92 protein-coding genes and 3 pseudogenes (2 of these 95 running past the window's edge) are annotated in these 115343 nt (G+C 70.7%); 46 read left to right on the forward strand and 49 right to left on the reverse strand.

What is annotated here, in order from left to right; genetic code table 11:
• Positions 1–288 carry the final stretch of a gamma-glutamyltransferase family protein gene (locus MMA15_RS24265; protein ID WP_241062300.1) on the forward strand. 1560 nt of this gene lie to the left of the window's left edge, so 288 of the gene's 1848 nt are visible here — the last part of the coding sequence; its start codon lies off the left edge, out of view; it ends in the stop codon at positions 286–288.
• On the opposite strand, the gene MMA15_RS24270 is transcribed toward MMA15_RS24265, so the two are convergent.
• The gene (locus MMA15_RS24270) at positions 270–464 is read right to left on the reverse strand and encodes a hypothetical protein (protein ID WP_241062301.1); all 195 of its coding nucleotides are present in this window, start codon (positions 462–464) and stop codon (positions 270–272) included. The two genes, MMA15_RS24265 and MMA15_RS24270, sit on opposite strands and share 19 nt — an antisense overlap.
• 6 nt (positions 465–470) lie before the next feature.
• On the opposite strand from MMA15_RS24270, the gene MMA15_RS24275 reads away from it, so the two are divergent.
• The 3 genes from MMA15_RS24275 (at position 471) to MMA15_RS24285 (ending at position 4066) form a co-directional block, all read left to right on the forward strand.
• Complete coding sequence (locus tag MMA15_RS24275; RefSeq protein WP_241062302.1) at positions 471–1289, forward strand: inositol monophosphatase family protein; 819 nt, start codon at positions 471–473, stop codon at positions 1287–1289.
• A 43-nt stretch (positions 1290–1332) separates the two neighbouring features.
• Entirely contained in the window at positions 1333–2760 is a 1428-nt protein-coding gene (locus MMA15_RS24280; protein ID WP_241062303.1) for a phytoene desaturase family protein, read from the forward strand.
• A gap of 169 nt (positions 2761–2929) precedes the next feature.
• Entirely contained in the window at positions 2930–4066 is a 1137-nt protein-coding gene (locus MMA15_RS24285; RefSeq protein WP_241062304.1) for a glycerate kinase, read from the forward strand.
• Between the two features lie 200 nt (positions 4067–4266).
• Here the strand turns inward: MMA15_RS24285 and MMA15_RS24290 are convergent, their stop codons facing one another.
• From MMA15_RS24290 to ccrA, 9 genes and pseudogenes are all read right to left on the reverse strand, one after another.
• On the reverse strand, positions 4267–4452 hold the full coding sequence (locus MMA15_RS24290) for a hypothetical protein (protein ID WP_241062305.1): 186 nt from the start codon (positions 4450–4452) through the stop codon (positions 4267–4269).
• Positions 4453–4457: 5 nt separating this feature from the next.
• Positions 4458–5012, reverse strand: a complete 555-nt coding sequence (locus tag MMA15_RS24295; RefSeq protein WP_241062306.1) for a DUF5994 family protein — start codon at positions 5010–5012, stop codon at positions 4458–4460.
• Positions 5013–5421: 409 nt separating this feature from the next.
• Entirely contained in the window at positions 5422–6273 is an 852-nt protein-coding gene (gene pssA, locus MMA15_RS24300) for a CDP-diacylglycerol--serine O-phosphatidyltransferase (RefSeq protein ID WP_241062307.1), read from the reverse strand.
• On the reverse strand, positions 6260–6907 hold the full coding sequence (locus tag MMA15_RS24305) for a phosphatidylserine decarboxylase (RefSeq protein WP_241062308.1): 648 nt from the start codon (positions 6905–6907) through the stop codon (positions 6260–6262). Before MMA15_RS24305 ends, pssA begins: the two co-directional genes overlap by 14 nt.
• A gap of 167 nt (positions 6908–7074) precedes the next feature.
• Positions 7075–8286, reverse strand: coding sequence for an acyl-CoA dehydrogenase family protein (locus tag MMA15_RS24310; protein ID WP_241062309.1), 1212 nt, complete (start codon positions 8284–8286; stop codon positions 7075–7077).
• Position 8287: 1 nt separating this feature from the next.
• Entirely contained in the window at positions 8288–8812 is a 525-nt protein-coding gene (locus MMA15_RS24315; protein WP_241062310.1) for a MaoC family dehydratase, read from the reverse strand.
• Positions 8813–8817: 5 nt separating this feature from the next.
• Positions 8818–9803, reverse strand: a pseudogene (locus MMA15_RS24320) (HpcH/HpaI aldolase/citrate lyase family protein).
• On the reverse strand, positions 9800–11869 hold the full coding sequence (locus MMA15_RS24325) for an ethylmalonyl-CoA mutase (RefSeq protein WP_277400527.1): 2070 nt from the start codon (positions 11867–11869) through the stop codon (positions 9800–9802). The pseudogene MMA15_RS24320 and the gene MMA15_RS24325 overlap by 4 nt, the downstream one beginning before the upstream one ends.
• A 6-nt stretch (positions 11870–11875) precedes the next feature.
• Complete coding sequence (gene ccrA, locus MMA15_RS24330) at positions 11876–13243, reverse strand: crotonyl-CoA carboxylase/reductase (RefSeq protein ID WP_241062312.1); 1368 nt, start codon at positions 13241–13243, stop codon at positions 11876–11878.
• A gap of 548 nt (positions 13244–13791) precedes the next feature.
• Between ccrA and MMA15_RS24335 the strand changes: the two genes are divergently transcribed.
• Positions 13792–14550, forward strand: a complete 759-nt coding sequence (locus MMA15_RS24335) for a hypothetical protein (protein ID WP_241062313.1) — start codon at positions 13792–13794, stop codon at positions 14548–14550.
• Positions 14551–14673: 123 nt separating this feature from the next.
• On the opposite strand, the gene MMA15_RS24340 is transcribed toward MMA15_RS24335, so the two are convergent.
• Together MMA15_RS24340 and MMA15_RS24345 are read right to left on the reverse strand one after the other, a co-directional pair.
• Positions 14674–15468 (reverse strand): TetR family transcriptional regulator, encoded by a 795-nt coding sequence (locus tag MMA15_RS24340; RefSeq protein ID WP_241062314.1) that lies wholly within the window; start codon positions 15466–15468, stop codon positions 14674–14676.
• 98 nt (positions 15469–15566) lie between these two features.
• The gene (locus MMA15_RS24345; RefSeq protein WP_241062315.1) at positions 15567–17351 is read right to left on the reverse strand and encodes a 3-hydroxyacyl-CoA dehydrogenase family protein; all 1785 of its coding nucleotides are present in this window, start codon (positions 17349–17351) and stop codon (positions 15567–15569) included.
• A gap of 454 nt (positions 17352–17805) precedes the next feature.
• Between MMA15_RS24345 and MMA15_RS24350 the strand changes: the two genes are divergently transcribed.
• Both MMA15_RS24350 and MMA15_RS24355 read left to right on the forward strand, forming a co-directional pair.
• A complete protein-coding gene (locus MMA15_RS24350; RefSeq protein WP_241062316.1) occupies positions 17806–18438 on the forward strand; it encodes a HEAT repeat domain-containing protein in 633 nt (210 codons plus the stop codon).
• Between the two features lie 143 nt (positions 18439–18581).
• Complete coding sequence (locus MMA15_RS24355) at positions 18582–19091, forward strand: pyridoxamine 5'-phosphate oxidase family protein (protein WP_241062317.1); 510 nt, start codon at positions 18582–18584, stop codon at positions 19089–19091.
• A 59-nt stretch (positions 19092–19150) separates the two neighbouring features.
• Here MMA15_RS24355 and MMA15_RS24360 read toward each other — a convergent pair whose 3' ends face one another.
• Positions 19151–20191, reverse strand: a complete 1041-nt coding sequence (locus MMA15_RS24360) for an Rv2578c family radical SAM protein (RefSeq protein WP_241062318.1) — start codon at positions 20189–20191, stop codon at positions 19151–19153.
• A 154-nt stretch (positions 20192–20345) separates the two neighbouring features.
• Here MMA15_RS24360 and MMA15_RS24365 point away from each other — a divergent pair, with 154 nt between their 5' ends.
• The 7 genes and pseudogenes from MMA15_RS24365 (at position 20346) to MMA15_RS24395 (ending at position 29811) form a co-directional block, all read left to right on the forward strand.
• Positions 20346–20792: an SRPBCC family protein gene (locus tag MMA15_RS24365; protein ID WP_241063441.1), complete on the forward strand. Its 447-nt coding sequence runs from the start codon at positions 20346–20348 to the stop codon at positions 20790–20792.
• A gap of 283 nt (positions 20793–21075) precedes the next feature.
• Positions 21076–23585: pseudogene (locus MMA15_RS24370) on the forward strand (MFS transporter).
• Between the two features lie 345 nt (positions 23586–23930).
• Positions 23931–24764 carry a M55 family metallopeptidase gene (locus MMA15_RS24375; protein WP_241062319.1) on the forward strand — a complete coding sequence of 278 codons (834 nt, stop codon included), beginning with the start codon at positions 23931–23933 and terminating at the stop codon, positions 24762–24764.
• The gene (locus MMA15_RS24380; protein ID WP_241062320.1) at positions 24757–26085 is read left to right on the forward strand and encodes a M20/M25/M40 family metallo-hydrolase; all 1329 of its coding nucleotides are present in this window, start codon (positions 24757–24759) and stop codon (positions 26083–26085) included. The genes MMA15_RS24375 and MMA15_RS24380 overlap by 8 nt, the downstream gene beginning before the upstream one ends.
• 104 nt (positions 26086–26189) lie before the next feature.
• A complete protein-coding gene (locus tag MMA15_RS24385; protein WP_241062321.1) occupies positions 26190–28214 on the forward strand; it encodes a S9 family peptidase in 2025 nt (674 codons plus the stop codon).
• Positions 28211–29275, forward strand: coding sequence for a S66 peptidase family protein (locus MMA15_RS24390; protein ID WP_241062322.1), 1065 nt, complete (start codon positions 28211–28213; stop codon positions 29273–29275). Before MMA15_RS24385 ends, MMA15_RS24390 begins: the two co-directional genes overlap by 4 nt.
• Complete coding sequence (locus MMA15_RS24395) at positions 29272–29811, forward strand: DinB family protein (RefSeq protein ID WP_241062323.1); 540 nt, start codon at positions 29272–29274, stop codon at positions 29809–29811. Before MMA15_RS24390 ends, MMA15_RS24395 begins: the two co-directional genes overlap by 4 nt.
• 227 nt (positions 29812–30038) lie before the next feature.
• On the opposite strand, the gene MMA15_RS24400 is transcribed toward MMA15_RS24395, so the two are convergent.
• A complete protein-coding gene (locus MMA15_RS24400; RefSeq protein ID WP_241062324.1) occupies positions 30039–31085 on the reverse strand; it encodes an aminoglycoside phosphotransferase family protein in 1047 nt (348 codons plus the stop codon).
• Between the two features lie 309 nt (positions 31086–31394).
• On the opposite strand from MMA15_RS24400, the gene MMA15_RS24405 reads away from it, so the two are divergent.
• From MMA15_RS24405 to MMA15_RS24435, 7 genes are all read left to right on the forward strand, one after another.
• Positions 31395–33524 carry a DUF5107 domain-containing protein gene (locus tag MMA15_RS24405; protein WP_241062325.1) on the forward strand — a complete coding sequence of 710 codons (2130 nt, stop codon included), beginning with the start codon at positions 31395–31397 and terminating at the stop codon, positions 33522–33524.
• Positions 33525–33779: 255 nt separating this feature from the next.
• Positions 33780–34541, forward strand: coding sequence for a DeoR/GlpR family DNA-binding transcription regulator (locus MMA15_RS24410; protein ID WP_241063443.1), 762 nt, complete (start codon positions 33780–33782; stop codon positions 34539–34541).
• Positions 34542–34653: 112 nt separating this feature from the next.
• Positions 34654–36015, forward strand: a complete 1362-nt coding sequence (locus tag MMA15_RS24415; RefSeq protein ID WP_241062326.1) for an ABC transporter substrate-binding protein — start codon at positions 34654–34656, stop codon at positions 36013–36015.
• 97 nt (positions 36016–36112) lie between these two features.
• Positions 36113–36988: a carbohydrate ABC transporter permease gene (locus MMA15_RS24420; RefSeq protein WP_372498372.1), complete on the forward strand. Its 876-nt coding sequence runs from the start codon at positions 36113–36115 to the stop codon at positions 36986–36988.
• Positions 36985–37869, forward strand: coding sequence for a carbohydrate ABC transporter permease (locus tag MMA15_RS24425; protein ID WP_241062328.1), 885 nt, complete (start codon positions 36985–36987; stop codon positions 37867–37869). Before MMA15_RS24420 ends, MMA15_RS24425 begins: the two co-directional genes overlap by 4 nt.
• Complete coding sequence (locus MMA15_RS24430; RefSeq protein ID WP_241062329.1) at positions 37866–38855, forward strand: zinc-dependent alcohol dehydrogenase family protein; 990 nt, start codon at positions 37866–37868, stop codon at positions 38853–38855. The genes MMA15_RS24425 and MMA15_RS24430 overlap by 4 nt, the downstream gene beginning before the upstream one ends.
• A gap of 314 nt (positions 38856–39169) precedes the next feature.
• A complete protein-coding gene (locus MMA15_RS24435; RefSeq protein WP_241062330.1) occupies positions 39170–40780 on the forward strand; it encodes an FG-GAP and VCBS repeat-containing protein in 1611 nt (536 codons plus the stop codon).
• A 131-nt stretch (positions 40781–40911) separates the two neighbouring features.
• Here MMA15_RS24435 and MMA15_RS24440 read toward each other — a convergent pair whose 3' ends face one another.
• The 5 genes from MMA15_RS24440 to MMA15_RS24460 form a co-directional block, all read right to left on the reverse strand.
• Positions 40912–41268, reverse strand: coding sequence for a VOC family protein (locus MMA15_RS24440; RefSeq protein WP_241062331.1), 357 nt, complete (start codon positions 41266–41268; stop codon positions 40912–40914).
• Positions 41269–41301: 33 nt separating this feature from the next.
• Positions 41302–42177 carry a class I SAM-dependent methyltransferase gene (locus MMA15_RS24445; protein WP_241062332.1) on the reverse strand — a complete coding sequence of 292 codons (876 nt, stop codon included), beginning with the start codon at positions 42175–42177 and terminating at the stop codon, positions 41302–41304.
• A 157-nt stretch (positions 42178–42334) separates the two neighbouring features.
• On the reverse strand, positions 42335–44092 hold the full coding sequence (locus tag MMA15_RS24450; RefSeq protein ID WP_241062333.1) for a bifunctional phosphatase PAP2/diacylglycerol kinase family protein: 1758 nt from the start codon (positions 44090–44092) through the stop codon (positions 42335–42337).
• 253 nt (positions 44093–44345) lie between these two features.
• Positions 44346–44744 (reverse strand): DUF2795 domain-containing protein, encoded by a 399-nt coding sequence (locus MMA15_RS24455; RefSeq protein ID WP_241063444.1) that lies wholly within the window; start codon positions 44742–44744, stop codon positions 44346–44348.
• Entirely contained in the window at positions 44728–45957 is a 1230-nt protein-coding gene (locus MMA15_RS24460) for a baeRF2 domain-containing protein (protein ID WP_241062334.1), read from the reverse strand. The genes MMA15_RS24455 and MMA15_RS24460 overlap by 17 nt, the downstream gene beginning before the upstream one ends.
• A gap of 128 nt (positions 45958–46085) precedes the next feature.
• Between MMA15_RS24460 and MMA15_RS24465 the strand changes: the two genes are divergently transcribed.
• Positions 46086–46307, forward strand: coding sequence for a DUF6158 family protein (locus MMA15_RS24465; protein WP_241062335.1), 222 nt, complete (start codon positions 46086–46088; stop codon positions 46305–46307).
• Between the two features lie 125 nt (positions 46308–46432).
• On the opposite strand, the gene MMA15_RS24470 is transcribed toward MMA15_RS24465, so the two are convergent.
• Genes MMA15_RS24470 through MMA15_RS24480 form a run of 3 tightly spaced genes read right to left on the reverse strand, consistent with a single transcriptional unit; the run spans position 46433 to position 50884 of the window.
• Positions 46433–47092 carry a diguanylate cyclase gene (locus MMA15_RS24470; RefSeq protein WP_308290586.1) on the reverse strand — a complete coding sequence of 220 codons (660 nt, stop codon included), beginning with the start codon at positions 47090–47092 and terminating at the stop codon, positions 46433–46435.
• Positions 47076–48797, reverse strand: a complete 1722-nt coding sequence (locus MMA15_RS24475) for an aminotransferase class I/II-fold pyridoxal phosphate-dependent enzyme (RefSeq protein WP_277400534.1) — start codon at positions 48795–48797, stop codon at positions 47076–47078. Before MMA15_RS24475 ends, MMA15_RS24470 begins: the two co-directional genes overlap by 17 nt.
• Positions 48797–50884 (reverse strand): thiamine pyrophosphate-requiring protein, encoded by a 2088-nt coding sequence (locus MMA15_RS24480; RefSeq protein WP_372498297.1) that lies wholly within the window; start codon positions 50882–50884, stop codon positions 48797–48799. The genes MMA15_RS24475 and MMA15_RS24480 overlap by 1 nt, the downstream gene beginning before the upstream one ends.
• A 633-nt stretch (positions 50885–51517) precedes the next feature.
• Here MMA15_RS24480 and MMA15_RS24485 point away from each other — a divergent pair.
• Entirely contained in the window at positions 51518–52405 is an 888-nt protein-coding gene (locus tag MMA15_RS24485) for a SigB/SigF/SigG family RNA polymerase sigma factor (RefSeq protein ID WP_241062336.1), read from the forward strand.
• A gap of 16 nt (positions 52406–52421) precedes the next feature.
• Here the strand turns inward: MMA15_RS24485 and MMA15_RS24490 are convergent, their stop codons facing one another.
• On the reverse strand, positions 52422–53738 hold the full coding sequence (locus MMA15_RS24490; RefSeq protein WP_241062337.1) for a PAS domain-containing protein: 1317 nt from the start codon (positions 53736–53738) through the stop codon (positions 52422–52424).
• 130 nt (positions 53739–53868) lie between these two features.
• On the opposite strand from MMA15_RS24490, the gene MMA15_RS24495 reads away from it, so the two are divergent.
• The 3 genes from MMA15_RS24495 (at position 53869) to MMA15_RS24505 (ending at position 57273) form a co-directional block, all read left to right on the forward strand.
• Entirely contained in the window at positions 53869–54675 is an 807-nt protein-coding gene (locus tag MMA15_RS24495; protein WP_241062338.1) for a GAF and ANTAR domain-containing protein, read from the forward strand.
• A gap of 193 nt (positions 54676–54868) precedes the next feature.
• Positions 54869–55978: an aminotransferase class I/II-fold pyridoxal phosphate-dependent enzyme gene (locus MMA15_RS24500; RefSeq protein ID WP_241062339.1), complete on the forward strand. Its 1110-nt coding sequence runs from the start codon at positions 54869–54871 to the stop codon at positions 55976–55978.
• Complete coding sequence (locus tag MMA15_RS24505) at positions 55975–57273, forward strand: MBL fold metallo-hydrolase (RefSeq protein WP_372498298.1); 1299 nt, start codon at positions 55975–55977, stop codon at positions 57271–57273. Before MMA15_RS24500 ends, MMA15_RS24505 begins: the two co-directional genes overlap by 4 nt.
• Positions 57274–57381: 108 nt before the next feature.
• Here MMA15_RS24505 and MMA15_RS24510 read toward each other — a convergent pair whose 3' ends face one another.
• Positions 57382–57981, reverse strand: coding sequence for a DedA family protein (locus MMA15_RS24510; RefSeq protein ID WP_241063451.1), 600 nt, complete (start codon positions 57979–57981; stop codon positions 57382–57384).
• A gap of 77 nt (positions 57982–58058) precedes the next feature.
• Positions 58059–58832 carry an MBL fold metallo-hydrolase gene (locus tag MMA15_RS24515; RefSeq protein WP_241063453.1) on the reverse strand — a complete coding sequence of 258 codons (774 nt, stop codon included), beginning with the start codon at positions 58830–58832 and terminating at the stop codon, positions 58059–58061.
• A gap of 311 nt (positions 58833–59143) precedes the next feature.
• Here MMA15_RS24515 and MMA15_RS24520 point away from each other — a divergent pair, with 311 nt between their 5' ends.
• On the forward strand, positions 59144–61324 hold the full coding sequence (locus MMA15_RS24520; protein ID WP_241062340.1) for a phage holin family protein: 2181 nt from the start codon (positions 59144–59146) through the stop codon (positions 61322–61324).
• A gap of 16 nt (positions 61325–61340) precedes the next feature.
• Here MMA15_RS24520 and MMA15_RS24525 read toward each other — a convergent pair whose 3' ends face one another.
• From MMA15_RS24525 to MMA15_RS24560, 8 genes are all read right to left on the reverse strand, one after another.
• The gene (locus tag MMA15_RS24525) at positions 61341–62531 is read right to left on the reverse strand and encodes a fatty acid desaturase family protein (protein WP_241062341.1); all 1191 of its coding nucleotides are present in this window, start codon (positions 62529–62531) and stop codon (positions 61341–61343) included.
• A gap of 187 nt (positions 62532–62718) precedes the next feature.
• Positions 62719–63102 (reverse strand): YrhK family protein, encoded by a 384-nt coding sequence (locus MMA15_RS24530; RefSeq protein ID WP_241062342.1) that lies wholly within the window; start codon positions 63100–63102, stop codon positions 62719–62721.
• Between the two features lie 77 nt (positions 63103–63179).
• On the reverse strand, positions 63180–64226 hold the full coding sequence (locus MMA15_RS24535; protein ID WP_241062343.1) for a PHP domain-containing protein: 1047 nt from the start codon (positions 64224–64226) through the stop codon (positions 63180–63182).
• Between the two features lie 172 nt (positions 64227–64398).
• Positions 64399–65415 carry a glycoside hydrolase family 130 protein gene (locus MMA15_RS24540; RefSeq protein WP_241063454.1) on the reverse strand — a complete coding sequence of 339 codons (1017 nt, stop codon included), beginning with the start codon at positions 65413–65415 and terminating at the stop codon, positions 64399–64401.
• Positions 65416–65554: 139 nt separating this feature from the next.
• Positions 65555–66397: a carbohydrate ABC transporter permease gene (locus tag MMA15_RS24545; protein ID WP_241062344.1), complete on the reverse strand. Its 843-nt coding sequence runs from the start codon at positions 66395–66397 to the stop codon at positions 65555–65557.
• Positions 66398–66400: 3 nt separating this feature from the next.
• Positions 66401–67402, reverse strand: a complete 1002-nt coding sequence (locus MMA15_RS24550) for a carbohydrate ABC transporter permease (protein WP_241062345.1) — start codon at positions 67400–67402, stop codon at positions 66401–66403.
• A gap of 18 nt (positions 67403–67420) precedes the next feature.
• Positions 67421–68707, reverse strand: a complete 1287-nt coding sequence (locus tag MMA15_RS24555) for an extracellular solute-binding protein (RefSeq protein WP_241062346.1) — start codon at positions 68705–68707, stop codon at positions 67421–67423.
• On the reverse strand, positions 68701–69873 hold the full coding sequence (locus MMA15_RS24560) for a LacI family DNA-binding transcriptional regulator (protein WP_241062347.1): 1173 nt from the start codon (positions 69871–69873) through the stop codon (positions 68701–68703). The genes MMA15_RS24555 and MMA15_RS24560 overlap by 7 nt, the downstream gene beginning before the upstream one ends.
• A 368-nt stretch (positions 69874–70241) precedes the next feature.
• On the opposite strand from MMA15_RS24560, the gene MMA15_RS24565 reads away from it, so the two are divergent.
• Complete coding sequence (locus MMA15_RS24565) at positions 70242–70547, forward strand: 4a-hydroxytetrahydrobiopterin dehydratase (protein ID WP_241062348.1); 306 nt, start codon at positions 70242–70244, stop codon at positions 70545–70547.
• A 117-nt stretch (positions 70548–70664) separates the two neighbouring features.
• On the opposite strand, the gene MMA15_RS24570 is transcribed toward MMA15_RS24565, so the two are convergent.
• The 3 genes from MMA15_RS24570 to MMA15_RS24580 all read right to left on the reverse strand — a co-directional run bounded on the left by MMA15_RS24570 (position 70665) and on the right by MMA15_RS24580 (position 74935).
• Entirely contained in the window at positions 70665–71858 is a 1194-nt protein-coding gene (locus MMA15_RS24570) for a S1 family peptidase (RefSeq protein WP_241062349.1), read from the reverse strand.
• A gap of 317 nt (positions 71859–72175) precedes the next feature.
• Positions 72176–73012: an aldo/keto reductase gene (locus MMA15_RS24575; RefSeq protein WP_308290587.1), complete on the reverse strand. Its 837-nt coding sequence runs from the start codon at positions 73010–73012 to the stop codon at positions 72176–72178.
• A 96-nt stretch (positions 73013–73108) separates the two neighbouring features.
• Positions 73109–74935: an AMP-dependent synthetase/ligase gene (locus tag MMA15_RS24580; RefSeq protein ID WP_241062350.1), complete on the reverse strand. Its 1827-nt coding sequence runs from the start codon at positions 74933–74935 to the stop codon at positions 73109–73111.
• A gap of 485 nt (positions 74936–75420) precedes the next feature.
• Between MMA15_RS24580 and MMA15_RS24585 the strand changes: the two genes are divergently transcribed.
• On the forward strand, positions 75421–76569 hold the full coding sequence (locus tag MMA15_RS24585) for a bile acid:sodium symporter family protein (protein ID WP_241062351.1): 1149 nt from the start codon (positions 75421–75423) through the stop codon (positions 76567–76569).
• Here the strand turns inward: MMA15_RS24585 and MMA15_RS24590 are convergent.
• The 8 genes and pseudogenes from MMA15_RS24590 to MMA15_RS24630 form a co-directional block, all read right to left on the reverse strand.
• Positions 76519–78387 carry an exo-alpha-sialidase gene (locus tag MMA15_RS24590; RefSeq protein WP_241062352.1) on the reverse strand — a complete coding sequence of 623 codons (1869 nt, stop codon included), beginning with the start codon at positions 78385–78387 and terminating at the stop codon, positions 76519–76521. The two genes, MMA15_RS24585 and MMA15_RS24590, sit on opposite strands and share 51 nt — an antisense overlap.
• Before the next feature lie 461 nt (positions 78388–78848).
• Positions 78849–79721 carry a formate dehydrogenase accessory sulfurtransferase FdhD gene (gene fdhD / locus MMA15_RS24600; protein ID WP_241062353.1) on the reverse strand — a complete coding sequence of 291 codons (873 nt, stop codon included), beginning with the start codon at positions 79719–79721 and terminating at the stop codon, positions 78849–78851.
• Between the two features lie 237 nt (positions 79722–79958).
• The gene (locus MMA15_RS24605; RefSeq protein ID WP_241062354.1) at positions 79959–80831 is read right to left on the reverse strand and encodes a 2Fe-2S iron-sulfur cluster-binding protein; all 873 of its coding nucleotides are present in this window, start codon (positions 80829–80831) and stop codon (positions 79959–79961) included.
• Positions 80828–82862 (reverse strand): annotated as a pseudogene (locus MMA15_RS24610) (NAD(P)H-dependent oxidoreductase subunit E). The gene MMA15_RS24605 and the pseudogene MMA15_RS24610 overlap by 4 nt, the downstream one beginning before the upstream one ends.
• 8 nt (positions 82863–82870) lie before the next feature.
• The gene (locus tag MMA15_RS24615; RefSeq protein WP_241062355.1) at positions 82871–84823 is read right to left on the reverse strand and encodes a molybdopterin oxidoreductase family protein; all 1953 of its coding nucleotides are present in this window, start codon (positions 84821–84823) and stop codon (positions 82871–82873) included.
• Positions 84820–85797, reverse strand: coding sequence for a 2-dehydropantoate 2-reductase (locus MMA15_RS24620; RefSeq protein WP_241062356.1), 978 nt, complete (start codon positions 85795–85797; stop codon positions 84820–84822). The genes MMA15_RS24615 and MMA15_RS24620 overlap by 4 nt, the downstream gene beginning before the upstream one ends.
• A 186-nt stretch (positions 85798–85983) precedes the next feature.
• Positions 85984–86154 (reverse strand): MFS transporter small subunit, encoded by a 171-nt coding sequence (locus MMA15_RS24625; RefSeq protein ID WP_241062357.1) that lies wholly within the window; start codon positions 86152–86154, stop codon positions 85984–85986.
• On the reverse strand, positions 86151–87581 hold the full coding sequence (locus tag MMA15_RS24630; RefSeq protein WP_241062358.1) for an L-lactate MFS transporter: 1431 nt from the start codon (positions 87579–87581) through the stop codon (positions 86151–86153). The genes MMA15_RS24625 and MMA15_RS24630 overlap by 4 nt, the downstream gene beginning before the upstream one ends.
• Positions 87582–87783: 202 nt before the next feature.
• Here MMA15_RS24630 and MMA15_RS24635 point away from each other — a divergent pair, with 202 nt between their 5' ends.
• The gene (locus MMA15_RS24635) at positions 87784–87996 is read left to right on the forward strand and encodes a hypothetical protein (RefSeq protein ID WP_241062359.1); all 213 of its coding nucleotides are present in this window, start codon (positions 87784–87786) and stop codon (positions 87994–87996) included.
• 114 nt (positions 87997–88110) lie between these two features.
• Here MMA15_RS24635 and MMA15_RS24640 read toward each other — a convergent pair whose 3' ends face one another.
• Positions 88111–88863 carry an MBL fold metallo-hydrolase gene (locus MMA15_RS24640; RefSeq protein WP_241062360.1) on the reverse strand — a complete coding sequence of 251 codons (753 nt, stop codon included), beginning with the start codon at positions 88861–88863 and terminating at the stop codon, positions 88111–88113.
• A gap of 121 nt (positions 88864–88984) precedes the next feature.
• Entirely contained in the window at positions 88985–89683 is a 699-nt protein-coding gene (locus MMA15_RS24645) for a class I SAM-dependent methyltransferase (RefSeq protein WP_241062361.1), read from the reverse strand.
• A 265-nt stretch (positions 89684–89948) separates the two neighbouring features.
• Between MMA15_RS24645 and MMA15_RS24650 the strand changes: the two genes are divergently transcribed.
• From MMA15_RS24650 to MMA15_RS24685, 8 genes are all read left to right on the forward strand, one after another.
• Complete coding sequence (locus MMA15_RS24650) at positions 89949–90626, forward strand: GntR family transcriptional regulator (protein ID WP_241062362.1); 678 nt, start codon at positions 89949–89951, stop codon at positions 90624–90626.
• 409 nt (positions 90627–91035) lie between these two features.
• The gene (locus tag MMA15_RS24655; protein WP_241062363.1) at positions 91036–92217 is read left to right on the forward strand and encodes an ROK family transcriptional regulator; all 1182 of its coding nucleotides are present in this window, start codon (positions 91036–91038) and stop codon (positions 92215–92217) included.
• Positions 92218–92551: 334 nt separating this feature from the next.
• Positions 92552–94090, forward strand: a complete 1539-nt coding sequence (locus tag MMA15_RS24660; RefSeq protein ID WP_241062364.1) for a sugar ABC transporter ATP-binding protein — start codon at positions 92552–92554, stop codon at positions 94088–94090.
• A complete protein-coding gene (locus MMA15_RS24665) occupies positions 94084–95097 on the forward strand; it encodes an ABC transporter permease (protein ID WP_241062365.1) in 1014 nt (337 codons plus the stop codon). Before MMA15_RS24660 ends, MMA15_RS24665 begins: the two co-directional genes overlap by 7 nt.
• 5 nt (positions 95098–95102) lie before the next feature.
• Positions 95103–96164 carry a substrate-binding domain-containing protein gene (locus MMA15_RS24670; RefSeq protein WP_241063458.1) on the forward strand — a complete coding sequence of 354 codons (1062 nt, stop codon included), beginning with the start codon at positions 95103–95105 and terminating at the stop codon, positions 96162–96164.
• 310 nt (positions 96165–96474) lie between these two features.
• Positions 96475–97605 carry a Gfo/Idh/MocA family protein gene (locus MMA15_RS24675; RefSeq protein WP_241063460.1) on the forward strand — a complete coding sequence of 377 codons (1131 nt, stop codon included), beginning with the start codon at positions 96475–96477 and terminating at the stop codon, positions 97603–97605.
• An 82-nt stretch (positions 97606–97687) separates the two neighbouring features.
• Entirely contained in the window at positions 97688–98686 is a 999-nt protein-coding gene (locus MMA15_RS24680; protein ID WP_241062366.1) for a sugar phosphate isomerase/epimerase family protein, read from the forward strand.
• 277 nt (positions 98687–98963) lie between these two features.
• Positions 98964–100292: a hypothetical protein gene (locus tag MMA15_RS24685; RefSeq protein ID WP_241062367.1), complete on the forward strand. Its 1329-nt coding sequence runs from the start codon at positions 98964–98966 to the stop codon at positions 100290–100292.
• A 173-nt stretch (positions 100293–100465) separates the two neighbouring features.
• Here the strand turns inward: MMA15_RS24685 and MMA15_RS24690 are convergent, their stop codons facing one another.
• Both MMA15_RS24690 and MMA15_RS24695 read right to left on the reverse strand, forming a co-directional pair.
• The gene (locus tag MMA15_RS24690; protein ID WP_241062368.1) at positions 100466–100711 is read right to left on the reverse strand and encodes a DUF397 domain-containing protein; all 246 of its coding nucleotides are present in this window, start codon (positions 100709–100711) and stop codon (positions 100466–100468) included.
• Positions 100708–101580 carry a helix-turn-helix domain-containing protein gene (locus tag MMA15_RS24695; protein ID WP_241063462.1) on the reverse strand — a complete coding sequence of 291 codons (873 nt, stop codon included), beginning with the start codon at positions 101578–101580 and terminating at the stop codon, positions 100708–100710. The genes MMA15_RS24690 and MMA15_RS24695 overlap by 4 nt, the downstream gene beginning before the upstream one ends.
• A gap of 296 nt (positions 101581–101876) precedes the next feature.
• Between MMA15_RS24695 and MMA15_RS24700 the strand changes: the two genes are divergently transcribed.
• From MMA15_RS24700 to MMA15_RS24720, 5 genes are all read left to right on the forward strand, one after another.
• Positions 101877–102647 (forward strand): D-Ala-D-Ala carboxypeptidase family metallohydrolase, encoded by a 771-nt coding sequence (locus MMA15_RS24700; protein ID WP_241062369.1) that lies wholly within the window; start codon positions 101877–101879, stop codon positions 102645–102647.
• 473 nt (positions 102648–103120) lie between these two features.
• Positions 103121–103501, forward strand: a complete 381-nt coding sequence (locus MMA15_RS24705) for an SseB family protein (RefSeq protein WP_241062370.1) — start codon at positions 103121–103123, stop codon at positions 103499–103501.
• A 2-nt stretch (positions 103502–103503) separates the two neighbouring features.
• A complete protein-coding gene (locus MMA15_RS24710) occupies positions 103504–104139 on the forward strand; it encodes a hypothetical protein (RefSeq protein ID WP_241062371.1) in 636 nt (211 codons plus the stop codon).
• A gap of 3 nt (positions 104140–104142) precedes the next feature.
• The gene (locus tag MMA15_RS24715) at positions 104143–108843 is read left to right on the forward strand and encodes a putative T7SS-secreted protein (protein ID WP_241062372.1); all 4701 of its coding nucleotides are present in this window, start codon (positions 104143–104145) and stop codon (positions 108841–108843) included.
• A complete protein-coding gene (locus MMA15_RS24720; protein ID WP_241062373.1) occupies positions 108840–109184 on the forward strand; it encodes a DUF6086 family protein in 345 nt (114 codons plus the stop codon). Before MMA15_RS24715 ends, MMA15_RS24720 begins: the two co-directional genes overlap by 4 nt.
• A gap of 391 nt (positions 109185–109575) precedes the next feature.
• Here MMA15_RS24720 and MMA15_RS24725 read toward each other — a convergent pair whose 3' ends face one another.
• Positions 109576–110151, reverse strand: coding sequence for a CGNR zinc finger domain-containing protein (locus tag MMA15_RS24725; RefSeq protein WP_241062374.1), 576 nt, complete (start codon positions 110149–110151; stop codon positions 109576–109578).
• Positions 110152–110253: 102 nt separating this feature from the next.
• Here MMA15_RS24725 and MMA15_RS24730 point away from each other — a divergent pair, with 102 nt between their 5' ends.
• From MMA15_RS24730 to MMA15_RS24740, 3 genes are all read left to right on the forward strand, one after another.
• Entirely contained in the window at positions 110254–111426 is a 1173-nt protein-coding gene (locus MMA15_RS24730) for an epoxide hydrolase family protein (RefSeq protein ID WP_241062375.1), read from the forward strand.
• Positions 111427–111677: 251 nt separating this feature from the next.
• On the forward strand, positions 111678–112493 hold the full coding sequence (locus MMA15_RS24735) for a DUF899 domain-containing protein (protein WP_241062376.1): 816 nt from the start codon (positions 111678–111680) through the stop codon (positions 112491–112493).
• Between the two features lie 615 nt (positions 112494–113108).
• On the forward strand, positions 113109–115343 hold the 5' portion of the coding sequence (locus tag MMA15_RS24740) for a PQQ-dependent sugar dehydrogenase (protein WP_241062377.1). The gene runs 180 nt beyond the window's last position; only the first 2235 of its 2415 coding nucleotides appear in the window; it begins with the start codon at positions 113109–113111; its stop codon lies beyond the right edge, outside the window.

The raw sequence follows: 115343 nt of genomic DNA on the forward strand, positions 1-115343 counted from the left end.
GTACGGGGAGGGCCCGACCTTCAGGGCGCCGTCGACGCCCCCGACTGGCACACCGACAGCTTCCCCGGCTCCTTCTATCCGCGGGCCATGCGCCCGGGCAGCGTGACCGTGGAGTCGCGTACGCCCCGTTCGGTGACCGAGGGGCTGCGCCGGCGCGGCCACGACGTGGAGGTGGGCCCTGCCTGGTCGGAGGGACGCCTGTGCGCCGTCGCACGCGATCCGGAGACCGGGGTCCTCAGCGCCGCCGCCAACCCGCGCGGCATGCAGGGCTACGCCGTGGGCCGGTGAACGGCGGCCACGGCCACCGCCCGGCGACCGGCGCCCCGGCCGGAGGCGCCCGCGCCGATGCCCGCACCGATGCACGCGCCGATGCCCGCGCCGATGCCCGCGCCGATGCCCGAAGGGAGGCCCGGGTGGCCGGCCCGAACCCGCTGGACGCATCCGCCGCCGCCCCGTGCTTTCATGGGCGCATGATCGACGATGAGCTGGTGACGGCAGTCGAAGGAGCCGTACGCAGGGCCGTCGGCGAGGAGGTGACGCCGCGCTGGCGTCAGCTCGCCGACGACGAAGTGGTGCAGAAGAGCGGCCCGCACGACCTCGTCACCGTCGCCGATCAGCGCGCGGAGGAGATGCTCACCCGCGAGCTGGCCGCACTGCTGCCCGGCTCCGTCGTCGTCGGCGAGGAGGCGGTGCACGCCAAGCCCGCCACCTACGAGGCCCTGCACGGCGACGCACCGGTGTGGATCGTCGACCCGATCGACGGCACACGGCAGTTCGTCCGCGGCCACGAGGGTTTCTGCACCCTCGTCGCACTCGCCCGCTACGGCGAACTCCTCGCCTCCTGGACCTACGCGCCGGTGCCCGACGAGATGGCCATCGCCAGGCACCGCGGCGGCGCGCTCCTCAACGGCGAGGCGCTGCGGGCGGGATCGCCCGAGGAGGGCAAGGTCCTCGAAGTGGCCACCTCCCACCCGGACTTCACCACGGACGAGCAGAAGCGCTCGCTGCTGGGGCTGCGCACCGAGGGCGTCGCACCGAGGCCGTGCGGCTCGGCCGGGCTGGAGTATCTCGCTGTGGCGCGCGGCCTGGTGGACGCCGTGGCCTTCAGTTGGGAGGCCGCCTGGGACCACGCCGCGGGGCTGCTCCTCGTCGCGGAGGCAGGCGGCGAGAGCCGCACCGTCGCCGGCAAGCCGTTCCGTCTCGCAGGCGGCAACGCGCTGCCGTTCACCGCGGCGCGGGACGCCGGAACCGCCCGGCGTATGGTGGGCCTTCTGCGCGCCGGACGTTGACCAGGTACGGTGCGCGACCTCACAGGCGAGGGGAGAGCCGACAGTGCCATCGATCCGTGACGCGGTCGTCGTCGGAGCAGGACCCAACGGGCTGACCGCGGCGGTCGAACTGGCCCGCCGCGGCTTCTCCGTCGAGCTGTTCGAGGCGAAGGAGACCGTCGGGGGCGGTGCGCGCACCGAGGAGTCGACGCTTCCGGGCTTCCGTCACGACCCCTGCTCCGCGGTGCACCCCACGGGCGCGATCTCACCCGCGTTCAACAGCATGCCGCTCCAGGAGTACGGACTTCAGTGGCTGCATCCCGAACTGTGCATGGCCAACCCCTTCCCTGACGGCACGGCAGCCGTGCTGGCCCGCTCCGTCAGCGAGACCGCGATCTCCCTCGGCGGGCGTGACGCGAGCACGTACCGGCGCATGGTCGAGCCGTTCCTCGACAGATTCGACGCCCTCGCCGAGGACTTCCTCGGCATGGGCTCCTGGTTCAACGGCCGCTTCCCGCAAGCCCCGTTGCTGCTGGCCCGCTTCGGCCTGACCGCGTTGCAGCCCTTGAGCCTCCTCAACGTCCGCTTCCGCGACGAGAAGGCCCGCGCCCTGATGGCCGGAATGGGCGGCCACGTCATCGCGCCGCTGTCCACGCCCGCGATGAGCGGCGCCGCCCTGACGTTCGCGCTCTCCGCCCATGTGGCGGGCTGGCCCGTTCCGCGCGGCGGCTCCCAGGCCATCTCCGACGCGCTCGCCGCGTATCTACGCGCGGAGGGCGGGCAGATCCACACCGGCACCGAGGTCAAACGCCTCGACGAACTGCCGCCCGCCCGCGCCTACGTCTTCGACACCTCTCCCCGCGCGCTCGCCCGTATCGCCGGGCTGGGCAACGCCTACGACGCGTTCCGCTACGGACCGAGCGTCTTCAAGATCGACTACGCGATGGACGGCCCGGTGCCGTGGACGTCGGAGGCGGCACGCCGCGCGGGCACCGTCCACGTCGGCCCTACGGCAGGCGCGATCAACACCGCACTGAAGGACGCCGTACAGGGGCGGGCACCCGAGCGTCCCTTCCTGATCACCGCCCAGCCGAGCCTCGTCGACGACAGCAGGGCACCGGAGGGCAAGCATGTCTTCTGGGCATACGGGCACCTCCCCAACGGCTGGGAGGGCGACGCCACCGAAGCGGTGGAGGCCCAACTGGAGCGCTTCGCCCCGGGGTTCCGCGACCGGGTGCTGGCCCGTGCGACGGCCGGACCGCCGCAACTGGCCGCGCGCAACGCCAACTACGTAGGGGGCGACTTCTGCGCGGGGGCCGCCGACGGGCTCCAGTTGATGATCCGTCCGAAGCTCGCGCGTGTGCCGTACGCCACGGCGCACCCCGCCGTCTTCCTGTGCTCCTCCTCGGCTCCTCCCGGCCCCGGGGTGCACGGAATGTCCGGACATCATGCGGCAAGGGCGGTGTGGCGGCGGCTGCGGCAGCAGCACTGAGGCCGTACCGCACGCCCGCGCCCCGCGCGCGACGCTCCCACACGCGCCCTCGGCGGTGTCCATACGGGCTCTGACCTTGCATAGCCCATGGTGGCCGGGCCCTTGTGGCGGATATGGTCGCATCGGCGCGACTGCCTGTTCGAACGTAAACAGACCCAGGGGCAGAACGATGACGACGACGGGGCGCGTACTGATCGCCGCGGACAAGTTCAAGGGATCGCTGACGGCCGTCGAGGTCGCAGAACGGATCACAACCGGGATCAGGCGGGCGCGGCCCGACGCGAACCTGGAATCGCTGCCCGTCGCCGACGGCGGCGACGGCACGGTGGCCGCGGCGGTCGCCGCCGGCTTCGAACGCCATGAGGCCGAGGTCACCGGGCCGTTGGGCGCCCCCGTGACGGCGGCGTTCGCACTCCGCGACGGTACGGCCGTGGTGGAGATGGCCGAGGCGTCCGGACTCGAACTGATGCCGCCGGGCGTCTTCGCTCCGCTGACCGCCACGACGCGCGGCACCGGCGAACTGCTCCTCGCCGCCGTCGAGGCGGGCGCCCGCACCGTCGTACTCGGCGTCGGCGGCTCCGCGACGACCGACGGCGGCACGGGCATGCTCGAAGCGCTCGGCGCCCGCTTCCTCGACGAGGACGGCGACCCGGTTCCGCACGGCGGCGGCCCGCTCGTGGAGATGGTCTCCGCCGACCTCTCCGGCCTCGACGAACGGCTCAAGGACATCGAGGTGATCCTCGCCAGCGACGTCGACAACCCCCTCACCGGCCCGAAGGGCGCCGCCTACGTCTACGGCCCGCAGAAGGGCGCAGGCGACCAGGACGTGAAGGTACTCGACGCCGCGCTCAGCCACTTCGTGCAGGTGATGGGCGAATCCGTGGGGCCCCGCGCGGCGGAGACCGCCGAGGCCCCCGGCGCGGGAGCGGCAGGCGGCATCGGCTACGGCGCGCTCATCGGCCTCAACGCCACCTTCCGCCCCGGCATCGACGTACTGCTCGAAGTGCTGGGCTTCGCCCAGGCGTTGGCACGCGCCGACCTCGTCGTCACCGGAGAGGGCTCCCTCGACGAGCAGACCCTCCACGGCAAGGCCCCGGCAGGCGTCGCGGCGGCAGCCCGCAAGGCGGGCAAGCCCGTGGTGGCGGTGTGCGGGCGGCTGGCCCTCGACAACAAGGCCCTCAAGGGCGCCGGCATCGAACGTGCCTACGCCCTCACGGACTTGGAGAAGGACAAGGACCGCTGCATGGCGCAAGCGGGCCCCCTGCTGGAACAGCTCGCGGAACGCGTGGCGGCGGACCGCCTCTGAGGTCTGAGGCGGCGGGTGGCCACGTCGTCTCATGAGGCCGGCCACGCGTCGGTCAGCCGCCGCGGGCCGCCGGAACGCGGTCCGGCACCCGCCGAGGCGGGCGCCGGACCGGCGTGCGGAGTGCGGGCTGGTTCGTGCTCTGCGCTTGGCCGAGAGACGGGCCTCGGCTGCGGCACCGACGGGGGCCGGTGATCACTTCTTCAGGACGCCTCCCCGGAGCGGTCCTCACGCAGGCCGGGACGGGAACGCCGTTTCCCGCTGCGCCGGAGAGGCTTGTGAGACATGGTCGCGGCCCTGTGCGCCTGCGCGCGGTTGAGCCGGCGGATGGTGAGCGTGCCCGCGGCGATCATCGTGAGGACGATGCCGACGGTGACGAGGGTGTCCATCGCACTCACACTCCGCATGTCTTCGATGGGGTTGCGGTCACCGGAGCGGAGCCGCCGTCGGACTCCCACTTGTCCTCCTGGGTCCGCAGCTCCACCGTGGCGGCCTGAGCCGTGTCGTCGGCTGCGACAAGAGCGCTCGCGGTGAGGCGGGCCCCGGGGTCGATCGCGGCGGCCATCAGCCGGGCAGCAGTGGCCGAGTTCGTCTCGGGCGGTATCACCAGCAGGTCCCATCGGCCGATGCGGTAGGAGAGCAGCACGACCTTGTGCGGGTCCTGCTCCACCTTGAACCAGCCGACCTTGACCACATGGCCGGTGACCGGCACCTTGCGCGGGATGACCGGCCAGCGAGCGGGGTTCACGGAGATCCGTGTGATGCGTCCCCGGCGGGGGTCCAACGCGTCCGTGAGGGCGGGGAGTTCACGCAGAAGGTCGCGCGAGTGCGGCCACCAGGCACCGTCGAGAAGACCGGCCGGGGCCCCGTCCGATTTCAGTGCGAGCCGGAGCGATGGCGCGGAATACGATTCGTGGATCAGTCGAGTGCGGTCTGCGGTCACGTTCATGACGCGTACCTGACTCGGGCGGATGAAACGGCCCGGTGTCTTCGATCACCAAGAACGACACCCGTATGGGAAAGCAGTGCACGGAAAGCCCTTGGTATTGCCAGCGTACTCCGCCGTGAGACTCAACGGGCCTGCCACTGCCCGGCGTTCCGGCGCGCCACCCCGGGCCGGGGGCATGACCAGCCGGTCGCAGCGGCGCAGCGGCCCGCGCCGGAACGCAGGCGTACCGTATGCGGGTTCGCGGCGGCTACGTCGCACCGGTCGATGTGCACGGTGCGGTCGTCGTCGAGTGCCGGCGCTGGGGCCCGGGCGGAAACCCGGGCCCCAGCGCTGTTGAGTCGGCGCGCCGTTGTCGAGCCGGCGCCGTCGTCGCCTCCGCGCCTCGCCGCGCGCCGCGAAGTCCGATTCGCTATCCCTGCGCGGCAGTCCGCGCCTCGCGGCGGTTGTCGCGGAAGGTGTGCACACGGCGGGCCGTGGCGAACAGCGGGATGACCGCGCCCAGTACGACCTGGAGCGCACAGCCGGTCTGAAGCAGCAGCTCGCCGCCCGGGGCGTCGAAGGCCCAGGCCGCCAGCAGCCCCATGCTGGCGACGATCCAGCCGAGCATCGCCACCGCCAGCCGTCCCCGTGGCTTCGGATACTCGACGCGGCTGACCATGAGCCACGCCACACCCATGATGGCCAGCAGCGTCGGCACGAACGGCAGCTCCAGCAGCACGATCGACACGACCGTCAGCGCACCGAACGGGCCGGGCATGCCCTGGAACATCCCGTCACGCATCGGCACGCACGAGAATCTCGCGAGGCGCAGCACCACCGCCAGCAGCACCACGACGGCGGCCACCACCGACACCTGCTGGTTCGCGTCGTTGGCGACCATGCCCCACGTGGCCACGAAGTAGGCGGGTGCGAGGCCGAAGCTGATGAGGTCGGAGAGGTTGTCCAGCTCCGCGCCCATCGCCGAGCTGCGCAGCTTGCGCGCCACGAGCCCGTCGAAGAGGTCGAACACGGACGCCAGCAGCATCAGCATCACCGCGGTCGCGGCGCTGTGCCGCGCCATCCCGCCGTCCTCGCTGCCCGTCAGATGCGGGATGAGGACGCCGGTGGTGGTGAAGTACACCGCCATGAAGCCGCACGTGGCGTTGCCGAGCGTCAGTGTGTCCGCTATCGACAGCCGCGTGGACAGCGGCATCTCGTCGTCGTCCGCCTCGGCCTCGGCGACCCAGGCGGCGGCCTGTGTATCGGGATCAATCACGGTCAAGACGAGTCACCCCCGCGGTCGTGGCCTGCCCGACCTCGACGCCGGCCTCGACGCCCTCGGGGAGGTAGATGTCGACGCGGGACCCGAAGCGGATCAGCCCCACGCGGTCGCCCTGTTCGACCTTGCAGCCCTGCGGCACGTACGGAACGATCCGGCGCGCCACCGCACCGGCGATCTGGATCATCTCCACATCGCCGATCTCGGTGTCGAAGTGCCAGATCACGCGCTCGTTGTTCTCGCTCTCCTTGTTGAAGGCCGGCACATAGCCACCGGGGACGTGCTCCACCGAGGCCACGGTGCCCGCGAGCGGGGCGCGGTTGACGTGCACGTTGAGCGGGCTCATGAAGATCGCGACGCGGGTACGGCCGTCGTGCCACGGCATGATGCTCTGCACCACTCCGTCGGCCGGAGAGATGACGCGTCCCTGTGCGATCTCACGCTCCGGGTCGCGGAAGAACCAGAGCATGCCTGCCGCGAGCGCGGTCGCCGGTACGGCGACGGCCGCCGCTCTCTTCGAGCGGCGTGCGCGGAGGAGTGCGACGGCCGCCGTGGCGACGGTCGGCAGAAGCCACGGCGACGCTCCGCGCGCGATGCGGACTCGTCCGCGGGGTGCAGAGGATGGGCTGTGGGGCATGTATGACCTTCGTAGCGGAGGGAGCCGCGGCTGCTCGGGGGACGGCGGCTTTCCGGGATGTTATCGGTTACGGATGGCAACTGGCCAAGCCAGTACGACAGTCCGTGCCCCTGATCCCGGATCGGGATGGCGTCCCGACCGGCAGGAAAACATCCTGAAAAGGGACATCACCCCTGGAAGCGGTACTCCTCCAACAGGCGGCGGCCTACGATCATTTTCTGGATCTCGGCGGTTCCTTCACCGATCAAGAGCATCGGCGCCTCCCGGTAGAGGCGCTCGATCTCGTACTCCTTCGAGAAACCGTACCCGCCGTGGATGCGAAACGCGTCCTCCACGACCTCCTTGCAGTATTCGGAGGCGAGGTATTTGGCCATGCCGGCCTCGAGATCGTTGCGCTGACCGGCGTCTTTCTTGCGGGCCGCGCCGACCATCAGCGCATGGGCGGCCTCGACCTTCGTCCCCATTTCGGCCAGCTTGAACTGGATCGCCTGGTGCTGAGCGATGGGCTTTCCGAAAGTATGCCGTTGCTGTGCGTAGTCGATGCCCAGCTCGAAGGCACGCTGTGCGACTCCGCAGCCACGCGCCGCGACATTGACGCGGCCGACTTCGACGCCGTCCATCATCTGGTAGAAGCCGCGGCCGGTCTCGCCGCCGAGCACCCGGTCCGCGGGAACCCGCAGGTCCTGCATGACGAGTTCGGTGGTGTCGACGCCCTTGTAGCCCATCTTGTCGATCTTGCCGGGGATGGTCAGCCCGGGGCGCACCTCGCCGAAGCCGGGCTCCTTCTCCACCAGGAACGTCGTCATCGACTTGTGCGGCGGCGAACCCTCGGGCAGGCCCTCGTCGGTACGGCACAACACCGCGACCAGCGTCGACGAGCCTCCGTTGGTGAGCCACATCTTCTGCCCGTTGAGCACGAAGTCGCCGTCGGCGCCGTCGCGTACGCCCTTGGAGGAGATGGCCGAAACATCCGAGCCCAGTCCCGGCTCCGACATGGAGAAGGCGCCGCGCACCTCGCCCGTGGCCATCCTCGGCAGGAAGTGGTCCTTCTGCTCCTGGGTGCCGTGCTGTTTGAGCATGTACGCAACGATGAAGTGGGTGTTGATGATGCCCGAGACGCTCATCCAGCCGCGGGCGATCTCCTCCACGCACAGCGCGTACGTGAGCAGCGACTCACCGAGCCCGCCGTACTCCTCGGGGATCATCAGGCCGAACAGGCCCAGTTCCTTGAGCCCTTCGACTATCTCCGTCGGGTACTCATCGCGGTGCTCCAGCTCCGTGGCGACCGGGAGGATCTCCTTGTCGACGAAGCCGCGCACTGTGGCGAGGATCTCCTGCTGGATCTCGGTGAGACCTTCGGTCTGTGCGAGCCGTCCCATCTCACTTTCCTCCCTTGCCGGGGCCCTCGCGCAGTTCGGGGCGGCCCGGCTGCTCTCCTCCCCTTTCCTTCACGTAGGTCTCCGTCGGCACCATCACCTTGCGCCGGAACACGCACACGAGGGTGCCGTCCTGGTTGTAGCCCTTGGTCTCGACGTGGACGATGCCGCGGTCGCTCTTCGACTTCGACGGGATCTTGTCCAGGACGGTGGTCTCGCCGTAGATCGTGTCGCCGTGGAAGGTCGGCGCGACGTGCTTGAGCGACTCGATCTCCAGGTTGGCGATGGCCTTCCCCGAGACGTCCGGGACGGACATGCCCAGCAGCAGCGAGTAGACGTAGTTGCCGACGACGACGTTCTTTCCGAAGTCGGTGGTCTTCTCCGCGTAGTTGCTGTCCATGTGGAGCGGGTGGTGGTTCATCGTCAGCAGGCAGAACAGGTGGTCGTCGTACTCCGTGACGGTCTTGCCGGGCCAGTGCCGGTAGACGTCCCCGACGGTGAACTCCTCGTAGGTGCGGCCGAATTGCATCTCGCTCAGCCCTCCGGTGCTTCGAAGCTCGTCGTGCGGGACATCCCGGCGGCACGGCCCTTGCCCGCGACGACCAGGGCCATCTTGCGGCTGGCCTCGTCGATCATCTCGTCGCCGAGCATCGCCGAGCCCTTCTTGCCGCCCTGCTCGGACGTGAAGTACTCGTAGGCGTCGAGGATCATCTCGGCGTGGTCGTAGTCCTCCTGGGAGGGGGAGAAGATCTCGTTGGACGCCTCGACCTGACCGGGGTGCAGCACCCACTTGCCGTCGTAGCCGAGCGCGGCGGCACGCTGCGCCACCTCGCGGAAGCCGTCGACGTTCTTGATCATCAGATACGGGCCGTCGATGGCCTGGAGGTCGTGGGTGCGGGCGGCCATCAGGATCCGCATCAGGATGTAGTGGTACGCGTCCGACGGGTAGCCCGGCGGCTGTTCGCCGACGACGAGGGACTTCATGTTGATCGACGCCATGAAGTCCGCGGGCCCGAAGACGATCGTCTCCATACGCGGCGACGACGCGGCGATCTCGTCGACGTTCACCAGGCCCTTGGCGTTCTCGATCTGCGCCTCGATGCCGATGCGGCCCACCTCGAAGCCCATGGTCTTCTCGATCTGCGTGAGCAGCATGTCCAGGGCCTGCACCTGCTGGGCGTCCTGGACCTTCGGCAGCATGATGCAGTCGAGGTTCTGCCCGGCGCCCTCGACGACGGTGACGACGTCGCGGTAAGTCCAGTGCGTCGTCCAGTCGTTGACCCGCACGACCCTTGTCTTGCCGCTCCAGTCGCCCTCGTTGAGGAACTTCACGATGGTGTGCCGGGCGTCCGGCTTGGCCAGCGGCGACACGCGTCCTCCAGGTCGAGGAAGACCTGGTCCGCGGGGAGGCCCTGCGCCTTCTCCAGGAAGCGCGGGTTGCTGCCGGGCACGGCCAGGCAGGAGCGCCGGGGGCGCAGACGGCGGGATGCCTGGCCGGCGTCCGGCGACGGGGCTGTCATGCGGGGACCTCCAGGGGGTCGAGCTTGTTCGCTGTGCGGATTTCGTTGACGATACGGCCGATGATCTCCGTGATGCCGAAGTCCTTCGGCGTGAAGACGGCCGCCACTCCTGCCTCGCGCAGGGCGGCGGCGTCGCCCGCGGGGATGATGCCGCCGACGACGACGGGCACGTCCTCGGCGCCGGCCTTGTGCAGCCGCCGCAGCACGTCCGGTACGAGTTCGGCGTGCGAGCCGGAGAGGATCGACAGGCCCACGCAGTGGACGTCCTCGGCGACGGCGGCCGAGGCGATCTGCTCGGGCGTGAGCCGGATGCCCTGATAGACCACCTCGAAGCCCGCGTCGCGGGCCCTCACGGCGATCTGCTCGGCACCGTTGCTGTGCCCGTCCAGGCCGGGCTTGCCAACCAGCAGCCGCAGTTTGCCGACGCCCAGTTCAGCGGCGGTCAGCTCCACGCGGCGGCGCACGTCGGCGAGCGCGGAGCCCTCCTCGGCGGGCACCGCCACCGGCGCGCTGCTGACCCCCGTAGGCGCACGGAACTCCCCGAACACCTCCCGCAGAGCGCCTGCCCACTCGCCGGTGGTGACGCCGGCGCGGGCGCACTCCAGCGTCGCCTCCATCAGGTTGGCGTCCGTGGCGGCGGTGTCCTTCAGGCGCTGGAGGGCGCGCTGCGCGGCCCCTTCGCCCGAGGCGTCCCGCTCGGCACGCCAGCGCCCGACCGCCTCGGCGACCTGCGCCTCGGTAGCCGGATCGACGCTGTGAATCGCCGTCTCCAGATCGGCCGTGAGCGGGCTTGGCTCCGTCGCCTCGTAGCAGTTGACGCCGACGATCTTCTCCTCGCCGGACTCGATACGGCCGCGCCGCTCGGCGTGCGAGGAGACCAACTGCGACTTCAGATAGCCCGATTCGACCGCGGCCATCGCGCCGCCGAGCTTCTCGATGTGCTCCATCTCGGCCAGGGACGCCTCGACGAGTTCGTCCACCTTGGCCTCGACGACATGCGATCCGGCGAAGATGTCGTCGTACTCCAGCAGGTCGCTCTCCAGCGCCAGGACCTGCTGGATGCGCAGCGACCACTGCTGGTCCCACGGCCGCGGCAGACCCAGCGCCTCGTTCCAGGCGGGCAGTTGAACGGCGCGGGCACGCGCGTCCTTGGAGAGGGTGACGGCCAGCATCTCCAGCACGATCCGCTGGACGTTGTTCTCCGGCTGCGCCTCGGTCAGGCCCAGGGAGTTGACCTGTACGCCGTAGCGGAAGCGGCGCTGCTTGGGATCGGCGATGCCGTACCGCTCACGCGTGATCCGGTCCCAGATGCGGGTGAACGCCCGCATCTTGCACATCTCCTCGACGAAGCGGACGCCCGCGTTGACGAAGAAGGAGATGCGCGCCACCACGTCGCCCATCCGCTCCTGCGGCACCTGCCCGGAGTCCCGTACGGCGTCGAGTACGGCGACCGCCGTGCTCATCGCGTACGCGATCTCCTGGACCGGCGTGGCACCGGCCTCCTGGAGGTGGTAGCTACAGATGTTGATCGGGTTCCACTTGGGGATGCGGGCGACCGTGTAGGCGATCATGTCCGTGGTCAGCCGGAGCGAGGGCCCCGGCGGGAAGACATGCGTGCCCCGCGAGAGGTACTCCTTGACGATGTCGTTCTGCGTCGTCCCCTGGAGCTTGGAGACGTCCGCGCCGTGCTCCTCGGCGACGACCTGGTAGAGCGCCAGCAGCCACATGGCTGTGGCGTTGATCGTCATCGAGGTGTTCATCTGCTCCAGCGGGATGCCCTCGAACAGCCGCCGCATGTCCGCGACATGGGAGACCGGCACCCCGACCCTGCCGACCTCGCCGCGGGCGAGGACGTGGTCGGGGTCGTAGCCGGTCTGCGTCGGCAGGTCGAAGGCGACCGAGAGCCCCGTCTGGCCCTTGGCGAGGTTGCGCCGGTACAGCTCGTTGGACGCCTCGGCGGTGGAATGGCCCGCGTAGGTGCGCATGAGCCAGGGCCTGTCCTTCGCCCTGCGTGCGCCTGCGGGACCCGTAGCGCCCGCGTCAGCGCTCTCCCCTCGGTTCGTCATCCCGGGTCACGCGGCCTTGCCGCTGCTCCGGCCGCTGTCGGCCTCGCGGAACAGGTTGATGGCGTCCAGGTGCTTGGCCCGCTTGGCCTCGTCGCGCACCCCCAGGCCCTCCTCGGGGGCCAGCGCGAGGACGCCGACCTTGCCCTGGTGGACGTTGCGGTGCACGTCGTGTGCGGCCTGGCCCGTCTCCTCCAGGTGGTACGTCTTGGAGAGCGTCGGGTGGATCTTCCCCTTGGAGATGAGGCGGTTGGCCTCCCACGCCTCGCGGTAGTTGGCGAAGTGCGAACCGACGATCCGCTTCAGCGACATCCACAGGTAGCGGTTGTCGTAGGTGTGCTGGTAGCCGGAGGTGGAGGCGCAGGTGACGATGGTGCCGCCCTTGCGCGTGACGTAGACGCTGGCGCCGAAGGTCTCCCGCCCGGGGTGCTCGAAGACGATGTCGACGTCCTCGCCGCCGGTCAGTTCGCGGATGCGCTTGCCGAAGCGCTTCCACTCCCTCGGGTCCTGGTTGTGCTCGTCCTTCCAGAACTTGTAGCCCTCGGCGCTGCGGTCGATGATCGCCTCGGCGCCCATGCGCCGGCAGATGTCCGCCTTCTGTTCGCTGGAGACGACGCAGATGGGGTTGGCGCCGCCGGCGAGCGCGAACTGCGTCGCGTAGGAGCCCAGTCCGCCGCTGGCGCCCCAGATGAGGACGTTGTCGCCCTGCTTCATCCCGGCGCCGTTACGGGAGACGAGCTGCCGGTAGGCGGTGGAGTTGACGAGGCCGGGTGCCGCGGCCTCCTCCCAGCTCAGATGGCCGGGCTTGGGCATGAGCTGGTTCGACTTGACCAGCGCGATCTCGGCGAGCCCGCCGAAGTTGGTCTCGAAGCCCCAGATGCGCTGCTCCGGGTCGAGCATCGTGTCGTTGTGCCCGTCGGCCGACTCCAGTTCGACGGAGAGGCAGTGCGCCACGACCTCGTCGCCGGGCTTCCAGGAGTTCACGCCCGCTCCGGTGCGGAGCACGACCCCGGCCAGGTCGGAGCCGATGACGTGGTACGGCAGGTCGTGGCGCTTGGCCAGCGGCGAGAGCCGCCCGTAGCGCTCCAGGAAGGCGAAGGTGGACACGGGCTCGAAGAGCGACGTCCACACGGAGTTGTAGTTGACGGAGGAGGCCATGACGGCCACCAGCGCCTCGCCGGGCCCCAGTTCGGGCACGGGCACCTCGTCGACATGGAGGGACTTGCGGGGGTCCTTCTCACGGGAGGGTAGGCCGTCGAACATCTCGGCCTCGTCCCGGTGGACGGTCACTGCGCGGTAGGACTCCGGGAGCGGAAGGTTCGCGAAGTCTTCGGCTGTGGTGTCTGACGCGAGGATCGCGTCGAGGATCTTGTTCACGGTGATGCCTCCGGCGAAGCGCTGTGGAAGGAGACGCTTTGAGGGTCGTCGGGTGTGAGGCAGAGCCGTCGGTTCGGCGGGGTGATGCTGTTGGCTGCGCTGGTGAGCGCGGGGTGCCTGTGACGCAGGCGTCCGGGCACGGACGGGTGTCGTGCCGTTGGGACAGCGCCCGGACGTGGAACAAGGTATGACACCCAGTGCCAGGACACAAGACACTGCGTGCCAAGAATTTCTCTCACTTGTCGTGAGGTGGCGCACGCATGAGCACCGCCCGGGGTCTCGTCGGCGAGCGGGGCACCCGAAACCGGCCGCCGGTCTCCGTCCCGTGCCGCCGCTACGGGCCAATCCGCCTGCGCGACAAGGGCGTTGGCGCCCGGCGGCCGTCGCGCTTCCCGGGGTGCGGGCCGCCTTCCGGGCCTGGTTGAGCCGAACAGGCCACGGCCTAACGCCGGTTTCGCCCTCCGCGGCCCAGGGGACCGTCTCGACCCATCACAGCCCTTTTGACTTCGCGCCTGCGAAGGCGCGCGACCGAAAGCAGAGGGAGACCCATGGGTCGGACACGCAGACGTCGTACGGTCGTCTCCGCCGCGCTCGCCGCGGTGGCAGCCGTCATCGTCACGGCCGCGCCGCCGGAGGGCGCGGGCGCCGCGACGCGGACCGCAACCACCCCGCCGGACGAGACCGCCGCCGCGAAGGGCCACGGCGCGAAGGAGCCCCGACCGCCCCGTCTCCCGCGTGACTTCAGCGGCAAGGGCAAATGGGTCGTACGTGACCTGGGGATCACGGTGCCGTTCCGCTGGCGGGGGAGGAACGGCGACAGCCAGATGATCGCGGGAGGCCCGCAGTATCCGATCTGGTTCACGAACCTGATCTACCGCGGCGACCTCTACACGCTGACCTACAAGTGGCCCAACCTCAGGGACCACACGTGCTCGAAGATCCCCGGGCTCGGTCTGAGCGAACTGAACGGATTCCTCAAGCGATCACGGTTCGTGGGGCGGGAGATCCTTCAGCGGAACCCCCGGCGGCATGTGAACCACTGGAGGGCCGGTGTCGTCCTGCCGAAGCTGCCTCCGGGGAAGTTCCTGCGCCTGCCGCTGGCACTCGGGGACATCTACGTCGACCAGCGCGACCGGGGCAGGTTCTGGCAGGTCCTGCAATTCGGCGTCCAGAATCTCTACGACCCGGAACTGGACGAGTGGGCGATGATGGACACCTTCGACCGCAAGCCGGGGAAGGTCACGCTGCCCCGGGAGTGCGCCGACGCTACGAACGTGGGCACGGCCTCCGGCGGCTCCCGGCGGTGAGAGTGCGGCCCGGCCCGGCCACGCGGGACCCGGGCCCCTGTTCCGGGTCCGGTTCCGTTTCCGTAGTCGCCTGCGCGGACCGGGCGCGGACCATCGGACGACCGGACCCGGACCCGGCGTGGGTCAGTCCCGCAGCGCCTGCTCGATCGTGCGCATGATCTCGCCGATGGGAGTGTCCGTGCGCGCCACGGTGACCAGCACCTCGTCCTCCCGCCTGGTCTCCGCGCCGGCGCCGCCCGGCGTCCCCGTGCCGAGGCCGGGCTCGGGCGACGCCAGCCGGTTCGCGCCGAATCCCGTGCCGAACGTCCTGCGTACGATCGCGAAGGCGTGGTCGAGCTGTGCCTCCACGTCGCCGACGGCGCCGCTGCGCAGCCAGCGCCGCAGCACGTGGTTGTGCGCCGTGACGACCGCGGAGGCGGCGACCTCCGCGAGGAGCGGGTCGTCGTCGCCGTCGCGGTGGGCCGCCTCGTCGAAGTGGCCGAGGAGATAGCGCGTGAACAGCCGCTCGTAGCGGGCCACGGAGGCGATCTCCCGTTCGCGCAGCGCCGGGACCTCGCGGGTCAGCTTGTAGCGTTCGACGCTTCCCTTCGGCGAGGCCGCGTACATCCGCATGACCTCTTTGATGCCGCGGCAGACGGTGTCGAGGGGGTTCTCGTGCGGGGGCGCGGCCTCCAGTACGGCCTGTGCCCTGACGAGGGTGTCGTCGTGGTCGGGGAAGATCGCTTCTTCCTTGGCGCGGAAGTGCCGGAAGAAGGTGCGGCGGGCGACTCCGGCCGTCGCCGCGATCTCGTCGACCGTCGTCGCCTCGTAACCTTTCGTCGCGAAGAGTTCCATGGCCGCCGCCGCCAACTCGCGGCGCATCCTTAGGCGCTGGGAGGACGCGGCATGCGAACGGGACGGCTTCGCGGTGTCTGACATGCAGGGAACGTTACATGCCGTGACGGACTCGGGGGGCGGGCTGTCGCCTGAGGGCTCAAGCAGCCCGCCCCACCGGTTGTCCCACTTCACCTCACGCGTCACCGACGTGCGTACTCGCGGAAACCCCGTCCCGTCTTGCGGCCGAGGCAGCCCGCCGCCACCAGGTGCTCCAGCAGCGGCGCGGGCGCCAGCCCCGGGTCGCGGAACTCCCGGTGCAGCACCTGCTCGATGGCGAGCGAGACGTCCAGGCCGACGACGTCCAGAAGCTCGAAGGGCCCCATCGGATAGCCGCCGCCGAGGCGCATCGCGGCGTCGATGTCGTCGAGGGAGGCGTAGTGCTGCTCGACCATCTTCACGGCGTTGTTGAGGTACGGGAACAGCAGCGCGTTCACGATGAACCCCGCACGGTCGCCGCAGTCCACGGGGTGCTTGCGGATGGCGCCGCACACCTCGCGCACCGTGGCGTGCGCCTCGTCGCCGGTGAGGACCGTACGCACGACCTCCACGAGCTTCATCGCGGGCGCCGGGTTGAAGAAGTGCATGCCGACGACGTCCTGCGGGCGGGACGTGGCACGGGCGCAGGCGACCACCGGGAGGGAACTGGTGGTCGTGGCCAGCACCGCGCCCGGCTTGCACACCTCGTCGAGCCTGGCGAACAGCTCCCGCTTGACGGCCAGGTCCTCCGCCACCGCCTCGACCGCCAGGTCGACGCCTACCAGTGAGTCCAGCGATCCGGCGGGGGTGATGCGGGCGAGCGCCGCGTCCCGGTACTCCTCGCTCAACCGCCCCTTCTTCACGGCCCGTTCGAAGGACTTGGCGATGCGGGCCTTGGCCTTCTCGGCCTTCTCCTCACTGCGTGCCGCGAGCACCGTGTCGTATCCGGCCTTGGCGAAGACCTCGGCGATGCCGCTCGCCATGGTGCCGGAGCCGGCGACTCCGACGGCGGAGACGGGACGGCCCCGGCCGCGGGCGGCGTCCCCGTCGGGGGTCTCGGAGTCGGCGACGGTGACGGACGAGCCGGGGGCGTCGTAGGTGTAGAAGCCCCGCCCGGCCTTCTGCCCGGTGAGGCCGGCGTCGCTGAGCTGGCGCAGGATGGGCGCCGGCGCGTGGAGGCGGTCGTGGGAGTCGGCGTACATCGCGTCGAGCACGGTACGGGCGGTGTCGATCCCGATGAGGTCGAGCAGCGCCAGCGGCCCCATGGGCAGTCCGCAGCCCAGCCGCATGGCGTTGTCGATGTCCTCGCGGCTGGCGTAGCGCGACTCGTACATCGCGGCGGCCTGGTTGAGGTAGCCGAACAGCAGCCCGTCGGCGACGAATCCGGGGCGGTCGCCGACCGCGACGGGTTCCTTGCCCAGTTCCCGCGCCAGGTCGGTCACCGCGGCGACGGCCTCTGGCGAGGTCAGTACGGAGGAGACGACCTCGACGAGCTTCATCGCCTGTGCGGGGTGGAAGAAGTGCAGCCCCAGGACGCGTTCGGGACGGTCGGAGTCGGCCGCGAGCCGCGTCACGGACAGCGCGTTGGTCCCTGTCGCGAGGATGGTGTCCGGCTTGACGACGGTGTCGAGCGCGGCGAACACCTGGCACTTGGTGTCGTAGTCCTCCGGCACCACCTCGATGACGAGTTCCGCTTCGGCGGCGGCCTCCAGTTCGGTGAAGGTACGGAAGCGGGCGAGGGCGCTGCGCCGCTCGTCCTCCGTCATGCGCTCGCGCTGTACGGCGCGGGCGGTGGACGCCTCGAAGGCGGCGGTGGCGTTGCGCGCGGCGGTGTCGCTGATGTCGATGCCGATGACCTCGCGGCCTGCCCGGGCGAGTACGTCGGCGATGCCGGTGCCCATGGTGCCGAGGCCGACGACGGCGATGGTGTGCAGAGGCGGACGGTCCATCACGGGACTCCTCTGATGTGACGACTGACGATGAGGGTGTGCGCCGCCGCGCAACAGCGGGCGCGGCAGCGGAGGAACCGGCGGTCCGGGACCGCGGAACGGAAGAATCGGACAGAACCGGCGGTCCTGTATCCGGCGAATCGAAGGTTCGAGATCGAAGGTTCGAAACGGGGAAGTGAGTGAACAGGGCGGCAGAAAGGACCGGCACGGGATCAACCGGCCCTGTCCCAGGGGCCGTTCCGTACCGAGTGCGGTGCTGTCCGGGCCGTCTCGCGGTGGTGTGCCGCGTCCCGGACCCCCGCCGAACCGACTTCACTCTCGGGCGGCTGCGTCACCAGGCCGCCTGAGCGGGGGTTCCGCTCTGACGAGCAACCTTAACTCGTGGGTAACCAATGCGCCAGGGGTATGGCACTTCCAGGGCTGTGGGACGGAGCACGTGGGGGAGGGAGCGTAAGTGGGCGACGCATTCCGATCGTTGATCGATCGCGTACGGGCAGAGGCGGATCCCGTCGAGTACGAACGGCTGGTCGCACTCGCCAGGGAGGACACTCCCGCGGCGCGCGACGAGCTGGCGTCGGTGCTGGCGGAGAGCCAACGCCCGTTGTGGGCGCGGGAGGTGGCCGCGTTCGCGCTGGGCAGCGGCGGCGACAGGCGAAGCTTCGAGACGCTGATCTTCATGCTGAACTACCGCGATCCCGTGCGCTGTGCCACCGCCGCCCACGCCCTGGCACGACTGCGCGACCCCCGTACGGCCCGAGCCGCCGCGGCCCTCGCGACCAACGAACTGCGCACCGGCTACGCGCTGCACGCAGTGCGGCTGCTGACGGCGTTACGTGCGCCCGAGTCCGTTCCGACCCTGATCTCCGTACTCCAGCGGCTGCTGATGGGACCCGTGCACTACTGGCCGATCGCCGAGGCATGTGTGCAGGGCCTGGGCGCGCTGGGGGACCGGCGTGCGATCGCGGTGCTCGGTGCGGCTGCCGAGCATCACCGGCTCTCGCCGTCGGCGAAGGCGGCGCTGGCGCGAATACCGGTGCAGCAGGGTCGGGCGCGCAGAAGGCCGGTGAAGCCGAACCGCTGTCCGTGAACGGGCCGCCGCACCTCGCACGGGGCGTCACCTCCTGCTGCCGTGACGCCGCACAAGCCGTGGCCCCATAGCCGTGACCGCCCACAGCTCCGCCCGGCCGAATCCGGACAGAAGATGTCTCATATCGGCGTGAGCATGTCCGTATGACTGTGAGCTGGGCGGCCTTCCATGCCGCCGAACCCGAGTTCGCCGACACCGTCCGCGCCCGCTTCGGTGCCTTCAAACACCATGTGCTGGCCACTATCCGCCCCGACGGCTCGCCCCGGCTGACCGGTCTGGAGGGTGACTTCCGCGGCGACGAGCTGTGGCTGGGCATGATGATCGGCTCCCGCAAGGCGCTCGATCTGCGCCGGGACCCTCGCTTCTCGATGTACGCCAATCCCGGCACGGGCACCGGCATGCACGGCGGCGACGTCCGTGTGTCGGGGCGGGCGGTCGAGGTGACGGATGCGGAGGAGTTCGCGCGCTACGCGGAGGGCGTCTCCGGCGGCGAGGCGCCCGAGCGCTTCCATCTCTTCCGTGCGGAACTGTCCGAGGTCGTACGCATCACCATCGAGGACCCGCACATCGTCTTCCAGGTCTGGCACCCGGGCCACGCCCTGCGCACCATCCGCCGCGCCGACGAGGACAGCACGATCCACGAGGACCTCTAACGCCGGGCAGACGAGGGCGGCGCGGCGGATCCGATCACGCGGCAGGTGCCCGACGGGCCCTACAGCAGCGTCAGTTGGGTGCAGTCCGGTGCCGCCGGCTCCGGTTCCGGTGCCCGGTCGGGGTGCACTTCGACGCGTCGGTGGGTGCCGGGGGAGGTGGGGCCGATGCCGTACTCGGCGGCCAGTTCGTGCACCTGGCGTGTGATGCGGCGCTGATACCACTTCGGGGCGTAGGCGCCGTCGGCGTACAGGCCCTCGTAGTGCCGTACGAGCTGCGGGTGGTGCTCGGCGAGCCACTTCATGTACCACTCGCGGGCTCCCGGCCGCAGATGCAGCGCGAGCGGCGTCACGGAGGTGGCGCCGGCGGCGGCTATCGCCCGCACCGTGGTGCGCAGCCGCTCCGGTGAGTCGCTGAGGAAGGGGATGACGGGAGCCATCAGCACACCGCAGGGGATGCCCTGGCTGCTGAGGGTCCGCACGACGTCGAGCCGCCGTTCCGGAGCGGGGGTGCCCGGCTCGACGGTGCGCCACAGCTCCTCGTCGGTGAAGCCGACGGAGACGGAGATGCCGACGTCGGTGACGGCCGCGGCGGAGCGCAGCAGATCGAGGTCGCGCAGGATCAGCGTGCCCTTGGTGAGGATCGAGAAGGGGTTGGCGTAGTCGCGCAGGGCGGTGAGGATGCCGGGCATCAGCCGGTAGCGGCCCTCTGCCCGCTGGTAGCAGTCGACATTGGTGCCCATAGCGATGTGCTGCCCGCGCCAGCGGCTCGAACCGAGCTCGCGGCGCAGCAGTTCGGGGGCGTTGACCTTGACGACGATCTGGGAGTCGAAGCCCGCGCCGGTGTCGAGGTCGAGGTAGCGGTGCGTGCCGCGTGCGAAGCAGTACACACAGGCGTGTGAGCATCCCCGGTACGGGTTGACCGTCCATTCGAACGGCATCCGGGAGGCTCCCGGCACCCGGTTCACGATCGAGCGCGCCCGTACCTCGTGGAAGGTGATCCCGGCGAACTCGGGGGTGTTGAACGTGCGTGTCACCACGTCGGTGCCGAAGAGGGCGGGATTCACCGCCGACCCGTCGCCGCTCAGGTTCTCCCAGCGCATGGACCCTCCTCGTGCCTCGTGCCGTTCGTACGCAGAGAATAGAACATCTGTTCCCCAGGGCTCTGTCAAGCCGATTTGGGCCCGGGTTCGCGGGGTGATTGAGTTGGCTGGCGCCTGCGGGCGCGACGGATGCGGCGAGGAGCAGGAGGAGCAGATGGCGCAGGTCGAGGCGACGACCCATCGCGAGATCGCGGCAGAGCCGGGGGAGGTGCGCCGCGCGCTCGCCGACTACCGCGAGACCAGGCCGAAGCTGCTGCCCGGCCACTTCAGCGAGTACGAGGTGCGCGAGGGCGGCGAAGGCGCCGGCACCGTCGTGCACTGGAAGCTCCAGGCCACCAGCAAGCGAGTACGCGACTGCCTGATGGACGTCACCGAGCCGTCCGAGGGTGAACTGGTCGAGAGCGACCGCAACTCCACGATGGTCACGACGTGGACGGTGGCGCCCGGCGGGACGGAGGGCTCCTCCCGCGTCACCATCAGGACCACATGGAAGGGCGCCGGCGGTATCGGCGGGTTCTTCGAGCGGACCTTCGCACCCAAGGGGCTGGGCCGCATCTACGACGAGATGCTCGCCAAGCTCGCCGCCGAGACGGAGAAGTAGCGGGCGCCCCGGGGGCTCCCAGGCGCTGCCGGGGGGCGGTCGCAGGCCGCAGGCCGCTCACCGGATCGAGTGGTTTCAGCGGCGGCACCGGCTACGCGCCGCCGCGACCGCCCCCTCTCCGTGCATGGGGAAACCCGCAGTTGAGGGCCCGACACATGCCCGGTGCAACGGAGTTGGGGCCCTCCGGCGCCGACTGCCGCGCCGCTTGCCCGACTTGAACGGCCTTGTCGCACAGTGCGAGAAATGCTCCCCGAGAACGGGCGGACGCGACCTGGGGAGTGCGATGAGCGGTACGGCTCTGGAGCACCCTGACCCGCGGTCCCCGGCAGCCGTGGAAGTGACCCTGGAGATCCCGGCACCGGGCGACGCGACCCCGGAACCCGGGTCCGGACACGCGACCGGGACCGCACCGGAGCACGCCCCTGCGGAACACGCCCCGCCGGAGCGCGCCGCCGCACCCGCCGCCGCGCTCAGCCCGCGCCGCGTACGGCTGGTCTTCGTAGGCCTGCTGCTCGCACTGCTGCTGGCCGCGCTCGAACAGACCATCGTCGCCACGGCGTTGCCGAAGATCGTCGGTGAACTGCACGGCCTGGACCGCATGTCGTGGGCCGTCACCTCCTATCTCCTCGCGGCCACCATCGGCCTGCCCGTCTACGGCAAGCTCGGCGACCTCTTCGGACGCAAGGGGATCTTCCTCTTCGCGATCGCGGTGTTCGTCGTCGGCTCCGCCCTCGCGGGCCTGTCGCGCACCATGACCGAGCTGATCGCCTACCGGGCGCTCCAGGGCGCAGGCGCCGGCGGGCTCCTGATCGGCGTGCAGGCGATCATCGCGGACATCGTGCCGCCACGTGCCCGCGGCCGCTACATGGGCCTGATCGGCGCCGCGTTCGGAGTGGCGTCGGTGGCCGGGCCGCTGCTGGGCGGCTGGTTCACCGACGAACTGTCCTGGCGCTGGTGCTTCTGGATCAACGTCCCGTTCGGTCTGGTCACCCTGCTCGTCACGGCCTTCGTGCTGAAGTCGCCCCGCCCGCGCGGCCGTCCGAAGCTGGACGTGCTCGGCACGCTGCTGCTCGCCGCGTTCTCCACGTGCCTGGTGCTGCTGACGAGCTGGGGCGGCACGGAGTACGACTGGGACGACACGACCATCCTCGGGCTCGCCGCGGGCGCCGCACTGAGCGCGGCGGTCCTCCTCGCCGTCGAACACGCCGCGAGCGAGCCCCTTGTGCCGCTGCGTCTCTTCCGCGACTCCGTCTTCAACGTCACGGCGGTCGTCGGAATGGCCGTCGGCGCCGCGCTGTTCGGAGCGGCGAGCTATCTGCCGGGCTTCCTTCAGATGGTCGAAGGCGTCACCGCCACCGAGTCGGGCCTGCTGATGCTGCCCATGATGGCCGGGGTCGTGCTCTCCTCCACCGTCTCCGGGCGCCTGATCTCCCGCACGGGCCGCTACCGGGCGCACCCCGTGCTGGGCTGCGCCGTCTCCGCGGTCGGCATGTGGCTGCTCTCGCGGCTGGAGACCGGCACTTCACGCGTCGAATACAGCGTCTGGATGGCCGTACTCGGGCTGGGCATCGGGCTGGTGCTGCCGGTGCTGGTCCTGGCCGTACAGAACTCCGTACCCACGAGGGACCTCGGCGTGGCCACCAGCGCCAACAACTACTTCCGGCAGATCGGCGGCAGCGTGGGCGCCGCAGTCTTCGGCACCGTCTTCGTACAGCGGCTCAACGACGCGCTCGCCGCGAGGCTGCCGCACGACGCACCGGGCGCTCTGCCCGACCCGTCGTCGCTGACGCCGCAGACGGTGCACCGCCTGCCCGCACCGCTGCGTGAGATCTATGTGCAGGCGTACGCCGACGCGATGCCGCGCATCTTCCTCTACCTGGTCCCGGTGCTCGTGGTCGGGCTGCTGTTCGCCTTCTTCCTCAAGGAGAAACCGCTCGTGAACGAGAACGCCCCCGTGCCCGAGGCGCGCATCCCCGGGCGCGCCCCCGCAGCCGCCGCGGGTGCCGCCGCCGGCGCGGAAGTGCCGTGCACGGCAGGGGAGTTCCCGTGTGCGGAAGCGTGCGCCACCAGGACGGCACGAGCGTGCCGCGCGCCGCCCTCACCCTCATCGACACCTCCGGCAGGCAGGTCGGCCGGGGCGGCACGGGCGAGGACGGACGGTACGCGCTGAGCACGCCCGCCCCCGGGGCCTATGTACTGATCGCGGCGGCGAGCGGACACCAGCCGCAGGCCGTCAGCGTCAGCGTGGGGGAGCGGCCCGTGGAACTCGACGTGGTGCTCGGAGGCTCCGGGCGGCTCACGGGCTGTGTCCTCACCCCCGACGGGCAGCCCGTGCGGGAGGCGTCGGTGACCCTCACCGACGTACGGGGCGAGGTCGTGGCCGCCACCCGCAGCGGCGTGGAGGGAAGTTACGTCCTCGACGAACTGGTCGACGGCGAGTACACGCTCGCCGCGAGCGCCCCCGCCTACCGGCCCGCGGCGCTGCCCGTGGCCGTGCGCTCGGCACGCGAGACACGGCAGGACATCGAACTCGCGGGCGGCGCGATGCTGCGCGGCACCGTACGGGCGGGTGAGGGCAGGCCCGTCGAGGACGCCCGCGTGACGCTGCTGGACGCGGGCGGCAACGTCGTCGACACCGCGACGACCCGTGCCGACGGCGTCTTCCGCTTCGTGGACCTGGCCGCCGGTGAGTACACCGTCATCGCCGCCGGATATCCGCCCGTGGCGACCGTGTTGCAGATCGAGGGGGGCGGACGTACCGAGCGCGATCTGCGGCTGGGGCACGAGAACTGACGGGAACCGACCAGAACCGACTGAACCGACTGAACCGACTGAACCGACTGAACTGACGGAACTGACTGAACTGACGGAACAGACGGAACCGACGGAACTGACGCCGGGCGGTGGGCTCTTGCTGCGCCGGGGCGCCGGGCCGCCGCTGAGCGTCGGGCGCCCGCGGCTCGCGTGGGGGCGGCCTCCGAACGTGCGCCGCAGCGTGTCGCGGCAGCCCCGCAGACAACGCGCACGGGCGGTGAAATACCTGGTCAGTGCGCGGTGATGAGGGGTGCCGGTGGTTGAGACCACAGGAGTTATCCACAGGGGTGTCACCGGGTTTGCGTACCGCGTAACGTTCCGGACATGAAGATCCTCATCAGCGCCGACATGGAAGGCGCCACCGGCGTGACCTGGCCCGCCGACGTCCTGCCCGGCACCCCCCAGTGGGAGCGGTGCCGCCCGATGTTCACCTCGGACGTCAACGCCGCCGTGACCGGCTTCTTCGAGGGCGGCGCCGATGAGGTGCTCATCAACGAAGCGCACTGGACGATGCGCAATCTCCTGCTCGAACAGCTCGACGACCGCGCCCAGATGCTCACCGGCAGACACAAATCCCTGAGCATGGTCGAGGGCGTGCAGCACGGCGACGTCGACGGCATCGCCTTCGTCGGCTATCACACGGGCGCCGGCACCGAAGGCGTCCTCGCACACACCTACCTCGCCAACACCGTCACAGGCGTGTGGGTCGACGGCGCACGAGCCAGCGAAGGCCTGCTCAACGCCCTCGTCGTCGAGGAATACGGAGTGCCCGTGGTGCTGGTGACGGGCGACGACCGCACCGTGGAGGACTCGAAGGGATACGCCCCGGAAGCCTTCGGCGTAGCCGTGAAGGACTACGTCTCGCGCTACGCCGCGGTGTGCCGCACACCCGGCCGCACCGCCTCGGACATCGAAGACGCCGCCCGCAAGGCCACCGGGCTCGCCGTGCGCTCCAACCCGTCACCCCCTCAGGAACACACCGTGGAGCTGGAGTTCGACGCCGAGCACCTGGTGGGAGCGGCGACCGTCGTGCCCGGCGTGGAGCGCACCGGGGAGCGCCGAGTCGCCTACACCTCCCCGGGCATGTATGAGGGAATCCGCACGTTCAAGGCCGTCACGACCGTCGTATCGGCAGCGGTGGAGGAGCAGTATGGCTGAGCACATCGACCAGACGGCGCTCGACGAAGCGGTGACCTTCACTTCCGAGCTGATCCGCATCGACACCACCAATCGCGGAGGAGGCGAAGGCTCGGAGCGCGCCGCCGCCGAGTACGTGGCGGAGCGTCTGGCCGCAGCCGGCATCGAGCCCCGACTGCTGGAGAAGGCCCCGGGCCGTACGAACGTGGTGGCACGGGTGCCCGGCAGCGATCCCGGCGCGGACGCCCTCCTCGTACACGGCCATCTCGACGTGGTGCCCGCCGAGCCCTCCGACTGGAGCGTCCACCCCTTCTCCGGCGAGATCCGCGACGGCGTTGTCTGGGGCCGGGGCGCTATCGACATGAAGAACGCCGACGCGATGGTGCTGGCCCTCGTACGCGCCTGGTCGCGTGCCGGTGTCCGACCGCGCCGCGACATCGTGCTGGCGTTCACGGCCGACGAGGAGGACAGCGCCGACTACGGTTCGGGCTTCCTCGCCGACCACCACCCCGAGCTGTTCGAAGGCTGCACGGAAGGCATCAGCGAATCGGGAGCCTTCACCTTCCACGCCGGGAAGGAACTCCGGCTGTACCCCGTCGCGGCCGGGGAGCGCGGCACGGCCTGGCTGAAGCTCACCGCGAACGGCACGGCCGGACACGGCTCCAAAGTCAGCCGCGCCAACGCCGTGAGCAGACTCGCCGCCGCCGTCGCCCGCATCGGCGAGTACGAATGGCCGCAGCGGCTCACGCCGACGGTGCGCGCCGCGCTGAAGGAGCTGGCCGCCGTGCACGGGCTGCCCGTGCCGGACGTGGACGCACCCGGCTTCGACGCCGACAAGCTCCTCGCCGAACTCGGCCCGGCGGCGGCCCTCGTGGAGCCCACCGTGCGCAACAGCTCCAACCCGACGATGCTCAGCGCCGGTTACAAGGTCAACGTCATCCCCGGCAGCGCCACGGCCTTCGTCGACGGGCGCATGCTGCCCGGCGGCGAAGAGGAGTTCCACGACACCCTCGACCGGCTCACGGGACCGCATGTCGACTGGGAGTTCCACCACCGCGAGGTACCACTGGAGGCCTCGGTGGACTCTCGGGCGTACTCCGTGATGCGTGAAGCCCTGGAGCACTTCGACCCCGACGCCCATGTGGTGCCGTTCTGCATGTCCGGCGGCACGGACGCCAAACAGTTCTCCCGGCTGGGCATCGCGGGATACGGATTCACCCCGCTGAAACTGCCCGAAGGCTTCGACTACCAGGCGCTCTTCCACGGCGTCGACGAACGCGTCCCCGTCGACGCCCTGCACTTCGGCACCCGCGTCCTCGACCGCACCCTGCTCGCTCTCTGACCACCGGCTCCCGCGCCACGGACAGGGGCACACCGGCACCACCACCCACCCCTGCCCCGCTCTCCCGCACCCCGGCGAACAACCCCCCACGGAGGCTCACGCACATGGCGAAGACCACGGCTCCCTACGGCAGTTGGCCTTCCCCCGTCGACGCCGCACTCGTCGCGTCACACGACGGGAAACCCGAGTACCTCGGCGCCGTCGGAGACGAGATCTGGTGGACGGAGCCACGCCCCGCCGAAGGCGGACGCCGCGCCCTGATGCGCCTCGCCCCCGGCCGCGCCGAAGCCCAGTCGGTGCTGCCCGCCCCGTGGAACGTACGCAACCGCGTCATCGAATACGGCGGACTGCCCTGGGCGGGCACCCCGCGCCACGAAGACGGGCCCCTCATCGTCTTCACCCACTTCGCGGACCAGAGGCTGTACGCCTACGAGCCCGACACGGCGGGGCAGGCCCCACGGCCCCTCACACCCGTCGCGGAAGCCGTCCCCGGAGGACTGCGCTGGTGCGATCCCGTCATCGTGCCCGACAGGCCCACCGGGCCCGAAGTGTGGTGCGTGCTGGAGGAGTTCACCGGAGAAGGCCCCACCGACCTGCGACGGGTACTCGCCGCCGTACCCCTGGACGGCTCGGCGGCAGACGACCGCAGCCTCGTACGTGAACTGACCGACGACACAAGCCGATTCGTGACCGGCCCGCGGCGCTCCCCGGACGGCAGCCGCGTCGCATGGCTCGCCTGGGACCACCCCGCCATGCCCTGGGACGGCACACGAGTCATGACCGCGAGCGTCGACGGCGACGGCCGCTTCGAGGACGTGCACACCGTGGTGGGCGGGCCGCAGGAGTCCGTCGCCCAGATCGAATGGGCGCCCGACGGGGCGCTGCTGCTCGCGACCGACGAGAGCGGCTGGTGGAACCTGCGGCGCCTCGATCTCGACGCATCCGCCTCCGGCAGCGGCGCCAGCACCGAACTGTGCCCCAGGGAGGAGGAGTTCGCCGCCGGACTGTGGCGCATCGGTCAGAAGTGGTTCGCACCCCTCGAAGGCGGACTGATCGCCACACTGCACGGACGGGGCTCCATGAGGCTGGGCGTACTCGACCCCGAGACCGGCGAACTGGCCGACGCCGCCGGGCCTTGGACCGAGTGGTCCGGCGTGGCCACCGCAGGCAGCCGCGTCTTCGGCGTCGCCGCAGGACCCCACAGTTCGCACGAGGTCGTCGAACTCGACACCCGTACCGGACACAGCAGGGTCGTCGCCGCACACCACAAGGACCCCGTCGACCCCGCCTACTATCCGCAGCCTCAGGAACGCACCTTCACCGGACCCGACGGGCGAGAGATCCACGCCCAGGTCTACCCTCCGCACAACCCCGGATTCCAGGCGCCGGAGGGCGAGTTGCCGCCCTACGCGGTATGGGTGCACGGCGGCCCGACCAGCAGGGCCCCACTCGTGCTCGACCTGGAGATCGCCTACTTCACCTCACGCGGCATAGGGGTCGTCGAGGTGAACTACGGCGGCTCCACGGGCTACGGCCGCGCCTACCGCAACCGGCTGCGTGAGCAGTGGGGCGTCGTCGACGTCGAGGACTGCGCCGCCGTCGCACGGCAGTTGGCGGCGGAAGGCGAGGCCGACGCGCAGCGGCTGGCCGTACGCGGCGGCAGCGCCGGAGGCTGGACAAGCGCCGCCTCCCTCACCTCACCGGCCGCCGAAGGTCTCTACGCCTGCGGGACGATCAGCTACCCCATTCTCGACCTGGCCGGCTGGGCCACCGACGAGACCCACGACTTCGAATCGCAGTATCTGGAATCCCTCGTCGGCCCGTTGGAGCACCACCCCGAGCGTTACCGCGACCGCTCGCCCCTGCACCGGGCCGACCGGATCACCGTTCCGTTCCTGCTGCTTCAGGGGCTGGAGGACGTGATCTGCCCACCCGTCCAATGCGAACGCTTCGTGGCTCAAGTCGACGGCAGCGGCGTGCCGTACGCCTACCTCACCTTCGAGGGCGAGGGGCACGGCTTCCGCCGCGCCGAGACGATCATCCGCGCCGTCGAGTCCGAACTCTCCCTGTATCTACAGACGTTCGGCATCGAACGCGACGACGTACCCGTACTGGAGCTGAACCGATGACCAGCGACGCGACCGCCGCCCACGCCAAGGCCGCGCCCTCACGCGCCTCCGATTCCGAGCCTGGGCCCGCCACCGCCCCCGCCCCCGCCCCCGCCTCCGCATCCGCGCCCCGCACCGGGACTGGGCCCGCACCCGTCGCGCTGACCAGGCCACGGCGTCTGCGAGCAGGCGACCGCGTGGGGCTGGTCGCACCCAGCGGACCCGTACCCCCGGAACGGCTGGAGGCGGGCGTGGCCATCCTCCGTGAATGGGGCCTGGAGCCCGTCGTGGGACGGCACGTCCTGGCGCCGCATCCCTCGCTCGCTCACCTCGCGAGCACCGACGAACACCGGGCCCACGACCTGGAGGAAGCCTGGTGCGACCCGTCGCTCGCAGCCGTCATCTCGGCCCGGGGCGGCTACGGCACCCAGCGGCTGCTGGACCGCCTCGACTGGGACAGGATGCGGGCGGCAGGCCCGAAGGTATTCGTCGGCTACAGCGACCTCACCGTGCTGCACGAGGCACTCGCACAGCGGCTCGAACTCGCCACCCTGCACGGGCCGATGGCGGCCACCGCCTCCTTCCTTGAGGACGAGGCGACCCGGGACCATCTGCGCCGGTCGCTCTTCGAACCCGAGACCGTACTCCGCATCGGACCGGCGGACGGCTCCCGCACCGTCGTCCCCGGCCGAGCCCGCGGCCTCACCATCGGCGGCAACCTCTCCCTGCTCGCGGCCGAACGCGGCACCCCCTACGCCCGCCCCTCCGCCGCCGGTGCCGTGGTGCTGCTGGAGGACATAGACCAGCCGCCCTACAGCATCGACCGGCTGCTGACGCAGCTACTGCGCTCCGGCTGGTTCGACGGCGTCGCAGGCATCGCCCTCGGCTCCTGGACGGAGTGCGGAGACCCCGCAGAGGTCAGCGTGGTACTGCGTGAGCGGCTCGAACCACTGGGCGTGCCCCTGGTCGAGGGCATGGACTTCGGCCACGGCCCCTCGACGCCCACCCTTCCGCTCGGCGTCCCGGCCGTACTGGACGCCGACGCGCGCTCACTCACCTACGACGAACCGGGACTGCTGTGACCGCCATCGAAGCCTCCATCCCGCCGCTGCCGCCTGGCGAGCCGGACCCGTCCGTCGCCGACCCCCAAGCGCTGCTGCGCGGATACCTGGACTACTACCGCGACACCCTGCTGCGGAAGATCGACGGCCTGTCCGAGGCGGACCTGCGGGGCAGCCGCGTGCCGTCGGGCTGGTCGCCGCTGGAACTGGTGCGACATCTGACCTATGTCGAACGGCGCTGGCTCGCCTGGGGGTTCGAGGCAGAGCGGGTGCCGGACCCTTGGGGCGACAGGGGCGGCGACGACCGATGGCGCGTTCCCGACGGGGTGCCGACGGCCGACGTCATCGACGCGTTCCGCGCGCAGTGCGACCGCTCACGGGAGATCGTCCGCGAGGCGCGCCTCGACGCTCACGCACGGCTCGGCGGACGCTTCCCCACCGAGGACGAGGCGCCGTCGCTGGCGTGGATCCTCTTCCATCTGCTCCAGGAGTACGCACGCCACGTCGGACAGCTCGACGTGGCAAGGGAATTGGCGGACGGCGCGACGGGAGAGTGAGCGGGAAAAACGGGGCGGGGGGGGGGGGGAGGCCCCCGGCGGTTGGTTTCGACTTCCCTCCGCCTCCGAGTTCGCCCCGCGCTTCCGAGTTCGCCCCGCCCGCCCCGCCCGCCCCGCCCGCCCCGTAGTCCCTTCGCCGCGGCCCTCCCTCTCCCACGATCCCCCGACCCGCCCACCCCGGCTTTGACACTCCGACCCCCCCTCGCCGGAAGCTCCCCGAACTCCGTTCAGACTCCCGCGACTTCAGCCACGGTCCGTACCTGATCCGACATCCGTACGCTGTCCGAAAGGTCGCCGTGACCGTCGAGGTGGTACAGCAGGAAGTCGACGAGGCGTGCGACGGCCCAGGCTCGTAGGCGTGTCACGTCGGCGCCGGTCGCGTCGGCCACGAGCGCGGTGCGCCGGGTGAGCACCCGCCGCGGATCGGAATGCGCGAACGGGTCGCCGATCTGCTGGATCAGCGGCCAGGGGTCGAAGGCGGGGTCTCCGTACATCGGCTTGGTGTCTATCGCCAGCCAGGGCTCGCGCTGGGCGGCGAGGAGATTCCCCGGGTTGAAGTCGCCGTGCACGATGGTCTCCCGGCCCGCGCCGTAAGGGAGTTCGCGCAGCAGGTTCGCGCCGAGCGTGAACAGGCCGGTGTCGACGCCGGTGGGCCAGTCGTAGCGGGCCACGCGATCCTCGGCGCGTTGCGCCCAGTCGGCCGTCACAGTCGACAGCCGCTCGACGCAGGGCAATTGCTCGACGGGCGGCAAGTGCCCGCCGGTCGACGGCGGCTCGACGGACGGCAATCGCTCGACGGTCGACGGCTGCTCGACGGACGGCAGTCGGTGCTCGCCGCCCGTGCCCGCGTCCCACAGCCGCGTCAGCACACCGGCTCCCAGCAGCAGCCGTTCCTCCGGGGGCAGGCCGCGGGCTTCGCGCAGTTCGGTGCCGGGTTCGCAGCGTTCCAGCAGCAGGGCGTAGTGCTTCGGGTCGTGCTCGTGGACGAGTACCGAACCGCGGCCCGCCCACAGCTTCAGCACCTCGCCCTCGGGACGTGCCTCCCGGTGCGGCCAGCTCACCTTCAGCACGGCACGGGTGCCGTCCGCACGGAGCGCCGGTGCGACCCATGAGCAGCTACCGCCGTGGTACGGGGCGCCGAGCCGCAGATCCCAGCGTTCGAGGAACTCCCCGACGAGCGTGGGCAGTCGGTCGAGCCATTCACGCCCGCTGCGGGTGCGACGCATGTCGTTCATCACCGGCAGCGAGGGCGGGAAAAGCGAATCGTCGGTCACGCTACGTTCGTACCACGCGCCTCAGCTCCGGGGCTTCCGGGAATCCGCCGCCGCGGACCCCGGCGCCGAATACCCGCCGCCAGCACTCGCCGCGGACCCCGGCGCCGAACACCCGCCGCCTGCGCCGCCGCCGTTCGCCGACTCCCTCGGCGGCGTCCACGTCGCCCGCAAGCTCTCGCTGACTCCGGCCCCGCCCCGGCGTCCAGCCCCCGCCCCCGTGCTCTGTTCAACCCGCCGTACAGCGTGTTCCATGGTCAACGCGGGAGTCCCGGTAAGGCGGCGGCGCCCACGGAGAGGATCGAGGTAGCCGTGCCGACGACGCTGCGACGCACCACCCTGAGCCTGCCCGTGGCGCCGGTCGGCCCCGAGAATCCGCTGCCCGCGCTGGCTCCCCTCGACGAGATGCACACCGTCGACGAGGAGGAGAGAGCGGCGCTGCCGCCGGACATGGCGCGTCAGGTCGGCTATGCGCCGCTGCGTTCCGTACTGCCCGTCCGCGTACTCGACGGCTATACGCGCCGGCGCACTCCCGCCTCGATCGACGCCCTCGTGCTGGAGAACGACCGGCTGCGCGTGACCGTACTGCCCGGACTCGGCGGCCGGATCCACTCCCTCCACCACAAGCCCACCGGGCGTGAACTCCTCTACACCAACCCGGTGTTCCAGCCCGCGGACTTCGCCCTGAACGGGGCCTGGTACTCCGGCGGCATCGAGTGGAACATCGGCGCCACCGGCCACACCACGCTCTCCGTCGCGCCTGTGCACGCGGCCCGCGTACCCGCGCCCGACGGCTGGGGCCCCCATCCGGCGGCAGCCGGGGGAGAGATGCTGCGGCTGTGGGAGTGGGAGCGGCTGCGCGACACCCCGTTCCAGGTGGACCTGTGGCTCCCGGACGGCTCCGACTTCCTCTACGTCGGAGTTCGCATCCGCAACCCCCACGACCGTGCGGTGCCCGTCTACTGGTGGTCGAACATCGCGGTTCCGGAGGACGAGGGCACCCGCGTCCTCGTACCGGCCGACGAGACCTGGTACTTCGCGTACGAGCGCAGGCTGCGCCGCATACCCGTTCCCGAGTGGGACGGCGTGGACCGCTCGTATGCGCTGCGCAGCGAGTTCCCGGCGGACTACTTCTACGAGATCCCGCGCGAGGAGCGGAAGTGGATCGCCTCGCTCGACGATCGGGGCACGGGCCTCGTCCAGACGTCGACGAGCCTGCTGAGGGGCCGGAAGCTCTTCGTATGGGGCCACGGGCCCGGCGGGCGGCGGTGGCAGGAGTGGCTGACCGAGCCGGGGACGCAGGGCTATGCGGAGATCCAGGCGGGGCTGGCGCGTACGCAGCTCGAACACGTTCCGCTCGACGCCGGGCGGGAGTTCGCGTGGCTGGAGGCGTACGGGCCGCTGTCCGCCGACCCGGCCGCCGTGCACGGTGGCGACTGGGCCGCCGCACGTGAACACACCGCCGCACGCCTGGAGGAGGCGCTGCCCGCGGCCGACGTGGACGCGGCGTTCGCGGCCTGGCGCCCGTATGCGGACACGGAGCCGGACACCGAAGCGGACATCCGAACGGGAGCCGAACCGGGCACGGGGGCGCTGCTCGCGGTCGGTTCCGGCTGGGGAGCGCTCGAAGTGGCCCGCGCGGGCTATGAGTTGCCCGGTACGCCGTTCCCGGCAGAGACCATGGGGGAGCAGCAGCGGCCCTGGATGGAGCTGCTGACGAACGGGCGTCTCCTCTACGACGCTCCGTCCGGCACCTCCGCCGCGTCCAAGCCCGCGTCCGCGTCCGCCCCCTCACCGTCCGCAGCGGCCCCCGCCTCACCCCGTCCCGAAAGGCCTGCCCCCGCCTGCCCCACCTCCCCACCCGGCCCGTCCCTCGTCTCCGACGCCTGGCGTGACCAGCTCGAGTGCGCGCCCTCCGGCCCGCTCACCGACTACCACCTCGGTGTCGCCCAGTGGCACGCCGGTGACCGTGCCCAGGCCGTGCGTAGCTGGGAGCGTTCCGTCTCGGCCGCGCCCACCGCCTGGTCCCTGCGCTGCCTCGGTTTCGCCGACGCCTACGACGCCGCCACCGGTGCGCATCCCGAACGGGCGGCCGACCGCTATCTCGCCGCCTTGGACCTGGCGTCCGGCGGTGAACTCCCGGCACTGGCCGCGCTCGTGAGGGAGGCCGTGCCCGTTCTGCTGGCGGCGGGCCGCCCGGCGGGCGCCGCCGAGGCGCTGGACCGGCTGCCGCCCGAGTACCGCGACCGCGGGCGTTTCCAACTCCTGTGCGCACAGGTGCTGTTGGCGCAGGGCGAGCGGGAGGCGGCGCGGGCGCTGTTCGACGCCGGGTTCGAAGTGGACGATCTGCGCGAGGGCGACGAGGTGCTCGGCGACACCTGGGCGGAGCTGAGCGACGATCCGCTGCCCGCTCGGTACGACTTCCGGATGCGCCCCGCCTGACGAGCCGGGCCCGTAACGGGCAGCCGCACCCCCCGAAGCAGACACCGCCGACCGAGGTACGTACCTTTCTCCCCTGGGCACGGGGCCCACCGGCTTCCGGAAAACGGGCACATACGGTCAGGATCTCGTCGGTACTTGGCCTGGTCCCGTTGTTCGAGGGGCTGTACAACTCTCCACACGGGCCCGAACGGGCAGTTCCGTGACCGTACGGAGCCGGAGAGCCGTATGGAGAGAAGCAAGGAAGGGGCGCCGCACATGAGCGCGGAGGAACGTCAGCGGGAGATCGTCGGGGCGGCCCGGCGAAGCGGATCCGTGGACGTCGCCGAACTCGCCGCCGAGTTGGGCGTGGCCAAGGAGACGGTCCGCCGCGATCTGCGCGTACTGGAGTCGCACGGTCTGCTGCGCCGCACGCACGGCGGTGCCTACCCGGTGGAGAGCGCGGGCTTCGAGACGACGCTGGCCTTCCGCACCACCATGCACGTCCCGGAGAAGCGCCGTATCGCCGCGGCCGCGGTCGAGCACCTCGGTGAGGCGGAGACGGTCTTCATCGACGAGGGGTTCACACCGCAGCTCATCGCCGAGGGGCTGCCCCGTGACCGTCCGCTGACCGTGGTGACCGCTTCTCTGGCCGCGGCGGGCGCGCTCGCCGCGGCGGAGGAGATCAACGTGCTGCTGCTCGGCGGGCGCGTGCGCGGCGGCACGCTGGCCACCGTCGACCACTGGACGACGAAGATGCTCTCCGGCTTCGTCATCGATCTCGCGTTCATCGGAGCCAACGGCATCTCGCGGGAACACGGCCTGACCACTCCGGACCCGGCCGTCAGCGAGGTGAAGGCGCAGGCTCTGCGTGCGTCGCGGCGGCGGATCTTCGCGGGCATGCACACGAAGTTCGGAGCGGTCAGCTTCTGCAAGTTCGCGGAGGTGGGCGACTTCCAGACGATCGTCACCTCCACCGGGCTGCCCGCCTCCGAAGCCCACCGCTATTCGCTGCGCGGACCTCAGGTGATCAGGGCTTGACGGCCCGTCCACATCCAGGCGCCCGCGAAGTCACCGGCCCGGTCGCGAGCCGGCCACGCGCTCCCGACACCCGCTTCGCCCCCTTATGACCCATACGTTCAGGAGACCGTTCATGCGCATCCGCAGCCGCCAAAGGACACGCGCAGTCATAGGCGTCGCCACGGCCAACGTGCTGCTGGCCGCCTGCGCCGGCGCCGGAAGCCTCGCCACCGGCGGCGACACCATCAACGTACTGATGGTGAACAACCCGCAGATGGTCGAGTTGCAGAAGCTCACCGCCAAGCACTTCACGAAGAAGACCGGCATCAAGGTCCGCTTCACGACGCTGCCGGAGAACGACGTCCGCGACAAGATCGGGCAGGACTTCGCCAATCAGGCAGGCCAGTACGACGTGGCCACCATCAGCAACTACGAGGCGCCGATCTACGCCAAGAACGAGTGGCTCAAGCCCCTCGACGGCTATCTGAAGAAGGACAGGGACTTCGACCAGAAGGACATCCTTCCCCCCATCCGCGAGTCCCTGAAGGGCGAGGACGGCAAGACCTACGCCGAGCCGTTCTACGGGGAGTCCTCCTTCCTGATGTACCGCAAGGACATCTTCGAGAAGAAGGGTCTGGAGATGCCGGAGAGGCCGACCTGGCCGCAGGTCGCGAAGCTCGCGGCGAAGGCCGACGGCGCGGAGAAGGGCATGAGCGGGATCTGCCTGCGCGGGCTGCCCGGATGGGGCGAGGTGATCGCCCCGCTCACCACCGTCGTCAACACCTTCGGCGGCACCTGGTTCGACAAGGACTACAAGGCGAAGCTGACCGATCCCGCCTTCGTCAAGGCCACGAAGTTCTATGTCGATCTGGTGCGCAAGCACGGCGAGTCGGGCGCCACCCAGTCCGGTTTCGCCGAGTGCCTCAACAACGTGACCCAGGGCAAGTCCGCCATGTGGTACGACGCGACCTCCGCAGCCGGGTCCCTCGAAGCGGAGAAGTCCCCCGTCAAGGGAAAGATCGGCTACGTTCCCGCCCCGACGGTGAAGACCGACTCCTCCGGCTGGCTCTACAGCTGGGCGTGGGGCCTCCAGAAGGCCTCCCGCAACCAGGACAAGGCGTGGAAGTTCATCAAGTGGGCCTCCAGCAAGGAGTACGAGCGGCTCGTCGGCAAGGAGTTCGGCTGGGCCAACGTGCCCGCGGGCAAGCGCAGTTCGACGTATGAGATCCCCGAGTACCGCAAGACCGCGGGAGCCTTCGGCGACACCACCCGCAAGGCCATCGCCGAGGCCGACCCGCGTGACCCGGGCGTGCAGAAGCGGCCCACCATCGGCATCCAGTTCGTGGACATCCCCGAGTTCTCCGACCTCGGCACCAAGGTCTCCCAGGAACTCAGCGCGGCCATCGCCGGACGCCAGTCCGTCGAGACGGCCCTGAAGAAGTCGCAGCAGCTTGCCGCAGAGATCTCCGAGGAGTACGAGGGACGAGGGCGATGACCGACACGACGACCACCCCGACCGCACCGTCCGGCACGCCCGCCGCGGCGGTGGCGCACACGACACCGCACCGCGGGCCGCCGCGCCGCCCGCCGGGCTGCGTGCCTGGGTCACCCGCGCACCGCTGCTGCCCGCGCTGGTCTTCCTGATCATCGTGACCCAGCTTCCGATGGTGGCGACGCTGGTGATCTCCGTCTTCGACTGGAACGCGCTCTACCCGGAGGCGCGTTCGTTCGCCGGGCTCGCCAACTACGCGGAGGTGCTGGGCGATCCGGAGCTGCGCAAGTCGGTGTTCACCACCATCCTCCTCACCGTCACCGTCGTACTCACCAGCCTGGTGCTGGGCATGCTCCTCGCGCTGCTGCTCGACCGCCGCTTCAAGGGGCGCGGAGCGGTACGCACGATGCTCATCGCCCCGTTCCTGCTGGTGCCGGTGGCCGCGGCGCTGCTGTGGAAGCACGTGCTCTACAACCCCGAGTACGGCCTCTTCAACGGCGTACTGCACTGGATACTCGGCGACGGCGCGACGCAGCCCGACTGGGTCGCGGAGATGCCGCTCGGCGCGGTCGAGGCGTCGCTGGTGTGGCAGTGGACACCGTTCATGATGCTGATCCTGCTCGCCGGGCTACAGAGCCGCCCCATGGACGCCGTCGAGGCCGCCTGGATCGACGGGGCGGGCGCCTGGCAGGTGTTCCGCTACATCACGCTGCCGCATCTGCGCCGCTACCTCGAACTCGGCGCCCTGCTCGGCACCGTCTACATCGTGCAGAACTTCGACGCCGTCTTCACCATCACCTCCGGCGGCCTCGGCACCGCCAACCTGCCGTACACGATCTACCAGACCTTCTACCAGGGCCACGAGTACGGGCTGGCCTCCGCCGCAGGCGTGCTGGTCGTGATCGGCTCCATCATCATCGCCACCCTCGCGCTGCGGGTGGTCTCGTCCCTCTTCCGTGAGGAGGCCCGGTCATGAGCGCCGCGACGCGAACCGCTCCCGCCGCAACCAAAGCCCCCGACACCGCGCCGAGGAAGGTCCGCCGCAGGAACGCCGGACTGGGCCTGGTCGCCTGGCTCGTGGGTATCGTCTTCGTACTGCCGGTGCTGTGGATGGCGCTGACGTCGCTGCACTCCGAGGCGGACGCCGCCACCAATCCGCCGTCGCTGGCCGCGCCGCTGACGCTGGACGGGTACCGGGAGTTCTTCGGCGCCGGCGGAGGCCCCAGCCCCTGGTTCTCGCTGGCCAACTCCATGACGGCGTCCGTCGTTTCGACGCTGTTCGTGCTGCTGCTGGCGCTGCCCGCCGCGTACGCGCTGTCGATCCGGCCGGTGAAGAAGTGGACCGACGTGCTGTTCTTCTTCCTCTCGACGAAGATGCTGCCGGTCGTCGCGGGCCTGCTGCCGATCTACCTGTTCGCCAAGAGCTCCGGCACGCTGGACAACATCTGGCTGCTCGTCGTCCTGTACACGTCGATGAACCTGCCGATCGCCGTGTGGATGATGCAGTCCTTCCTGGCCGAGGTGCCCGCGGCGCTGATCGAGGCCGCGCAGATCGACGGCGCACGGCTGCCGGTGATCCTCACCCGCGTCGTCGCTCCCATCGCGATGCCCGGCATCGCCGCGACCTCCCTGATCTGCTTCATCTTCAGCTGGAACGAGATGCTCTTCGCCCGGGTCCTCACCGGCGTCATCGCGCAGACCGCGCCCGTCTTCCTGACGGGATTCATCACCAGCCAGGGCCTGTTCCTTGCGAAGGTGTGCGCGGCGTCGCTCGTGATCTCCCTGCCGGTGCTCGCGGCGGGGTTCGCCGCCCAGGACAAGCTGGTCCAGGGCCTGTCTCTAGGAGCCGTGAAATGAGGGCAGCTCTCGTCGAGTCCGTGGGCAAGGTCGGACTCACCACCGTTCCCGATCCGGCGCCCGGGCCCCGCCAGGTCGTCGTCGAGGTGGCGGCGTGCGGGCTGTGCGGCACCGATCTGCACATCAGGCAGGGCGAGTTCGCACCGTCGCTGCCGCTCGTTCCGGGCCATGAGTTCGCCGGCGAGGTCGTCGGCGTCGGCCGCGAGGTGACGGAACTCGCCGTCGGCGACCGCGTCGCCGTCGACCCGTCGCTGTACTGCTACGAGTGCCGCTACTGCCGTACGGGCCACAACAACCTCTGCGAGCGGTGGGCGGCGATCGGCGTCACCACGGCGGGCGGCGCCGCCGAGTACGCCGTCGCCCCCGTGGCCAACTGCGTCAAGCTGCCCGAGCACGTACGCACCCAGGACGCGGCGCTCATCGAGCCGCTGTCCTGCGCCGTACGCGGCTACGACGTGCTCGACAGCCGGCTCGGCGCCCACGTGCTGATCTACGGCTCGGGAACCATGGGCCTGATGATGCTGGAACTGGCGAAGCGGACCGGCGCCGCCAGCGTCGACGTGCTCGACCTCAATGCCGAACGGCTCGCGACCGCACGGAAGTTGGGCTGCTCGGCCGCCGCGGCGACGGCCGACGAACTCGACCGGCCCCAGGGCTGGGACCTCGTCGTCGACGCGACCGGCAACGCCAACGCCATCCAGGACGGGCTGGGGCGCGTCGCCAAGGCCGGGACGTTCCTCCAGTTCGGCGTCTCCGACTACGCCACGACCGCGACCATCGAGCCGTACAAGATCTACAACCAGGAGATCACCATCACCGGTTCGATGGCCGTGCTGCACAGCTACGAGCGTGCCGCCGAACTCTTCGCGGGCGGCGTGCTCGACCCGGACGTCTTCATCTCCGACCGGCTGCCGCTGGACGACTACCCGGAGGCGCTGGACCGCTTCGCGGCGGGCAAGGGGCGGAAGATCGTCGTCGTGCCGTAACGCGCGCCCGGCACCGGTACTGGCACCGGCGCCCCCGGCAACTGGCACCCGGCCGTGAACTCGCCTCGTACGGGCGGAAGTTCACGGCCGGACGCGTGTTCGGTCGGTGACGGCGAGGGGCGAGGGGCGAGGGGCGAGGGGCGTGCGAGCAGCGGCGAGGATCTTCGGTTTCCGTACGGAACCACAGCCCGGGACGTGCTCGTCCTTGACCGGACAAGTGCGTGACGCCCCGCAGGCGTTGCCGTACCGAAGTGCCGTACCGAAGTCCCGAAGCCTTTCCGCAGGCTCTGACCAAGCCCTGATGGAGCCCCCTTTTGAACCTCGGCGCCCTCCCACGCGACCGCACCGTCCGCATCGTCTCCGTCGCCGCCGTGACCCTCGTCGTCTCCCTGCTCCTCTATACGGCCTACGCCGTGACGTCCGTCCCGCACCGCGCGGCCAAGGAGTGCCGGACCACGGAAGCCCGATCGGACGGGGGACCGAAGTCCGGGCACGGCGAGAAGACCTCCGGGCACGACGACCGTCGGCAGAGCCGCACTTCGGCGGTGGGCGCACCCGACGGACCCGACGGAATGGCCTCCGCCCAGGCCGACTTCGACGGCGACGGACACACCGACCTGGCTGCCGCCGGACCGGGCGGCGACCTGCACGGCAAGCGCCTCGCCGGGCATGTGGCCGTCACCTACGGCTCCCGCGGCGACGAACGTTCCGTGCGCTGCCAGTTGATCACCCAGGACGACGACGGAGTGCCGGGCGAGATCGAAGAGGAGGCCGCCTTCGGCGCGGAGGCCCACGCCCGCGACTTCGACGGCGACGGCTACACCGACCTCGCCGTGACCACCGCCGAGGAGGTCGACGGCAGCGCCGTGATCATCCTGTGGGGCTCCGCCGGGGGCCTGCGCGGCGGCACGGCCGTCGACGGCGCTTCCTCCGGCTCGTATGAAACCCCCCTCGCGGCAGGCGACTTCGACGGCGACGGCCATGCCGACCTGGCCCTGAACCCGGGTTCGGACGACGGTCTGCTCAAGGGTCCCTTCGACCGGGACGGCGACCCGGCCGCCACCGACGCGATCCCCGCCCCGGAGCTTCCCGACGACCCCACGGGCAGCCTCCGCGTCGCCGACCTGGTCTCAGGCGACGTCGACGGCGACGGCCGGAGCGACCTGCTGACCTTCCACACAGACGACGACGGTGAGTCGGACTGGTCCGAACTCACCTGGCGCGGCAACTACTACAGGGGCGGCAAGGACGGTTTCGGCAAGCCCGACAGCTCACGGGTGCCCGACGGCGAGACCGCCGTCGTCGGCGACGTGAACGAGGACGGACACGGAGACCTGATCGTCTCCCCGCGCGGCGAGGACGTCGGCAGGGGCGCGGTCGAGGTCGCCTACGGCACGAAGGACGGCCCCGGACGCCGTACGGAGACCATCGACGCGGACACCCCGGGCGTGCCCGGCGACGGCGAAGACCTCAACGACAGCGACGTGTTCACCACGCTGGACGCCGGGGACGTCGACGGCGACGGATACGCCGACGTCGTCGCCGGAGCACCCCGAAGCCGCAAGGGCGACGCGGAGAACAGCGCGGGCACCGTCCTCTTCCTCCGCGGAGGCGACGACGGTCTCACGGGCGAGGGCGCACGCCTCCTCGACGAGTCGGATGTGAAGGCGAAGCCCGAGAGGCAGGACCGGTTCGGCGAAGGGGTACGCCTCACCGATGTCGACGGCGACCGCAAGGCCGACCTGGCGGTGGGCGCCCCCTGGGAGGGCAGCGCCCCGGCCGGCGGCCGTTTCAAGGGCGCGGCCTGGCTGGTGCCCGGCGGCGGCGACGGCCCTGACACGGGCGCCGCCGCCCTCTTCGGCCCCGCCGACTTCGGACTGTCGGACGAGGACTCACCCACGTTCGGGGAGTCCTACGCGAAGTAGCCGCCCACGCAAGGGAGTCGGCCAAGGCAGTCGGCCAAGGCTGGGCCGGACCCCACCGGGAGCCCGGCGAGGGTCCGGGTGGGCGGGGCCCGGTGCAAGGACCCGGGGTGCCCGCGGGCGCCCCGGGGGCTCTAGCTGCCCGACTCCTGCCGGTCGACGTACTCGAAGACGCTGCCGTCAGGGTGGCGGGCGATGACGCTGCGCCCGATCGGGGTCTCCTTGGGGCCCGCGACGATCTGGGCGCCGACCGCCTCCAGATCGGCGACCGCCTCGGCCACGTCCTTCACCGCGAGCGTCGCCGCGATCTTGCGCAGGATCTCCAGATGCTCCGAGGGGCCGCTCATCAAGAAGAAGGGCCCCACGGCCGCGACCGCGACCGGCCCTTGCGTGAATCGCACCGCCTCGGTGCTCGCCAGCCTCTCGTACGCCGGAACCGCGGCATCCAGATCGTCGACGCAGACGCGCAGTGAAGTCCCCAGAATGTCCATGCGCAGCAGCCTAGTTGGGCGTCTCGGCGCACGTCAGGCCCGGCACAGGATCTCCCCGTGAGGCACCGCGAACCAGCCGTCGGCGTCCGCGCCCCACTCCCGCCACGCCTCCGCCGCCTCGCGCAGATGCTCCCTCGTGGCGTGCCCGCCCTCCACGGCGGACGTCGCGAAGGAGGACGCGAGGGTGCGTTCCGCCCATGACTCGCTCCACCACGCACGGTCCTCGGCGGTGGCGAAGCACCACACCGACGACGAGGCGGTCACCTCCCGCAGCCCCGACTGCCTTGCCCAGGCGTGCAGTCGGCGACCGGCGTCTGGCTCGCCGCCGTTGGCGCGCGCCACCCGCCGGTACAGCTCCTGCCAGTGAGCGAGCCCTTCGACCAGCGGGAACCAGAACATCGCGCCGTAGTCGGCGTCCCGTGCCGCGACGATGCCGCCCGGAGCGCACACCCGCCGCATCTCCTGCAGCGCCCGCACCGGATCGCCCACGTGTTGCAGCACCTGATGCGCGTGCACCACGTCGAAGGTGTCGTCGGGGTGGCCGAGCGCATGTACGTCGCCCGTCTCGAACTCGACGTTCTCCAGACCGCGCCGGGCGGCCGTCTCCCGCGCCCGCTCCAGCACGCCAGGCGCGTGGTCGACGACGGTGACGGAACCCTGCGGCACGAGCGCCGCCAGGTCCGCGGTGATGGTGCCCGGACCGCAGCCGATGTCCAGCACCCTTGCGTCGGGCTTCAGTTGCTCCAGGAGATAACCGGCCGAGTTGGCCGCCGTGCGCCACGTGTGCGAGCGGAGCACCGCCTCGTGGTGGCCGTGCGTATAGATGGCGGTCTCCGCACCGGTCTCCGCCCCGGCCCCATCGGTCTCTTCGGCCCCTTCGGTCTCTTCGGTCTCTTCACGCTCCGCCATGGCCGCAGGCTATGCCGCGCCGCCTCCGGGGACGACCGCGGACCGCCATACGGACACCGGCTGCCGGGCGGACACCGGCTGTGGGAACGGCGGCCCGGCACGTGGGCACCGGCGCCCCCGCATGCCGACACCGGCGTCCCAGCGGCAGCGCCCGCCCTCATACGTCGAGCGGCCGGTACACCGTCAGCGCCTCGTGCTGCTTGTCGAGCAGCAACCTCCCCGGCGCCCTTGCCACTTCGCCGTCGTAGGTGAGGTGGGTGCCCGGCGGGATGTCGCTGATCATCAGCCGCCGCAGCCGCGCCGTGCTGTGCAGCGGCGAGCGGTCCACCGCGCTGGTGAGGGCCGCTATGAACAACCGCGTACGCGCCCATCGGCCCGCCTTGACGATGCGTACGTCGAGCATCCCGTCGGCGAGGTCGTGGCGCCGTACGGGGGCCATGCCCACGCGGTAGGCGCAGTTGCCCGCGAAGAGCAGCCACAGCGCACGCTCCTTGCCGCCGAGTCCGGCCTCCACCGGCCCGCTCGTACGCAGCACACGCAGCGCCGCCAGCACACCCGCGGGCCATGGGCCGATGCGATGGGCCCAGCGCTCGCGGATGCGCACCAGTTCCGGATACGCGCCGAGGCTGAAGGTGTTGAGGAAGTAGCCCGGCTCCTGCTCCTGCCCCCGCTCAGGAAGCCTCCCGCCTGGCTCCGGCTGCGGTGTGAACCGGCCGAGGTCCACGGCGACCGCCTGTCCCGTCTGCACGGCACGGCAGGTGTCCGCGAACTCCTCGATGCCGAGGTCGAAGGCGAAGTGGTTGTGCGTGCCGCCCGGCAGCACCGCCAGCGGCACGCCCGCCCGTACGGCGCGGGCCGCGGCGGCGTTGACGGTGCCGTCGCCGCCGCAGACGCCGAGCGCACCGCCCAACTCCGCGGCGCGCTGGGCGGCTTCGGTGAGCGCGCCGGGCAGCCCCCCGGACTTCGGGTCGCACGTGACGATCTCCGCCTTGGGCAGCATGTTCCGTACGACGCTCAGCGCCGCGGGCTCCTCGGCGGCCTGGGCGGCTCCGGCGGCCTCGGCGGCCTCGGCGGGCTTCACGAGGTCGGCGCGCACCGCACCCGTACCGGGGCCGAAGTCGTCCATCCGCGATCCCGACGAGGAGTTGGCGACCAGCACCAGCCCCGAACCCTCCGGCATCGCGGGTGCGTCCGCCAACGGACGCCCTGGCGAAGGCAGTTGGGAACGCGTCGGGGCCACGCCCCGTACCGCGAACGCGGACCCCACGCCCAGGGCCGCCCCCACGAGCACGTCGCTGGGGTAGTGGACGCCCGTATAGACACGTGAGAAGGCCACCGCCGCCGCGATCGGGGCGACGGCCGCGCCCCAGCGCGGCGACTCCAGAGCCACACCCGTGACGAACGCGGCGGCCGACGCCGCGTGCCCCGAGGGGAAGGACGTGGTCACCGGCTGGCGGTTCAACTGCCGTATCAGCGGCACCGCGTCGAGCAGCGGACGATCCCGCCGCACCGAGCGCTTGCCCAGGGTGTTGACCGTGGCCGAGGCGACCGCCAGCGAGGCGAGCCCCCGCGCGGCGCATCTGCGGGCCCGCGGGGTGTTCGACAGCGCGATGGCGCCCGCCACCGCGAACCACAGCCGCCCCTGGTTGGCGCTGCGGCTCAGTCCAGGCAGCACCCGCTCGGGGCCGGGCCAGTCACGCCGCGCCACGATCTCGAAGACCCGCCGGTCGGCCGCCGACCACGCCCGCGACGCGGGCCAGTCACGCCACGACCTGGTGCCGGACGGAGGCGAAGAGGCCGTCGCCGCCCGCGTACGGCCGTGAGCTGACGCGCCCTTGAGGTCGCGGAGGCCCTGAGGACGTGAACGGCTGAGACTGCGCAGACCGCGCCCCACTCGGTCGGTGAAGGTCGACATGAGGCTTCGCTTGCTCGCCCGCGATGTCCGTAAACCTCGGCCGCCCGCGCCCCGCCGCCGCTCCCGTAGCCGCCGGTCGCACGCTCGCCACCCCCGCATCCGGATTCACAGGGATCTCATCGAGGCCGGTGCACATACGCGCGGAAGCGGGCTCCGCCGCCTCGGAGGCCGGGCGGGACCCGCTTCCCTGGGACGGACGGAACGCAACCGTCCAGGTGGCGCCGGGCTCGCCCCTGAGCCCGGCGCCCGATGCTCACGCCTGCGGCTTGCGCCCCAGCGCGGCCATCACCTCCTGCACGTTCCCGTATGTGTCGCCGCCCTTGGGCAGCTCCCGCACGGTCTCCACCAGGGAGTCCGGCGCGTACTGGTCCATCAGCGTCCGCTTGAGGCCCTCCCGGTCGGCGGGGAAGGCAGCCCGCCCCAGATGGCGCGCCAAATCGGAGCGCAGGGCCTCGGCTTCCGCCTCATCCGGGTCCGCCGCGCCCGGCACCGGGACGGGCCGGTCGGTGACCTCCGGGTCGTCGTCGGCGCCGGGCTCCGGGTCGTCCCACTCCTCGGCCCGTGTGGAGTGCCCGGACCGGATACGGCCCTGCATCTCCCGCTTGGCCTCGTCGTCCCTGTGGACGTTCAACCGGTCACTGCCACGTTGCATGTTGTCCGCCACCGGCTCCACCTCCTTCGGGTGCTCCTTCGTACGGCCAGCGCAGCAGCGCGCCCAGCCCGCCGTCGGGCAGGTCCCGCGGCACGCCCTCCGGCACGTCGGAGTCCCTCACGCACAGCACGTCGGCGCCCGTCGCCGCCGCGGAACGCAGCAGCGCGTCGTCGGCACGCGCCGGCGAGGGCTCCGTGGCGCCCAGATACTGCGGCTCGCTGCGCCGGGCCGCCAACTGGCCGGGCTCGTCGCCCACCCACACGTCCCGGTGCAGGTCCGGCCCCTCGGGACGTACGAGCAGCACGGCGATGCGATGCTCACGTGCGGCCTCCACCAGCGCGGGCACGCCCTCGACGGCGTCGATACGGCCGTCCTCGCTCGGCGCCCGTCCCGCCTGGAAGCGCTCCAGCGCGGTGGCGACCCGCTGCCGCGCATAGTCGGCCCGCGCCCGCGCGATCTCCTCGGCGAGCAGCCTCCGGCCGCCCGCGGTGTTCGCGGCGGGGCCCTCGGGACCGCTGTCGGCACGTACGCCGTGTTCCGCCTGGACGGTACGTTCCCGCAGGTCGGGCGGCAGACGGTCGTACACGGCGTTGCGCTCGCGGGCGTCCCCGGCCAGCACGAGGACCTCGGCGCCGCACTTCTCCCAGCGGACGCGAAGCTCGTCGGCGATCTCGGCGGCGTTCTGCTCCCAGGTGTTCTCCACCGCCGTCTGGAAGTGCCGCTCCGACCAGTCGCCGGTGGGGGTGCGGTGCACCGGCCAGTCGGCGCCGGTGACACGGCCCGCGGCCTGTGCGCCGAGGGACCCCGTCAGCTCGAATTCGGCGCCCTTGCGGTCGATGTAGGCCACCAGGCCCGGGGGATCGGCGGCGGCCAGTTCGATCAGGGGGCCGGTACGGGGAAGCGCCTGCCAGGCGACGAGAGGGCCTCCGCCGGGCGGCGGGGCGGTCAGCTCGACGTCCAGGACGATCTCGCCGTCCGTGGCGAAGACCGCGTGACCGGGCGGTTCCTGCCCTCGAGGGAACGACACGAGCCTGTCGTGCACGGCGCGGCATGTGGCTTCGTCTGCGCCTTCGTCCTTGAGCTGCTCCCGTGCCGACTTCGCGTTGAGCTTCTGGCGGGCGGCGGCGTCCTCGGAGGCCGTCGTCGTGTCGAAGTAGACCGACGCCCAAGGGCCCTGGCGCTCGAAGAGCGGACCGAGGAATCCGAGTTCCATTGATTCCCTCCTTGGATTGCCGAAGCCGGGTACCCGTACGGCCGCGGACCACACGAGGAAACCCGCCCGCACGGGCGTCCTGGCAGGTCCGCCGCGAAGCAGCAGTCAGCGACACCGAGAGGGAACCCATGGGAATCGACCCCCGCGACCTTTCCGACGCGGACCTCCTCAAGGAGCTGGAGACCATCCACCGCACCCGGCACGACACCCTGCTGCACGCGCCGGACGACGCGCTCTCCGCGCACAGCGTCCGTATGACCGAGCTGGAGGCCGAATATCTGCGGCGCCACCCGGACCGCCCGGTCACGCCAGGCCGTACGCGGGAGGGCGCACGCGCCCGGGAGTCATGACGCGGATGCCCGGGAGGCGGAGGGCGTGGGAGGCGGCGCGTCCTCCCACGCCCTCCGCCTCCCGGCTCGGCCTTCTGGGCCGTTCAACGCCCCAGGGAATCAGGGCGGTTGGCTGAGCGGTCGCGCTACGACTCCGCCTCGTCCCGGTGCCCGGCACGCCGTGCGCTCGCTCGCGCACAGCGCATCGACTCCTCCGCGTAGGGAAGCACGACGCACAGGAGCACCCCCGCCGTGATCCCCGCCAGATACGGCCGCGGCAGCGGCCGGCGCCGCGGAATCAGCCGCCAGGCGGTCCTCTCGCCCCGCCCGCCCCGCAGCAGCAGCTCGACCTGGCCGGGGTGCAGGCACATCAGCGACGCCAGCGCCCCGAACGGCAGCGACTCCAGAAAGCTGTGCACATGCTGCTCGACCGGCTTGATCTCGCGGTCGCTGTGGTGCGCGGTCCGTACGTCCCACACGGCGGTCGCCTCGTGGGCGACGGCGGCGGCCGACTGTACGGTCAGCAGCAGCGGATTGACCTCGTACAGCAAGGTCAGTGCGATGGGGAAGCCGATCTCCGACATCATCAGCGAGTGGATCAGGGACTCCCGCGTCCCCGGTGAGTTCTCGATGCGGGTGCGCCGGTGCAGCCACCGGTCGGCCAGTCCGGGCACCAGCCAGGAGGGCAGCAGACCGTACATGAGGTAGCGGACGGTGGCCTCTTCCGTACCGATGCTCGCCGCGCCGCGCGGACCGCGGGGGAGTCCCGGCCCGCGGGCGAGCGAGGCCCTACGCACCCTTCGCACCGCCGCCCGCCTCTCCGCCGGGTCCACCCGGCTCAGCCGTCCCGTCCCGCCGATCTTGCGCCCCGGACGATCCCCGACTCGCCCTCCCCGCCGCGTCGTTGGCGACCACGCGCATCGTGCGCAGCGAAGGGTCCGCCGTGTCGGGCACATACATGGTCGCCTCCACGCCCGTACGCAGGTATTCCACGACCGCTTGCCCGATCCGCTCGCCCGGCACGACCACCGGCACCCCCGGCGGATAGGGGCTGGCGTGCTCGGCCGCGACGCGTCCCACGGCCTCCTCCACGGGCACCTGCTCAACGGGCCCGAAGTACGCGTCGCGCGGCAGCATCACCGATTCGAGCCGCAGCTCCGCCGGTCGGGGCAGACGTACGGCGGCGGGCGGCGGCAGCGCCCCGCGCCGTGAGGAGACGGCGGTGAGCGCCTCCAGCAGCGCCGACGCCGACGCCTCGTCGTCGGCGTGCGTGACGTTGGCGATGACGCGGCGGTGGTCGGCGAGGCCGACGTTGACGCCGAACTCCTCGCGCAGCCTGTCGGCGACGGCATAGCCGCTGGTCTCCAGGCCCGACACGTCGACGACGAGCACGAGGGGATCGTGCTCGAAGGCCGGTCCAGGACCCACCAGCCGGGACGAGAGCGTCTCCAGGCCCGGCAGCGCGCTGATCTCCTGGCGCAGCCCGGCCGCCGACGACAGGGCGCCGTCGAGGAGTTCCTTCCCGTGCTGGACCATCTGCCGTCGCCAGCCGTCCAGCGCGGCGTACATCAGCACGGACGGGCTGGTCGTGCCCAGCAGGTCCTCGCGCAGCTTCAGCACCGTCGGATCGACGAGCGACCCCTGGAGATGGAACACCGAGCCCTGCTCCAGCCCCGCGCCCATCTTGTGCACGCTGGTGACGCACACGTCCGCTCCGGCGTCCATCGCCCAGCTCGGCAGGTCCGGGTGGAACGGCAGATGCGCGCCCCACGCCTCGTCGACGATCAGGGGCCTGCCGCGCTCGTGGCAGACCCCGGCGACACCGTTGATGTCGGCGCAAGTCCCGTACGCGGTGGGGGTGATGAGCACCATGCCCTTGGCGTCCGGCTCGCGGTCGAAGGCGTCCGCGACCTCCTGGGGGCCGGGCGGATGGGCGAGGTGCGCGCCCTCGTCCCAGCGCGGCTCCACCCATACGGGGTCGATGCCCGCCAGCACCAGCCCGGAGACGACCGACTTATGGGCGTTGCGGGCCACCAGCAGCTTCTCGTAGGGCCCGGCGACCGCGAGCATCGCGGACTTGACGGAGAGCGAACTGCCGCACGTCGAGAAGTAGGTGTGCTCGGCGTCGACGGCGTCCGCCATCAACTCCTGTGCCTGGCCCAGCACTTCGTTCGACATGCGCCGGTCGTCGAGTCCGCTCATCGCGAGCACGTCGGAGGCGAAGACGTCGGCACCCAGCACGTCGAGCACCCGGGGGTCGGCGCCCCCGCCCTGTTTATGGCCGGGCGGGGAGAAGTTACGGCCGTGCATGCCGCGCTTGTAGCGGGCGAGGGCGTCGAGGACGGGCGCGCGTGAGTGGTCGAACTCTCGCGGCGCCGAGGCGGTGCCGGTGCCGGGCTCCGCATGCTGCACACCGGTGTGCGCCTTCGTCGTGGTGCGAGCGGTACGGCCACTGCGGGCGGAACGGTCACTGCGGGCGGAACGGTCACTGCGGGCGGTGCGGGCGGACATCACGCTTCCGTGCCCTTGGCCGCCCGCTCGTGCTCGGGCCGATGTCCGCCTCCGCGCCCGCGCTTCTTCCCGGCCTTGGCCTCCCGCCGCGCGTCCTTCCTGGAGTCCTTACGGGAGTCCTTGCGGGAATCCTTGCGGGCGTCCCGGGAGTCCCGCTTCGAATGCTTCCGCCCATGCTTGCCGCCGTCGCGGGCCCCGGGCTCCTCGTCCGTGCTCCCGTCGGGTTTCCCGTCCGGTGCGGAGAGCCTCTCCGCTTCGCGCGGCCTCTCCGACTCCTCGGCGCCGTCGGACGGATGAGGCCGCCCGCCCGGAAGGAAGTCCTGGAGCTTCGCCTTGAAGCCCTGCTTGACCACCGACCTGCGGTCGGTGTCGCCCTTCACGATCGACGCCACGGTCGCCTCGATCTGGTCCCAGTCGGCGTGCGGCGGAATCGGCGGCACGGACGGGTCCGTCATGAACTCGACCAGGGCCGGACCGTCCCCCGCGAGCGCCTGCCGCCAGGCTTCCTCCACGTCCCCCGGCGTCTCGACCCTGATGCCGGTCATGCCGAGCGAGCGTGCGAACGCCGCGTAGGAGACGTCCGGCAGGGACTGCGACGGCACGAACTGCGGCGAGCCGCTCATCGCCCGCATCTCCCAAGTGACCTGATTGAGGTCGCGGTTGTTCCACACCCCGATCACGAATCGCGGATCGTCCCAGGACATCCGGTACTTGGCGAGCGTGACGAGTTCGGCGAGGCCGTTCATCTGCATCGCGCCGTCGCCGACGAGTGCGATCACCGGCCGGTCCGGGTGGGCGAACTTCGCGCCGATCGCATAGGGGACGGCGCAGCCCATCGTCGCCAGCGTGCCCGACAGCGAACCGCGCATGGTGCCGCGCATCGTCAGGTGCCGCGCGTACCAGTTGGTCGCGGAACCCGAGTCGGCGGTGATGATCGCGTCGTCGGGAAGCAGCGGATCGAGGCAGTGCGCGACGTACTCGGGGTTCACGGGGTCCGCGCTCACCTCGGCGCGGCGCTTCATGATCTCCTTCCACCGGTCGACGGAGGCCGCCAACTCCTCCTGCCACTCCGTGCCTTCGTCCTTCTGACGGAGCTTGGGCAGCAGCCGCCGCAGCGTGGACGCGGCGTCGCCGATGAGGTTCACCTCGTACGGGTAGCGCATCCCCGCCATATGCGGGTCCAGGTCGATCTGCACGGCCCGCGCCTTGCCGTACGGCGGCAGGAACTGGCTGTAGGGCAGGCTCGATCCGATGGTGAGGAACGTGTCGCAGTCGCGCATCATCTCGTAGCTGGGGCGGCTGCCCAGCAGCCCGATCGGGCCCGTGACATACGGCAGGGTGTCCGGCAGGACGTCCATCCCGAGCAGCGCCTTCGCCACCCCGGCCTGAAGCTTCCCGGCGGTCTGCTCCACCTCGGTGCGGGCGCCGCGTGCGCCCTGCCCGGCCAGAATGGCCACCTTCTTACCGGAGTTGAGGATCTCGGCGGCGTGGTCGAGTGCCCCCTCGGACGGTTCGGTGTGCCATCCGCTGCTGCCGAGACTGGAGGGCACCATCTTGAACTCGTGGCCGGGCGCCCGGTATTCGAGCTCCTGCACATCGGAGTGGACGATGACCGCGGTGGGTGCCCGCCGCGCGTATGCGGTGCGGACGGCGCGGTCCAGCACGTTGGGCAACTGCTCGGGGACCGTCACCGTCTCCAGGAACTCCGAGGCGACGTCCTTGAAAAGCGAATGCAGGTCGATCTCCTGCTGATACGAGCCGCCCATCGCGGAACGCGCCGTCTGGCCGACGACCGCCACCACCGGCACATGGTCGAGCTTGGCGTCGTAGAGCCCGTTGAGCAGATGGACCGCGCCCGGACCCGACGTCGCGGTGCAAACGCCCAGCGTGCCGCGGAACTTGGCGTAGCCGACAGCCTCGAAGGCCGCCATCTCCTCGTGCCGCGCCTGTACGAAGCGCGGCTCGTTCTGCGCACGTTCCCAGGCGGCGAGCAGGCCGTTGATGCCGTCGCCGGGATAGCCGAAGACGTGCTCGACGCCCCACTCACGCAGCCTGCGCAGAATGTAGTCGGAAACCTTCTCGGACATGGAGTGCGCTCCTCTCCGCTGCCGGCGGGCGCCCGGCCGGTGCACGGCCCGATGCCGCGGCCGGAACTGCGGGCCGCCGTGGCCGGACCCGCCCGCCGGTGTCGGACGGCGTCGGACGAGGCGCCCGCGCAGCCTCGCGGGCCGCGAGGTACGGGCGGCACGCGGGATGCGCGGGGCAGCCGCACGTCGACGCCGTCGGGGTGGCCATGGGCCCCCGGGTTACCGGCCGGACGGGCAGGAAACCCGGCGCCACCGGGACGCTCCGCATCGTGATCGGGCCCCAGACCCCAGGCCCCAGACCCCTGACCTCGGACCCGGACCCCAGACCCCGGACCGCGCCCGGACCCGGCCGCGGCTTCGGCCCGGCCTCTCGCCCCTGCGCCGCCTCTCGCCACGGCTCGCGCCGCAGCGCCCCCGCCCCCATGTGTCCCAAGCCTCAGCGACTGAGCGGGCGTTGACGTTTGCTGCCCGGAGGCTCGGGCATTCGGTGGGTCGAGTGCTTCGGCAAGAAGGCACAGCCGCGGGAGTGGGACGTGTGTGTCCGCTCGGGCCTTGGTTTTGGGGTCTGTTTCCGCTTGTGCCTCTCCTGCGGTGTTGCTGTTCGGCAGCCGTCGTTGGGGAGGTTGAGCGTTGATGGTGTCTTCTGTGGTTTCCGGTGGTGCGCGTCATTCGCATGATGATGCGCCGGATACTGCTGCTGAATTCCGTCGGATCGCGTCGTTGCCTGAGGGGCGTGAGAAGGAGGAGTTGCGGCAGGAGGTGGTGCGGGCGTGGATGCCGATGGCGGAGCGGTTGGCGTTGCGTTTCCGTAATCGGGGGGAGTCTTTGGAGGATCTGCGTCAGGTGGCGGCGTTGGGTCTGGTGAAGGCGGTGGGTCGTTTCGATCCGGGGCGGGGGTGTGCGTTTGAGAGTTTTGCGGTGCCGACGATCGTGGGGGAGGTCAAGCGGCATTTCCGGGATCATATGTGGGGGGTGCATGTGCCGCGGCGGGTGCAGGAGTTGCGGAATCGGGTGCGGTCGGCGCGGCGTGAGTTGGCTCTGGTGTCGGGTGAGCGTGGTCCGTCGGTGGGTGAGATCGCGGAGTTCTGCGGGTTGTCGGAGGAGGATGTGCTGGTGGGGTTGGAGGCGTTGGAGAGTTTCAGCACGTTGTCCTTGGATGCTGAGTTGCCGGGGTCGGATGACGGGTATTCGCTGGTGGATACGTTGGGGTGTGGTGAGCCGGGGTTTGACCGGGTGGTGTATCGGGAGTCGGTGGCGCCGAGGTTGCGGCGGTTGCCGGAGCGTGAGCGGCGGATTCTGTATTTGCGGTTCTTCTGCGATATGACGCAGACGAAGATCGCGGATCGGCTGGGGATTTCGCAGATGCATGTGTCGCGGTTGATCAGCCGTACGTGTGAGCGGCTTCAGCGGGAAGTCGATGCGGATCTCGCGCGGGAAGACAGCCAAGACAGCCAAGACAGCCAGGCCGGTCAAGCCGGCGCCGAGCGGGAACACCACAGCAGCAGGCTCGCCGCCGCATGACCCACCGCTCCCGGCGTCAGCTCCCCATCGCCAGCGCGATGTGCCGTGCGATGCGCTGAACGGCCCCGGCCTCCGAGAGTTCGAAGACCCGCCCTCGGCCCGTACGGAAGAGCGTCAGAACCCCGCATGTGCGGCCCTGACCTCCGGCGCCGCCGTCGCCCCCGTCACCTTCGGCGCCGTACGCGCCGGGGCGCCGCCCCGTCGAGAGCGGTACGCAGATCAGCGAGCCGACCCCGGCACGTATGAGCACCGCCGAGCCGCCTTCGTCGAAACCGAAGGCCTCCAAGTCGTCGGCACGTGCCTGGAGAGCGGCCGTACCGTTCTCCACGGCGTCCTTCACCAGCGGGGCCGAGCGAGGGTCCTGCCGCATGATCGCCTCGCGGACCCTCTCGTCGGGGCCGAGCACCACCGCCCTGCCCAGCGCGTCCCGGTCGCCGAGGTCGACGACGACCCAGTCGGCGAAGCGCTGATGGAGCACCGAGGCGGCGCGTGCGGCCACGGCCTCCGGCGCGCGCTCTGAGGTGAGCAGCGCGGAGGTCATGTCGTCGACGAGATCGAGGAGTTCGGAGTGCCGGGACATCTCGTCAAGGTCGGGGGCGGCTGTCGTGTCCGGCTCCGCCGGAGGCACGTCGGCGGTGTACCCCTCCGGGCTCGCCACCACGGGCTGGAAGACGGCGAGGACACCGCTGCGTGCGTCCTGCGGAGCGGACAGTGCGGTGAGGGTGACACGGAGGTCCATGTGAGGTGAACCCCCGGTGTCCGCTCCGCCCGGACCGTTGCCGCCGCTCCCGTCGTTCCTGCCCTTCCCGCCGTCCGGGTCGCTCCCGCCGTCGCGGCCGTTTCCGGTGCCGCGCCCGCCCGGGGCCGCGTCCGGGTGGAGCAGCCGCACCCGCAGGCTGCGTGCGCCCTCGCCCCGGGCCACGGCCGCGACCTGCGTACGGAGCACGGGCCGCCCCTCGTGCGTCAGCGAGCCCGTGAGCGAACGCCCCGCCGCGTACCCGGCGCGTACACCGAAGAGCTGCGTCGCCGCGAGGTTCAGCCGCCGTACGACCGCGTCCTTGTCGAGCACCACGACGGGCACGGGAAGCCGGTGGAAGAGGGAGCGCAGAAGCTGCTGCTCCTGTCCGTCGCTGCGGGTGCCGCTGCGGCGTCCTGCCGCCATCAGCTCCTCGTAGCGGGGCCACAGCACCTCGGCGACATGCCGCAGCTCGATGAGCGCGGCGTCGAGCGAGAGCAGCCGCTCGCCGTCAGGGAGGGAACGGGCGGCCAGAAGCTCCTCGACTCGTCTGCGGAAATCGGCGAGTTCGGCACCGAAGCCCTCTACATCGGTCATGGGAAGCAAACCTAGCGGGCGCCGCTGGTCAGGGAAGCGTCAGGGCATCGTCGCGCTACATTCACCAACTCCGCCTGTTCTGTGCACATCCGGCCGTTTCCCGCCACTGTTCACGGGCAGCCGAACGCGTGTGGAGAACCCGCGATCGCCTGGCCCCCTCGACGCCTCACTCGACAGTTCTCTCGCCGTGAGGGTCCCTTCGCTGCTGCCCCCGGAGAACGTGGACGAGCGCGGCGGCGAGATCTCCGTGACCCGTGGCTGCACCGAACTCGCGGAGCGCGCCTTGGCCGGTACGCGCGGAAGCTGCGCGGCGGCGGTCACGCTCACCGACGCGGCGGGCGGCCGGCTCGCCGAGTCGCCGGAGGGCCCGGCGGCCGCGGTGACGCACCCCGATGTGTCCGGGCTCGTCGCCGTGCAGTGGGAGTACGAGGAGGGGCCCGTGCCCGCCGCGCTCGCGAGCGGGCGGCCCGTGACCGTGAGCGACGTGCTGTCCGAGACACGCTGGCCCCGCTTCCGTGCCATGTCGCTCCAGCGGGGTCTGCGTGCCTGCGCGACGCTTCCGTACCGGCACGAGGGCACCGTGCTGACGGTCAGCCTCTACGCGTTCCGCCCGCACGGCCTGGCGGGCGTGGACGAGCGCAAGGGCGCCGAACTGGCGGAGCTGGCGGCCGGGGTGCTGGGCCGTGACCGCCGCTACCGGAAGGCGCTCGTCGAGGTCGAGCAGCTCAACTCGGCGCTGCGCTCGCGGCCCGTGGTGGACCAGGCGTGCGGGATCGTCATGGGCCGGGAGGGCTGTGACGCGGAGGAGGCGTTCGGTCTGCTGCGTACGCTCTCCCAGCGCACCAACCGCAGACTGGCCGAGCTGGCCGAGGCGATCGTGCGCAACCGGGGCCGGGGCGTCGAGGAGCACTTGGGGAAGCTGAGGCGCTCGCGCTGAGCGCACACGGGGCGCCACGGCACGGCCCCGACCCTGCCCCCGGTGGTCCGCCCCGCTGCGTCTGGCGACCACGGTTCGTCGCGCGCCGACCTCGCGATGTCTGCGAAGGTGGATTCGTTGTGCGTTGTCCGATTTGACGTGACCGCCCGCTGCTGACGCACGGCGGTGGCGTCACGACGGCGGAGGCGTGGCGATGGACGGCAGTGAGGACCACCGGCAGGGCCGCTCCGCCACCGCCGTCGCCGCCTGCGGTTACTGGCACCGCCGGGGCATCGTCACCCGCCCCGAACAGGTACTCGCCGCTCCCAGCCCGGCGCTGCTGCTCTTCGCCGTACTGGCCACGACCGGCTGCGGCGCGGTGCTGACCCCCAGGCCTTGCGAGGGCTGGTACGCGCCACAGGCCGAGCTGCTGAACCGCCCGCTGCACACCGTCCCCGTACCGGCCGAGTGCGGGGGAGTGCCCGATCCCGTCGCGCTGCGCGAGACCGTGCGCCGCGTAAGGGGCGACGGTCACGATCCGCGGGTGCTGGTGCTCTCCGTCGCCGACGACTGCACCGGCACCGCGGCGCCCCCGGAACTGCTGCACGAGGTGATCGAGGTCGCGGGCGACGAGCGGCTGCTCGTGGTCAGCGACGAGACCTGGCGCGAGACCTCGCACGCACCGCACAGCACGGTCGTCGTGAGCCCCGCCGAGATGATCCACGGCGGACGCGAGAGCGACGCGGTCGTCGTGCTCACCGGGCTCGGCGAGACGCTGCCCGCCCGCGTCCCCGCCGCCGGGGTGGCCCGCTTCCCGGACAGCGGGCGCGGACGGGGGCTCGCCGAGTCCGTACGGCAGGTGCTGAAGGTGCTGCGTACCGGGCTGAGCGGCCCGGACGACGCCGCCGTCGCCGACGCGCTCACCGAGCCCCCGGCGCTCCGCAAGCGACGAGCGGACACGGCACGTGCGTACGGGGCGGTGCTGAAGGACCTGCACCGCGTCGTCACCGGTGCCGGGGTGCTGTGCCGTCCGCCGAGGGTGGGGCGGCATCTGTACGCCGACTTCGAGCCGGTGCGCGCCCGTCTCGGCGCACGCGGCATCGGCGACTCGCTGGGTCTGGAGGCCGAGCTGGTGCGGATGTTCGGCCCGTACGCGTGCGGCGGGCACCGCTTCGGCGACGACCCGAAGGCCCTGCGGGTGCGGCTGTCCGGCGGTCTCCTGACGGGCTCCCTCACGTGTGCGCCTCCGGCATCGCCCGCGGACAGCCGGGTACTGGAATCGGTGCAATCTGCCCTTACCGAACTGACGGCCCTCCGGGGGTGACTGTGGAACCGGACCGGACGCTCACCGCTCAGGACACGGACAAAGCAGGCAAGGCGGAGGCGGAGGAGGAATCGGCGGCGGACACGAAGCCCGCGTCGAGAGCGACGGCCGTCACCCATGCCGCAGCCGTTCCCGATGCCGCGGCCGTTCCCGATGCGGCGGGCCTCGGTGCGCGGCCGGGAGCCCGGGCCGCCGCCGGCCCCGATGCGCGGGCCCGCGTCCTCGCCCCCGTCGAACTCCCGCCCGCCGAGCCCGAATCGGGGCCGCTACCCGCTGCCGAGTCTCCGCCCGTGCCGCCGCCGGTGCTGCACCCCGTAGGCGCCAAGCGCTTCTGGCCGCGTAGCTTCGCCCACCGCCTCACCGCGCCGCTCCCCGACGTACGGGCGCTCCTGCGCGTCGCACGCGAGGGCTCGCTGCGCCCGGCACCCGGGACGCTCGGCGACGTCGCGCGCCTCCCCTGCGAACCGGGCCCGCTGCCCGAGCCACGCCCCGGAGAGACGGCCGTCACCTGGGCGGGGCACGCCAGTTGGGTCCTGCGCCTCGGTGGGCTGACCGTGCTGACGGACCCCGTCTGGTCGCGCCGCATCCTCGGCACCCCGCCCCGTGTCACGCCTCCCGGAGTCGCCTGGGACGATCTGCCCCCGGTAGACGCCGTGGTCATCTCGCACAACCACTACGACCACCTCGACGCCCCCACGCTCCGCAGGCTGCCGCGCCGTACACGCCTGTTCGTACCCGCCGGGCTCGGACGCTGGTGCCGCAGGCGGGGCTTCACCCGCGTCACGGAGCTGGACTGGTGGGAGGCGGCGGAGCTGCCCTCGGGCGACGGCCGCCGCGTCCGCTTCGAGTTCGTGCCCGCGCACCACTGGTCACGAAGGACGCTGTGGGACACGTGCCGTTCGCTGTGGGGCGGATGGGTGCTCACCTGTGTCGGCAGCGGGCCTCGACTGCCGCAGCAGCGCGTCTACTTCGCGGGCGACACGGGCTACGGCCACTGGTTCTCCGAGATCGGCCGCCGCTGCCCCGGCATCGATGTGGCGCTGCTGCCGGTCGGCGCGTACGAGCCGCGCTGGATGCTGAAGCCCGTGCACACCTCTCCCGAGGAGGCGGTGCGCGCCTGCCGGGACGTGGGTGCGCGCGTGATGGCGCCCATGCACTACGGGACGTTCCTGCTCTCGGCGGAGCCGCCGATGCAGCCGCTGGAGCGGGTGAGGGCGGCGTGGGCGGCGGCGGGGCGGCCGCGCGCCGATCTGTGGGACCTTCCGGTGGGGGCGTCGCGCGTACTGGGCCGCTGAGCGCTCATCCGGACGGTCCGTGAGGCCGGAGGCACCGGAGACCGAAGCCGGCGGATCACGGCGGGAGTCGGGAGACCCCGGGGGAGAGCGACCGGGGGAGCCGACCGGTCAGCCGGGGCCGCTGGGCCGCAGCCTGCGCCAGACGGCGGGCGCGGCGCTGATGAGGACGGTGAGGGCGACTGCCGCCACGACGCCCTCCCACGGCTCGGGGAAGAGGGAGCCGCCCAGCAGTCCGATGAGCTGGTAGGTCACCGCCCAGACGAGACATGCGGGCAGATCGCCGCGTACGAACTGCCGGGTGCGCATCCTCCCGAGGAGACAGGCCAGCATCACCGGTATTCGCCCCGCGGGCACGAGCCGCGAGACGACGAGCACGGCGATACCGTGTTCGCGGAGCCTGTCCTGGGCCTGGCCGAGACGCCGGGGCGGCGCGTGCTCCCTCAGCCGCTCCAGCCAGCGCGATCCGCTCTCGGAGTCGACTCCGCGCCTGCCGAGCCAGTACAGGGTGATGTCGCCGAGGAACGCCGCCGCGGCGCCCACCGCGAGCACCGCCGCCAGCGCCGGCGCGGGCGCGCTCTGGTGCAGGGCCACCACCGCCGCGCCGCTGACGAGCGCCCCCGTGGGCACGACCGGCACCAGCGAACCCAGCACCACCAGCAGGAACAGAGACGGATAGGTGACGGCCTGCTGCGTCGACTCCGGAGGCATCGCCGCACCGGCCCCCGCTCCCACACCGGCCCATGCACCGGCTGCCGCACCCGCGGCCTGAAGGAGTCGAGCGGGCATCAGACCACCCCCAGCCGCATGCTCTCGCCGTGCGCCAGCCGGTGGACGGCGACCATGGGTGCCAGTACCCCCGCCTTGCGTACGAACTCGTCGCCGGGAGCGTGGAATTCATGCGGCCGCACCGCGTCCATGCCGATCGGCCAGTACGTGCCGTAGTGCACCGGCACCGCCGTGCGCGGGCGCAGACTCCCGAGGGCACGCGCGGCACGCTCCGCGTCCAGATGCTCCTCGCCGAGCCATGGACCCCAGCCGCCCACGGGCAGCAGTGCCACGTCGATGTCGCCGACCGCGTCCGCCATGCCGTCGAACAGGCCCGTGTCACCGGCGAAGTAGGTACGGGCGGCGCCCTCGACGACGTATCCCAGCGCGGGCGCCCGGTGCGGCCCGTACGGCAGGCGCCTCCCGTCGTGAGCGGCGGGCACCGCACGCACCGTCACGTCCCCGACCGCAAGGCACTCACCGGCGGTCACCTCGTCGAACCGCAGCACCGGTGCCAGCCGCCGCAGCCCCGGCACGGCACGCAGCGCGCCCCGCGGTACCACGACGCGCGTGCCGGGGGCGAGCAGCGCGAGCGACCCGAGGTGGAGATGGTCGGCGTGCAGATGGGACACCAGCACCACGTCGGCGAGCGCGGCGGACGGCGGCGGCAGCGGGCCGCGGCGGCGCCGCAGATGAGCCATGCGCCGCACCAGTAGCGGATCGGTGAGAACCGTCACGCCGGAGTCCCGCACGGTGGCGGTGGCGTGCCCCCACCATGTGACCTCCACCGGCACCCGCTGCTCCTCCCTGCCCATCGGGCCGGACCCTGGGGCCGGTCCGTACGACGCCCGAAAGTCCCCGGTCCGCGCCCAGTCGATCTGCCCCGCGCCCAGTTGATCTGCCCCGCGGCGGCCCGCCCGTACCGGACCGCCGTGCCCGACGCATGACCGACGCGTGCTTCGAGCGTATGCGCCCGGCGCACGGGGACGGGACGGGCGCCGTGCCACGAGCCGGGCGCAACGTGGAGAATCGGAGAACAGCCCGCGCATCGGACGGGTTCTCGTGCCTGTGGATGTGCGAGCGGAGCGAACAGTCAGGAGGCGGCATGCGGCTGCGGATCTTCCCGCCGGGCCTGCCCGTAGGAACGCCGCGGCGCTGGCGCTCTCTCGGCGCCGCGCTCCTGCGGGTGCTGGCCGTGTGGGCAGTGAGCACCCTGACGCTGCTGGTGCTCGCCGGTCTCCTCCCGGACTTCCGCCTCCAGTCGCCCGACGGCGACAGCGCCACCTACATCGCCACCACGGGTGCCATAGGAGCCGGCGTCTTCGGGCTGCTCGGCGCGGTGGTGTGGCCCGTACTGGTACGGGCGCTGCTGCTGGTCCCCGCGCTCGTACTGGGCACGCTCGTCTTCTTCCTCAACGGTTCGCTGCTGTGGCTCGCGCTCTCCCTGGTGCCCTACGGGCGGGGGTCGGCCGACCCCGGCACGGCCGTCGTCGTGGCCGCCGCGATGTCGGCCGCGTCGTCTGCCGCCAGCACGGCGCTCGCCGTGCGCGACGACGGCGCCTACCGCCGCCGCTTCGCCCGCCTCGCCGACCGGCGGCGCCGCCGCCAGGGGCTGGGCCCGGTGCCGCGTACCCCCGGCACGGTCTTCCTCCAGCTCGACGGCGTCGGACACCGTCTGCTGCGCGAGGCGGTCACCGCCGCGGACGGACGGCCCCCGCTGATGCCCGCCGTCGCCGCCATGTACGAGGGCACACACCGGCTGACCCGCTGGCGTACGGACTGGCAGTCCCAGACCGGGGCCAGCCAGCTCGGCATCCTCCACGGCACCAACAGGGACGTCCCCGCCTTCCGCTGGTACGAGAAGGAATCGGGGCAGGTACTGATCAGCAACCGGCCCTCGGGCGCCGCCGAACTCCAGCGCCGCGCCGTCGAGATGAGCGGAGACCGCGGGCTGCTCGCCGTCGACGGCGCCAGCCGCGGCAACCTCTTCGGCGGCGGTGCCAACCAGCTCGCGCTCGTGGTGTCGGTGGCCGCGCGCCGGGGCCGGGACAACCGCTCCCGCGCGGGCTACTTCGCCTACTTCTCAGACCCCGCCAACGCCACACGCACCGCGGTCTCCTTCGTCGCCGAGGCCGTGCGGGAGGTCGTGCAGTCCACGCGGTCGCGGCTGCGCGGCGACCGGCCGAGGGTGCCTCGCGCCGGGCTGTATCCGCTGATCCGTGCCTTCGCGACGGTCGTCCAGCGGGACGTGGTGGTCGCGGCGGTGCTGGGGGACGTCTTCAGCGGGCGCAGCGCCGTCTTCGCCGACCTCGTGGGCTACGACGAGGTGGCACACCATTCGGGGCCTCGCGGCCGGGACGCGTGCCAGGTGCTGCGCAGGCTCGACCGCTCGGTGGCGCTGATCGCCAAGGCGGCTCAGCGTGCCCCGCGCCCGTACCGGCTGGTCCTCCTCTCCGACCACGGTCAGAGCCCGGGGGAGACCTTCCGCAGGGCCTACGGGCTGACGCTGGAGGACCTCGTGAGGGCGGGATGCGGGCTGCCGGTCTCGCGCCGGGTGGGGCGCACGCCCAGCGGCGCGGAGGCGCGTGCGGCGGCGCGTGCGGCGCTGCACAGACCGGAGGACGGCCCGCTGGAGGAGGAGCGCACACCGTCGAGGAGCGCGGGCCCGGTGGTGCTGGCGTCCGGCAACCTCGGGCTGGTGTCGTTCCCGGACGTGCCGGGACGGATGTCGAGGGAGCAGATCGACAAGCGGCATCCGGCGCTGCTGCGCACGCTCGCCGACCATCCCGGCATCGGTTTCCTGCTGGTGCACGGCGAGCGCCACGGGCCCGTCGTACTGGGTGCGGGCGGTGCCGAACACCGCCTGGACACGGGGGAGATCACCGGCGGGCCGGACCCGCTGGCGCACTACGGGGCGGGTGCCGCGGCGGCGGTGCGGCGCACGGCGGGATACCGCAACGTCCCCGACATCATGATCAACTCTGCGGTCGATCCGGACACCGGCCACGTCCACGCCTTCGAGCAGCAGATCGGCTCGCACGGCGGCCTCGGCGGCGAGCAGAGCGAGGCGTTCCTGCTCTCGCCGCGCGAACTGTCCGCCCCGACGGACGGTGAGGAACTGGCCGGGGCGGAGCAGGTGCACCGCGTACTGCGGCGCTGGCTGGACGAGTCCGCGGGGTGCGCGCCGCCGGCGGCGCGCACGGGAGACGACCCCGTGCCGGAGCAGCGGGAGCAGCGTGAACACCCGGACCGCGACCGGGAGTTCCCCGCGGCGCATACCGCGTGAGGGAGGGGCGGGCGGCCTAGCCCCGTATGGGGGCGCCCACCTCGCGCAGATGCCGCAGCGCTTCGCGCCATGAGGCGACGAGCCCCGTCTCGTGGTACGGGATGCCGAGTTCGGCGCAGTAGCCGCGGACGATGGCGCGTGCCCTGCGCAGATGCGGCGAGGGCATGCTCGGGAACAGATGGTGCTCTATCTGGTGGTTGAGCCCGCCGAGCAGGACGTCGGTGAGCGGGCCGCCCCGTACGTTGCGGGAAGTGAGCACCTGCCGCCGCAGGAAGTCGGGGCGGTCGTCGCCGGTGAGCGTCGGCATGCCCTTGTGGTTGGGGGCGAAGATCGAACCGAGGTAGACGCCGAAGACGGCCTGGTGCACGAAGAGGAACGCCAGCGCCATCCCAGGCGGAAGCATCAGCAAGAGCGCGGCGAGATACGCCCCGATGTGCGTGAAGAGCAGCACGCCCTCCACCACCCGGCGCTTCATGTGCCCCTCGCGCAGTGCCCGGACGCTGGAGACATGGAGGTTGAAGCCCTCCAGCGTCAGCAGCGGGAAGAAGAGCGCCGCCTGATGACGCCCCACGAAGCGCGGCAGTCCCTTCGCCTCGCGTGCCTGCCGCTGCGACCAGACGAGGATGTCGGGACTCACGTCGGGGTCGAGTTCCTCGTGGTTGGGGTTTGCGTGGTGGCGGGTGTGCTTGTTCATCCACCAGCCGTACGACATTCCGATGCCCAGGTTGCCGACGACGAGGCCGCCGATCTCGCTCGGACGTCGCCTGCTGAAGACCTGACGGTGCGCGAGATCGTGGGCGGCCAGGGCGAGTTGGCCGAATACCAGGCCCAGGAACGCGGCGACGGCGAGCTGCCACCAGCTCTCGCCGAGCGTGAAGAACCCGGCCCACCCGGCGGCGAACGCCAGGCCCACGAGCGTCAGCCGCAGCGTGTAGTAGCCGGGCCGGCGGCGCATCAGCCCGGCTGCTTCGATCCGTGCGTGGAGGCGGGCGAAGTCGCTTCCCTGACGGCTGCCCCGCCGGGGCCGGTCTTGGTTGCCGTGCCGGTCGCCCTCCTGGTCGCCGTTCTGGTCGGCGTGCCGGTCGTACGGGCCGGAGCGGGCCGGCGACGGTGGCGACGTGGGGCGGGCGGCGGAGGCGGCCCCGGGAGGGGCCGTGGGAGGAGCCGTCGGACGGGAGGCTGCCGTATGGCTCAGCGGTGTCGTCATGCATCGAGCCTCCCGTTGCCGACGGGGGAGGCGACAGCCGCGCAGCCTGTGTCTCACCAGGGGTGCTGCCCGCAGCGCGGGGGTGTTGCCAGACGTACCTCGCCCGTCGGGTGTGCCTCGCGGGGGCGCGCGATGTGCCTGGTCCCAGCCGGGGGTCGGCAGGGCTCACCGGGGGTCGGCGGAGGGTTCAGAAGTCCTGCGACGTCTCCTGTGCGGCGTAGTCCCCGCCGTGCAGCCGCAGCAGATGGAACTGGCGCGACAGCCGGATCAGCGGCCTGACCAGCAGCTCCACACTTCCTAAGACGAAGCACCAGGTGCCTGCCTGCTGTGTGCCGGGGTAGAAGAACATGACGCTGCCGGCGAGGAACCACACGGCGACGAGGATGTCGTTGGCGATGCTCGCCAGCGCATAGCGCTGACGGATCTGGATCTCCGCGTGGCCCATACGGATCGTCAGCGGCGGCTTGGATTCGCCGTGCCGTGTCCGCGGCCGTGGACGCTGCCCTGACTCCTGCCCCGGCGCCGGGCCTTCGGACCCGGAGCGTGATTCGTCGGAACCGTCCTCGGACACCTTCGTCCTCCTGTCGCATCGGTGGCTTCGGCCGCATCGACCGCGGCGCCGCAAGGTCCGGGCTCGGCCGCCCGTCCTCACCTGCCGCGGGAGCCGTGTGCCCAGCTCAGCAGCTCCGCCGCCGTCCAGGTCGTGACGACGCGCTCCGCGGGCACACCGCACTCCACCGCGCGCACACACCCGTTGATCTGCCAGTCGAGCTGTCCCGGCGCATGGGCGTCGGTGTCGATCGAGAAGAGCACGCCGGCGGCGACGGCCTGCCGCAGCAGCCGACGCGGCGGATCGAGCCGTTCCGGGCGGCAGTTGATCTCCACGGCGGTGCCCGACCCGGCACACGCCGCGAAGACCGCCTCCGCGTCGAAGTCGGACTCCGGACGGCTTGAGCGCAGCCTGCCGGTGCAGTGACCGAGCACGTCCACCAGCGGATTGCGGACGGCGGCGGTCATCCGCCGCGTCATGTCCGCAGACGGCATCCGCAGCTTCGAATGCACGGAAGCCACCACCAGATCGAGCCGGGCCAGCAGCTCCTCCTCCTGGTCCAGCGAGCCGTCCAGGAGGATGTCGCACTCGATGCCGGTCAGCAGACGGAACGGAGCGAGCCGTTCGTTGACCTCCGCCACCACGTCGAGCTGCTGACGCAGACGCTCCGCGGACAGGCCGCGAGCGACCGTCAGCCGTGGCGAGTGGTCGGTCAACACGGCCCACTCATGGCCGAGTTCGGCGGCCGTACGGGCCATCTCCTCGATGGGGCTGCCGCCGTCGGACCAGTCGGAGTGCATATGGCAGTCGCCGCGCAGCGCGGAGCGCAGCCGCCGTGCCTCGTCGGTGACCGGTGCGTCGTCCACGGTGGTCGCCGCCGGAGCGGTCTCCGCCTCCCGCTCCAGCCTGGCGAGATAGCCGGGTACCTCGCCGCGCAGCGCCTCCCGTACGACCTGCGCGGTCTTGGGCCCCACCCCTTTCAGCGACTCCAGCTCTCCTGTGGCGGCGGCACGCCGCTCCACCTCCTGGGGGCCCAGTGCTGCCAGTACGCGGGACGCGGTACGGAAGGCACGCACCCGGTAGGTGGGCGCCTGCACTCGTTCCAGCAGGAAGGCGATCCTGTCCAGTGCCGTGAGCGGGTCCACCGGGCGCCCTCCTCGCCGTTCTCGTCGCCCTCCCCTTCCGGGCCGTCACCTTCCACGGTCGCGCATACGGCCGCCGGGCGCCCCCCGGAGCGGGAATCACCGACCGGAGCGGTAAGCCCTGACAGGCCCGACCGCCCCGGGGCCCGCCCACCCGGCCCCGGCCTCAGCCGGTTCAGCCCGTCCTCTCCAGGCGTGCGACGCCGATATGCGCGTCAGCCATCCCGTAGAAGACATGGCGCACGCCGTCGATCTCCTCGATCGCCGTGGGGAAGACGACGTTCGGCACCGTCCCTGAGCGTTCCTCCTCCGTCTCCGGTGCCATCAGCGGCTCCGCCGAGCGGGCCAGGACCCTCGCCGGGTCCGCCGGGTCGAGGATCATCGCCCCCGCCGAGTAGCTGACGTTCTGCTGCTGGGCCACGAACCGCTCCATGTTCCCGGAGACACCGTGGTGGATCAGCAGCCATCCCTCATCGACCCGCACCGGTGCCGGGCCCGCGCCGATCTTGAGCTGCTCCCAGGGGTGTTCGGACAGCGCTACGAGCCGGTGGTGGCGCGGCCTGGTCAGCGCGGTGACGTCCGCCTGGGCCTCGGCGGCTGGCACATAGCTGATCCAGATGCCGGGCCGCTCGTCGGTGACGCCTGCCGGAAGGTGCACGCCCTCGCCGGGACGGAACCAGCCCAGATCCCACATGGGCCGGTGCAGCATCGCGTAAGCGGGCTCGCCGTCCGGGCCGGGCACGGGTTCCGGGAAGTGCACGACGTCCTTGTTGGGGAAGAGGTTGAGGTCGGTGTCGAGATCCGGCTGATAGGCGAACTGGAGGGGACCGATCCGCCGCCAGTCGCGCAGATCGGCGGAGACGGCGAGCGCCGGGCGCGGACCGAGCGGCCCGTAGGCGACGTACGACATCACGTACTGGCCGAGGCTCTCGATCCACGTCACCCTCGGGTCCTCGACGCCCGCGTTGTTCTTGCCGCGCTCCCAGCCCGCGTCAGGGGCGAGTACCACTCCGCGCCGGGTGACGCCCGTGGGCACCCCGTCCGTCAGCGTCACCTCGGCGAGTCCCACGCGGGAGACATTCCCCTCGGCGACGAGGCGGGGCAGCAGATGGAGCGAGCCGTCCTCGGTACGTCCGGACGCCGGGTTGAGCACGCCCTCCGCCTCCAGCGGGTCGCCCGGGGACGGCGACATCACGACGCCTTCTCGTACGAGCCGGTACGGGACATGTGAGGAGACGCCTCCGGCGGCCGGACGGGCCGGGCCGCCGAAGTCGGCGGCGTCAGCGGTCTGTTCGCGGGAGGCGTCGGTGGAGCGGTCGGACACTGTGGGATCAGCCCTTTGTCGCGGAGTCGATGTTCGTCTGTGTGAAGTGGCGCTGGAAGAGCAGGAAGAGCACCACGGCGGGCACGGCCAGCACGCACGCCCCGGCCATCACGGCACCCGTCGGGTTCTCGACGGTGCCGCGCAGATTGCTCATGAACCCGGCGAGCGACACCGCGAGCGGCTGCATCTCGGCGTCCTTGGTCACCAGGAACGGCCACAGGAACTCGTTCCAGGGGCCGATGAAGGCGATCAGAGTGCCGGTCAGCAGCGCGGGCCGCGCCATCGGAAGCGCCACCCGCCACAGGATGCGCAGCTCGCCGGCGCCGTCGATGCGTGCCGCCTCGAAGAGTTCGGCGGGAAGCTGGAGGAAGAACTGGCGGAAGAGGAAGACGGCCGTGGAGTTGACCGCGAAGGGAAGGATCATCCCGAGATAGCTGTCGCCCAGCCCGTAGTCCCGCACCACCAGTACGTACAGCGGAAGCATCAGAAGCTGGAACGGCACGGTCTGAACGAGCAGCAGCGCACCGAAGAGCGTGCTGCGCCCGCGGAAGTGCAGCCGCGCCAGGCCGTATCCGGCGAGCACTCCGATCACGAGCGTGCACAGCAGCACGCCCGCCGTGAAGACGCCGGAGTTGACCAGCGAAGTGCCGAGCGAGACAGCGCCGTTGACGGCCTCGTAGTTCTGTGTGCCGCTGCTGCCCGGGGTGGGGATCACCGAGCCCAGGTCGCCGGTCGTCTGCTTGCTCAGCGACTGCGACAGCATGTACGCGAAGGGGAAGAGGAAGACGACGGCTCCTGCCGTGAGCAGGGCCAGCTTCGGCCAACTGGTGCTGTGGCGGCGTGTGTTCACGGCTCACGCTCCCTTGCGCTCGGTGAGCCTGCGGGCGATCAGCGAGAGCGTCACCACGACCAGCACCAGCACGACGCCCAGCGCCGCCGCGAAGTCCGGATGCGCCTGCTCGATGCCCTTCTGGTAGAGGATCAGCACCGGCGAGGCCGATGCATGGTCGGGACCGCCGCCGCCGGTGAGCAGATACGGCTCGGTGAAGAGGTTGGAGCCCTTGATGACGGCGAGCACGGTGACGAGGGTCGTCGCATGCCGGACACCGGGCACCGTCACCGCCATGAACGTCCGTACCCGTCCCGCGCCGTCCACGCCTGCCGCCTCGTACAGCTCGCGGGGCACGCTCTGGAGCGCGGCGAGATAGAGCATCACGAAGAAGCCGAGGTTGGTCCAGGTGACGAAGACCGCCACGACCGGCATCGCCAGCACCGAGTTGACCAGCCACGAGGGGTCGGGGGCGAGGCCGCCGAGCAGATGGTTCAGCAGCCCGTCCGTGCCGAAGAGATAGCCCCACACCGCCACCAGCGCCACGCTCGCCGTGATGTACGGCAGGTAGTAGGCGGCGCGGAAGAACGACCGCAGCGGCACACGGGAGTTGAGCGCCGACGCGAGTACGAGCGAGAGCACGACCGTCAGCGGGATGTTGATGACGAGGAAGACGGCGATGTTGAGGAAGGAGCGCAGCACCACCGGATCGGTGAAGACGTCCTGGTAGTTGCGCAGTCCCACCCACGGTGCGTCCACCTCGGTGCCGGGGGCGGTGAAGTAGAAGCGGTGGAAGGACATCCACACCGTGTAGCCGAGCGGCACGGCGAAGACGACGACGAGGAACAGCGCGTACGGGGTGACGAACAGCGCGCCCAGCGGCGAACGGGCGCCGCGCGTACCGCCGCCCCGCGGACGGCCGCGCAGACCGCCACGCGGGCCGCCGCCCGGCGACACACCGCGGCCCGCAGTGCCGGGCGAAGGCGAACCGCCGCCTGAAGCAGGGGAGATCAGAGGGAGACTCATCGGGGACCTCGGCAATCGTCAGTACTCGTCGAGGAGTTCGGAGACCTTCTCGGAGGCGTCGCGCAGCGCGGGCTCGGGCCGTTCGCGCCCGAAGACCACGGACGCCGTCCAGCGGTCCCGCAGCGCCTGCCACAGGTCGACGGACCCGGCGACACCGGGCACCTCGACGATCCGGTCCGCCTGGTCGGCGAACTTCCGGTAGCCCGGGTTCTTCTCGAACCAGCCCTCGTACGTCTTCAGCAGGTCCGGGCGCATCGGCATCTGGCCCGTCTCGTCCAGCAGGGCGCCGTCCTGCCTCTTCGACGTGGCGAACCTCAGCACGTCCCAGGCCGTCGCGCGGTTCTCGCAGGCGCTGAACATCGAGACCGACTTCTCGTCGGAGAAGGTGTGCGTCTTCGAGGCCGGCACGCCACGCGAGGTCGGCACGGGCACCACACCCCAGTCGATGCTGTCCTTGTACGCCGCGACCGCCCACGGCCCTGCGGCCGTCATCGCCGCCTTGCCCGCGGCCATCGAGTCGCCGGGGAACAGCTCCTGCTGCGCCAGCCTCTCCCGGTACAGGCCGCGCCAGAACCTCACGACGCGGCGGCCCTCCGGGGTGTCGAACCGCGGCTTGCCGTCCTCGACGAGCTGCCTGCCGCCCGTCTCCGCGATGAAGGACGGATAGAAGTCGAACCACGACTGGAAGAACTCGGAGCTGGGCGCCGGCCAGATCGCCGCCTTCGCCGCTCCGCTGCGCACGAGCTTGCGCGAGGAGGCCAGGAAGTCCTCGTACGTCGACAGCTTCGGATGCTCGGGGTCGAGCCCGGCCTTCGCGAAGAGCTTCTTGTTGTAGAGGATCATCACGGGGTTGCTCTTCCAGGGGAGCTGGTAGAACTTCCCGTCCTCGGAACGGTATTGGGCCGCCCGCTCGCCCGTACGTGCCGTGATGTACTCCTCCGCGCCGGGGAAGCCGTCGAGGGGGACGAGACCCGCCTGCTTCTGGAACTGCGGCACGGACGCGGGCGAGGTGTTGAAGACCAGGCATGCGCTGTTGCCCGCGACGATGGACGCGCTGAGCGCCTCCTCGGAGGTCTTGCCCGCGGGTATCTTCTGGGCCTTGATCCGCTCGCGCGGGTGCTTCGCGTTCCACTCGGCTATCCACTTCTCGCCCCAGGCCACTTCCTGGGCGTTGTTGGACAGCCACACCGTGACGGGGCCGCGTGACGATGACGCGGCAGCGCTGTCGGGCGTCGTACGGGCGCATCCCGTGCTCGCGCCGGTGAGCGCGAGCAGCAGCAGCGCCGCCGCCGTCTTCCTCAGCAAGATTCGCTCCGTGGGGTCGTCGGCCTGGTCTGAACGGGCTTGCGGGCGGGGCCGGTTGACTGCGCGGCGCCTGCCTCGGTGCCGGGCCCCCGTGCGGCGTCCGCCGTCGTTGCGGATTCCGGGCGGGGCGCCGAGCCCGGTGCGGGCCCCATCGAGTCGCGTGACAGCAGCTCGGCGGGGGCGAGTTCGACGTCGTCCGCACGCCCGGAGGCGACGACCTCGTCGAGCGCGCGAGCGGCCGCGGCGCCCCAGCCGAGCGCGTCGGCGCGTGCGGAGGCCAGCGGCGGGTGGGTGTAGGCGGCGAGCGGGGTGTCGTCGTAGCCGACCACGGACAGCTCCTCCGGCACGGACAGGCCCAGCCGGTGGGCCACGGCCAGACCCGCGGTCGCCGAAAGGTCGTTGGCGTAGACGATGGCCGTCGGCCGCTCCCCGGCGGGCGGCGCCAGCAGCTCACGTGTCGCCGCCGCGCCGCCGTCGGCGGTGAATCCGCCCGGCAGCACCGGCCCCGGCGTCAGCCCGGCCGCCCTCACTGCCTGCTCCCACGACTCCTGACGGCGCCGCGCATGACGGAACTCCCTCGGGCCCGCCACATGTGCGATGCGCCGATGACCCAGCTCCACCAGCCGCCGCACGGCCGCGGCGAACGCGGGCCTGTCGTCGAGGCTCACGGCACAGAGTCCCTGGGCGCAGTCGGGGTCGCCTACCACTACGGCGGGCAGCCCGAGCCCCTTCGTCAGCTCCGGGCGCGGATCGTCGACGCGCATGTCGGTGAGCAGCACGCCGTCGACGCGCCGGTCGGCGGAGAGACGGTGGTAGGCCGCCGCCTCGTTCCCCGGGTCCGTCACGTGAAGTACGAGGGAGTCGCCGCGAGGTGAGATGACCGACTCGACGCCGGCGATGAAGGCGGGGAAGAACGGGTCGGCGCCGACCGCGTCGGTCTCCCGCGTCAGTACGAGACCCACCGCGCCCGCTCTGCCCCGTGAGAGGGCCTGTGCGGGGCGGCTGGGGCGCCAGCCGAGTTCGGCGGCGGCGTCCAGGATGCGTGCCTTGGTCGCCTCGGCGAGTCCGGGGCGGCCGTTGAGCGCGAAGGAGACCGCGCTGGGGGAGACCCCGGCGAGCTTGGCCACGTCCGCGATGGTGGGACGCCTCTCGCGTGCTGCCGCCATGCCGTCAAGTCCGTTCGTTCTGCGAGGAGTCGGGTGTCCGGGAGCGCCCATGAGTTGTCCGGGCGGGAGAGTGGGCGAGCGTTATGAGCGGGTATCGAGTGTTTAAACCGCTTTAACTTTCGCGCGATGCGTGCACTCAACCGGAACCGCGCCCGGGGTGTCAACGGGTGTGCACGGAAAAGCTCCTGGGGAGTCGCGGGCCGCCGCCTCACCGGCAGGGCGGCGACCGCTCACCGGTGACGACCCATGAGCCGGGACCCAGGCGAGCGGAGCGCTCGCCGCCCTGCGCTCACGCTGTCCCTGTGCCCGCACGCCGCCCCGTGCTCCTAGGCTGGCGATACGCCCCGACAGGAAGCGAGAGACACGTCATGGCCCCACAAGCGCTGACCCGGCAGCAGACCGACGAGGCACTGGCCGGGCTGCCCGGCTGGAGCACGGACGGCGACAGCATCGCCCGTACGTACTCCTTCGCCGGGCATCTGCCGGCCGCCGCCATGGTGATCCATGTGGCCGCGATTCAGGAGGAGTTGAACCACCACTCCGAGATGACGCTCGGCTACGCCAAGCTGTCCGTCACGGTCAACACCCACAGCGTCGGCGGTCAGGTCACCGAGAAGGACATCGAACTGGCCCGCCGCGTGGAGGAGATCGCGGCGGGCCACGGCGCGAGCTAGCCGGGGGAGCAGACGCCCGAGAGGCCCGGTCGCCGAGGAGCCCGGTCGCCGAGGAGCCCGGTCCGCGGAGAACCGGGCCCAGGGACCGGGCCCCTCGCCCCTTCGCTGCTGCCTCGCCTAGCCGGTGCTCAGAGTCAGCCCGTACTCGGCGAGGGGTTCGGCCACGGGCTGGAAGTAGGTCGTACCGCCCGTCGAGCAGTCGCCCGAGCCTCCCGACGTCGTCCCCTGCGCCTGGTCGCCGGAGATGAACGGCCCGCCGGAGTCCCCTGGTTCGGCGCACACGGACGTACGGGTCAGGCCCCGCACGGTGCCCTCCCGGTAGGTGACCGTGGCGTCGCGCTGCTCCACGGTGCCGCAGTGCCAGCCGCTGGTCGCACCGGAACGGCACACCGACGAACCGGCCGGCACCTCCACCGACCCGCTCACCGTCACGTTCGTGGCTCCTGGGCCCTTCACATACGGCTTCGCCCGCCAGTCCTTGTTGGCGGCCACCCATGCGTAGTCGTCGCCGGGAAACGAACTCCCCTTGACGGTGCCCTGCGCGGCACGATTGCGGCCCGTCGTCCGGCCGCCCTCGGTTCCGCAGTGCCCGGCGGTGACGAAACCGTCCTTGTTGCCCTTCGTGACGGGGAATCCGATGGAGCAGCCCGTCGAACCGTTGGTGTAGTACGCGTCGCCGCCGCGCAGATCCTCGTCGTAGGTGCGCGGCTTCTCCGCGGACCTCATCACCCGTACCAGCGACGAAGGCGCACCGCTGCGGGTGAGGAACGCCCTCGCCGCCGCCGGCTCGCCCGCCCTCACGATCACGCTGTTGCTGCGCACGTCGACCGCCCACACCGCGGTGCCGCGCGGCGCCCGCCGTACCGCCGAGCCGTCCAGCGCCCTCTTCGCGGCGTCGAGCCGGGCGAGGCTGTTGCGTACGACCTTCGGCCGCGCCCCCTCGGCCTTGATCGTCGCGGTGTCGTCGCGGTCCGTCGTGGCCACGACCAGCTTCGAGGTCGCCCCCGTGACCCAGGCGCCGCCGTAGTGGCCGCCGAGCTTCTTGCGGAGCTTCCTGTCGACCGTGACGGCACGCTGCTCGTTGACGATCCGCCGCCTGGCGTCCGCCACCGTGATGCCCAGCTCCTTGCTGACGCTCCTGAGCATCCCGGGTGCGATGTCCGGTACGGGCGTCTTCTTGCCGGCGGTGTCCTCGGTGCCGGTGCCGGTGCCGGGCGGGTGGGGCTCGCCCGCGTCCGCGGGCACCACCCCGATCCCGAGGGCGCTTACGGTCAGGGCCGCCGCGGCGAGGACCGGGAGCTTACGGGGCATTGGCGCTCTCCTCGTGTCGCTGATGCACAGGCGTTGTCGGGCCTTGCCTCAGCGTCCGGGTCCGGCCGGGGAGGCACCACCGTGGCTGGACCAGATGGAGGTACGGGAGGTACGGGCGAGGCCGTACGACCGGATGCGACCGGGGTGTTACGGACACGGCTGCGCGCGGCCGGGGCGGCCCGGCCGCGCGCAGCGCCTTGCAGGGGTGGGGACTTGAACGGGGCGGGAACGGCCTTGCGCGGACGGGGACTTGGCGCCCCTGGAGCGCGTCCGAGCCCGGTGAGTCCCTGAGCCCGTGTCAGCCTCCGGAGCCCGTGTCAGCCCATCCAGTTCATGGTGTCCGGGTCCGGGCCGAGCCGGGTGCCGGTGTCGAGCCCGGCGATCTCGTCCATGTCGCCCGCGTCGAGTTCGAAGTCGAAGACGTCGATGTTCTCCCTGATACGGGACGGCGTGACGGACTTGGGGATCACCACGTTCCCCGTCTGGAGATGCCAGCGCAGCACCGCCTGCGCCGGTGTCTTGCCGTACTTCTCGGCGACGGCACGCAGCTTCGGCTCGTCGAGCAGCTCCTTGCCCTGGCCGAGCGGCGACCACGCCTCTGTGGCGATGCCGTGGTCGGCGTGGAAGGCGCGCGGCACGGCCTGCTGGAGACGGGGGTGCAGTTCGATCTGGTTGACGGCCGGGACCGTGCCGGTCTCCTCCAGCAGCCGCCGCAGATGAGAGGGGTTGAAGTTGGAGACGCCGATGGCCTTGGCGCGGCCCTCGGAGTGGATCTTCTCGAACGCCTTCCAGGTGTCGACGTACCTGTCGGCCTCGGGCACCGGCCAGTGGATGAGGTAGAGGTCGACGTAGTCGAGGCCGAGCCTGTCCAGGGAGGCGTCGAAGGCGCGCAGCGTGGAGTCGTGGCCCTGGTCGGCGTTCCAGAGCTTGGTGGTGACGAACAGCTCGTCACGGGGCACGCCCGACGCGGCCAGGCCACGGCCCGTTCCCTGCTCGTTCTCATAGACGGCGGCCGTGTCGATGCTGCGGTAGCCCGCCTCCAGCGCGGTGCTCACCGCGCTCGCCGCCTCGTCGTCGGGCACCTGCCAGACGCCGAAACCGAGCTGCGGCATGACGCTGCCGTTGTTGAGGGTGATGGTGGGAACGTTGCTCACGAACGATCGGTCCTTACATGTCGACGGACGGTTCCGCTTCCGTTCGGTCAACGATCAGGACGACCGAGTGCATTCCTGGGAGTGCCCCTCAGGCTGTCACTGGTGGTACAGCGCCTCGATCTCGACCGCGTAGGCACTCTCGATCGCCTTCCGCTTCAGCTTCAGCGACGGCGTGACGTACCCGGCCTCCTCGGTGAACTGCGCGGCCAGTATCCGGAAGGTACGTATCGATTCCGCCTGCGACACCTGGGTGTTGGCGGCGACGACCGCGCGCCGCACCTCCGTCTCCAGGTCCGGGTCGCGCACCAGCTCCGTGGGCTTCAGCTCCGGCTTCTCGCGCATCTGGAGCCAGTGGGTCACCGCGTCCGGGTCGAGGGTGACGAGGGCCGACACGTACGGGCGGTCGTTGCCCACGACGATGCACTGCGCCACCAGCGGGTGTGCGCGCACCCGTTCCTCGAGGATGCCCGGCGAGACGCTCTTGCCGCCGGAGGTGACCAGGATCTCCTTCTTCCGCCCCGTGATGGTGAGATAGCCGTCCTCGTCCAGGGAGCCGAGGTCCCCGGTCGCGAGCCAGCCGTCGTGCAGTGCCTCGTCCGTGCCCTTGGGGTTGTTGAGGTAGCCCTGGAAGATCTGGCCGCCGCGGAGCCAGATCTCGCCGTCGTCGGCGATGTGCACGGTGGTGCCGGGCAGCGGGTGGCCGACGGTGCCGAAGCGGGTGCGCTCGGGCGGGTTGACGGTGGCGCCGGCGCTGGTCTCCGTCAGGCCGTAGCCCTCGTAGATGCGCATGCCCACGCCGTCGAAGAACAGCCCGAGCCGCCGCTCCATGGCGCTGCCGCCGGACATGGCGCCACGGCACAGGCCGCCCATGGCCTCGCGCATCTTGCTGTAGACGAGGGTGTCGAAGACCTGGTGCTTCAGGCGCAGCGAGGCGCTGGGGCCGGGCCCGGTGCGGAACGCCTTGTGCTCCATGGCCTCCGCGTAGCGCACCGCCACGTCGACGGCCTTGTCGAACGGGCCGAGTTTTCCTTCCAGTTCGGCCTTGCGGCGCGACGCCTGGAAGATCTTCTCGAACAGGTACGGAACGGCCAGCATGAACGTCGGCCGGAACGTCTTCAGGTCGGGCAGCAGTGCCTCGGCCGCCATGACCGGCTGGTGCCCGAGCCTCACCTTGGAACGTATGCACACCAGTTGCACCATGCGCCCGAAGACGTGCGCGAGGGGCAGGAAGAGCAGCAGGGACGGCGGCTCGCTCGGCTTGGAGCTGAAGACGTGGCTATAGCGGCCCTGGAGGGCGTCCGCGTCGGCGATGAAGTTGGCGTGGGTGAGCACGCAGCCCTTGGGGCGCCCCGTGGTGCCCGAGGTGTAGATGATCGTGGCCGTGGAGTCGGGAGTGACGGCGAGCCGGTGCCGGTGGACGACATCGTCGTCCAAGTGGGCGCCCGCGGCCATCAGTTCCTTCTCCGCCTGCGCGTCGAGCTGCCACAGGCGCTTGAGTTGGGGCAGCCGGTCGATGACGGAGCCGACCGTCATCGCATGGTCCTCGTGCTCGACGATGGCGGCCGAGACCTCGGCGTCGTGCATCATCCAGCAGACCTGCTCGGCCGAGGACGTCGGGTAGATGGGCACCACGTGTACGCCGATGGCCCACAGGGCGAAGTCGAGCAGCGTCCACTCGTAGCGAGTACGGGACATGATGGCGACACGGTCGCCGAAACGGATGCCCTCCGCGAGCAGGCCCTTGGCCATGGCCATCACCTGGTCGCGGAACTCCGCTGCGGTCACATCCTGCCACTCGCCCGCCGCGTCCTTGCGCGACAGCGCGACCCGGTCGGGGTCTTCGGTGGCATGGTCGAAAACGGTGTCAGCCAGCCCGCCAACCTGGGGTGTGGGCGCCAGAGCCGGGACGGTGAACTCGCGCAATGGGAATGCTCCTCGACGTGCAGTGCACAGCTGTGTAAGGCACAGCGCGCGGTGACCGTATCCGATGAAACAGCCGCCGGGGAGAGGTGCCGAACCCGGTCAAGCGGTCATTTGGGGACGCATCGGATTGCCGTCGTCAGGTTGTTGCAGATCGTACGAGTTTTCTGCACCGAACCTCCCCGAGTAAAGCAGCACCGGCGCACCGGAGAGAATGGGGCGTGCGGACATTCGTACGCCTCGCCAAAGGTGGCGGGGCCCCTCCGCCGTGCCCGCGGAAGCATTCCGGGTCCCGGGACGACCCAGGCCCGAAGGCCCACCGGGTTGGCAGGAACCAGGCCCCGGCAGCAACCGCATTCACCGCACGGACAACACCACACCGACGACACGGCACGAAACAACAGCACGGAACAACTCAGCACCGACAGCGCCACATCAGCAACACCGCACGACCAGCACACCACGAACAGCACCGCCCCGAGGGAGACATGCGCCGACTGGCACAAAACGCCGACCCGTACATCGCACTGCTTCTCGGCACCGTGCTACTGGCCGTCCTCCTTCCGGCGAGCGGCGACGTCGCCACCGGCCTGGGCCACGGCACCAAGGCGGCGGTCGGAGCCATCTTCTTCCTCTACGGAGCCCGTCTCTCCACTCGCCAGGCCCTGGAGGGAATGCGCCACTGGCGGCTCCAACTGCTCGTCCTGCTCTGCACGTTCGCACTCTTCCCCCTGCTGGGCCTGGCCACACGGGCGCTCGTGCCCTACGTGCTGACGCCCGGCCTCCAGTCGGGGCTGCTCTTCCTCTGCCTCGTCCCCTCCACGGTCCAGTCGTCGATCGCCTTCACCTCCGTCGCACGCGGCAACGTGCCCGCCGCGATCTGCGCGGGCACATACTCCAGCCTGCTCGGCATAGTCGCCACTCCGCTGCTCGCCGCATGGCTCGTCGGCGGACAGGCGGGCCTGAGCGCCGACGGACTGGCCGGAATCGTCGGCCAGTTGCTGGCGCCCTTCGTGGCGGGCCAGCTTCTGCGCCGCTGGATCGGCGACTTCATCACCAGGCACCGCCGCATTCTCACCCTCGTCGACCGGGGCTCAGTGCTGCTCGTCGTCTACACGGCCTTCAGTCAGGGCATGACCCAGGGCATCTGGGGCCTGGTCACACCGGTGAGGCTGCTCGCCCTGCTCGGGGTCGAGGCGGGGCTGCTCGCACTGATGCTGACGCTCACCTGGTACGGCGCGCACCGGCTGGGCTTCGCGCGGGCCGACCGCGTCGTCGCCGTGTTCGCGGGCTCGAACAAGTCGCTCGCCGCCGGACTCCCCATGGCCAGCGTCCTGTTCGGGGCGCACGCCTCTCTCGCCGTGCTGCCGCTCATGCTCTTCCATCAGATGCAGCTCGTCGTCTGCGCCTTCCTCTCCCGCCGCTGGGCACGGGGTACTTCGGATGTACGGGACGAACAGGACGTATGGGACGCGCCGGACGCGGGTCCCGTGGCGGCGGGCGGTGCCACGGGCAGTGCTACGAAGGCCACCACGGGCGGCGGCGCCACGAAGGGCGCCACGCGCGGTGCCGACGGCGGCGGTCCCTCAGCGCCTCGCATGGGCACCGACGTCGTCCAGCGGCAGGTCCAGCAGTGAATCGCCCTCCGCACTCACACGCACCTCGTCGAGCGCACCCGTGAAGTGCGCCCGGCTGTCGAGCCGCTGACCGAGGTGCACGCCGAACGGCGACCCCACGCTCACCGAACCCGGCACATCGGAGGCGGACACGCTCTCCCCGTCGACGGTCAGCCTCAACCGCCCGTCCCCGCGGCGCAGTTCCGCCTGGTGCCAGCGGCCGTCGCCGTATGAGCCGTCCGTGGTCACTCGCGCCGTGGCGGAGGGCGCCGGGACCCGCCGTGCGGTGATCGCCGCCGTGATACGGCCGTCCGCCGCGTCCGCCACCAGACGCACCTGCGGCTGCGAGCCCACGCCGCCCATCCACAGCAGCGGCTGCTCCCCGGAACCCTCAGCACCGCCCGAGTAGCGGAACCACAGCCTCGCGGTGAAGTCCCGCTCGTGCAGCGGAAGTCGGGCACGGAACGGCAGCCGCACCGCGTCGTCCCGCCCGTCGAAGGCCACGGCACCCCCGTCGTGACCGTCCACCCGGCGTGCGCCGCCGAGCACCGCGGCGTCATGAGCGCCGGGCGCACGGTCGGCCGTGGTGGGGTCCGGGCCCCGCCGGTCGCCCAGCCAGTCCTCGGTGAACCGCGCGAAGCGGATCTCGTCGCGGGCGTCCGCAGCGCCGCCCTCGTAGAGCAGGCCCGCGCTGACGGAGGACGCCCGCACCATGTCCGAGTAGCCGGACCAGTCCGCGGTCACCGTTCGGCCGCGGTCCACGCCCTCCCAGGTCCTGCCCTCGTCGTAGGAGGAACGGACCGTCATGGTGCGGCGCCGCTCGGGGTCCGCGGGCGCCGCCAGCAGCAGCCGGTCGCCGTCGCCGCCGAACGGCAGCACCGCGCCCTGCACTTGGGGCGTGTAGAGGCCGGGCAGCGCGCGGAAGGGCGCCGTGAAGAACTCGCCTCCGCCTCCGGCGACGGCCGCCGTACGGTGCCCCAGATCGGTGCCCTCCGTCTCGCGGGCGCTCACCAGCACCCGGCCGTCGTGGCGTTCGTGGAGCGTCAGCTCCTGCGGCTTCTGCCGGAAGACGCCGTCGGGCGAGTGCGGACGGCTCTCGGTCGCCCCGCGCCGCCAACTGCGGCCACCGTCGTCGCTGATCGCCAGCGCGGCGTGATTGGCGGTGTTCCTGCCGTCGCGCCACGTCTCTCCGTTGACGCCGATCACCAGCCGCCCGGCGTGCGCGCCGCGGCGCAACTGGATGCCGTGCCCGGGGCCCGTCGCGTACCACGAGTTCCACTCCCCTGAGCGGAGCTGGGCGCTCAAGTCCCGGGGCTGCGACCAGCTTTCGCCGTCGTCGTCGCTGTACTGGAGATACGGGGAGCGGTCGCACGGCGAATCGCAGTTCTTGCCGTCGCTGCGGCCCGCGTTGAAGGTCTGCGCGAGCAGGATGCGCCCGCTGCGGCGGTCCACCACGGGCGCCGGGTTGCCGTGGGTGTCGCCCCCGCCCCGGCTCGCCACCCGCAGCGGGCCCCAGGTGCGGCCGCCGTCGGTGGAACGCTTGACGACGATGTCTATGTCACCCGCGTCACCGCAGTCGTGCACCCTTCCCTCGGCGAAGGCGAGGAGAGTGCCCTTCACGGTCCGTACGAGTGCCGGGATGCGGAAGCAGACATAGCCCTTCTCCTGCGACGCCTTGAAGAGCACCTGCTGCGTGAACCCGTCCGCGCCTCCCGGCCGCTCCGGCGTCCCCGCACTCGCGCTCCCGCCGGGAACGCAGAGCAGCGAGGCGCACAGGGCGAGAAGCACTCCGGCCCTGAACGGCGTCCGACGGGGAAAGCCTGACCTACCAGAACTCATGCACGCCCCTTCCGCGGCCCGGACGACTCGGGCCTTCAACGCGGTTCACGGGATCACGAGATGTACCGGAAGTGCTGTCATCAACATGCCCGTTCGCGGCGGACGCTACGTGTCGGAGTGCGGGGCGGTACGCGGCCGGGGAAGCGGACGCGGCTCGGCGGAGGGCGGCGGATTCGGGCACAGGGGAACGGAGCCGCGCACGCAGTGGCGTACAAGCAGTGGCGTACAAGCAGTGGCGTACAAGCAGGGGTGCGCACGCAGCGGCGCGAACCATGCCGGTGCGGGCCAAGCCGGTGCGGGCCAAGCCGGTGCGGGCCAAGCCGGTGCGGGCCAAGCCGGTGCGGGCCAAGCCGGTGCGGGCCAAGCCGGTGCGAACGAAGCGGCGCACACGGAAGGGCCCGGCCGGCGCAGGGGGCGCCTCCCGCCGACCGAGCCCCTATCCCGTGCAGCAGGCGAGACCGTCAGGCCCGGCCGGCCGTAGTGCGCAGGGCGAGCCGGTGCTCACCTGCGTACACGTTCATCGAGGAACCGCGGAGGAAACCGACCAGGGTCAGCCCGGTCTCCGCGGCCAGATCCACCGCCAGTGACGACGGCGCCGATACGGCGGCGAGCACGGGGATGCCCGCCATCACCGCCTTCTGCGCCAGTTCGAAGGACGCACGTCCCGAGACCATCAGCACCGCCTCGCGCAGCGGCAGCGCGCCCTGCTGGAGGGCGCGGCCCACGAGCTTGTCGACGGCGTTGTGGCGTCCCACGTCCTCCCGTACGTCCAGCAGCTCGCCCTCGGCGGTGAAGAGGGCGGCGGCATGGAGGCCGCCGGTGCGTTCGAAGACCCGCTGCGAGGCGCGCAGCGTGTCGGGGAGGGAGGAGAGCACGGAGGGTTCGAGGCGTACGCGCGGCCCGGCGGGGTCGTCCGGGTCCTGCGGATCCTCGATGCCCCAGCGTGCCGTCGTACGCACCGCGTCGAGGCTCGCCTTCCCGCACAGGCCGCACGAGGAGGTGGTGTAGACGTTCCGCTCCAGGGCGATGTCGGGGACGGGGACGCCCGGTGCGAGGCGCACGTCGACGACGTTGTAGGTGTTGCGGCCTTCGTCGGTGGCGCCCGCGCAGTAGACGATGTTCGCCAGCTCCTCCGCCGAGCCCAGGACGCCCTCGCTGACGAGGAAGCCCGCGGCCAGCGCGAAGTCGTCACCGGGGGTGCGCATGGTGATGGCGAGTGGCTTGCCGTTCAGCCTGATCTCCAGCGGCTCCTCCGCGACCAGGGTGTCGGGGCGGGTGCTGACCGCACCGTCCCGGATGCGCAGCACACGCCGTCGCTCAGTGACCCGTCCCATTCGGTCCGTCCTGTCGTGCGTGAGGTGGTCGGTGGCCCTGGCCGGTACCGCGGCGCGGGGGCCTGCGATACCGGCTGACAATCGCCGTCATCTGTCATCTGCCATCCGTCAGACGTCATCTGCCGTCTGCCATCTGGCATCCGTCGCGTGTCATCCGTCAGACGTGACCTGTTGTCTGTCATCTGTCACGCGTCACCTGACGAGCGTCATCCGTCATCTCTCATGCGCCCGCCGTTCTCATGTGCCCGCCGTGTTCCCGCCACCGACGTGCTGATAGCCGAAGCGGCCCTTGATGCAGAGATTGCCGTGCGTCACCGGGTTGTCGAGCGGTGAGCTGACCTTGACGATCTCATTGTCCTGGACGTGCAGCGTGAGGTTGCAGCCCACACCGCAGTACGCGCACACCGTGGTCGTCTGCGTCTGCCGCTCCTCGTCCCAGGTGCCCGCCTCCCGCATGTCGAACTCCGACTTGAACGAGAGCGCACCCGTCGGGCACACCTCGATGCAGTTGCCGCAGTAGACACACGCGGAGTCCGTCAGCGGCGCATCGTGCTCGGTGGAGATACGGGCGTCGAAGCCGCGCCCCGCCATGGAGATCGCGAAGGTGTTCTGCCACTGTTCGCCGCAGGCGTCCACGCACTTGTAGCAGAGGATGCACTTGTCGTAGTCGCGCACATAGAGATCGTTGTCGATCTTCGGTTCCTCGTTCATGGTGGCCGCGTCCGCACCGAAGCGCTCCGGCTTCGCGTCGTACTCCTTGATCCACTCGGCGGCGCGCGGCGTCGTGGACAAGTCCGTGGCGGACGCGAGGAGTTCGAGGACGATCTTGCGGCTGTGCCGGGCGCGCTCGGTGTCCGTGCGCACCGTCATGCCCTCCTCGGCCTTACGTGAGCAGGCCGGCGCGAGCGTACGGGCGCCCTCGACCTCCACGACACATGCACGGCAGGCGTTCTTCGGGGTCAGCGTCTCGCCCTGGCAGAGCGTGGGGATGTCCTTGCCCGCGGCGCGGCACGCGTCCAGGATCGTCGACCCCTCCGGTACGCGGGTCGGCTCGTCGTCGAGGGTGAACTCCACGAGGCGGCGCGGGGGATCGAGCGGTACTGCGGTCATGCGTAGGCTCCCAGTCGGTCGATGGCGGACTCCACGGCGTTCCACGCGGTCTGTCCCAGACCGCAGATCGAGGCGTCGCGCATCGCCTCTCCCACCTCGCGGAGCAACGCGATGTCGTCGGCGCCGTTCGCACCGGCCTTTCCGTTCGCTCCGTTCGTGCCGTTCCCGGCTGCCCCCGCGCCCAGCCCTGCGCGCTCTGCCAGCCGGTGCAGCGCCTCCTCCTGCCGCACGGTGCCGATGCGGCACGGCACGCACTGCCCGCACGACTCGTCGCGGAAGAACTCCGCGATGCGCAGCAGGATGCGCGGCATCGACACCGACGAGTCCAGCGCCAGCACCACCCCGGAGCCGAGCGTCGTGCCCGCCTCCCTGGTGCCCTCGAAGGTCAGCGGGATGTCCAGCTCGTCGCCTCGTACGAAGCCGCCCGCGGCGCCGCCCAGCAGCACCGCCCGCAGGTCCTTCGCGGCCCCGGCGAGGGAGAGCAGTTCGCCCAGCGTGGCGCCGAAGGGGAGTTCGTAGATTCCGGGACGTTCGACGTTGCCGGAGACGCAGAACAGCTTCGGGCCCGTCGACTTCTCCGTGCCGATCGCGGCGTACGCCTCGGCGCCCATCTCCAGGATGCTGAGCACGTTGACCAGCGTCTCTACGTTGTTGGCGGCCGTCGGCTTGCCGAACAGGCCCTTCTCCACCGGGAACGGCGGCTTGGAGCGGGGCTCGCCGCGGTGTCCCTCAAGGGAGTTGAACAGCGCGGTCTCCTCGCCGCAGATGTAGGCGCCCGCGCCGCGCCGTATCTCGATGTCGAAGGCGTAGCCCTGCCCGAGCACGTCGTCGCCGAGCAGCCCGCGGGCACGCGCCTGCACGATCGCGTTCGTCAACAGCCGCAGTGCGCGCGGGTATTCGCCGCGCAGATACAGATAGCCCCGGTGCGCGCCGGTGGCGTAGCCGGCGATCGTCATGGCCTCGATGAGCGCGAACGGGTCGCCCTCCATCAGCACCCGGTCCTTGAAGGTGCCCGGCTCGCTCTCGTCGGCGTTGCACACCACGTAGTGCGGCTGGTCCGGCTGCGCCGCCGTGGCCTGCCACTTGCGGCCCGTGGGGAAGGCTGCGCCGCCGCGCCCGAGCAGCCCGGAGTCGGTGACCTCCCGCAGCACCCCGGCCGGGCCGAGCGCGAACGCACGGCGCAGCGCCCGGTATCCGCCGTTGGCACGGTAGGAGTCCAGCGACTCGGGGTCGGCGACGCCGATATGGGACAGCAGCTTCAGCTCCGGGTCGCCCGCCTGCGGTACGGCGAGCGCGGCGGCGGGCTCCCCGGGCGCGTCCCCCGGGGCACGTGCCGCCGCCTCGACCGCCTCCGCGGTGGCCGGGGCGATCACCGCGGTCGCATACGGCACCTCGCCGTGAGCGGGGCCGCCGCGCCCGCTGCCCTGCCCTTCCGGTGAACTCCCGTCGGCCGACGTCGGCCGACGGCTCGTTGGCGGTTCCGGCCGCTGCCGCCCCGGCACCGGGACCGGCCGCCGAGGGGCAGCCGTGCCCGGCCCGTATCGCCAGCGCCGCCGGCGCCCGTTCGCACAGCCCCAGACAGGGACTGGGCTGCCAGACCGCTCCTTCGCGTGCCTGACCCGCGGGGCCCAGACGCCGCTCGACCTCGGCCTGTACGGCGTCCGCGCCGGGCGCCGCCGCACATGCGATGTCCGTGCAGACATGTACGACGGTCGCCGGACGCGGGCGCATGGAGAACATCGAGTAGAACGTCGCCACCCCGTACGCCTCGGCCGGCGGCACCGTCAGCCTGCGGCACAGATAGGTGAGCGCTCCCTCGCTGATCCAGCCCACCCGGTCGTTGACCGCGTGGAGCCCCGGCAACAGCAGATCGCGCCGCTCCCGTGCGTCCCGGCCGCCCAGGGCCCAGCGCAGGTCGCCCGTACTGCGGTCGTCCGCTCCCTCCCACGCGCTGGGCGGCGGCCCGAGCAGGTCGTCGACGGCTGCCTTCTCCTCGTCCGTCGGCTTGCTGTCACCGAAGCGCAGATCCATCGCAGGTCTCAGCTCCTCACGGCTGCCGCGACAGGCAGCTTCTCGATGCGTATCGCGGATGCCTTGAATTCGGCGGTACCTGCGATGGGGCAGTTGGACTCGATCGTGAGCTGGTTGGTGTCCACTTCGTCCGGGAAGTGCATGGTCATGAACGCCAGCCCCGGCCGCAGCCCGGGGTCGATCCACACGGGTGCGACGACCGAGCCGCGCCGCGAGGTGACCCGCACCTCCTCCTCGACGGCCACGCCGTACTTCTCGGCGTCCTCCGGGCACAGCTCCACGTACTCGCCGCGGCGCAGCGGCGAGGCGTAACTCCCGCTCTGCACACCGGTGTTGTACGAGTCGAGCCGCCGGCCCGTCGTCAGCCGCAGCGGGTACTCCTCGTCGGTGAGGTCGACCGGCGGATCGTGCTTGACGATCCCGAACGGCGCCGGCGTGCCGCGCTTGGCCGGGTCCTTCTCCCACAGCCGCCCGTGCATGTACGTCGGCTCCAGCTTCTCCGTGCTGGGGCAGGGCCACTGGATGCCCTGGTGCTCGGCCAGCCGCTCGTACGTCATGCCGTAGTGGTTGGGCGAGACGGAGCGCAGCTCGTCCCAGACGGCCTCGCTGTCGGCGAACTTCCACTCGTATCCGAGCCGTGCCGCGATGTCGCAGATGATGTCGATGTCCTCGCGGGCCTCGCCGGGCGGGTCGACCGCCTTCCGTACGCGCTGCACGCGCCGTTCGCTGTTGGTGGTGGTGCCGTCCGTCTCGCACCAGGCGGCGGTGGCGGGCAGTACGACGTCGGCGAGTTCGGCCGTCTTCGTCAGGAAGATGTCCTGCACCACGAGGTGTTCGAGCTTCTGCAACCGCTCCACGGCCTGGCCGCTGTCGGCCTCCGACTGCGCAGGGTTCTCGCCGATGCAGTAGACGGCCTTCAGCTCGCCGGTCTCCATGGCCTCGAACATGGCGGTCAGGTTCCGTCCGTGGCGCGGCTCCAGGGTGACGCCCCACGCGGCCTCGAACTTCTCCCGGGTCTCGGGGTCCAGGACGTTCTGGAAGCCGGGCAGCCGGTCGGGGATCGCCCCCATGTCGCCGCCGCCCTGCACGTTGTTCTGGCCGCGCAGCGGCTGGAGGCCCGCGCCGTAGCGGCCGACGTGCCCCGTCAGCAGCGACAGGTTGATCAGGGCCCTGACGTTGTCGGTGCCGTTGTGGTGCTCGGTGATGCCCAACGTCCAGCACAACTGGGCGCGTTCGGCCGTGGCGTAGGCGTGCGCGAGGTCGCGGATAGCGTCGGCCGGTACGCCGGTGACCTTCTCGGCGGCGCTCAGCGTCCACGGCTCGACCTCGGCCTTGTACTCCTCGAAGCCGGTCGTGGCCCGCTCGATGAAGGTGTGGTTGGCCAGCCCCGCGTGGATGATCTCCCGCCCGATGGCGTGGGCGAGGGCGATGTCCGTACCGACGTTCAGGCCGAGCCAGCTCTCCGCCCACTCGGCTGTCGACGTACGGCGCGGGTCGACGGCGTACATCCGTGCGCCGTTGCGGATGCCGCGCAGCACGTGCTGGAAGAAGATCGGATGCGCGAAGCGGGCGTTGGAGCCCCACATCAGGATCAGATCGGTCGACTCGACCTCCTCGTAGGAGGAGGTGCCGCCGCCGGAGCCGAAGGCCGCCGACAGCCCGGCCACGCTGGGCGCGTGACAGGTGCGGTTGCACGAGTCGACGTTGTGGGTGCCCATGATGACGCGGGTGAACTTCTGCGCCACGTAGTTCATCTCGTTCGTCGCGCGTGCGCAGGAGAACATCCCGAAGGCGTCCGGGCCGTGGTCGTCCTTGATCCTGCGGAAGCCCTCGGTGGCCTTCTCCAGAGCCTCCTCCCAGGTGGCCCTGCGCAGCGGACCGCCCTTCTCGTCCCGCACCAGCGGATGCGTCAGGCGTGTGTACTGCGTCGACGGCGGTTTCCCGCGGTCGCGTTGCCTCATGCTGCGCTCCTTACGGTCTGTGCCAGCAGGTCTGTCACGGCGTGGATGGCGCAGAGCTTCGGCACGGGGGTGCCGGTGAGCGCGGCGAGTTCGACCACGGCCGCCAGGAGCACGTCCAGCTCCATGGGCTTTCCGCTCTCCAGGTCCTGGAGGGTGGAGGTCTTGTGGTCGCCGACGCGTTCGGCTCCGGCCAGTCGCTTCTCGACGGAGATCTCGGGGCGGCAGCCGACGGCCTCGGCCACCGCGAGCGTCTCGCGCATCATCGTCGCCACCAGCGCCCGGGTGTCCTGGTGGCGGCAGATCTGCGCCATGGTCGCCCGGGAGAGCGCGCTGAGCGGGTTGAACGCGATGTTCCCGAGCAGCTTGATCCAGATGTCGTTGCGGATGTCCGCCTCGACGGGGCACTTCAGGCCGCCCGCCTTCATCGCCTCGCTGAACGCCTCGCAGCGCGTGGAGTCGGTGGTGTCCGGCTCGCCGATGGAGAACCGGGTGCCCTCCAAGTGCCGTACGACGCCGGGCCCTTGGAGCTGCGTGGCGGCGTAGACGACGCAGCCCACGGCCCGTTCGGGCGGCAGCACCGCGCTGACGGCGCCGTCGGGGTCGACGCTCTCGATGCGGCGGTTCTTGTACGGCCCTTCGAGGCCGTGGAAGTACCACCACGGGATGCCGTTCTGCGCGGCCACGATGGCGGTGTGCTCGCCGAGCAGGGGATGGACCAACGGCCCGCACGCCGCATACGAGTTGGCCTTCAGCCCCAGGAATACGTAGTCGACGTGCCCGATGGCGGACGGGTCGTCGGTGGCGTGCACCCGTGCGGTGAAGTCGCCGCGCGGGCTGAGGACCTGGACGCCGTTCTCCTGCATGGCGGCGAGGTGCGCTCCGCGGGCGATGAGGTGTACGTCGGCGCCCGCACGGTGCAGTGCTGCTCCGACATAGGCGCCGATTGCTCCGGCACCGACGACTGCGACTTTCATATCCGCTCTCCGTTCGGTTGAGGGGACCGAGCGTGGGGGAAACCAGGATGGTCGACAGAATATTGTATACACTCGCCTTCGCGAGCAGCACAAGACGTATGCGGCGGTCTTGCCCTGACCGGTACGGCCCGGCAAAGGTCCGGCTGAGCCCGAATTATCCCTTCACGGGCGGCCACGGGGAACCCGTCAGCCGCCGGTGAAGAGCTGCACCGCCTTGAGGATCAACTCGTAGAGTCCGTACGCCATCGGCACGCCCACCCAGAGCCAGGTGAAGACGAACAGCGCCGCGGGCGGGCCGCCGGCGTCCGCGGTGCCGCCCGCAGGGCCCTCGGGGATGTTCTTCTCGGCGCTGCTCATCGCCCCGTCTCCTCCTTGCTCTCCGCGCCGCCGTCCTGGCCGGCTCTCTCCATGGCTTCCGCGGTCTGGGCGGTCTGCGCGGCCGTCGCCGCCGGGGCGGGCACGTGGTACTTCGGGTCCACCGGCCGTATCAGCTCGTTGGCGACGAAGCCCACCGCAAGCAGCCCGATCATGATGGACAGGGCCAGTGCGTAGAGCCCCGGGCCCGAACGGCCCGCCGCCTCCTGTGAGTCGGCGACCCAGTTGACGATCAGCGGGCCCAGCACCCCGGCCGTCGACCACGCGGTCAGCAGGCGCCCGTGGATCGCGCCCACCTCGTAGGTGCCGAACAGGTCCTTCAGATACGCCGGTACGGTCGCGAAGCCGCCGCCGTAGAAGGAGATGATCACGAGCGCGCACACGATGAACAGCGGCTTGGAGGAGTCGCCGAGCAGCACGATGCCCAGATACATCAGCGCGCCGACGCCGAGGTAGCAGCGGTACATGTTCTTGCGGCCGATGACGTCCGACGTCGTCGACCACAGGAAACGGCCGCCCATGTTGGCCAGCGAGAGCAGCGCGACGAAGCCCGCCGCCGCCGAGGCGGAGACCGGCGTCGAGGTGTCGGCGAAGAAGTCGCCGATCATCGGCGCGGCCTTCTCCAGGATGCCGATGCCCGCGGTGACGTTCATGCACAGCACGACCCACAGGCACCAGAACTGCGGCGTGCGCACGGCGTTGCGCGCCGAGACGTCCGCGGTCGTCACCAGCGGCTTCTGCGCCTGCTGCTCCTGGGGCTTCTTACCGGCCGGCGGCTTCCAGCCCTCCGCCGGTACGCGGACCAGCAGCACGCCGAGCGCCATGAAGACCGTGTAGACCAGGCCGTGCACGAGGAACGCCGCGGCGACGCCGCCGTTGTCCGAGCCGAAGCTCTCCAGCATCTGAGCCGACCAGGGCGAGGCGATCAGCGCGCCGCCGCCGAAGCCCATGATGGCGATGCCGGTGGCCATGCCCGGACGGTCGGGGAACCACTTGATCAGTGTGGATACCGGCGAGATATAGCCGATGCCGAGGCCGACGCCGCCGACGAAGCCGTAGCCGAAGACCACCAGCCAGTACTGCTCGACGGCGGCGCCCAGCGCGGCGAGCAGGAAGCCCGAGCAGAAGCAGAGCAGGGAGACCGTCATCGCCCAGCGGGGACCGTTGCGTTCGACGAGTGTGCCGCCGAAGGCCGCCGAGAGACCGAGCATCACGATGCCGAGCTGGAACGGCAGCGCGCTGGCCGTGCCGGACAGCCCGAGCGACGACTCCAGCGGGGGCTTGAAGACGCTCCAGGCGTAGGCCTGGCCGATCGAGAGATGGACCGACAGGGCGGCCGGAGGAATCAGCCACCGGCTCCAGCCGGGAGGCGCGACAGTTCGGGAGCGATCGAGGAACCCAGGTGCCATGGCCGGAGATTAGAAAGTTGAAGAGCGGATTACCAGGGGTGAGGACAGATTTCGTCGACTGTATGTGGCCGAGCCGACGTACCGGTCGATGCGGATTGGACCTAACGAGGGGTTGGGAGGCGGGGCAAGCGTGTCGTTCTTCATATTTGCATCTCAATGCGGACATTGGACTTGTCAGCACCCCAGGAGAAAAGGATTCCTCATGCGATCTGTCATCCGTCCCGCCTTCGTAGGGCTCGCGGCAGTCGGCATGGCCTTCGCGGGCGCCGTTTCTGCGCAGGCTTGCGACGACGACTCCCCCTCGACGGTGAACGCCAGCTTCGAAGACAGCTTCAACGAGGACAGCTACAACGACTTCACCTTCAACAACAGCCTCAACAACACCATCATCGACGGCGACTTCGAGATCAACTGACGAGAGCCGCCACGGGCGGGGCGGTCACGGCAGTCTGCCGGGCCGCCCCGCTTCCGTGTGCCGGCCCAGGCCCGGCAGACCCGGACCGGCGGGCGGCTCGCGCCCTTCGACTGCCTACGTGACGCCGATGAGGACGACGGCTCCCGGCACGGCGACGGAGACGGGGCCTGCGAACGACTTACGGGCCGCCCGCAGGGCGTCCTCGTGCGGAGTGCCCGGCCACAGATGGGTCAGCAACAGCCGGGCCGCCCCGGCCTGTCGGGCGTAGCGCCCTGCCGGCGCGGCCGAGAGCAGACACTCCTCGTCCTCGGCCGGGACGGCCTCCGGATGGGTCGCCTCGCAGAGCAGGAGACCGGCGTCCCGGGCCAGCTCCGGCACCTGTCCGCTCGGGCCCGTGTCCCCGGTGTAGGCGAGCACGTCGCCGCGCGGGCCGGTCAGCCGGACACCGGCGTTCGGCACGAAGTGGGGGAGCAGCCGCGTGGCGACCGCGAAGGGGCCGATGCCGAAGGCTGCCCCGGCCGTGAACTCCCGCAGTTCCCATGCCCCTTCGAGCATGCCGGGGGTGTCCAGCGCGAGCACGGCGTCGAGTGCGCCCGGCAGCGCGTAGAGGGGCAGCGGCGGCGGATCGGCGCCGCCCAGTGCGCGGGCACGCAGCAGCGGGTTGATGTCGGCGCAGTGGTCGGGATGGCCGTGGGTGACGAGCACGGCGTCGACGTCCTCGGCGCGGGTGGCCGCCGTCAGCGCCGGGAACGTGGCGTAGCCCGGGTCGAGCAGGAGCCGGAAGCCGTCGCAGACGACCAGATAGCCGCTGCAACCCTGCTCCGGTGTGGGCCAGGCGCCGCAGCCGCCGAGCACCGTCAGCTCCATGGGCTCCCGCCCCTCTCCTGTGTCTGTTCTCCTGTGTCTGTGTTGTGTCTCTCCGGCTGTGTCTCTCCGGCTGTGTCTCTCCGGTGCGGTCGCGGACGCGGCTCTGAGCGCGGTACGTCCCTCAGTGCTTCACGCAGGTGTACGAGGCGTAGACGGACGCGCGGCAGGAGAAGCCGGCGGTCTCGAAGCCGGCGGCCTCCAGCATGGGCTCCAACAGCCAGCGGAACGTGCTGTGTTCGGTGCGGATGTGCTCCGCCAGGTCCTCGCGGGTGTACGCCGTGGCCGGGTCCTGCGGTGCCTGTGCCAGCCAGTCGTCGAAGAAGGACTCCGTACGGCTCGGCGGGAAGTCGTAGACGAGGTCGTGCAGCCGCAGGACGCCTCCGGGGCGCAGCATCCCGGCGATGCGCCGCAGCGCCAGCACCTTCCAGAAGTCGGGGAGCTGATGGAGCGCGTGGCGGGTGAAGACCGCGTCGGCGGGCGCTCCCGAGTGCTCATACGTGAGGAATCCGCCCCGTACGCACTCCAGCGTGGCGAGCCCTTCCGCGGTGGCGCGCTCGCGCAGCACGTCGCGCATGGCGGGGGAGACCTCCACGGCGACCACACGCCCGAAGTGCCTCGCCGCCGGTACGGCGAACTGGCCCGTGCCGGCGCCGATGTCGGCGACGACCGAGTCGCCGGTGAGCCCGTGGGAGCGCAGCAGTGCGATGTCCCCGGAGGGGTCGGGGTGCCCCTGCTTGCGGTCGAAGCCGCCGACGAAGTCCGGATCGAGATGTTCGGGCCCTGCGTGGGCGAGTTCGTCGGGCATCCAGTCGCGGTCCATGGGAAGGGAGACTGGCACGGCGGCCTGCCGTGGCGCGCGCCATTATCGGGCGGGCTGGGGCACGGGCCCCGGGCGGTGAGAGCGCCGTATCGAAGTGCCTGAGGCGCCGCATCCCGGTACGCGTGGGTGTGACGCGTCACAGAGAGGCTGAATATGTGCCTTGGGCCGCCACAAGCGCACTGCACTCCGTAGACTGTATCCAATAGCCAGAGGTTCGGGTTCCTGCTTGTCAGGTCCAGGGTCCGACGAGAGTCAGGAGAAGCAGATGCTGTCCGCCGGACTGCCGGAAGGCGCCATGCCCAAGCTGGAGCGGCCCGGCCCGCTTCGCGAGCGGGTCTACGAGGCGCTTCTGGAGCTGATCACGACGCGTTCGCTCAGGCCCGGTCAGCACCTCGTCGAGAGCGAACTCGCCCAGCACCTCGGTGTATCGCGGCAGCCCGTAAGGGAGGCGCTTCAGCGGCTGAACACCGACGGATGGGTCGATCTGCGCCCCGCGCAGGGTGCGTTCGTGCACGAGCCGACGGAGGAGGAGGCCGACCAGCTTCTGACGGTCCGTACGCTGCTGGAGGCCGAAGCCGCCCGGCTCGCGGCCGTCAACGCCGGTGCGGAAGGCGTCGCCGAGCTCGAGGATCTGTGTGCTCGCGGTGAGGCGGCCGTCGGCGGCGCGGAGGTGGAGAAGGTCGTGGAGGCCAACGCCGCTTTTCACGCACGGGTGATGGGCCTCGCCGGCAACGCGGTGCTCGCGGAGCTGGCCCGCCAGGTCGACCGCAGGGTGCGCTGGTATTACACGCCGGTGGCGCGGCAGCGCGGCGCCCAGTCCTGGATCGAGCACCGTGAGTTGATCGCGGCCATCGCCGACGGTGACGAGCGCCGGGCGGCCGATGTCATGCGGGAGCACACGGAGCACACGCGCCGCTCTTACCACGAGCGCGAACGCGCCTGAAACGAGCGGCGGTCGGCGCGTGGCCGCTCCGCGCCGCTCTGCCGCGGCCGCCCTTCACCGCGCGCTCGCGCCCCACTCGCGCCTGTGAGCGCACCATGGACTCCGGTCCCAGAGGCCCGCCCCGGCCCTGGGACCGGGGCTTTTTTCGGTCAGTCGGTCCGTCGGCGAATCCGACCTTTGTCCATTGCATGGAAAAAGTCGAAGCGGTTTGTGCAGAACTTCTTCCCCAGCGCGCAGAGCGCTGGTACGTTCCCAGTCAATCCCGGGGAGCGACCCACGCTCCGCGGGGGAGGTCGACGAGAAGTCCGGCCGGAGGCAGGGGAGTTGGAGTTGCCCTGCTGCCGTGCCGGGTGGCTTCCCGAGAGCCGGCTCGTACGGTGACCAGGGGAGGAGGGTGGCGGTGAGGCGCATGACTGCTCGGCCCGCGAACGCGCATCAGGCGCGACTGCTCCGCCTGTTGCGTGACGGCGGCCCGAACTCCCGTGCCGAACTGGGCGACCACGTCGACCTCTCCCGCTCCAAGCTCGCCGTGGAGATCGACCGCCTGCTGGAGACGGGGCTCGTCGTGGCCGACGGGCTTGCCGCCTCCCGCGGCGGGCGGCGCTCGCACAACGTCCGGCTGACCCCCCAACTGCGTTTCCTGGGCGTCGACATCGGGGCCACATCCGTCGATGTGGCCGTGACCAACCCCGAGTTGGAGATCCTCGGGCACCTCAACCAGCCGATGGACGTACGGGAGGGCCCGGTCGCCGTCTTCGACCAGGTCCTCGCGATGGTCGGCAAGCTCCGTGACTCCGGCGTCGCCGACGGTTTCGACGGCGCGGGCATCGGCGTACCGGGCCCGGTGCGCTTCCCCGAGGGCGTACCGGTGGCTCCGCCGATCATGCCCGGCTGGGACGGCTTTCCCGTACGGGAGGCCCTCAGCCAGGAGCTGGGCTGCCCCGTCATGGTCGACAACGACGTGAACCTGATGGCGATGGGCGAGATGCAGGCCGGAGTCGCCCGCTCCGTAAGGGACTTCTTCTGCGTGAAGATCGGCACCGGCATCGGCTGCGGCATCGTCGCCGGAGGCGAGGTGCACCGCGGCACCACCGGCAGTGCGGGCGACATCGGCCATATCCAGGTCGAGTCGGAGGGGCGGCAGTGCCCCTGCGGCAACCGAGGCTGTCTGGAGGCGTACTTCGGAGGGTCCGCACTCGCGCGTGACGCGGAGGCCGCCGCACGCGGCGGGCTCTCCCACGAGCTGGCCGCCCGGCTGGAGGCAGCGGGGCGGCTGACCGCCGAGGACGTCGCCACCGCGGCAGCCGCGGGCGACGGCACCTCCCTCGACCTCATCCGCGACGGCGGGGCCCGCGTCGGCCAGGTCATCGCCGGTCTCGTCAGCTTCTTCAACCCCGGCCTCGTGGTGATCGGCGGCGGTGTGACCGGGCTCGGCCACACGCTGCTCGCGAGCATCCGCACACAGGTCTACCGCCAGTCGCTGCCGCTCGCGACCGGCAATCTCCCCATCGTCCTGGGCGAGTTGGGCCCCGCCGCCGGCGTGACCGGAGCCGCCCGCCTCATCAGCGACCACCTCTTCTCCCCCGCCTGATCCGACTCCTCAAGCTGCTCCGACTCCTCAAGTCCGGGCGCCCGCCCGGCCTCCACGGCCTCACGGCCCCGTAGTACAGCGCGCGTGCACCGCCCCCGTACGACACGGCGTCCGTATCAGCCCGTCCGGCCCGCAACAGCACGGCGCGTGCCGGGCCGTTACAGATCAGTTCGTACCAGCCCGTGCAAGTCAGTGCCATTAAGAGTCAGTTCGCACCAGTCCGTACCGATCCGTACGTACGAACCACGAACCCCCCTCCCGCACCACCGCCCGGCTGGTGCACGCACCGAGCACGGTCCCGCCTGTCCGTACGCAGCACGCACGGAGGCCCCGCATGGCTCCAGATCTCCTGACGATGTCCCGCATCACCAAGACCTTCCCCGGTGTACGGGCCCTGGACGGCGTCGACTTGGACGTACGCGCGGGCGAAGTGCACTGCCTGCTCGGCCAGAACGGCGCGGGCAAGTCCACCCTCATCAAGGTGCTCGCCGGTGCTCACCAGCCCGACGAGGGCGACATCCACTGGCGGGGCGAGCCCGTACGGCCCGCCGACCCGGCGGCCGCGATGCGCCTGGGAATCGCCACCATCTACCAGGAACTCGACCTGGTGGAGCACCTTTCGGTCACCGAGAACATCTTCCTCGGCAACGAGGTGGCCACCCGAGGCGTCATCCGCGCCCGCGAGGCCCGCGCCCGCGCCGCCGCCCTGCTGCGCCGCCTCGGCCACCCCGAGATCGACCCGGACACCGCCGTGGGGGCGCTCCCGGCGGCCGGGCAGCAGATCGTCTCCATGGCCCGGGCCCTCTCCCACGACGTGCGCCTCATCGTGATGGACGAGCCGTCCGCGGCTCTCGACCCCGACGAGGTCGGCAACCTCTTCCGCATCGTCGGCGCGCTCACGGCGGACGGTGTCGCCGTCGTGTACATCTCGCACCGCCTGGAGGAGATACGCCGCGTCGGCGACCGCGTCTCCGTGCTGAAGGACGGCCGGGTCGCGGCCCGCGGCCTGCCCGCCCGCACCACCCAGACCCGGGAGTTCGTCGCGCTGATGACGGGCCGCGACGTGCAGTACGTCTTCCCGCGACGCCCCGCCGCCACCGAGCCGCTGCCCGACAGAGTGCTGCACAAGGTGCCCGAGCCGCCCGTGCTCTACGCCGAGGGACTCGCGCGCAAGGGCGAGTTCGCACCGCTCGACCTGGAACTGCGCGCCGGTGAGATCACCGGCCTCGCCGGGCTCGTCGGCTCCGGACGCTCGGAGATCCTGGAGACCCTCGCCGGGGCCCGCCGCCCCACCGCGGGCCGCGTCTTCGTGGACGGCAAGCCGCTGCGGCCCGGCGACGTCACCGCCGCCGTACGCGCAGGAGTGGGGCTGGCTCCCGAAGAGCGCAAGTCCCAGGCGCTGTTGATGCTGGAGTCCGTCACCAGCAACGTCTCCCTCTCCTCCCTGCCGCGGTTCTCCACGGGCGGCTGGCTCGACCGCGTACGCGAGCGCGCACAGGCCCGCGCCCGCACCCGCGGCCTCGCCCTCCACCCGGACGACCCGGACCGTCCCGTGCGCACCCTCTCCGGCGGCAACCAGCAGAAGGTCGTGCTCGCCCGCTGGCTGCTGCGCGAATGCCGGGTGCTGCTGCTGGACGAGCCGACCCGCGGAGTCGACGTCGGTGCCCGCGCCGAGCTGTACGGAGTCATCCGGCGGCTGGCGGACTCCGGCGTCGCCGTGCTCCTCGTCTCCAGCGAAGTGCCCGAAGTGCTCGGCCTCGCCGACCGGGTGCTGGTGCTGCGCGAGGGCCGCGTAGTGCACACCGCCCCCGCCCGGGAGCTCGACGAGCACCGGGTGCTCGACCTCGTCATGGAAGGGAGCCCGTCGTGCTGAGCCCAAGCGGTGCCGAGGCTGTCGAGGAGCCCACGAAGGAGGCCGCGCCGCAGCCGGGCCGCGGCAACGGCGCACCACGTGCCGGTCTTCGCCATCTCTCCCTCGTGGGCGTGCTGTTGGCGCTGGTGGCCGTCGGTGCGCTCACCAAGCCGCAGCAGTTCCTGACGCCCGACAACCTTCAGTTGATCCTCACCCAGTCGTCCGTGATCGGAGTCGTGACCGTAGGCGTCACCTTCGTCATCATCGGCGGCGGCATCGACCTGTCCGTGGGCGCCATCGTCGCCCTGGCCTCCGTATGGGCGACGACCGTCGCCACGCAGGAGTTCGGGCTCGGCGGCATGCTGCTGTGCGCGCTGTCGGTGGGGCTGGGCTGCGGCCTGGTCAACGGCGTGCTCATCGCATACGGGCCGATGGTGCCGTTCATCGCCACCCTCGCCATGCTCGCCTCCGCACGGGGGCTCGCGCTGCTGATCAGCGACGGCAAGACGCAGGTGGTGACGGTGGACTCCGTCCTCGACCTCGGGGTCTCCGACAGCTATGTGCTGGGCGTGCCGCCGCTGGTGCTGGTCTTCGCCGCGGTGGCGCTGCTGGGCTGGCTCGTCCTGGGCCGTACGACCTTCGGGCGGCGCACGGTCGCCGTCGGCGGCAACGCGGAGGCGTCGCGGCTCGCCGGGATCGCCGTACGAAGGCAGCGGCTGCTGCTGTATCTGCTGTCCGGACTGTGCTGCGGCATCGCCGCGTTCATGCTGATCGTCCTCACCGGCTCCGGTCAGAACACCAACGGCAACCTCTACGAACTCGACGCCATCGCCGCCGCGATCATCGGCGGCACCCTGCTCAGCGGCGGCCGGGGCACCATCACCGGTTCGGTGCTGGGAGTGCTCGTCTTCACCACGATCACCAATCTGTTCGCGCTCAACAACCTCCAGACCGACGTCCAGCAGATCGCCAAGGGAGCGATCATCGTCGCCGCAGTCCTGGTCCAGAAGGGTCGGAAGACGCCATGACCGAGATGCATGAGAACCCCAACCCGAGCTCCGGCTCCCGTACTTCGCGCAGGAATGTGCTCTTCGGCACGGCCGCCGCAGGTGCCGCCCTCCTCACCGGCTGCACCAGCAACAAGAGCAACGACGACAAGGACGCCGCCGGGCAGGCGAACGTCGCCGACGACAGGCCCGGCAAGAAGGTCACCATCGGCTTCGCGGGCCCGCAGGCCGACCACGGCTGGCTCAACGCCATCAACGAGCAGGCCAAGGAGCGCGCGAAGAAGTACCAGGACGTCACGCTGGAGGCCACGGAGGGCTCCAACGACAACGCACAGCAGGTCGGCCAGATCGAGACGCTGATCAACAAGAAGGTCGACGTGCTGGTGATCCTCCCCGCCGACGGCAAGGCGCTCACACAGGTCGGCCTGAAGGCGATGCGCGCCGGAATCCCCGTGGTCAACCTCGACCGCGTCTTCGCCTCGCAGCAGGCCTACCGCTGCTGGATAGGCGGCGACAACTACGGCATGGGCCTCAACGCGGGCCGCTACATCGGCGAGAAGCTCAAGGACAAGAAGAACGCGAAGGTCGTCGAACTCGCGGGCATCGACAACCTGGAGCTGACGCGCGAGCGCACCGAAGGCTTCGACGACGCCCTGAAGAACTACCCCAACATCAAGAAGGTCGCCCGTCAGGCCGCCGAGTTCACCGTCGAGTCCGGGCAGTCGAAGATGGCCCAACTGCTGCGCGCCGAGCCGAAGTTCGACGCGCTGTGGAACCACGACGACGACCAGGGCGTGGGCGCCGAGCGCGCCATCGAGCAGGCCGGGCGCGACGACTTCCTGATGGTCGGCGGCGCAGGTTCGCGGCGCGTGATGGACTCCATCAAGGCCGACGACAGCGTCATCAAGGCCACCGTCCTCTACCCGCCGACGATGGCCGCCTCCGCCATCGACCTGGCCCGTGCGCTCGGGCAGGGCAAGGGAATCGGCGGGCTCGCCGAGTTCGAGATTCCGGCCTCCCTGACGCTCTACTCGGCCGTCGTCACCAAGGAGAACGTCGACGAGTATCTGCCGACGGGCTTCAAGTAGGCGAGGGCCCGGGGCAGTCGGGGCGCAGCCGGGCCGATGCGTGCCGTCGGCTCGTGCGGCCGCGCGGCTGTGCGGCCGCCGCCGTGCACCGCACCCCCCGCACCTGCTGCGCCCCGTCGCGCCCCGGCCGCGCCATTGGGCCCGTAGCGCACCACGCCGGCCCCACCGCGCACCACGCCAGGCCGTGCCCCACCCCCCACTCGTACCCCCGACAGGGAGGAGCCCCATGTCCAACGACACAGCGCCCGCCCCCGCGCCCGCGTCCGCACGCCCCGAGCAGGGTGGCTCGGCGCCGCCGCTCGGCGTGGGCATGGTCGGCTACGCCTTCATGGGCGCCGCGCACTCTCAGGGGTGGCGCACCGTCGGCCGGGTCTTCGAACTGCCCCTTACGCCCGTGATGACGGCCGTATGCGGACGGGACGCCGACGCGGTACGGGCCGCGGCCGGGCGGCTGGGCTGGACGGCCGCCGAGACCGACTGGCGGGAGATGATCGCCCGCGACGACATCCAGCTCGTCGACATCTGCACACCCGGCGAGAGCCACGCCGAGATCGCGGTCGCCGCGCTGGACGCCGGAAAGCATGTGCTGTGCGAGAAGCCGCTCGCCAACTCCGTCGACGAGGCGGAGGAGATGGCGGCGGCGGCCCGACGCGCCCGCGAGCGCGGCCAGTCGGCCATGGTCGGTTTCAACTACCGCCGTACGCCCGCGCTCGCCTTCGCGCGGCGCATGGTCGCAGAGGGCCGCCTGGGCGAGCTGCGGCACGTGAGGGTGAGCTATCTACAGGACTGGCTCGTCGACCCGGCCTTCCCGCTGGCGTGGCGGCTGCGCCGCGAGGCCGCCGGTTCCGGCGCGCTGGGCGACCTCGGCGCGCACGCCGTCGACATCGCACAGCATCTCGCGGGCTCGCCACTGGCCGGAGTCTCGGCGCAGACGGAGACATTCGTGACGGAGCGCCCGCTGCCCGGCGAGGGAGCCGGGGGAGCGGTCGGGCCCGTGACGGTCGACGACGCCGCCATCTTCAACGGCCGCCTCACATCGGGGGCGTTGGCGTCCTTCGAGGTGAGCCGGGTCGCGGCCGGACGTAAGAACGCCCTGCGCGTCGAACTCAACGGCACCCTCGGATCAGTGGAGTTCGACCTCGAACGCCTCAACGAGCTGCACTTCCACGACCATACGGACTCCGCGGAGGAGTCCGGCTTCCGCCGCATCCTCGTCACCGAGTCCGAACACCCCTATCTGGAGGCGTGGTGGCCGCCGGGCCACGGCCTCGGCTACGAGCACACCTTCGTACACCAGGCGCGCGACCTGCTCTACGCGATCGCCACCGGCACCGACCCCGAACCGTCCTTCGCCGACGGCCTCCAGGTCCAGCGTGTGCTGGCGGCCGTCGAGGAGAGCGCCGCGAAGCACAGCGCGTACATCGCCGTGGGCGGCGACTGAGCGCCGAACGGCCAAGCGCCGAACGGCACGAGTCGCCCGGCGGACAGCACGAGTTGCCCGGAGAGATCAGGAGGCTGCGCACATGCCCAGACAGTTCACTCTCTTCACCGGCCAGTGGGCCGACCTCCCGCTGGAGGAAGTCTGCCGACTGGCCAGCGACTTCGGCTACGACGGCCTCGAACTCGCCTGCTGGGGCGACCACTTCGAGGTGGACCGGGCCCTGGCCGAACCGGACTACGTGGCGGGGCGCCGCGCACTGCTGGAGAAGTACGGGCTGAAGTGCTGGGCGATCTCCAACCACCTCGTGGGCCAGGCGGTCTGCGACGACCCCGTCGACGAACGCCACAAGGGCATACTGCCCGCCCGCATCTGGGGCGACGGCGAGCCGGAAGGCGTACGGCAGCGCGCCGCCGCGGAGTTGAAGAACACGGCACGCGCCGCGGCGGCCTTCGGCGTACGCACCGTCGTCGGCTTCACCGGCTCCTCGATATGGCATCTGGTGGCGATGTTCCCGCCTGTGCCGCCGCACATGGTCGACCGCGGCTACGAGGACTTCGCCGAACGGTGGAACCCGATCCTCGACGTCTTCGACGCGGAAGGCGTCCGCTTCGCCCACGAGGTGCACCCCAGCGAGATCGCCTACGACTACTGGACGACGCACCGCGCACTCGAAGCGATCGGCAGGCGCCCGGCGTTCGGCCTGAACTTCGACCCCAGCCACTTCGTCTGGCAGGACCTCGACCCCACCGGATTCCTCTACGACTACCGCGACCGGATCTACCACGTCGACTGCAAGGAGGCCCGCACGAGACTCGACGGCCGCAACGGCCGCCTGGGCTCACATCTGCCGTGGGGCGACCCCAGGCGCGGCTGGGACTTCGTCTCGGCCGGACACGGAGACGTGGCCTGGGAGGACGTCTTCCGGATGCTGCACTCCATCGGCTACGACGGCCCGGTCTCGGTCGAATGGGAGGACGCTGGCATGGACCGCCTCGCGGGCGCGCCGGAGGCGCTGCGACGCCTCAAGGCGTTCGACTACGACCCGCCGGCGTCGTCGTTCGACGCGGCGTTCTCAAGTTGAGCGTCTGCGACTGAGCAGTCTCCGACTCCGTCCAACTGGGCGGCTTCCACTGCCGGTTGGGCCGTGTCCACTGCCGGTTGGGCTGCGCACGGCGGCCTCCGGCCCGCTTCGAACCGCGCACGCGGCTTGCGCCGCTTCGAGCCGCCGCGCCCCGGGCAACCCGCCTGCCTGGGGCGCGGTGCTGTCGCTCAGCGGACGTGCGCGACACTTCTTGACCGGCGATGTGATCGACGGCGACCGTCGGCCGACATCCAAGGGTGAGGAAGGACTTCGGAGAATGCAGCGTGCCCTGCGCCGTCATGGACCTTGGCTGTGTGTCCTCGCCCTGGCAGGACTGCTCGTTCAGGGGATGGTGAAGTACGCGGCTCCCGCCCCCCGTTGGGACATGGTCGCCTGGACGGCTCTCCTCGCCGTCGCGGCGCTGGTGGTCTGGCGTGTGCGCAAGGCGAGTTCGCCTCAGCGTGAGGTGCGTGCCTCGCGGTGGCACTACGGGCGGGGCGCGATGGTCCTCGCTGGCGTCTTCGCGGCCGGCGTAGTCGGTCTCTTCCTCGGCGTGGGAGTCTCGGAGTTCACGCCCAAGGTTCAACGCATCCTCGAGGCCGACCCTGTGATCCGCTCGTCCCAGGTCACCGAGGTGACCAAGGTCTCCGGCGACGACAGCGGCCGCGGTCCGGACCAACTCTCGTACACCATCCACCACCGGGTCCGATTCGATTCCGGGACGGAGACGGTGGAGAGCACCGTCGACTCCTTCCGGGCGATCTCGCCCGGCAGCACCGTCTGGGTGCTTTACGACCCCGGCAAGCCCGACATCGGCGGCCACACCGAGGAGAGCAAGGACGAACTCGAAGCCCTGCAGGGCGGGACGGTCGACACTTTTTGGATGGGCATCACGGCGGGCAACCTCGGCCTCGCCGGACTGTTCGCCGCGATGGCCCTGTTCGGCACGAACAAGCTGGTACGGGACGGCAGTCGGCGAGGGTCGCTGCGCTGCGCTCCCGCCACGTCGGGGCGTACGGGCGTGGCTCGTCACCGCCCGCCGGAGCGTACGAACAACCGCACCGAGCGTTCCGAACTACGCGAGAAGTCCGGGCCGTTCGTTGAACTCGTGCTGCAAGGGGGAGCGGTCGTCCGGCTGTTCGTTGACAAGATCATCGAAGCGGGCGCGCTGGCACAGCAGTTGGGGGAGGCGACCGGCACCCTCTACTGGGACGGCGTGCCACCGGTCCGTGGCGCTGACGCGACCTGGGCGCTGTTCGTGCTCGACTCGGGCGAGGAGATCCCCGGCGTCGTACAGCGCTCCGATTCCTTCGACTGGCAGACCGCTGGGGCGCAGGTCGACCGCACGGACACCCGCGCGCTGGAACGCCGCCCCGTCGTCCATCCGGTCACGTGGCAGCCGGGCGTCCAGGTCGTGGCGGTGCCGTTCATTGCCGCTGCCGTGGGCGCGCTGCTGGCCTACGCATACCTCGGCTCCGCGATCGCTCTCGTCGTGGCCTGGGCGATGCTGCCGCTCGCCCTCGGCGCCGTATACATCGCGCGTGGAATGCACTTGGACGAGGCGGTGCCTGAGGCACCCCCGGTCGACATGGGGAAAGCCCGGTAACAGCGGGCCAGATACAGAAGCAGGTCGACTCATGCAGGACCGCCGTCCTCGTGGGGAGGACGGCGGTCCGAAGGTGTCGTGATGCCGCTACCGGCGGTGGGTCCAACTGCGCGGCCAGTGCGGTGCGTTGAGCATTGGCTTCTACGCGTCGTCCGCGCGTCGTTCTCCATGACTCAGGCTCGGGACGCGTACGAGACGAAGTTCGCCCACGCGGTGGGGGAGAGGGCGAGTTGGGGGCCCTCGGTGTTCTTGGAGTCGCGTACGTGTATCGCCTCGGGGCAGGAGGCGACCTCTATGCAGTCGCCGGAGGCGCTGCTGCTGTAGCTGGACTTGTGCCAGGAGAGTGCGACTTCGACGCAGTCGTCGCCGTCGCCGCTGCTGTAGCTGCTCTTGAACCAGGCCAGTGCGCTCGCGCTCATAGTGCTCCTCGCAATCGCTTCAGCAGGCTCAGGGAGTCTTCAAGGGAGAGAGCCTGCGAGCGCATCCTGGCATATCGGAGTTGCAGGACGCTGAGCACTTTCGGGTCGGAGACGAACTGTCCGGTCTCCTGCCCTTCGTTGTAGCCGAAGCACTTGTTATCCGGTGTTTCCAGAAGTTGCATGGGCCCCGCCAACCCCGCGTGGTTTTCCCTTACCAGCGGCATCACTTGAACCTCTACGTTCCGCAGTCCTGCGATCTCAAGGACGTGGTCGATCAGCTCCCGCGTGACCCCAACTCCCCCGGTGCGGCGTAGAAACAGATGCTCTTCCAGGATGAAGCTGTATGCCGTGTTGGGCCGCTCCGTAAGCAGGCGCTTCCGCTCCGCCCGTGCCGCCCAGTTCGCGTCGATCTGAACGTCGTCCATCGGCGGAAGCTGATTCACGAACAATGTCCGCGCATACGCCTCCGTCTGCAACAACCCAGGAATCAGGCGGCATTCGTACGTACTGAGGCTGATCGCCTCCGCCTCCAGCCGCGCCCACTGGCGAAACCACTTCGCCAGCCCCGGCTGCCGCGACAGGTGCCGTGCCGCGCCGCGCAGCGCTCCGAACGCGTCGAGGACCTGCTCGACCTTCTCGACGAACTCCGGTTGCGGGAAGCGCCGTCCCTGCTCGAACGAGGCGATGCTCGTCGGTGAGTAGCTGACGAGCGGTGCCAGCTCCTCCTGGGTCAGCCCCGCTCGTTTCCGGAACGCCTTCAGTACCTCGCCGAACGCCTTGAGACTGTCGGAGGTCTCCGGTTCGCCATGCGAACCAGTACCGCCCCGGCTGTCGCTCTCGCCCCCGTCGGCACCGTCTTCCCCGGCCATTCCGCCCGTGACGTCCGTCATCTCCGGCCGCCCCCTCGCACATTCGTAAATCCGCACACTCTGAACTCATGCATCGTCACGGACGGTCACATCCGCTGTCCATTGCCCGTGCGCGTACGCTGCCTCCGCGTACGAGCGTCCCGCGGTGTGGCACGGCGACGGCCGAACTGCCTTGTTTCCACCGCTCTTTCATGAATTTCCGCATGGTGTGGCGTGTTCTTGACAAGAACTGCACGGCGGCGTGACCGTCTTGTCTCTCCAGCCCGGCGCCAACACCCACGGAAGGCAATGTCCCCATGAGTTCACGTCCTGTCAGAGTGCTGGTATCGGTCCTCACCGGTGCGGGTCTGGCGCTCGCCGCGCCCGCCGCCGTACCCGCGCTCGCAAGCTCCGCGCCCGCCGCCGCGGCCGGCGCGAAGGCCGCCGACGCCTGCTACACCTGGAGCGGGACGCTCAGCGAAGGCGCGTCGGGTGAGGCCGTACGGCAGCTTCAGATCAGGGTCGCCGGGTACCCGGGGTCGGGCAGCCAGCTCTCCGTGGACGGCCAGTTCGGCCCGGCCACCAAGGCCGCCGTGCAGCGCTTCCAGTCGGCCTACGGGCTGCCCGCCGACGGCGTCGCGGGCGCGCAGACCTTCGCCAAGATCTACGAGTTGCAGGACGACGACTGCACGCCCGCCAACTTCAGCTACGACGAACTCAACAACTGCAACTCCGACTGGTCCGGCGGCAAGGTCGACGCGGCCACGGCACGCGCCAACGCCCTCGTCACCATGTGGAAGCTCCAGGCCATGCGGCACGCCATGGGCGACGCACCGATCACCGTGAACGGCGGCTTCCGCAGCGTCGCCTGCAACAGCTCGGTCGGCGGCGCCGCCAACTCCCGCCACATGTACGGCCACGCGGCCGACCTGGGCGCCGGTTCGCAGGGCTTCTGCGCCCTGGCGCAGGCCGCACGCAACCACGGCTTCACCGAGATCCTCGGCCCCGGCTACCCGGGCCACGACGACCACACCCATGTCGCGGGCGGCGACGGCCAGTTCTGGTCGGCCCCCGACTGCGGTATCTGACACGCCACTTCGCATCGCACCACGCCGCTTCGCATCGGCACCACGACGCCCGTCCCGGCTCCTTCCGCCGGGGCGGGCGTCTGCTGTGCCGCCCCGCGACTCCGTCCGGCGGCAGACCCGGGCAGGGATGTGATCACGGCCTCGTTCCGCCGCCCTCACCTGGGGTGTGCTGCCCGCGATGTGTACGTTGTCGGGGGACTGCCCGCCCGGCGAGCACCGGGCACGGGGCACGGGCAGTCGTTCCGAACGTCGGGGGAATGCGATGGGCGCCCGCAGGGGGCGAGCCGCTACAGCGAAGTGGCGGCGGCAGCAGGGGAGTTCCGCGCAACGGTCCGCAGCCGATCCGTTCTCAGGTCCTTGCCCGTACGCAGCCCGCGCACAGCCTCCGCGGCTGCCGGGGGGAGGGGGCGGAGGACCTGTCACGGGTGCGCCGTGTCCCTTAGGGTCGGAATGTCTCGTCGAACGGGGGTGTCATGCTGACGGAGGAGTTCGAGGACGCCGACTCGGCACGGGAGCATGTGCTGGGGGCGTTGGGGGAGTTCCGCAGGTCGTTGCTGGTGGTCCCGATCCGGGACGGCGGGGTCCTCGCCGGGGATCAGGGCGGCCTGCGGTGGATATTCGCGTTCACCGACGTGGACACGTTGACGGCGTTCGCGCGGGCGCGGGACGAGGGCGGGGAGTGGGAGTTCCGCCGTGTGTACGGGGCGCGGTTGCTGGATGAGACCTTGGCGGAGGTCGGGGTCCCGTGTGGTATCGCGGTCGATGTGGGCAGCGAGGGGGCGTTCCTGCTGCCCCCGGCGAAGGGGATCGTTCCGGATGAGGTGGCTGTGACCGAGGAGCCGGAGGGGGCGTAGGCGTGGGCGGGGGTTACAAGTTCGATCCCGCGGCGGCCAAGCAGGTCGAGCAGGGTCTGAAGGCGGCGACGGCCGAGCTGGAGGAGACGGGGTACTTCTCGATCACCGCGCAGCAGGGACACGGGTTTCAGTTCCTGTCGATGTCCGGCATGGAGATGGGCAGCGGTGAACTGGCCGACGTGTTCGGGCAGTTCTGCGGCCGGTGGGGCCTGGCGATCCACGGCAAGATGCAGGATCTCAACGACATCGCGCAGCGGCTGGGGTTGTCGGCGGGGCTCTATCACGAGCAGGAGCAGTATGTGAACGACACCCTCAAGGAGGTTGCCGTCACGGCCGGCTCCTACAACCCGCAGCAGGGCGTAGCGGAGGGGGAGAAGGCGGGGGAGAAGTCCTGGGGCGAGGTGTGGGACGGGGTGAAGCCCCGGGCTGAGGGCGATCTGTCGATGCCGGACTGGGGCGAGATGGGGGATCAGTGGGGCCAGGTCGGGGACGACTTCGGGAACTCTCCGTGGCAGGACGTGGCGGGTCCGGATCGGTGGGACGACTCGGACTGGCAGTGGGACGGGCCGCCGCCTGAGCAGGGGCAGCAGAGTCAGCAGGGCGGCCAGGGCAACGACAGGGGCAGCGGGGGGAATTGACCGGTGGGGCTGGGGGACGCGTTCAACGACGCCGTCGGCGCGGCGAAGGACGGGATGGAGGCCGTCGGCGACGGCGTCGAGTGGGTCGGCGACAAGGCCGCCGACGGCCTGGACAGCGTGGGCCTGGAAGGCGCCGCGGAGGGAGTGCGGGACGCGGGCGAGTGGGCGGCCGACAAACTCGGTGCCGACGTCGCCGAGCGGCAGCTCGGCGAGACCGAGGACCCGAAGGAGATCATCCACGGCGACGTGGAGAAGCTGACCGATCGGGCCGAGCATCTGCGGGACTTCTCCAAGGCCTTCGACAATCTCGGCTCCGGACTCAAACGCCTGGACGTGCACGGCTGGGAGGGCGAGGCCGGGGAGGCGTTCCGCGCGGAGTTCGCCCCGCAGCCGAAGTTCTGGATTCAGGCGGCGGACGCGTGCGAGGCCGCCGCGAAGCAGATGGTCCAGTACGCCTCGACGGTGCAGTGGGCGCAGGGCGAGGCCAAGGAGGCCATCGCCCTGTACAAGAAGTCGAAGGCCGCCTCGGACAAGGCCGTCGGCGACTACAACGCGAAGGCCGACGAGTGGAACCGTAAGAACGACTCCGGCCAGGACCCGGGCCCCAAGCCGCCGCCGTTCCAGGACCCGGGCAAGGCCGGGCTGGACCGCGCCCAGCACATGGTCGGCGAGGCCCGGCACCAGCGCGACGACGCCGCACGCCGGGCGAGGGACGCGGTGAAGGGGCTCGTGGAGCAGGCGCCGGAGATGCCCGGCGGCTGGGAGCTGATCAAGTCCGCCGGCCGGGACATGGCCGAGGGCATGGCGCTCAGCAATATGCATGTCACTGGCGGGGTGTTGAAGGGCCTGGGCGAGACCGTGGGCCTGGTGCGGATGCTGAACCCGACCGACCCGTACAACATGACCCACCCCGGCCAGTACCTCCAGAACATGAACGGCGTCGCCACGGGCCTGGCCTCCACCGTCGCCCACCCCGAACGCCTCGTCGGCATCGTGAAGAACCAGAACTGGCGCGACCCTTCCGAGGCCATCGGGAAGATCGCCGTGGACCTCATCGGCGGCAAGGGCTCCGGCGGCCTCGTCAAGGGCGGACTCAAAGGCGGTCTGAAAGCCGGCGGCAAAGAGGCCATCGAGCAGGGCGCGAAGGAAGGCGCCCGCAAGTCGGTCAAGGAACGCCTCACCGACCTCGCCCGGGACCTGAATTGCAAGGTCCTGCGCAACGAGCCCGTCGACATGGCCACCGGGCGGATGGTGCTGCCGCAGACCGACGTCAGCCTGCCGGGCACGTTCCCGCTGGCCTTCAACCGTACTTTCGAGTCCGCGTACCGCAACGGCGGCTGGTTCGGGCCGGCTTGGGCCTCCACCATCGACGAGCGTCTGGAGGTCGACGCCGAAGGTGTCGTGCACGTCGCCGCCGACGGCAGTGTGCGCGCCTACCCCCATCCCGCGCCCGGCCTGCCCGTCTCCCCGGAGAGGGGAGTGCCGTGGTCGCTGGAACGTCACCCCGACGGCTCGTACATCCTCCACGACCCGGTCGAGCGGATCACCCGCACTTTCGAAGCCCCCGCCGGAGTGGAGCCGGGCGGCGACGGCATCGCCAGGCTCGCGTCCACGTCCGACGCACAGGGCAACTGGACCTCCGTCGAATGGGACCTCGGCGAGCCCCACTCGATGACCCACTCCGGCGGCTACGAACTCACCTTCACCTGCGACGCGGGCCGCATCACGGCACTGGCGCTCAGCACGCCGGAAGGCCCGCTGCGGCTGCGCTCCTACGCGTACAGCGAGCGCGGCTTCCTCACCTCAGTCGCCGACTCCGAGGACCGCGCCACCGAGTACGACGTGGACGAGCGCGGCCGCATCACCAAGTGGACGGACAGCAACGGCCGTTCGTTCTCGTACACCTACGACGACGAGGACCGCTGCATACACCACGAGGGCGAAGCCGGGCATCTCAAGGCCCGCTTCGAGTACGGCCTGGACAGCCGCGAGCCCGGATGCACGACGACGCGGGTGACCGACTCCTTCGGCCACACCTCCCTGTTCACCGTCGACGCCCGGCTGCGAATCGTCGCGGAGACCGACCGCGCCGGACGCACCACCCGCACCTCCTACGACGAACAGCACCGGCCGCTGGCGGTCACGGACGCGCTGGGGGCGACGTTCACCTACCGGTACGACGACGTGGGCCGCCTGCTTGAAATTGAACGCCCGGACGGGACCACCGCCTCTGTGGCATACGACGAGCACGGCAACCTCGTCGAACTGCGTGACCCGGACGGCGCGGCCACCCACCGCTCCTACGACGAGGCCGGCCGACTTGTCGGCACCGTCCGCCCGGACGGCACTGCCACCGTCCTCGCATACGACGATCACGGCCGCTTGGCCTCGGTCACGGACCCGCTTGGCCAGGTCACGTTGGTGGAGTGCAACCCTGCCGGTCTGCCGACGAGGGTGGTCGACCCTCTCGGAGCCGCCACCGTCTACCGTCGTGATGCGTTCGGCCGGCCTGTTGCCGTGACTGATGCGCTGGGTAACACCACGGAGCTGACTTGGACGACTGGAGGGAAGCTAGCTCGCCGTACACGCCCCGACGGCGCAACGGAAGCCTGGGAGTGGGACGGTGAAGGCAACCTTCTGCTGTACACCGACCAGATCGACAGCGTCACGAAGTACGAGTACACACACTTCGACCTGCTGGCTGCCCGTACCGACCCTGACGGCTCCCGGCACGTCTTTACTTACGACACCGAACTGCGGCTGCGACGGGTTACCAACCCCCAAGGCCTGAACTGGAAATACGAGTACGACCCCACCGGCCTGGTTGTCGGCGAAGTCGACTTCGACGGCCGCTCCCTGCACTACTGGTACGACGGCGTCGGCCGTCTGAGCATGCGGTCCAACATGCTGGGACAGTCCGTCAGCTACAAGCGGGACGAGCTAGGTCGCATTACGAGCAAGAATGTCGACGGCGACGAGATCGTGTACGCCTACGACCCGGCCGGGCGCCTGCTCTGCGCCGCGACATCAGATTCGGAACTCGTTCTCCAGCGCGACCGTATGGGTCGTATCCGCACGGAGATGTACGAGGGCCGGGTCCTCGATTTCGACCGCGACGAACTCGGACGCACCATTCGCCGTACCACACCGGCCGGGGCCGTCACCGCCTACGCGTACGACCCGGCAGGCAACAGAGTGGGAATCGACCTGGAAGGGCACACACTCACCTCCGTCTTCGATGCCGCGGGCCATGAGGTCGAGCGTCGTATGGACGCTGCAGTGACTTGGGCGAACTCCTGGGATACGGCTGGCCGTCTCATCGGCCAGATCGTGACGTCCGACTCAGTCGTTGATGGCTCTCGTCTAGGAACTGTGCAGCAGCGCAATTACGAGTACCGCGCCGACGGCCACCTTGCAGGCCTCACCGACTACCTCAACGGCACCCGTCGCTTCAGTCTTGACCGCGTCGGGCGTATAACTCAGGTGACCGGAGCGAATTGGACTGAGACCTACACCTACGATGCCGCCGGCAACATCACGCACGCGACTTGGCCACATGCGCACAGCGAGGAAGCCGCCGGAGCTCGTGAATATGCCGGTATGCGCCTGGCCAGGGCCGGGCGCTGGACGTACATCCACGACGAAGTCGGTCGGGTCATCGAGCGTCGAAAGACCCGCCTCTCCCGCAAACCTGATGTATGGCGCTACGTCTGGAACGCCGAGGACCGACTGACCTCGTGTACTACGCCCGACGGCACCGTCTGGACCTATCGCTACGACCCGTTGGGCCGCCGAAGTGCCAAGCAGAGGCTTGACACCAACGGCCGAGTGGTCGAGGAGACTGTGTTCACCTGGGACGGCAACCAGCTTCTTGAGCAGGCCACAACCCTGGGGGTGACGCGCTCGGTGGCGCTCACCTGGGAGTACGACGGCCTTATCCCACTCGCCCAAGCGGAGCGGGCCTACGAGGTTGACACCCAACAAGCCGTGGACACGCGGTTCTTCGCGATCGTTACAGACCTTGTCGGTACACCTAAGGAGCTCGTCTCCACGCGGGGCGAATTGGCATGGCGCACGCGCAGCACCCTGTGGGGCACCACAGCAGTTGCTCATGGCGCCACCGCTCACACGCCGCTGCGTCACCCCGGCCAGTACGCCGACCCGGAGACTGGACTCAACTACAACCTGAACCGCCACTACGACCCAGCGACTGCTCGTTACATGAGCCCTGATCCAGCAGGGCTCGGCCCGGCACCGAATCCGATGGCCTGGGTCCAGAATCCGCTTGCCTGGGCAGATCCGCTAGGGCTCGCCAAGTGCGACCCTGCCGACGGGATGACCAACAGGGAGAGGCCGCCCGTCGACGGCGACACGAACTACGTGGTCGACGATCCCAATGACTGGTCGAAAACGATCACGGACATTGACAGGGTCGAGGGGGACACTCTGTGGGAGGAGAAGCAGGCGACCGGTCAGGACCCGCGTATCAACACGGAACGCTGGGTCGAGAAGCACGTGTTCAAGAAACTTGACTCGTATGTGGAGGCCCGGGCACACCTGGAGGGATGGCAGAATGCCAAACTCGGTATGGACTTCACCACCCCCGGGGCGACCCCAGAGTTCAAGGCCGCTGTGGATCAGGCAATCGGGCAGTGGAAGGCGAACAACCCTGGTTCGGAAGTTCGAGTAAGGTGGGCTTCGTGAGCTGCTACGTGACCATTGCCGGGAAAGATGTGTGGAACCCTGCCAATCAGGTTGGCAAGATCTTCGTGGGGCAGGTCGAACTCGTCTCGCGGATTCTGGGAGTTGAGTCAGGGGTCGAACCCATCATTGAAGACGAGTGTCATATCGACGCTGAGAAATTCTCGGCGTTCACGTCTTCGCTTTCGAGTACTGTGCGCAGGACGAACAACTTCGCGTTCCGTGAACTGCTCCAAGGTGTTCTTGAGGTATGCGCGGTCCTCGTCTCCAGGGCTGGCAGCACGGTTTCACCTCCTGTGGACGTCCCCGACGGTCTGGCCCGGGCGATGCCTGGCTTTGAGTGATCCCCGTGCATAGCGTGTGCGCACGGACCCCGGTCACGGTCCAGCACTTCATTAATGCGTAGGCCTGACGACGCCAAGGCATCATCGTGATCAGGGCGCAGACTTCCGAGAGCAGCGTGGAACTCGACAGCGAGGAGCGGTCCTTTCTCCGGGCCGTTCTCGCGAGATCGACCAGGCTCGTATCTCCTCGAGGAAGAGGAGGCCTGGACGGGATTCCCCGAGTCCGGATCTCGACCCGCGTAACGGGCGACGTGCGCTCGGCACGTACGGCCGACAATCCGCCCGCCACTGCGATCCAGCGACGGCCAGGTATCCGGAGTCCGCAAGTAGTGAACGTCGCCCAACAGCGGAAATAGACCTACTGATTGAGGACGTGGACCGAAGGTGTCGATCACTTCGCTGATCTGGGCTCTTTGCGCTGGTTGGCGTTGAAGCGCGCTTTCTTCTGGCGATTCCCGCACGTGTTCATGTCGCACCATCTGCGGGTGCGGCTTCTGCTGGTGTCGAAGAAGGCGGCCTGGCAGGTCGGGGATGCGCACAACGCCAGTCTTCCGTCTCGTTCGCCTGCGATGATGCTGATCGCGTCGGCGGCGATCACGCTGAGGGCGTCTTCCACGCAGGAAGCCGAGCTGAGCCGCCATCGCCGCTTGCCCTCCGGCGTCAGGATCGCTGCGGCCCGCCCTTGAGCGCTGCGGTCGTTGATGACCTGGACGGCAGACGCAGGGAGAGCGTCCTGGATCGCGGCCGCTGTCGCGGCGGCGTGGATCGACTCCCTCAGTTCCCGGGCGAGATCGAGCTGGGCAGCGGTGCAGGAGTCCACAGCGAGACCGTTGACTGCCAGCCAGTCGACGAGTCGTTGCGGCGTGGGGATGCGCTCCACGGCGTTGCCGTGACGCTCGGACAGAGTCCCCGTGAAGCTGGTCGCCAGCACGCTGCCGAGGCGGAAGTCAGGGAACCCAGCACGCATGGAACCACCATAGCCGGTTGCGCGCCGGCAGCAGAACGCGGTAGAACCGGCATAGCCGGTTCGCGATGGGTCGCAGCCGGTTCACGACGGCCAGGAGGTCTCATGCCCCGTGCGACCAGCGACGTGCAAGCATTCGAAGCTCACGCGACTGACGCCGACCTCGACGATCTGCGCGCGCGACTGGCCGCGGCGCGGCTACCGGAGGCTGAGACGGTCCACCGCGCCGCGCCCGACTCTCGCCGATGGGATCAGGGCGTTCCTCTCGCCGACCTCGTCGACGTCGTGAACTACTGGCGCACCAAGTACGACTGGCGGTCGTTCGAAGCGCGCCTCAACCGGATCGGCCAGTTCCGCACGACCATCGATGACCTGGGAATCCACTTCCTGCACCGCCGATCCGCGCGCGCAGACGCCACTCCTCTGATCTTGACGCACGGCTGGCCAGGCAGCATCGCCGAATTCATCGATGTAGTAGACGAGTTGGCAGATCCGAAAGACGCAGACGCGCCGGCCTTCCACGTCGTGGTTCCGTCGCTGCCGGGCTTCGGCTACAGCGACAAGCCGGCCACAACCGGGTGGGGGACCGAAAAGATCGCGGTCGCATGGGTGGAACTGATGGGAAGACTCGGCTACTCCAAGTTCGCAGCCCACGGCGGCGACTGGGGAGGCAATATCACCACGGTTCTCGGCGGCAGGTTCCCGGCGCACGTTCTCGGCATTCACACGACGTTCGCCGAGTCACCGCCGGGATTGACGACGGACGGGCTGACGGCGGTCGAGCGCGAGTGGACCGAGGAAACCCGCGATTTCTGGCGCCATCGCGCGGCGTACGCGAAGCAGCAGGCGACCCGGCCGCAGACCATCGGCTACTCGCTCGTCGACTCACCGGTCGGCCTTCTCGCCTGGATCCTCGACAAGTTCGGCGAGTGGTCGGACACCGCGGACAGCCCGTTCGAGACGATTTCCAGAGAAAGGGTTCTGGACGACGTCACCCTGTATTGGCTGACGCGGACCGGCGCATCGGCTGCCCGCATTTACTACGAGAGTCACAACTCGCTGGATCCCGAGCTCCGGGTCGACGTCCCGTCAGCGATCACGGTGTATCCCCGCGACATCGAGAAGTATCCGCGCCCTTGGGCACAGGAGCGGTACCGGCAGATCGTCCGGTGGAGGTCACCCGAAATCGGGGGACATTTCCCGTCGTTGGAGGTTCCCGAGTTCTTCGTCAAAGATCTGCAAGAGGGTCTCGCGGCGGTGCTGGCCGCTAACCGGTGAAACGCGGCCGGGTTCCGGCCCCCCGATCACCGCCTGATCCGGCTCAAGGCGTTGTCCGTCGGCTTCCAAAACGAGCGCCGCTCGCAACCACGGCTTCCGAGGAGCCGCCCGGCGAGCTTCGTACGGGCTCGGGCCGAGCCCGCCGACGGCCCCCGCCGCGATGAGTTCCGCCCCCGTCCCCGGTCTGTCCTGGTGTCGCGTCGTACGGCTCACGCGACCGCCGCCCGTTACGAGACACCACGGAGGACGCCATGACGACCACGCCGAGTGACCCGGCCGCCTCGCTGCCCGGCCGCCCGCCCGTCGTCGACCTGGCCACCTGGCAGGCCGCCCGCGATGAGCTTCTGACCCGCGAGAAGGCCCACACCCGCGAGGGAGACGCCATCGCCGCGGCCCGCCGCAGGCTGCCGATGGTGGAGTTCGACGGGACGGTCGAGGTCGTGGGGCCGGACGGGCCGGTCCCGTTCCTGGACCTGTTCCAGGGGCGCGACGAGCTCGTGGTCTACAAGCACATGTGGCACGACGGCGCGCCGCACCAGGGGCAGTGCGAGGGCTGCACCACCACGGCCTGGCACATGAAGGACGCCGTCTATCTCAACGCCCGCGGCGTCTCGTTCGCCGTACTGACCACGGGCCGCTGGGACGAGGTGGCCGCCTACGTCGAGTTCATGGGTTACACCCAACCCTGGTACTCCGTACGCGACTTGGACGCGCCCGTCGGAGACAGCATGGGTTCGGTCACCTGCTTCCTGCGCGACGGCGACCGCGCGTTCCTCACCTACTCCACCACCGGCCGCGGCAACGAACCCGTCAACGGGTCCCTCGGCCTGCTCGACATGACGCCATACGGCCGCCGCGAGGGCTGGGAGGACACCCCCGAAGGCTGGCCTGAGCCCCCTGAGGCCGGTGCTCCCGTGGGCGGGCATGGCTCGCCGATCTGCTGGTACTGGCGCACGGACGCGGAAGGGAACGCCACCTGGGGCCCGACCAGCCGCCCGGTGCCGCAGTGGACCCGCCCTGGTGCGACCCCCGTGGACAGCCTCGGCCGGAAGAGCGACCCCCACTGACGGGACCGGCCGACCGGCGCGCACCCAAGGCCGACGCTCCTCCGCGAATCCTGCACGGGCCAGCGTCCCTGCCGGGGTGCGCGTCCTCACGTTTCGCAGCGCGGATCGATACGCGAAGAGGCAGACCGGCCGGGCCTTGTGCGTCTTACGGCTGAGTACCCCCGCCCGTAGAGCAGTGAACAAGGGCGTGCTCTGCCGCGCAGCTTTGTCCACATCGTGGATGAAGCCAACTTGACCTCTGTCAAAGGGGTTTCCGAATCCGACGAAGATGGCTAACGTCCTTGTGATGCAACGGACATGAGCCGCATGAGCATGCTTTCCCCCTCGTAGTTCCTACGGCTCCCGCACCGTCCCGTAAGCCCCGACTCCGACGCACCCCGGGCGTGCCCGGACAACTACACCTCGGCGCGACGGCGCGCGCCTGTGCCACTTCAAGCGGTCAACGACACCCATGTCACCAACCGTTCGCCTCTCAGGAGGAGTCGCGTGCACAGGATCACCCGATTTCCAGCCCTGCGTTCCCTGCCGTCCCGGCGGCCGTCGGGAGCGGCAAGGACAAGGCCAAGACACCCGTGGCGGCGCCGAGTTCGCGCCGCGTGCCGCTCCAGGCTCGCCGTGCTCGTCTCCGTGCTGCTCCTCGGCGGTGCGCTCAACCTCGGTGCGGCGCCTGGGAGTTACGACTCCCGCGCGCCGGAGGCTAAGGCCGCCGATGACTTCCAGCAGGTCACCCTCGCCAAGGGGGAGCCGGAGACCGGCGAGCCGATGACGCTCGCCGTGCTGCCCGACCGCTCCGTGCTGCACACCTCGCGTGACGGCACGCTGCGGCTGACGGACGCGGGCGGCGCCACCAAGGTCGCCGGGCGGATACCCGTCTACAACCACGACGAGGAAGGTCTCCAAGGCGTGGGCGTGGACCCGGACTTCGCCTCGAACCGCTTCGTCTACCTCTATTACGCGCCGCCGTTGAACACCCCTGAGGGCGACGCCCCGGAGACCGGGGACCCGGACGACTTCAAGCCGTTCGACGGCGTCAACCGCCTCTCCCGCTTCGTGCTCGGCGAGGACGGAACTCTCGACGCGGGCAGTGAGAAGACCGTTCTCGAAGTGCCCGCGAGCCGCGGCCTGTGCTGCCACGTCGGTGGCGACATCGCTTTCGACGCCGACGGCAATCTGCTGCTGTCCACGGGCGACGACACCAACCCGTTCCAGTCCGACGGCTACGCGCCGATCGACGAACGAGCAGACCGCAACCCGGCGTTCGACGCCCAGCGCAGCTCCGGCAACACCGACGACCTGCGCGGCAAGATCCTTCGTATCAAGGTCAAGGAGGACGGCTCGTACGACATCCCCGAGGGGAACCTCTTCGCACCGGGCACCGAGAAGACCCGCCCCGAGATCTACGCCATGGGCTTCCGCAACCCCTTCCGCATGACCGTCGACAAGCCCACCGGCACCGTCTACGTCGGCGACTACGGACCCGACGCGGGCGCCGCCGACCCGGCCCGTGGCCCCGCAGGACAGGTCGAGTTCGCCCGTGTCACCAAGGCCGGAAACTACGGCTGGCCGTACTGCACCGGCGACAACGATGCCTACACCGACTACGACTTCGGCAGCGGGCAGTCCGGTGAGAAGTTCGACTGCGCCGCACCGAGGAACGAGTCGCCCCACAACACCGGCCTGACCGAGCTGCCGCCCGCGCAGCCCGCGTGGATCCCCTACGACGGCGCCTCCGTACCGGAGTTCGGCGACGGCTCGGAGTCACCCATGGGCGGCCCCGTCTACCGCTACGACCAGGACCTCGACTCGGATGTGAAGTTCCCGAAGGAGTTCGAAGGCGACTTCTTCGCCGGGGAGTTCGGGCGCCGCTGGATCAAGCGCATCGAGCAGGACAAGGACGGCGGCGTCACCTCCATCAACTCCTTCCCCTGGAGCGGCACGCAGGTGATGGACATGGAGTTCGGCCCCGATGGCGCGCTGTACGTGCTGGACTACGGCACCGGCTACTTCAACGGCGACGAGAACTCCGCCCTCTACCGCATCGAGAACGCCACCGACGGCCACAGTCCCGTAGCCGAGGCCAAGGCGGACAGGACCAGCGGACAGGCACCGCTGGAGGTCACCTTCTCCTCCGAGGGCAGCAGCGACGCCGACGGCGAACAGCTCAGCTACCACTGGGACTTCGGTGACGGCGCAACCTCCGACGAGGCCGATCCGACGCATACGTACACCGAGAACGGCACCTACTCCGCGACCGTCACCGCCACCGACCCCGGCGGCCGTACGGGAAGCGCCGGCGGCGTGATCGTCACCGTGGGCAACACCGCACCGGAGGTGAAGCTCCAACTGCCCGCCGACGGGCAGCCGTTCGCATTCGGCGACGAGGTGCCGTTCAAGGTGGAGGTGACCGACCCGGAGGACGGTGACATCGACTGCTCGAAGGTCGAGGTCAGTTACATCCTCGGACACGACAGCCACGGCCACCCCATCACCTCCGCGAAGGGCTGCTCGGGCACCATCAAGACCAGCGCGGACGGCGAACACGACCCGAACGCCGACATATTCGGAGTCTTCGACGCCAAGTACACCGACGGCGGTGGCGGCGGGCAGGACCCGCTGACCGGGCACGACCAGAGCGTCCTGCAGCCCGAGCACAGGCAGGCCGAGCACTTCAGCGCATCGGCCGACGGTGTCGACGTCGCCGACGTGGAGGGCGCCGAGGGCGGACGTGCCGTGACCGGTGCCGGCGACGGCCAGTGGATCACCTTCGAGCCGTATGTCACGCACGACGTCACCGAGTTGAGCGCACGCGTCAGGAGCGGCGCACAGTCCGGCGGAGCCGTGGAGGTGCGG

The organism is Streptomyces marispadix, from assembly GCF_022524345.1.
GTDB lineage: Bacteria > Actinomycetota > Actinomycetes > Streptomycetales > Streptomycetaceae > Streptomyces > Streptomyces marispadix.

Excerpts from the sequence above, each read along its gene's own strand:
- MMA15_RS24510 (WP_241063451.1), bottom strand. The coding sequence starts at position 57,981 with ATGCCTCCGGAGTCGACGCAGCAGGCCGTCACCTATCCGTCTCTGTTC.
- MMA15_RS24355 (WP_241062317.1), top strand. The coding sequence starts at position 18,582 with ATGACTGTGAGCTGGGCGGCCTTCCATGCCGCCGAACCCGAGTTCGCC.
- MMA15_RS24585 (WP_241062351.1), top strand. The coding sequence starts at position 75,421 with ATGCGCCGACTGGCACAAAACGCCGACCCGTACATCGCACTGCTTCTC.
- MMA15_RS24615 (WP_241062355.1), bottom strand. The coding sequence starts at position 84,823 with ATGAGGCAACGCGACCGCGGGAAACCGCCGTCGACGCAGTACACACGC.
- MMA15_RS24275 (WP_241062302.1), top strand. The coding sequence starts at position 471 with ATGATCGACGATGAGCTGGTGACGGCAGTCGAAGGAGCCGTACGCAGG.
- MMA15_RS24570 (WP_241062349.1), bottom strand. The coding sequence starts at position 71,858 with ATGCCCCGTAAGCTCCCGGTCCTCGCCGCGGCGGCCCTGACCGTAAGC.
- MMA15_RS24315 (WP_241062310.1), bottom strand. The coding sequence starts at position 8,812 with ATGCAATTCGGCCGCACCTACGAGGAGTTCACCGTCGGGGACGTCTAC.
- MMA15_RS24680 (WP_241062366.1), top strand. The coding sequence starts at position 97,688 with ATGCCCAGACAGTTCACTCTCTTCACCGGCCAGTGGGCCGACCTCCCG.
- MMA15_RS24700 (WP_241062369.1), top strand. The coding sequence starts at position 101,877 with ATGAGTTCACGTCCTGTCAGAGTGCTGGTATCGGTCCTCACCGGTGCG.
- MMA15_RS24645 (WP_241062361.1), bottom strand. The coding sequence starts at position 89,683 with ATGGACCGCGACTGGATGCCCGACGAACTCGCCCACGCAGGGCCCGAA.
- MMA15_RS24485 (WP_241062336.1), top strand. The coding sequence starts at position 51,518 with ATGGTGTCTTCTGTGGTTTCCGGTGGTGCGCGTCATTCGCATGATGAT.
- MMA15_RS24690 (WP_241062368.1), bottom strand. The coding sequence starts at position 100,711 with ATGAGCGCGAGCGCACTGGCCTGGTTCAAGAGCAGCTACAGCAGCGGC.
- MMA15_RS24630 (WP_241062358.1), bottom strand. The coding sequence starts at position 87,581 with ATGGCACCTGGGTTCCTCGATCGCTCCCGAACTGTCGCGCCTCCCGGC.
- MMA15_RS24465 (WP_241062335.1), top strand. The coding sequence starts at position 46,086 with ATGGGAATCGACCCCCGCGACCTTTCCGACGCGGACCTCCTCAAGGAG.
- MMA15_RS24625 (WP_241062357.1), bottom strand. The coding sequence starts at position 86,154 with ATGAGCAGCGCCGAGAAGAACATCCCCGAGGGCCCTGCGGGCGGCACC.
- MMA15_RS24500 (WP_241062339.1), top strand. The coding sequence starts at position 54,869 with ATGGACGGCAGTGAGGACCACCGGCAGGGCCGCTCCGCCACCGCCGTC.
- MMA15_RS24425 (WP_241062328.1), top strand. The coding sequence starts at position 36,985 with ATGAGCGCCGCGACGCGAACCGCTCCCGCCGCAACCAAAGCCCCCGAC.
- MMA15_RS24375 (WP_241062319.1), top strand. The coding sequence starts at position 23,931 with ATGAAGATCCTCATCAGCGCCGACATGGAAGGCGCCACCGGCGTGACC.
- MMA15_RS24650 (WP_241062362.1), top strand. The coding sequence starts at position 89,949 with ATGCTGTCCGCCGGACTGCCGGAAGGCGCCATGCCCAAGCTGGAGCGG.
- MMA15_RS24440 (WP_241062331.1), bottom strand. The coding sequence starts at position 41,268 with ATGGACATTCTGGGGACTTCACTGCGCGTCTGCGTCGACGATCTGGAT.
- MMA15_RS24445 (WP_241062332.1), bottom strand. The coding sequence starts at position 42,177 with ATGGCGGAGCGTGAAGAGACCGAAGAGACCGAAGGGGCCGAAGAGACC.
- MMA15_RS24635 (WP_241062359.1), top strand. The coding sequence starts at position 87,784 with ATGCGATCTGTCATCCGTCCCGCCTTCGTAGGGCTCGCGGCAGTCGGC.
- MMA15_RS24640 (WP_241062360.1), bottom strand. The coding sequence starts at position 88,863 with ATGGAGCTGACGGTGCTCGGCGGCTGCGGCGCCTGGCCCACACCGGAG.
- MMA15_RS24525 (WP_241062341.1), bottom strand. The coding sequence starts at position 62,531 with ATGACGACACCGCTGAGCCATACGGCAGCCTCCCGTCCGACGGCTCCT.
- MMA15_RS24490 (WP_241062337.1), bottom strand. The coding sequence starts at position 53,738 with ATGACCGATGTAGAGGGCTTCGGTGCCGAACTCGCCGATTTCCGCAGA.
- MMA15_RS24380 (WP_241062320.1), top strand. The coding sequence starts at position 24,757 with ATGGCTGAGCACATCGACCAGACGGCGCTCGACGAAGCGGTGACCTTC.
- MMA15_RS24475 (WP_277400534.1), bottom strand. The coding sequence starts at position 48,797 with ATGTCCGCCCGCACCGCCCGCAGTGACCGTTCCGCCCGCAGTGACCGT.
- MMA15_RS24675 (WP_241063460.1), top strand. The coding sequence starts at position 96,475 with ATGGTCGGCTACGCCTTCATGGGCGCCGCGCACTCTCAGGGGTGGCGC.
- MMA15_RS24365 (WP_241063441.1), top strand. The coding sequence starts at position 20,346 with ATGGCGCAGGTCGAGGCGACGACCCATCGCGAGATCGCGGCAGAGCCG.
- MMA15_RS24725 (WP_241062374.1), bottom strand. The coding sequence starts at position 110,151 with ATGCGTGCTGGGTTCCCTGACTTCCGCCTCGGCAGCGTGCTGGCGACC.
- MMA15_RS24565 (WP_241062348.1), top strand. The coding sequence starts at position 70,242 with ATGGCCCCACAAGCGCTGACCCGGCAGCAGACCGACGAGGCACTGGCC.
- MMA15_RS24560 (WP_241062347.1), bottom strand. The coding sequence starts at position 69,873 with ATGGCGGCAGCACGCGAGAGGCGTCCCACCATCGCGGACGTGGCCAAG.
- MMA15_RS24345 (WP_241062315.1), bottom strand. The coding sequence starts at position 17,351 with ATGGACCGTCCGCCTCTGCACACCATCGCCGTCGTCGGCCTCGGCACC.
- fdhD (WP_241062353.1), bottom strand. The coding sequence starts at position 79,721 with ATGGGACGGGTCACTGAGCGACGGCGTGTGCTGCGCATCCGGGACGGT.
- MMA15_RS24285 (WP_241062304.1), top strand. The coding sequence starts at position 2,930 with ATGACGACGACGGGGCGCGTACTGATCGCCGCGGACAAGTTCAAGGGA.
- MMA15_RS24410 (WP_241063443.1), top strand. The coding sequence starts at position 33,780 with ATGAGCGCGGAGGAACGTCAGCGGGAGATCGTCGGGGCGGCCCGGCGA.
- MMA15_RS24340 (WP_241062314.1), bottom strand. The coding sequence starts at position 15,468 with ATGTCAGACACCGCGAAGCCGTCCCGTTCGCATGCCGCGTCCTCCCAG.
- MMA15_RS24390 (WP_241062322.1), top strand. The coding sequence starts at position 28,211 with ATGACCAGCGACGCGACCGCCGCCCACGCCAAGGCCGCGCCCTCACGC.
- MMA15_RS24295 (WP_241062306.1), bottom strand. The coding sequence starts at position 5,012 with ATGAACGTGACCGCAGACCGCACTCGACTGATCCACGAATCGTATTCC.
- MMA15_RS24660 (WP_241062364.1), top strand. The coding sequence starts at position 92,552 with ATGGCTCCAGATCTCCTGACGATGTCCCGCATCACCAAGACCTTCCCC.
- MMA15_RS24730 (WP_241062375.1), top strand. The coding sequence starts at position 110,254 with ATGCCCCGTGCGACCAGCGACGTGCAAGCATTCGAAGCTCACGCGACT.
- MMA15_RS24450 (WP_241062333.1), bottom strand. The coding sequence starts at position 44,092 with ATGTCGACCTTCACCGACCGAGTGGGGCGCGGTCTGCGCAGTCTCAGC.
- MMA15_RS24705 (WP_241062370.1), top strand. The coding sequence starts at position 103,121 with ATGCTGACGGAGGAGTTCGAGGACGCCGACTCGGCACGGGAGCATGTG.
- MMA15_RS24270 (WP_241062301.1), bottom strand. The coding sequence starts at position 464 with ATGAAAGCACGGGGCGGCGGCGGATGCGTCCAGCGGGTTCGGGCCGGC.
- MMA15_RS24325 (WP_277400527.1), bottom strand. The coding sequence starts at position 11,869 with ATGACGAACCGAGGGGAGAGCGCTGACGCGGGCGCTACGGGTCCCGCA.
- MMA15_RS24360 (WP_241062318.1), bottom strand. The coding sequence starts at position 20,191 with ATGCGCTGGGAGAACCTGAGCGGCGACGGGTCGGCGGTGAATCCCGCC.
- MMA15_RS24670 (WP_241063458.1), top strand. The coding sequence starts at position 95,103 with ATGCATGAGAACCCCAACCCGAGCTCCGGCTCCCGTACTTCGCGCAGG.
- MMA15_RS24480 (WP_372498297.1), bottom strand. The coding sequence starts at position 50,884 with ATGTCCGAGAAGGTTTCCGACTACATTCTGCGCAGGCTGCGTGAGTGG.
- MMA15_RS24335 (WP_241062313.1), top strand. The coding sequence starts at position 13,792 with ATGGGTCGGACACGCAGACGTCGTACGGTCGTCTCCGCCGCGCTCGCC.
- MMA15_RS24310 (WP_241062309.1), bottom strand. The coding sequence starts at position 8,286 with ATGGGACGGCTCGCACAGACCGAAGGTCTCACCGAGATCCAGCAGGAG.
- MMA15_RS24620 (WP_241062356.1), bottom strand. The coding sequence starts at position 85,797 with ATGAAAGTCGCAGTCGTCGGTGCCGGAGCAATCGGCGCCTATGTCGGA.
- MMA15_RS24460 (WP_241062334.1), bottom strand. The coding sequence starts at position 45,957 with ATGGAACTCGGATTCCTCGGTCCGCTCTTCGAGCGCCAGGGCCCTTGG.
- MMA15_RS24540 (WP_241063454.1), bottom strand. The coding sequence starts at position 65,415 with ATGTCGCCGTCCCCGGGCGACCCGCTGGAGGCGGAGGGCGTGCTCAAC.
- MMA15_RS24605 (WP_241062354.1), bottom strand. The coding sequence starts at position 80,831 with ATGACCGCAGTACCGCTCGATCCCCCGCGCCGCCTCGTGGAGTTCACC.
- MMA15_RS24695 (WP_241063462.1), bottom strand. The coding sequence starts at position 101,580 with ATGGCCGGGGAAGACGGTGCCGACGGGGGCGAGAGCGACAGCCGGGGC.
- MMA15_RS24455 (WP_241063444.1), bottom strand. The coding sequence starts at position 44,744 with ATGCAACGTGGCAGTGACCGGTTGAACGTCCACAGGGACGACGAGGCC.
- MMA15_RS24685 (WP_241062367.1), top strand. The coding sequence starts at position 98,964 with ATGCAGCGTGCCCTGCGCCGTCATGGACCTTGGCTGTGTGTCCTCGCC.
- MMA15_RS24520 (WP_241062340.1), top strand. The coding sequence starts at position 59,144 with ATGCGGCTGCGGATCTTCCCGCCGGGCCTGCCCGTAGGAACGCCGCGG.
- MMA15_RS24415 (WP_241062326.1), top strand. The coding sequence starts at position 34,654 with ATGCGCATCCGCAGCCGCCAAAGGACACGCGCAGTCATAGGCGTCGCC.
- MMA15_RS24590 (WP_241062352.1), bottom strand. The coding sequence starts at position 78,387 with ATGAGTTCTGGTAGGTCAGGCTTTCCCCGTCGGACGCCGTTCAGGGCC.
- MMA15_RS24430 (WP_241062329.1), top strand. The coding sequence starts at position 37,866 with ATGAGGGCAGCTCTCGTCGAGTCCGTGGGCAAGGTCGGACTCACCACC.
- MMA15_RS24550 (WP_241062345.1), bottom strand. The coding sequence starts at position 67,402 with ATGAGTCTCCCTCTGATCTCCCCTGCTTCAGGCGGCGGTTCGCCTTCG.
- MMA15_RS24290 (WP_241062305.1), bottom strand. The coding sequence starts at position 4,452 with ATGGACACCCTCGTCACCGTCGGCATCGTCCTCACGATGATCGCCGCG.
- MMA15_RS24305 (WP_241062308.1), bottom strand. The coding sequence starts at position 6,907 with ATGCCCCACAGCCCATCCTCTGCACCCCGCGGACGAGTCCGCATCGCG.
- MMA15_RS24735 (WP_241062376.1), top strand. The coding sequence starts at position 111,678 with ATGACGACCACGCCGAGTGACCCGGCCGCCTCGCTGCCCGGCCGCCCG.
- MMA15_RS24385 (WP_241062321.1), top strand. The coding sequence starts at position 26,190 with ATGGCGAAGACCACGGCTCCCTACGGCAGTTGGCCTTCCCCCGTCGAC.
- MMA15_RS24655 (WP_241062363.1), top strand. The coding sequence starts at position 91,036 with ATGACTGCTCGGCCCGCGAACGCGCATCAGGCGCGACTGCTCCGCCTG.